The sequence below is a fragment of the Streptomyces xantholiticus genome, assembly GCF_014651015.1.
In the GTDB taxonomy this organism is placed as follows: Bacteria; Actinomycetota; Actinomycetes; order Streptomycetales; family Streptomycetaceae; genus Streptomyces; species Streptomyces xantholiticus.
Genome location: NZ_BMWB01000008.1, coordinates 170,686 through 261,150 on the forward strand (window position 1 = coordinate 170,686; position 90,465 = coordinate 261,150).

At 69.4% G+C, this 90,465-nt stretch carries 92 protein-coding genes, 4 tRNA genes and 2 pseudogenes (1 of these 98 only partly in view); 17 read left to right on the top strand and 81 right to left on the bottom strand.

Going from position 1 to position 90,465, the window contains the following annotated elements:
- A protein-coding gene (gene rimI / locus IE198_RS15360; protein ID WP_100108630.1) for a ribosomal protein S18-alanine N-acetyltransferase crosses the window boundary here: on the bottom strand, positions 1–55 show its 5' portion. 428 nt of this gene lie to the left of the window's left edge; 55 of the gene's 483 nt are visible here — the first part of the coding sequence; its start codon is at positions 53–55; its stop codon lies off the left edge, out of view.
- Positions 52–705, bottom strand: coding sequence for a tRNA (adenosine(37)-N6)-threonylcarbamoyltransferase complex dimerization subunit type 1 TsaB (gene tsaB / locus IE198_RS15365; RefSeq protein WP_189886821.1), 654 nt, complete (start codon positions 703–705; stop codon positions 52–54). Before tsaB ends, rimI begins: the two co-directional genes overlap by 4 nt.
- A 110-nt stretch (positions 706–815) precedes the next feature.
- Between tsaB and IE198_RS15370 the strand changes: the two genes are divergently transcribed.
- Positions 816–1,376 carry a hypothetical protein gene (locus tag IE198_RS15370; RefSeq protein WP_189886823.1) on the top strand — a complete coding sequence of 187 codons (561 nt, stop codon included), beginning with the start codon at positions 816–818 and terminating at the stop codon, positions 1,374–1,376.
- 38 nt (positions 1,377–1,414) lie between these two features.
- Here the strand turns inward: IE198_RS15370 and IE198_RS15375 are convergent, their stop codons facing one another.
- The 10 genes from IE198_RS15375 to IE198_RS15420 all read right to left on the bottom strand — a co-directional run bounded on the left by IE198_RS15375 (position 1,415) and on the right by IE198_RS15420 (position 12,240).
- Positions 1,415–1,603 carry a hypothetical protein gene (locus IE198_RS15375; protein WP_189886824.1) on the bottom strand — a complete coding sequence of 63 codons (189 nt, stop codon included), beginning with the start codon at positions 1,601–1,603 and terminating at the stop codon, positions 1,415–1,417.
- A 708-nt stretch (positions 1,604–2,311) separates the two neighbouring features.
- Positions 2,312–2,833, bottom strand: a complete 522-nt coding sequence (gene tsaE / locus IE198_RS15380; protein WP_189886826.1) for a tRNA (adenosine(37)-N6)-threonylcarbamoyltransferase complex ATPase subunit type 1 TsaE — start codon at positions 2,831–2,833, stop codon at positions 2,312–2,314.
- Complete coding sequence (locus IE198_RS15385; RefSeq protein WP_189886828.1) at positions 2,805–4,049, bottom strand: alpha/beta fold hydrolase; 1,245 nt, start codon at positions 4,047–4,049, stop codon at positions 2,805–2,807. The genes tsaE and IE198_RS15385 overlap by 29 nt, the downstream gene beginning before the upstream one ends.
- Before the next feature lie 12 nt (positions 4,050–4,061).
- Positions 4,062–5,252, bottom strand: a complete 1,191-nt coding sequence (alr, locus tag IE198_RS15390) for an alanine racemase (protein WP_189886830.1) — start codon at positions 5,250–5,252, stop codon at positions 4,062–4,064.
- Between the two features lie 208 nt (positions 5,253–5,460).
- On the bottom strand, positions 5,461–6,903 hold the full coding sequence (locus tag IE198_RS15395) for an NAD(P)H-hydrate dehydratase (protein WP_189886832.1): 1,443 nt from the start codon (positions 6,901–6,903) through the stop codon (positions 5,461–5,463).
- Between the two features lie 320 nt (positions 6,904–7,223).
- Positions 7,224–7,592: a holo-ACP synthase gene (locus IE198_RS15400; RefSeq protein ID WP_189886834.1), complete on the bottom strand. Its 369-nt coding sequence runs from the start codon at positions 7,590–7,592 to the stop codon at positions 7,224–7,226.
- 7 nt (positions 7,593–7,599) lie between these two features.
- A complete protein-coding gene (gene glmS / locus IE198_RS15405; RefSeq protein WP_189886836.1) occupies positions 7,600–9,447 on the bottom strand; it encodes a glutamine--fructose-6-phosphate transaminase (isomerizing) in 1,848 nt (615 codons plus the stop codon).
- Between the two features lie 36 nt (positions 9,448–9,483).
- Positions 9,484–10,275, bottom strand: a complete 792-nt coding sequence (locus IE198_RS15410; protein WP_189886838.1) for a hypothetical protein — start codon at positions 10,273–10,275, stop codon at positions 9,484–9,486.
- 127 nt (positions 10,276–10,402) lie between these two features.
- Entirely contained in the window at positions 10,403–11,212 is an 810-nt protein-coding gene (locus IE198_RS15415) for an ABC transporter permease (RefSeq protein WP_189886840.1), read from the bottom strand.
- Positions 11,209–12,240, bottom strand: a complete 1,032-nt coding sequence (locus tag IE198_RS15420; protein ID WP_189886842.1) for an ATP-binding cassette domain-containing protein — start codon at positions 12,238–12,240, stop codon at positions 11,209–11,211. Before IE198_RS15420 ends, IE198_RS15415 begins: the two co-directional genes overlap by 4 nt.
- Before the next feature lie 149 nt (positions 12,241–12,389).
- Between IE198_RS15420 and coaA the strand changes: the two genes are divergently transcribed.
- Together coaA and IE198_RS15430 are read left to right on the top strand one after the other, a co-directional pair.
- Positions 12,390–13,385 (top strand): type I pantothenate kinase, encoded by a 996-nt coding sequence (gene coaA, locus IE198_RS15425; protein WP_189886844.1) that lies wholly within the window; start codon positions 12,390–12,392, stop codon positions 13,383–13,385.
- Positions 13,386–13,396: 11 nt separating this feature from the next.
- Positions 13,397–14,377, top strand: coding sequence for a DUF389 domain-containing protein (locus tag IE198_RS15430; protein WP_189886846.1), 981 nt, complete (start codon positions 13,397–13,399; stop codon positions 14,375–14,377).
- On the opposite strand, the gene glmM is transcribed toward IE198_RS15430, so the two are convergent.
- The 5 genes from glmM to IE198_RS15455 form a co-directional block, all read right to left on the bottom strand.
- On the bottom strand, positions 14,374–15,732 hold the full coding sequence (gene glmM, locus IE198_RS15435; protein WP_189886848.1) for a phosphoglucosamine mutase: 1,359 nt from the start codon (positions 15,730–15,732) through the stop codon (positions 14,374–14,376). The genes IE198_RS15430 and glmM overlap by 4 nt on opposite strands.
- Positions 15,733–15,866: 134 nt before the next feature.
- Complete coding sequence (gene rpsI, locus IE198_RS15440) at positions 15,867–16,379, bottom strand: 30S ribosomal protein S9 (RefSeq protein ID WP_189886850.1); 513 nt, start codon at positions 16,377–16,379, stop codon at positions 15,867–15,869.
- Between the two features lie 41 nt (positions 16,380–16,420).
- Positions 16,421–16,864 (bottom strand): 50S ribosomal protein L13, encoded by a 444-nt coding sequence (gene rplM, locus IE198_RS15445; protein WP_100108616.1) that lies wholly within the window; start codon positions 16,862–16,864, stop codon positions 16,421–16,423.
- Positions 16,865–17,155: 291 nt separating this feature from the next.
- A complete protein-coding gene (locus IE198_RS15450) occupies positions 17,156–18,742 on the bottom strand; it encodes a serine/threonine protein kinase (protein ID WP_189886852.1) in 1,587 nt (528 codons plus the stop codon).
- Positions 18,743–18,934: 192 nt separating this feature from the next.
- Entirely contained in the window at positions 18,935–20,587 is a 1,653-nt protein-coding gene (locus IE198_RS15455) for an ABC-F family ATP-binding cassette domain-containing protein (protein WP_189886853.1), read from the bottom strand.
- A gap of 55 nt (positions 20,588–20,642) precedes the next feature.
- On the opposite strand from IE198_RS15455, the gene IE198_RS15460 reads away from it, so the two are divergent.
- Positions 20,643–21,614 (top strand): hypothetical protein, encoded by a 972-nt coding sequence (locus IE198_RS15460; RefSeq protein ID WP_189886855.1) that lies wholly within the window; start codon positions 20,643–20,645, stop codon positions 21,612–21,614.
- Here the strand turns inward: IE198_RS15460 and truA are convergent.
- From truA to rpsJ, 31 genes are all read right to left on the bottom strand, one after another.
- Entirely contained in the window at positions 21,585–22,460 is an 876-nt protein-coding gene (truA, locus tag IE198_RS15465) for a tRNA pseudouridine(38-40) synthase TruA (protein ID WP_189886857.1), read from the bottom strand. The two genes, IE198_RS15460 and truA, sit on opposite strands and share 30 nt — an antisense overlap.
- 80 nt (positions 22,461–22,540) lie before the next feature.
- Positions 22,541–23,041: a 50S ribosomal protein L17 gene (gene rplQ, locus IE198_RS15470; RefSeq protein ID WP_189886859.1), complete on the bottom strand. Its 501-nt coding sequence runs from the start codon at positions 23,039–23,041 to the stop codon at positions 22,541–22,543.
- 107 nt (positions 23,042–23,148) lie between these two features.
- On the bottom strand, positions 23,149–24,171 hold the full coding sequence (locus tag IE198_RS15475) for a DNA-directed RNA polymerase subunit alpha (RefSeq protein ID WP_003956430.1): 1,023 nt from the start codon (positions 24,169–24,171) through the stop codon (positions 23,149–23,151).
- A 123-nt stretch (positions 24,172–24,294) separates the two neighbouring features.
- The gene (gene rpsK, locus IE198_RS15480; protein WP_003948617.1) at positions 24,295–24,699 is read right to left on the bottom strand and encodes a 30S ribosomal protein S11; all 405 of its coding nucleotides are present in this window, start codon (positions 24,697–24,699) and stop codon (positions 24,295–24,297) included.
- A gap of 66 nt (positions 24,700–24,765) precedes the next feature.
- Positions 24,766–25,146 (bottom strand): 30S ribosomal protein S13, encoded by a 381-nt coding sequence (rpsM, locus tag IE198_RS15485; protein WP_018847488.1) that lies wholly within the window; start codon positions 25,144–25,146, stop codon positions 24,766–24,768.
- Positions 25,147–25,339: 193 nt separating this feature from the next.
- Positions 25,340–25,453, bottom strand: coding sequence for a 50S ribosomal protein L36 (gene rpmJ, locus IE198_RS15490; RefSeq protein WP_003956441.1), 114 nt, complete (start codon positions 25,451–25,453; stop codon positions 25,340–25,342).
- A 57-nt stretch (positions 25,454–25,510) separates the two neighbouring features.
- Positions 25,511–25,732, bottom strand: coding sequence for a translation initiation factor IF-1 (infA, locus tag IE198_RS15495; protein WP_003956442.1), 222 nt, complete (start codon positions 25,730–25,732; stop codon positions 25,511–25,513).
- A 141-nt stretch (positions 25,733–25,873) separates the two neighbouring features.
- On the bottom strand, positions 25,874–26,710 hold the full coding sequence (map, locus tag IE198_RS15500; RefSeq protein WP_189886861.1) for a type I methionyl aminopeptidase: 837 nt from the start codon (positions 26,708–26,710) through the stop codon (positions 25,874–25,876).
- Between the two features lie 107 nt (positions 26,711–26,817).
- Positions 26,818–27,483 carry an adenylate kinase gene (locus tag IE198_RS15505; protein WP_189886863.1) on the bottom strand — a complete coding sequence of 222 codons (666 nt, stop codon included), beginning with the start codon at positions 27,481–27,483 and terminating at the stop codon, positions 26,818–26,820.
- Positions 27,483–28,802: a preprotein translocase subunit SecY gene (secY, locus tag IE198_RS15510; RefSeq protein WP_100108610.1), complete on the bottom strand. Its 1,320-nt coding sequence runs from the start codon at positions 28,800–28,802 to the stop codon at positions 27,483–27,485. Before secY ends, IE198_RS15505 begins: the two co-directional genes overlap by 1 nt.
- Before the next feature lie 222 nt (positions 28,803–29,024).
- Positions 29,025–29,480, bottom strand: a complete 456-nt coding sequence (gene rplO / locus IE198_RS15515) for a 50S ribosomal protein L15 (protein ID WP_189886865.1) — start codon at positions 29,478–29,480, stop codon at positions 29,025–29,027.
- 1 nt (position 29,481) lies between these two features.
- Positions 29,482–29,664, bottom strand: coding sequence for a 50S ribosomal protein L30 (rpmD, locus tag IE198_RS15520; protein ID WP_005313525.1), 183 nt, complete (start codon positions 29,662–29,664; stop codon positions 29,482–29,484).
- Positions 29,664–30,269: a 30S ribosomal protein S5 gene (gene rpsE / locus IE198_RS15525; protein ID WP_005313527.1), complete on the bottom strand. Its 606-nt coding sequence runs from the start codon at positions 30,267–30,269 to the stop codon at positions 29,664–29,666. The genes rpmD and rpsE overlap by 1 nt, the downstream gene beginning before the upstream one ends.
- A 46-nt stretch (positions 30,270–30,315) precedes the next feature.
- Positions 30,316–30,699, bottom strand: coding sequence for a 50S ribosomal protein L18 (gene rplR / locus IE198_RS15530; RefSeq protein WP_100108608.1), 384 nt, complete (start codon positions 30,697–30,699; stop codon positions 30,316–30,318).
- A 3-nt stretch (positions 30,700–30,702) separates the two neighbouring features.
- Complete coding sequence (gene rplF, locus IE198_RS15535; RefSeq protein WP_100108607.1) at positions 30,703–31,242, bottom strand: 50S ribosomal protein L6; 540 nt, start codon at positions 31,240–31,242, stop codon at positions 30,703–30,705.
- Between the two features lie 21 nt (positions 31,243–31,263).
- Entirely contained in the window at positions 31,264–31,662 is a 399-nt protein-coding gene (gene rpsH / locus IE198_RS15540; RefSeq protein ID WP_005313538.1) for a 30S ribosomal protein S8, read from the bottom strand.
- A gap of 208 nt (positions 31,663–31,870) precedes the next feature.
- Entirely contained in the window at positions 31,871–32,056 is a 186-nt protein-coding gene (locus IE198_RS15545; protein ID WP_003956452.1) for a type Z 30S ribosomal protein S14, read from the bottom strand.
- A gap of 5 nt (positions 32,057–32,061) precedes the next feature.
- Positions 32,062–32,619, bottom strand: a complete 558-nt coding sequence (rplE, locus tag IE198_RS15550) for a 50S ribosomal protein L5 (RefSeq protein WP_147987686.1) — start codon at positions 32,617–32,619, stop codon at positions 32,062–32,064.
- A complete protein-coding gene (gene rplX, locus IE198_RS15555) occupies positions 32,619–32,942 on the bottom strand; it encodes a 50S ribosomal protein L24 (protein WP_019888758.1) in 324 nt (107 codons plus the stop codon). The genes rplE and rplX overlap by 1 nt, the downstream gene beginning before the upstream one ends.
- Positions 32,943–32,944: 2 nt before the next feature.
- On the bottom strand, positions 32,945–33,313 hold the full coding sequence (gene rplN / locus IE198_RS15560; protein WP_003956455.1) for a 50S ribosomal protein L14: 369 nt from the start codon (positions 33,311–33,313) through the stop codon (positions 32,945–32,947).
- A gap of 98 nt (positions 33,314–33,411) precedes the next feature.
- Positions 33,412–33,696, bottom strand: coding sequence for a 30S ribosomal protein S17 (gene rpsQ, locus IE198_RS15565; RefSeq protein ID WP_005313575.1), 285 nt, complete (start codon positions 33,694–33,696; stop codon positions 33,412–33,414).
- Complete coding sequence (gene rpmC / locus IE198_RS15570) at positions 33,696–33,920, bottom strand: 50S ribosomal protein L29 (RefSeq protein ID WP_017949657.1); 225 nt, start codon at positions 33,918–33,920, stop codon at positions 33,696–33,698. The genes rpsQ and rpmC overlap by 1 nt, the downstream gene beginning before the upstream one ends.
- A complete protein-coding gene (rplP, locus tag IE198_RS15575; RefSeq protein ID WP_005313579.1) occupies positions 33,920–34,339 on the bottom strand; it encodes a 50S ribosomal protein L16 in 420 nt (139 codons plus the stop codon). Before rplP ends, rpmC begins: the two co-directional genes overlap by 1 nt.
- Before the next feature lie 5 nt (positions 34,340–34,344).
- The gene (gene rpsC / locus IE198_RS15580; protein ID WP_005313583.1) at positions 34,345–35,175 is read right to left on the bottom strand and encodes a 30S ribosomal protein S3; all 831 of its coding nucleotides are present in this window, start codon (positions 35,173–35,175) and stop codon (positions 34,345–34,347) included.
- Positions 35,175–35,522 (bottom strand): 50S ribosomal protein L22, encoded by a 348-nt coding sequence (rplV, locus tag IE198_RS15585; RefSeq protein WP_004571827.1) that lies wholly within the window; start codon positions 35,520–35,522, stop codon positions 35,175–35,177. Before rplV ends, rpsC begins: the two co-directional genes overlap by 1 nt.
- Before the next feature lie 43 nt (positions 35,523–35,565).
- Positions 35,566–35,847: a 30S ribosomal protein S19 gene (rpsS, locus tag IE198_RS15590; RefSeq protein ID WP_189886868.1), complete on the bottom strand. Its 282-nt coding sequence runs from the start codon at positions 35,845–35,847 to the stop codon at positions 35,566–35,568.
- Positions 35,848–35,859: 12 nt separating this feature from the next.
- On the bottom strand, positions 35,860–36,696 hold the full coding sequence (rplB, locus tag IE198_RS15595) for a 50S ribosomal protein L2 (protein WP_189886870.1): 837 nt from the start codon (positions 36,694–36,696) through the stop codon (positions 35,860–35,862).
- Between the two features lie 39 nt (positions 36,697–36,735).
- Positions 36,736–37,059: a 50S ribosomal protein L23 gene (rplW, locus tag IE198_RS15600; protein WP_147987681.1), complete on the bottom strand. Its 324-nt coding sequence runs from the start codon at positions 37,057–37,059 to the stop codon at positions 36,736–36,738.
- A complete protein-coding gene (gene rplD, locus IE198_RS15605; protein WP_189886872.1) occupies positions 37,059–37,712 on the bottom strand; it encodes a 50S ribosomal protein L4 in 654 nt (217 codons plus the stop codon). Before rplD ends, rplW begins: the two co-directional genes overlap by 1 nt.
- A 5-nt stretch (positions 37,713–37,717) precedes the next feature.
- The gene (gene rplC / locus IE198_RS15610) at positions 37,718–38,362 is read right to left on the bottom strand and encodes a 50S ribosomal protein L3 (RefSeq protein WP_005313592.1); all 645 of its coding nucleotides are present in this window, start codon (positions 38,360–38,362) and stop codon (positions 37,718–37,720) included.
- Positions 38,363–38,376: 14 nt separating this feature from the next.
- Positions 38,377–38,685 (bottom strand): 30S ribosomal protein S10, encoded by a 309-nt coding sequence (gene rpsJ / locus IE198_RS15615; RefSeq protein WP_003948644.1) that lies wholly within the window; start codon positions 38,683–38,685, stop codon positions 38,377–38,379.
- Between the two features lie 615 nt (positions 38,686–39,300).
- Here rpsJ and IE198_RS15620 point away from each other — a divergent pair.
- The 3 genes from IE198_RS15620 to IE198_RS15630 all read left to right on the top strand — a co-directional run bounded on the left by IE198_RS15620 (position 39,301) and on the right by IE198_RS15630 (position 46,250).
- Positions 39,301–40,935 carry an RNA ligase family protein gene (locus IE198_RS15620; protein WP_189886874.1) on the top strand — a complete coding sequence of 545 codons (1,635 nt, stop codon included), beginning with the start codon at positions 39,301–39,303 and terminating at the stop codon, positions 40,933–40,935.
- 2 nt (positions 40,936–40,937) lie between these two features.
- Positions 40,938–43,694 carry a poly(A) polymerase gene (locus tag IE198_RS15625; RefSeq protein WP_189886876.1) on the top strand — a complete coding sequence of 919 codons (2,757 nt, stop codon included), beginning with the start codon at positions 40,938–40,940 and terminating at the stop codon, positions 43,692–43,694.
- Positions 43,695–44,144: 450 nt separating this feature from the next.
- On the top strand, positions 44,145–46,250 hold the full coding sequence (locus IE198_RS15630) for a PIG-L family deacetylase (RefSeq protein WP_189886961.1): 2,106 nt from the start codon (positions 44,145–44,147) through the stop codon (positions 46,248–46,250).
- Between the two features lie 79 nt (positions 46,251–46,329).
- Here IE198_RS15630 and IE198_RS15635 read toward each other — a convergent pair whose 3' ends face one another.
- From IE198_RS15635 to IE198_RS15700, 14 genes are all read right to left on the bottom strand, one after another.
- A complete protein-coding gene (locus IE198_RS15635; RefSeq protein ID WP_229833970.1) occupies positions 46,330–48,939 on the bottom strand; it encodes an N-acetylmuramoyl-L-alanine amidase in 2,610 nt (869 codons plus the stop codon).
- A 210-nt stretch (positions 48,940–49,149) separates the two neighbouring features.
- Positions 49,150–50,343, bottom strand: a complete 1,194-nt coding sequence (gene tuf, locus IE198_RS15640) for an elongation factor Tu (RefSeq protein ID WP_189886878.1) — start codon at positions 50,341–50,343, stop codon at positions 49,150–49,152.
- 153 nt (positions 50,344–50,496) lie between these two features.
- Entirely contained in the window at positions 50,497–52,623 is a 2,127-nt protein-coding gene (gene fusA, locus IE198_RS15645; RefSeq protein WP_189886880.1) for an elongation factor G, read from the bottom strand.
- 38 nt (positions 52,624–52,661) lie between these two features.
- Entirely contained in the window at positions 52,662–53,132 is a 471-nt protein-coding gene (gene rpsG / locus IE198_RS15650) for a 30S ribosomal protein S7 (RefSeq protein WP_100108597.1), read from the bottom strand.
- 2 nt (positions 53,133–53,134) lie between these two features.
- Positions 53,135–53,506: a 30S ribosomal protein S12 gene (gene rpsL / locus IE198_RS15655; RefSeq protein ID WP_003948652.1), complete on the bottom strand. Its 372-nt coding sequence runs from the start codon at positions 53,504–53,506 to the stop codon at positions 53,135–53,137.
- Positions 53,507–53,932: 426 nt separating this feature from the next.
- On the bottom strand, positions 53,933–57,832 hold the full coding sequence (locus IE198_RS15660; protein WP_189886882.1) for a DNA-directed RNA polymerase subunit beta': 3,900 nt from the start codon (positions 57,830–57,832) through the stop codon (positions 53,933–53,935).
- A gap of 97 nt (positions 57,833–57,929) precedes the next feature.
- Entirely contained in the window at positions 57,930–61,415 is a 3,486-nt protein-coding gene (gene rpoB, locus IE198_RS15665; RefSeq protein ID WP_189886884.1) for a DNA-directed RNA polymerase subunit beta, read from the bottom strand.
- Between the two features lie 554 nt (positions 61,416–61,969).
- Positions 61,970–62,353, bottom strand: coding sequence for a 50S ribosomal protein L7/L12 (gene rplL / locus IE198_RS15670; protein WP_100108593.1), 384 nt, complete (start codon positions 62,351–62,353; stop codon positions 61,970–61,972).
- A gap of 111 nt (positions 62,354–62,464) precedes the next feature.
- Positions 62,465–62,995, bottom strand: coding sequence for a 50S ribosomal protein L10 (gene rplJ / locus IE198_RS15675; protein ID WP_100108592.1), 531 nt, complete (start codon positions 62,993–62,995; stop codon positions 62,465–62,467).
- A gap of 609 nt (positions 62,996–63,604) precedes the next feature.
- Entirely contained in the window at positions 63,605–64,333 is a 729-nt protein-coding gene (gene rplA / locus IE198_RS15680) for a 50S ribosomal protein L1 (RefSeq protein ID WP_189886886.1), read from the bottom strand.
- Between the two features lie 79 nt (positions 64,334–64,412).
- Entirely contained in the window at positions 64,413–64,847 is a 435-nt protein-coding gene (gene rplK / locus IE198_RS15685; RefSeq protein WP_189886888.1) for a 50S ribosomal protein L11, read from the bottom strand.
- A 167-nt stretch (positions 64,848–65,014) separates the two neighbouring features.
- Positions 65,015–65,881: a transcription termination/antitermination protein NusG gene (gene nusG / locus IE198_RS15690; RefSeq protein WP_189886890.1), complete on the bottom strand. Its 867-nt coding sequence runs from the start codon at positions 65,879–65,881 to the stop codon at positions 65,015–65,017.
- Between the two features lie 73 nt (positions 65,882–65,954).
- On the bottom strand, positions 65,955–66,242 hold the full coding sequence (gene secE, locus IE198_RS15695) for a preprotein translocase subunit SecE (RefSeq protein ID WP_100108588.1): 288 nt from the start codon (positions 66,240–66,242) through the stop codon (positions 65,955–65,957).
- 106 nt (positions 66,243–66,348) lie between these two features.
- A tRNA-Trp gene (locus IE198_RS15700) sits at positions 66,349–66,421 on the bottom strand.
- A 227-nt stretch (positions 66,422–66,648) separates the two neighbouring features.
- Between IE198_RS15700 and IE198_RS15705 the strand changes: the two genes are divergently transcribed.
- From IE198_RS15705 to IE198_RS36920, 3 genes and pseudogenes are all read left to right on the top strand, one after another.
- Positions 66,649–67,875 (top strand): pyridoxal phosphate-dependent aminotransferase, encoded by a 1,227-nt coding sequence (locus IE198_RS15705; protein WP_189886892.1) that lies wholly within the window; start codon positions 66,649–66,651, stop codon positions 67,873–67,875.
- 149 nt (positions 67,876–68,024) lie between these two features.
- Complete coding sequence (locus IE198_RS15710) at positions 68,025–69,086, top strand: adenosine deaminase (RefSeq protein ID WP_189886893.1); 1,062 nt, start codon at positions 68,025–68,027, stop codon at positions 69,084–69,086.
- A gap of 89 nt (positions 69,087–69,175) precedes the next feature.
- A pseudogene (locus tag IE198_RS36920) lies at positions 69,176–69,283 on the top strand (epimerase); the annotation flags it as partial.
- Between the two features lie 11 nt (positions 69,284–69,294).
- Here IE198_RS36920 and IE198_RS15715 read toward each other — a convergent pair.
- The 8 genes and pseudogenes from IE198_RS15715 to IE198_RS15750 form a co-directional block, all read right to left on the bottom strand.
- Positions 69,295–70,368 (bottom strand): annotated as a pseudogene (locus tag IE198_RS15715) (UDP-N-acetylmuramate dehydrogenase); the annotation flags it as partial.
- Between the two features lie 48 nt (positions 70,369–70,416).
- On the bottom strand, positions 70,417–71,883 hold the full coding sequence (locus IE198_RS15720; protein ID WP_189886897.1) for an MFS transporter: 1,467 nt from the start codon (positions 71,881–71,883) through the stop codon (positions 70,417–70,419).
- An 80-nt stretch (positions 71,884–71,963) separates the two neighbouring features.
- Positions 71,964–72,503, bottom strand: a complete 540-nt coding sequence (locus IE198_RS15725) for a TetR/AcrR family transcriptional regulator (RefSeq protein ID WP_189886899.1) — start codon at positions 72,501–72,503, stop codon at positions 71,964–71,966.
- Between the two features lie 122 nt (positions 72,504–72,625).
- Positions 72,626–73,054, bottom strand: a complete 429-nt coding sequence (locus tag IE198_RS15730) for a MaoC family dehydratase (protein WP_189886901.1) — start codon at positions 73,052–73,054, stop codon at positions 72,626–72,628.
- The gene (locus IE198_RS15735; RefSeq protein WP_189886903.1) at positions 73,054–73,506 is read right to left on the bottom strand and encodes a MaoC family dehydratase N-terminal domain-containing protein; all 453 of its coding nucleotides are present in this window, start codon (positions 73,504–73,506) and stop codon (positions 73,054–73,056) included. The genes IE198_RS15730 and IE198_RS15735 overlap by 1 nt, the downstream gene beginning before the upstream one ends.
- A 121-nt stretch (positions 73,507–73,627) precedes the next feature.
- Positions 73,628–73,792: a 50S ribosomal protein L33 gene (gene rpmG / locus IE198_RS15740; protein ID WP_003956487.1), complete on the bottom strand. Its 165-nt coding sequence runs from the start codon at positions 73,790–73,792 to the stop codon at positions 73,628–73,630.
- A gap of 115 nt (positions 73,793–73,907) precedes the next feature.
- A tRNA-Met gene (locus IE198_RS15745) sits at positions 73,908–73,980 on the bottom strand.
- A gap of 45 nt (positions 73,981–74,025) precedes the next feature.
- Positions 74,026–74,098 (bottom strand) — tRNA-Thr (locus IE198_RS15750).
- 349 nt (positions 74,099–74,447) lie between these two features.
- Here IE198_RS15750 and IE198_RS15755 point away from each other — a divergent pair.
- The 3 genes from IE198_RS15755 (at position 74,448) to IE198_RS15765 (ending at position 77,021) form a co-directional block, all read left to right on the top strand.
- A complete protein-coding gene (locus tag IE198_RS15755) occupies positions 74,448–75,680 on the top strand; it encodes an amidohydrolase family protein (RefSeq protein WP_189886905.1) in 1,233 nt (410 codons plus the stop codon).
- 89 nt (positions 75,681–75,769) lie between these two features.
- On the top strand, positions 75,770–76,426 hold the full coding sequence (locus tag IE198_RS15760; protein WP_189886907.1) for an SDR family oxidoreductase: 657 nt from the start codon (positions 75,770–75,772) through the stop codon (positions 76,424–76,426).
- Between the two features lie 85 nt (positions 76,427–76,511).
- Positions 76,512–77,021 (top strand): GyrI-like domain-containing protein, encoded by a 510-nt coding sequence (locus IE198_RS15765; protein WP_189886909.1) that lies wholly within the window; start codon positions 76,512–76,514, stop codon positions 77,019–77,021.
- Positions 77,022–77,091: 70 nt separating this feature from the next.
- Here IE198_RS15765 and IE198_RS15770 read toward each other — a convergent pair.
- Positions 77,092–77,173, bottom strand: a tRNA-Tyr gene (locus IE198_RS15770).
- Positions 77,174–77,366: 193 nt separating this feature from the next.
- Between IE198_RS15770 and IE198_RS15775 the strand changes: the two genes are divergently transcribed.
- From IE198_RS15775 to IE198_RS15785, 3 genes are all read left to right on the top strand, one after another.
- Positions 77,367–77,855 (top strand): YajQ family cyclic di-GMP-binding protein, encoded by a 489-nt coding sequence (locus IE198_RS15775; RefSeq protein ID WP_189886911.1) that lies wholly within the window; start codon positions 77,367–77,369, stop codon positions 77,853–77,855.
- 211 nt (positions 77,856–78,066) lie between these two features.
- Positions 78,067–78,573 (top strand): methylated-DNA--[protein]-cysteine S-methyltransferase, encoded by a 507-nt coding sequence (locus IE198_RS15780; RefSeq protein ID WP_189886912.1) that lies wholly within the window; start codon positions 78,067–78,069, stop codon positions 78,571–78,573.
- A 13-nt stretch (positions 78,574–78,586) separates the two neighbouring features.
- Positions 78,587–79,240 carry an alpha-ketoglutarate-dependent dioxygenase AlkB family protein gene (locus IE198_RS15785; protein ID WP_189886914.1) on the top strand — a complete coding sequence of 218 codons (654 nt, stop codon included), beginning with the start codon at positions 78,587–78,589 and terminating at the stop codon, positions 79,238–79,240.
- A 36-nt stretch (positions 79,241–79,276) separates the two neighbouring features.
- Here the strand turns inward: IE198_RS15785 and IE198_RS15790 are convergent, their stop codons facing one another.
- Positions 79,277–79,546 carry a GlsB/YeaQ/YmgE family stress response membrane protein gene (locus tag IE198_RS15790; RefSeq protein ID WP_189886916.1) on the bottom strand — a complete coding sequence of 90 codons (270 nt, stop codon included), beginning with the start codon at positions 79,544–79,546 and terminating at the stop codon, positions 79,277–79,279.
- An 87-nt stretch (positions 79,547–79,633) separates the two neighbouring features.
- Here IE198_RS15790 and IE198_RS15795 point away from each other — a divergent pair, with 87 nt between their 5' ends.
- Positions 79,634–80,899, top strand: a complete 1,266-nt coding sequence (locus tag IE198_RS15795; RefSeq protein ID WP_189886918.1) for an APC family permease — start codon at positions 79,634–79,636, stop codon at positions 80,897–80,899.
- A 97-nt stretch (positions 80,900–80,996) separates the two neighbouring features.
- Here IE198_RS15795 and IE198_RS15800 read toward each other — a convergent pair whose 3' ends face one another.
- The 9 genes from IE198_RS15800 to IE198_RS15840 all read right to left on the bottom strand — a co-directional run bounded on the left by IE198_RS15800 (position 80,997) and on the right by IE198_RS15840 (position 90,091).
- A complete protein-coding gene (locus tag IE198_RS15800) occupies positions 80,997–81,389 on the bottom strand; it encodes a YccF domain-containing protein (protein WP_189886920.1) in 393 nt (130 codons plus the stop codon).
- Positions 81,386–82,249 carry a zinc metalloprotease HtpX gene (gene htpX / locus IE198_RS15805; protein ID WP_189886923.1) on the bottom strand — a complete coding sequence of 288 codons (864 nt, stop codon included), beginning with the start codon at positions 82,247–82,249 and terminating at the stop codon, positions 81,386–81,388. The genes IE198_RS15800 and htpX overlap by 4 nt, the downstream gene beginning before the upstream one ends.
- A 182-nt stretch (positions 82,250–82,431) precedes the next feature.
- Positions 82,432–83,949, bottom strand: coding sequence for an NADH-quinone oxidoreductase subunit N (locus tag IE198_RS15810; protein ID WP_229833972.1), 1,518 nt, complete (start codon positions 83,947–83,949; stop codon positions 82,432–82,434).
- A complete protein-coding gene (locus IE198_RS15815; protein ID WP_189886965.1) occupies positions 83,946–85,514 on the bottom strand; it encodes an NADH-quinone oxidoreductase subunit M in 1,569 nt (522 codons plus the stop codon). The genes IE198_RS15810 and IE198_RS15815 overlap by 4 nt, the downstream gene beginning before the upstream one ends.
- 27 nt (positions 85,515–85,541) lie before the next feature.
- A complete protein-coding gene (locus IE198_RS15820; RefSeq protein ID WP_189886927.1) occupies positions 85,542–87,542 on the bottom strand; it encodes an NADH-quinone oxidoreductase subunit 5 family protein in 2,001 nt (666 codons plus the stop codon).
- The gene (nuoK, locus tag IE198_RS15825; RefSeq protein WP_189886929.1) at positions 87,539–87,925 is read right to left on the bottom strand and encodes an NADH-quinone oxidoreductase subunit NuoK; all 387 of its coding nucleotides are present in this window, start codon (positions 87,923–87,925) and stop codon (positions 87,539–87,541) included. The genes IE198_RS15820 and nuoK overlap by 4 nt, the downstream gene beginning before the upstream one ends.
- On the bottom strand, positions 87,925–88,518 hold the full coding sequence (locus tag IE198_RS15830) for an NADH-quinone oxidoreductase subunit J family protein (protein ID WP_189886931.1): 594 nt from the start codon (positions 88,516–88,518) through the stop codon (positions 87,925–87,927). Before IE198_RS15830 ends, nuoK begins: the two co-directional genes overlap by 1 nt.
- Positions 88,515–89,123, bottom strand: a complete 609-nt coding sequence (locus tag IE198_RS15835) for a NuoI/complex I 23 kDa subunit family protein (RefSeq protein ID WP_189886932.1) — start codon at positions 89,121–89,123, stop codon at positions 88,515–88,517. The genes IE198_RS15830 and IE198_RS15835 overlap by 4 nt, the downstream gene beginning before the upstream one ends.
- A gap of 2 nt (positions 89,124–89,125) precedes the next feature.
- A complete protein-coding gene (locus IE198_RS15840; RefSeq protein ID WP_189886935.1) occupies positions 89,126–90,091 on the bottom strand; it encodes a complex I subunit 1/NuoH family protein in 966 nt (321 codons plus the stop codon).
- Positions 90,092–90,465 lie beyond the last annotated feature (374 nt).

A 90,465-nucleotide genomic window follows, 5' to 3' on the forward strand; every position in this document is an offset into this window, starting at 1 on the left:
CCAGCACCGGCTCCAGGTCCCACCAGCGCATCTCACGCAGGGTGGCGGCGCTCACTTCGGGGTGACCACCTTGTAGTTCTTGGGGACCTGCGCGTCGGGGCGGCGCAGGTACAGCGGCTGCGGGGGCAGGAACTCCCCGCCTGCCTCGAGCTTCTCCGCGGCCAGCGCGGCGAGCGCCGCGGCGCTCACATGCTCGGGGCCGCGGGCATCCGGGAACGTCTCCGGGTAAAGCAGCGCGCCCGCGCCGACGGCCGGCAGACCCGCGACCTGCTCGGCGATCTCCGCGGGGCGGTCGACGGCCGCGTCGGTCGCGCGGGTGCGGGCGTTCTCGTAACGCGCCCAGTAGACCTCCTTGCGCCGCGCGTCGGTCGCCACCACGAAGGGCTCGTCGAGTCCCGCCTCGTACGCCAGACCGTCCAGCGTGCACACTCCGTGTACGGGGACGCCGAGCGCCGACGCGAAGGTCGCGGCGGTGACCAGTCCGACCCGCAGACCCGTGTACGGGCCCGGGCCGACGCCCACCACGACGCCGGTCACGGCGTCGATCTTCACGCCCGCCTCGGCGAGCACCCGGTCGACGGCGGGAAGCAGCAGTTCCCCGTGACGGCGCGCGTCCACACGACTCGACGCGGCGACGACGGAAGTGCCGTCGTGGAGGGCGGCGGTGACGGCGGGTGTGGCGGTATCCATGGCGAGCAAGAGCACGCAAACAGCCTACGGCCACGGCGAGGGGGCCACGGCGGCACCGTCGAACGGAGCCGCGGTGCTACCGTCACCAGGAGTACAGACATTCGGGGATCCGAGAGGTGGACAGGGTGGCACGGAGCAGCTCGGGAGTCGTGGCCGGGCTCACGGCGGCCGCGTTGGCCGTCGTCGGTTTCCTCGCCTACCAGGCGTCGGCGAACGTTCCCGACAACCTCGCCTCGAAGCGGCCGAGTGCCGGCCCCTCGGCGACGGCCCCCGGCGCCACGCCGTCGGCCGAGCCCGAGGACCTGCTGGTCGTACCCGCCGACTCCGGCACCGGCATGCGTGTCGTGTACGCGCTCGGCGACCGGCGGGTGTGGCTCGTCGACGCCAATGAGAGGGCGCAGCGGAGCTTCGGGGTCATGCCGTCCACCGTCAGCCCCAAGCCCGGGTCCTACGCGGTGACCTCACGGTCCGGCAGCGTCTCCGGCTCCGACGGGGTGCCGATCGAGCACGTGGTGCGGTTCGCGAGCGTGGACGGCGTGACCGTCGGCTTCAGCGCAGCGGTCGACGGCTCTATGGCCAGCCCCGACCCGACGCAGAAGACGGGCGGCGTGCGGATGAAGCGGGCCGACGGCGACGCCTTGTGGGTCTTCGCGACGATCGGCTCGAAGGTGGTCGTCGTCCCGTAGCTACCCGTACGGGTGGCCACGTACGAACCTGGTGCGAATCAGGCGGCGTCGCGGTGCGTGGCCCCGCTCGCGCGGGGCGGGGTCGACACGGCGCTGGCCGCCGCGCACGCCGCCAGCAGATCCCGCATCGACACGGCCGGGACGTCGGACGTGGGGGGCGCCTCCGGGGCCCTGGGCCTGGGCGCCTTCTCCGCTTCGCGCTTCGCTGCGTGCTCCGATGCCGGCATGGACGCCTCCTGGGGTCGGGGGCGGGCGAGGTTAGGTTGACCTAACCAGGTCTCCCTACCATGTCATCACGCGCGATGCCGCGGGCGCAACACTTTCCCGACGTCTTGTCGGAACGTGCCGCCTGCGTTGCGGCCCCGGGCCGGGTTGCTGCGGCAATGCAGGTGCGGGTTCCGCTGCGCGGGGCTGTTCCCCACCCCGCCTCTTTCGCGGAAACCGGGCTCCGCACCGGCCCCGTGCATGCGCTCCACGCGGTGTTCGGGGCTCCGACCCGGGCCCGTACCGCGCTTGGCGCGGTGTCCTCAAGCGACGGATGGGCTGCCTTCCACGCCCGGCTGGGCCAGGGGGCGCGCGGAGATGCGGGGCCGGAGCTCCCGGAAACGGGGCCGGGCGGCGCCCGGTCCGGGGTACCACCCCCGCCGCCAGGCGCAGGCCGGAGGGCGGGGTGGGGAAACCCCACCCACCGGCGGGAGCAAACCGTCGCCCGGAGCAGGGGGACGCGCAGAGGGCGTGTTCCGGGACGTAAGGCGCCGTTGGGCGGGGCCTGCAAGTACGGGAAAGCAGTCCCGGGCATGCCCCCGGAGGCGGAAGCCGGACGCACACGATACGGACCGGGTCACGCCCGGAAACGCGGGCCGGCCCCCGGGGCGTCACGCGCACGGACCGGGCCACGCCCGGCAACCGGGCCCGGTCCGCCGCCCACCCGACGGCTACGCGGAGGTGGCCGCGAGGTCCGCGTCCGCCCAGCGGACGCCGTGGCCGACGAGCGTCACCACGCGGCGATCGTCGTCCGTGTCGCCCACCACCCGGTCGATGATCACGTGCAGCCGGTCCTCCGAGAGGTCCTCCACCTTGCCGTCGCCCCACTCCACGACGACCACCGACTCCGGGAGCGAGACGTCGAGGTCGAGGTCCTCCATCTCGTCGAGGCCGCCGCCCAGCCGGTACGCGTCGACGTGCACCAGCGCAGGGCCGCCCGTCAGGGACGGGTGGACGCGGGCGATGACGAACGTCGGTGAGGTGACGGCGCCGCGGACGCCGAGCCCCTCGCCGAGGCCGCGGGTCAGAGTCGTCTTTCCGGCCCCGAGCTCGCCCGTGAGCATCACCAGGTCGCCGGGGCGCAGCAGCTTCGCGAGGCTGCGCCCCAGGTCCTGCATCTGCTCGGGGGAGTCCACCGAGAGACGTACGGAGGCGGCGGCGGTCTCAGCCACCGGGCTGTGCGGTGCTTCCATACCGACCAACGTTAGCCGCTGCCGGTACCGCCCCGACCCGCACCAGAAGGTCCGCGAGCCGGTCGGTGACCGCCTCCGGGTGCTCCAGCATCACCAGGTGGCCGCCGTCCGGCACGATGACCAGCTCCGCGTTCCGCAGGACGTCCGCGATCGCCTCGCTGTGCGTACTGGGTGTGACCAGGTCCTTGTCACCCGCGAGGACGAGCACCGGGAACCCTTGGAAGACGGCGAGCGCCTCCGCCTTGTCGTGTTCTGCGAAGGCCGGGTAGAACTCGGCGACCACGTCGATCGGCGTGGACTCGATCATCCGCTCCGCGAACCTGGCCACCGCCGGGTCGACGTCCTTCGAGGAGAACGAGTACCGCTTGATGAGGCCGGCGAACAGGTCCGCCGTGGCCTGCCGGCCCCGTTCGACCAGCTCGGCCTGGGAGCCCAGGGCGCGCAGCACGCCCGGCAGCACGCGCCGGACCACGTTCACTCCGGCGACCGGCAGGCCGTAGCTGACCTCGCCGAGTCTGCCGGACGAGGTGCCGACGAACGCCGCGCCGACCACGCGTTCCCGCACGAGCTCCGGGTAATGGGCCGCGAGCGCCATCATCGTCATGCCGCCCATGGAGTGGCCGACCAGCACCAGCGGCCCTTCGGGCGCCGCCGCGTCGATGACGGCCTTCAGGTCGCGGCCCAGCTGGTCGATGGTGACCGGCAGGCTGCCGGAACCGGCGTGCGAGGCACCCCGGCCGGAACGGCCGTGGCTGCGCTGGTCCCAGTGGACCGTGCGGACCAGGCCGCGCAGCGCGGCGCGCTGGAAGTGCCACGAGTCCTGGCTGAGGCAGTAGCCGTGGCTGAAGACGACCGTCACCGGAGCCGGCGTCTTGCGCCCGAAGAGCCTTCGGCGACGCGGCGCGGCGGCCTCCGGGTCGATCTCGTCGACCTCGTAGTAGAGCGCCGTGCCGTCGTCGGCGAGCGCTTTGCCCGGGGTGCCGCGCAGAGCGCCGTACGGGCCTGCCGCATCGAGCGCGAGACGGGCCTTCTTGCGCATCCCGCGCCCGACGGTGAGCCGTTCGAGCGCGACACCCGCGGCGGCGCCCGCCGCGACCACGCCTATCGCCGCACCGGCGAAGCCCGCGCGCCGCCAGTTGTCCGAAGCCGCGGCGGCCGCCGCGGCAGCAGCGTCGACGGCGGCCTCGGCCACGTCCCCCGTACCGGTCTCGCTCACCGTGCCGCTCTCCTACTCGTGGGGGTGTTCCTCGAAGTTGTCGAGGTCCTCGTTCAGATAGACGCGTGGGACCCGGGTACCGATGCGTGTGACGATCTCGTACGCGATGGTCCCCGCGGCCTGCGCCCAGTCCTCGGCGCTCGGTTCGCCCAGGTCGCCCGGGCCGAACAGCACTGCCTCCGAGCCCTCCGGGATCTTCTGCCCGCCGAGGTCCACGACGAACTGGTCCATCGCGACCCGGCCGGCCACCCGCCGCCACTCGCCCGCGACCAGGACCGGCCCGCTGCCGGAGGCATGGCGCGGGATGCCGTCCGCGTATCCGACGGGGATCAGGCCGAGGGTGGTCTCGCCGTCGGTGACGTAGTGGTGGCCGTAACTGACCCCATGGCCCGCGGGCACGTGCTTGACGAGGGCGACGGAGGCGGCGAGCGTCATCACAGGGCGCAGCCCGAAGTCGGCGGAGGTGCCCAGCTCCGGGCTGGGCGAGATGCCGTACATGGCGATGCCGGTGCGTACGAGGTCGAAGTGCGCTTCCGGGATCGTGAGTGTCGCCGGGGAGTTGGCCATGTGGCGGACCTCCGGCTCGATGCCGGCCTTCTCCGCGTGGTCGACCATGTCGTGGAAGACACCGAGCTGGGCGGCGATCGAGGGGTGGCCCGGTTCGTCGGCGCACGCGAAATGGGACCACAGGCCGGTGACGTCGACGAGCCCGTCCTCCTCCGCCGTGCGTGCGGCGGCGACCAGTTCGGGCCAGTCGGCGGGCTGGCAGCCGTTGCGTCCGAGGCCGGTGTCGGCCTTGAGCTGGATCCGGGCGGGCCGGCCCGCCTCCCTGGCCGCCGCGATGACCTCTTCGAGTGCCCACATGCCGCTCACCGACATGTCGAGGTCCGCGTCGATGCCCTCGCGCCAGGGGCCGCCGGGCGTCCACAGCCAGCACATGATCCGGCCCTGCAGGCCTGCGTCGCGCAGGGCGAGCGCCTCTTGAGGGGTGGCCGTGCCGAGCCAGGTCGCGCCCGCCTCGAGCGCCGCGCGGGCGCAGGGCACCATGCCGTGTCCGTACGCGTCCGACTTCACGACGGCCATCAGAGCGGCGTGCGGTGCCCGGGCACGCAGGGCGCGCACGTTGGCGCGCAGGGCGCCGAGGTCTATCTCGGCACGTGCGCGCAGTGGTGCGGTTCGGCGGGTCGGTGCTGTGTGGCTCATCCCGCCCAGTGTCTCAGAGCCGTACGGCCGGATCCGTACGGCAGGCGGTCGCGTGCGTCACTGGGCGGGGCGCCAGGATCTCGGATCCGGCGCCGGGACGCCCGGCAGGTGGGGCGTCGGCCACTCCCGCGAGGACGGGCTGCGCGCCGCGGGCGCACCTGCCGGACCGGCGACCGCACCGGCGCGCCGCGTCCATGGCCGTGGCTGGTCAGTCGGCGTGCACGTCCCGCCACGCGGCGGGAAGCGCCGCGGCCACCTGCATCGCCGTGATCGGCACGCCCCGGGCTGCCGTGTGACGGGCCGCCAGGCCGTGCAGATACGCGGCGGCCGAGCCCGCGTCGCGCGCGTCGAGCCCGGCGGCGAGCAGCGAACCGGCCAGCCCGGACAACACGTCGCCGCTGCCCGCCGTGGCGAGCCACGGAGTGCCCATCGGGTTGACCCGGACCGGTGCACGCTCCCGGCGGGGCGGGGCGACCAGGGTCGTCGAGCCCTTGAGCAGCACCGTGGCCCCGAAACGCGCGGCCAGTTCCCGTACGGAGTCGAGCCGCGCGGCCTCCACCGCCTCCCGCGCGACGCCGAGCAGCGCCGCAGCCTCCCCCGCGTGCGGGGTCAGCAGGGTGGGGGCTTGCCGATCCCGTACGGCCGCGGCGTCCAGCAGGCGCAGCCCGTCCGCGTCGACGAGCACGGGCACGTCGGAGGCGAGCACCTCGCCCACGGCGTCCGCGTTGTCACCGAGCCCCGGGCCGACGACCCACGCCTGCACACGGCCCGCCTTGCCCGGGGGGCCGGAGTGGACCAGGGTCTCGGGGAAGCGGGTGACCACCGCGTCGGCCGCCGGGCCGACGTACCGCACGGCCCCGGAGCCGCCGTGCAGCGCGCCCGCGACCGAGAGCACGGCCGCACCCGGATAGCGCGCGGACCCGGCGACGACGCCGACCACACCGCGCCGGTACTTGTCGCTCTCCGCGGCCGGTACCGGCAACAGCCGGTCGAGGTCCCCGTGTTGCAGCGCCTCCAGCTCCGGCAGGGACGGCAGGTGGTCCTCGAGGCCGATGTCCACGAGCCGCACGGTGCCTGCGTACTCCTTGGCCGGATCGACGAGCAGCCCGGGCTTGTACGTTCCGAAGGTCACGGTCGCGTCCGCGAGCAGCGCCTCGCCCGGCACCTGGCCCGTGTCCGCCTCGACCCCGCTGGGCAGGTCGACGGCGACGATCACGGCGTTCGAGCCGCGGGCGGCCCGGGCCACGGGGACGGCCTGGGCGCGCAGGCCGCCGTGGCCGCCGATGCCGGTGATCCCGTCCAGCACCAGGTCGGCGGAGGCGAGCACCTCGAACGGGTCGTCCGCGATGCTCCCGCCGGCGGCGAGCAGCGCGGCGAGACCTCCAGGGTGCATACGGTCGCGCGCGAGGGGTACGGCGACGACGCCGGCGCCGCGACGCGCCAGGCGGGCCCCGGCGTACAGGGCGTCGCCGCCGTTGTCGCCGCTGCCGACGAGCAGCACGACCCGCGCGCCGTACACCCTCCCGAGCAGTCCTGCACAGGCCGCGGCCAGCCCGGCGGCGGCGCGCTGCATCAGCGCGCCCTCCGGCAGCCGTGCCATCAGCTGTGCCTCGGCGTGCCTCACGGTCTCCACGCTGTACGCAGTACGCATGGCCCCGAGTCTGCCGCACGCGCGCCTCCTGGGCGCGGGTTGCGCCTGCGGCGGCCTTGCCCCTCCCCGCCCTTTCCCGAAACCGGGGCACGCCCCGGTCCCCGGTACCGCGCTTCGCGCGGTGGCCTCAATCTCCCCTACGGCCTGGCGTCCATGGGCGGTGCCCCCAGGCGGGCTGCCGGCGTTCGAGCCGCGGGGGTCCGGGTGGGGTCCCCCACGACGCCAGGCCGTAGGGGGAGGAGCCCCCGTAAACGGGCCCGGGCGGAGCCCAATTTCGGGAAGGGGCGGGGAGGGGAACCAGCCCGCGCAGCGGTCACCGGCTACCCCTCCGCGATGACCACCGCCGACGCGATGCCGGCGTCGTGACTGAGCGACACGTGCCAGGAGCGGACGCCGAGTTCGGCTGCGCGGGCCGCGACCGTGCCGTGGACGCGGAGCAGCGGGCGGCCCGAGTCCTCCACGTACACCTCGGCGTCCGTCCACAGCAGGCCCGCCGGCGCCCCGAGGGCCTTCGCGAGGGCCTCCTTCGCGGCGAACCGCGCCGCGAGGGAGGCGTACCCCCGTTGCTCCCCGCTCGGGAGCAACAACTCCTGTTTCAGGAAGAGCCGCTCGGCCATCCCCGGTGTCCGCTTCATGGACGCGGCGAAGCGGTCGACCTCCGCCACGTCGATCCCCACCCCGATGATCATTCGACGCTCACTCCACCGTCACTGACTTCGCCAGGTTCCGCGGCTGGTCCACCTCGTTGCCGCGGGCCGTCGCCAGCTCGCAGGCGAAGACCTGCAGCGGCACCGTCGCGACCATCGGCTGGAGCAGCGTCGGCGTCGCCGGGATGCGGATCAGGTGGTCCGCGTACGGCACCACCGCCTCGTCCCCTTCCTCCGCGATCACGATGGTCCGGGCGCCACGGGCCCGGATCTCCTGGATGTTGGACACGATCTTGTCGTGCAGCACCGAGCGGCCGCGCGGCGAGGGTACGACGACCACCACCGGCAGGTCCTCGTCGATCAGCGCGATCGGCCCGTGTTTGAGCTCACCCGCCGCGAACCCTTCGGCATGCATGTACGCGAGCTCCTTGAGCTTCAGCGCACCCTCCAGTGCCACGGGATAACCGACGTGGCGCCCCAGGAACAGCACCGTGTTCTTGTCCGCCAGGGAGCGGGCCAGTTCCCGCACCGGTTCCATCGTCTCCAGCACCCGGTCGACCTGGCCGGAGATCTGCGCCAGGTCGCGGACGACGGCCCGGATCTCGTCCGCCCACTTCGTGCCGCGGACCTGCCCCAGGTAGAGCGCCACCAGGTAACAGGCGACCAACTGCGTCAGGAACGCCTTCGTGGACGCCACCGCGACCTCGGGTCCGGCGTGCGTGTAGAGCACGGCGTCGGACTCCCGGGGGATCGTCGACCCGTTGGTGTTGCAGATCGCGAGGACCTTGGCGCCCTGCTCACGGGCGTGCCGCAACGCCATCAGGGTGTCCATGGTCTCGCCGGACTGCGAGATGGCGATCACCAGCGTCTGCTGGTCCAGGATCGGGTCCCGGTAGCGGAACTCGCTCGCCAGCTCGACCTCGCACGGGATACGCGTCCAGTGCTCGATGGCGTACTTGGCGATCAGGCCCGCGTGGAAGGCCGTACCGCAGGCGACGATGACGACCTTGTCCGCCTCGCGCAGCACGGACTGCGCGATGCGGACCTCGTCGAGGGTCAGCGCGCCCGAGGCGTCGATACGGCCGAGGAGCGTGTCGGCGACGGCCTTGGGCTGCTCGGCGATCTCCTTGAGCATGAAGTAGTCGTAACCCCCCTTCTCGGCCGCTGAGGCGTCCCAGTCCACGTGGTAGGACCGTACGTCCGCGGGCTCCCCGTCGAAGCCGGTGATCGTCACGCCGTCGCGGCGGAGCTCCACGACCTGGTCCTGACCCAGCTCGATCGCGGACCGCGTGTGGGCGATGAACGCGGCCACGTCCGAGGCGAGGAAGGACTCGCCCTCGCCGACGCCCACCACCAGCGGAGAGTTGCGCCGCGCGCCGACCACCACGTCCGGCTCGTCCGCATGGACCGCGACCAGGGTGAACGCGCCCTCCAACCGTCTGCACACCATCCGCATCGAGTCCGCGAGGTCCCCGCAGGAGGAGAACGACTCCGCCAGCAGGTGGGCGACGACCTCGGTGTCGGTCTCCGACTCCAGTTCGTGGCCGCGCTCGGCCAGCTCGGAGCGCAGGGCGGCGAAGTTCTCGATGATGCCGTTGTGCACGACGGCGACGCGACCGGCGTTGTCCAGGTGAGGGTGCGCGTTGGCGTCGGTGGGCCCCCCGTGCGTGGCCCAGCGGGTATGGCCGATGGCGGTCGAACCACTCGGCAGCGGCCGCTCCCCCAGTTCCTTCTCCAGATTGACGAGCTTGCCCGCCTTCTTCGCAGCGGCGAGTCCCCCGTCGGCGAGTACCGCGACTCCGGCCGAGTCGTAGCCGCGGTACTCGAGCCGCTTCAGCCCGGCGATGACCACATCGAGCGCCGACTGTCCGCCGACGTAACCCACGATTCCGCACATGTCGGCAGCCTACGGCCAGCAGCGCGGACGGGCAGGTCAGTCGAGCTTGGCCACCTGGGCGTCGATGACCGCCGTGGGCAGCGGAAGGTCGCCCTTCTCGACGGGGGCCGTGATGTTGAACGAGGAGAACGAGGCCAGGGAGCCGCCCTTGCGCACGGCCGCCAGGTTGAAGGGCAGCTTCTCGCCGTCCTGCTCCGCCGTCATCGCCCAGGCCACCGCTTCGTCGCCGCCGGAGACCTTCGCCTCGCTGATCTTCACGACCTTCTGCTCGGTGCCCGCCATGGTCATGGTGAAGCCGGCGGCACAGGCGGTCCCCGCGGACCTCAGGGCCGCGACGGCGTCGGCCGCGCCCTTGCCGTCGTACGAGGACACCGAGACCAGGGACGTGGTGATGTCGAACGCGTCGGTGAACGCGTCGTCCATCTCCTCCTCCGTCATGTCACCGGGGTCCTTCCCCGCGTCCCCCGCCTTGGGCTCCGCGGTGACCCTGCGCTTCACCGTCGCCCCGGGCTCGCCCAGGGGCACCCCGGCCAGAGCCTTGGCCAGGGGCTCACACTCTGCCTTGTCCGTCGTGACGTCCTTGGCCGCGATCTCGTCCTGCGGGCCGGTCTTCGCCACCTTGTGGCCCTTGACGTCGCCCTCGGCGAGCGCGAGCTTCTCCAGCTCGGCCGCGGTCAGCGCCTTTGCCGCGGGCTCGGCGGCAGCGGCCTCCTTGTCCTTGTCCTTCGTCCCCCCGTCGGAGCCTTCGCCACTGCAGGCGGTGACCAGCAGAACCAGTGACGCCGCGGCGGCGGCCAGAGCGGTACGGCGTACAGCAGTGCTTCGCATTGCACGACTTCCTCGGTGTGATCGCAGCGACCCCTCCCGGGGCGGCGGATCACTCCGGGCCGACCCCGTATCGCTGCTGGTGAGCCGTACGATAGCCCGCCCGGCGGACGACACCCGGCCCACCGCCTCACACCTTCGCCCGGTAGGCCCGCATCGCCAGCGGACAGAACACCAGGGTGATGCCGGCAGCCCACACCAGCGACCACATCACCGGCTCGGCCACGGGGCCACCGAGCAGCAGCCCGCGGAACGCGTCGGACAGATGCGTCACCGGATTCACGTCACTGAAGGCCTGCAACCAGCCCGGCATGGTGTCGACCACCACGAAGGCGCTGCTGGTGAAGGTGATCGGGAAGATCAGCGTGAAGCCGAACGCCTGCACCTTCTCCGCGTCGCCCGCCAGCATTCCGATGAGCACCGCGCTCCACGACACGGCCGCGGCGAACACGACCAGCAACAGCGCGCCGAGCAGGAAGCCCCCGAAGCCGCCGGTCACGCGGAAGCCGAGCAGCAGGCCGAGGCCGATCATCAGGAGCATGGCCCACACATGCTTGGTGAGGTCCGCGGCTATACGGCCGACGAGCGGGGCGGATCGCGCTATCGGCAGGCTCCGCAGCCGGTCGAAGACGCCCTTGGTCAGGTCGGTGTTCAACGCCATGGCCGTGTACATGGTCATGAAGAGGGTGTTCTGCACGATGATCCCGGGGAGGGCGTACTTCAGATACGCATCCGGGGACCCGGCCATCTGCCCGCCCAGCACATAGGTGAACAGAAAGACGAACATGATCGGCGTGATGCTGTAGTCCACCAGCTCCAGCGGGTTGTGCTTGACCGCCACCAGGCTCCGCCAGGCCATCGTGAACGTCTGCCGCAGCCCGTCGAGCGGCTTCACCCTTCCCGACCGGCCCGGCGCGAGAGGCATCGTCGTCGCGGTCATGTCGAACTCACCGCCCTCTCCCTCGCGTGCTCGCCGACCGCGCCACCGGCCTCGTCGGTCGCCTGGGCCGATTCGTCGGGCTGGTCGGACTCCTCGGGCTCGGCCCGGTGCCCGGTCAGCGCCAGGAACACCTCGTCCAGCGACGACCGCCGCAGCGTCAGCTCGCCCACGGCTATCCCCTCGCGGTCCAGCCTGCGCACCACCGCCGGCATCAGCTCGGCGTCCTTGACCGGCACGGTGACCGACTCGCCCTCGATCTGCGTCCGGGTCCCCGCCGTCTCCGCCACCAGCGCGTGCGTACGCACCAGGTCGTCCGCGGCGAGCGGCCGGACCTGCAGCACCTGACCGCCGACCTCGGACTTCAGGGCGTCCGGCGTGCCCTCGGCGATGACACGGCCCTTGTCGATGACCACGATGTCGTCGGCGAGCTGATCCGCCTCGTTCAGATACTGGGTGGTCAGCAGCGCGGTCGCGCCGTCGGCTATGAGGGCACGCAGCATGCCCCACAGCTCTCCGCGGCTTTGCGGGTCCAGGCCCGTCGTCGGCTCGTCCAGGAACAGGATGCTCGGCCGTCCGACCAGGCTCGCCGCCAGGTCCAGCCGGCGACGCATACCGCCGGAGAACGTCTTCACGGCCCGGCCGGCGGCGTCGCTGAGCCGGAACCGGTCCAGCAACTCGGCGGCCCGCGCCCTGGCCCCCCGTCTCTGCAGACCGAGCAGACGGCCGATGAGCAGCAGATTCTCGGTACCGGTCAGATTCTCGTCCACCGCCGCGTACTGCCCGGTGAGACCGATGAGGGAGCGCACGACTCCCGCTTCCCGGACGACGTCGTGGCCCGCGACGGTCGCCCTGCCCGCGTCGGGGGTGAGCAGCGTGGCGAAGATCCGCACCGCGGTCGTCTTCCCCGCCCCGTTCGGCCCGAGAAGACCCAGCACCGAGCCGGTGCGGGCCGCCAGGTCGACGCCTGCCAGCGCCTCGGTCTCCTTGAAACGCTTGGCCAGGCCTTCCGCCTGGATCGCGTACGTCATGGGACACCCCTCGGGGATTCGGACGTCTCGGGTCGGCGCCCACCTCTCCGGTCAACTGTGACGCACACCACTGACATTCCTCGCCGGGGCCCGCTCCGCGTGACCGAGCACACGGCCCACAACCGTGTCGTACGCACGACAATGGGCCTGTGATCACTTCGCCGCCACGAAGCGCCCTCCGCCGGGCCGAGCATGCGTCGACGCCGTACGTCGACCTCACCCGCGCGGAATGGAGCGCCCTGCGCGAGAAAACACCGCTGCCCCTCAGCGCCGAAGAGGTCGAGCAGCTGCGCGGGCTCGGCGACGTCATCGACCTCGACGAGGTCAGGGACGTCTATCTGCCGCTGTCCCGGCTGCTGAACCTGTACGTCCAGGCCACCGCCGGGCTGCGTGGCGCCCTCAACACGTTCCTCGGCGACGCGGGGAACGGCCACGGCGCGCAGCGCGGCACGCCCTTCGTCATAGGGGTCGCCGGCTCCGTCGCCGTCGGCAAGTCGACCGTCGCCCGGCTTCTCCAGGCGCTGCTCGCCCGCTGGCCGGAGCATCCGCGTGTCGAGCGGGTGACCACCGACGGGTTCCTGCTGCCCATGAAGGAGCTGCAGGCCCGCGGGCTGATGTCGCGCAAGGGCTTCCCCGAGTCGTACGACCGCCGGGCGCTGACCCGTTTCGTGGCCGACATCAAGGCCGGCAAGGACGAGGTCACCGCCCCCGTCTACTCCCACCTGATCTACGACATCGTCCCGGACGAGCGCCTGACCGTGCGCCGCCCGGACATCCTGATCGTCGAGGGGCTCAACGTCCTGCAGCCGGCGCTGCCCGGCAAGGACGGCCGGACCCGGGTCGGCCTCGCCGACTACTTCGACTTCAGCGTGTACGTCGACGCCCGCGCGGAGGACATCGAGACCTGGTACCTCAACCGGTTCCGCAAGCTGCGGGAGACGGCCTTCCAGGACCCCTGCTCCTACTTCAGGAAGTACACCCAGGTCTCCGAGGAGGAGGCACTGGACTACGCGCGCACCATGTGGCGCACCGTCAACAAGCCCAATCTGCTGGAGAACGTGGCGCCCACACGCGGCCGGGCCACACTGGTGCTGCGCAAGGGCCCTGACCACAAGGTGCAGCGGCTGTCACTGCGCAAGCTCTAGGAGACCGCGGCGTGCTGCATCTGCGTCTGATCACCCCGGCCGACCGCACTGCGGAGGTCGTCGCCCTGCTCGAAAAGACCGTCGGCACGACGCACCTCGCCGTCGTCCCCGGCGCCGCCCGAGACCCCGAGGGCGACCTGGTGCTGATCGACGTGGCCCGCGAGGCGGGCGACGAGGTGCTCGAGGGACTGTGCGACCTCGGCATCGACCGCTCCGGCTCCATCGCCGTCGAGAACATCGACCTCTCGCTCTCGCAGCGCGCCGAGACGGCCGAGACGGACGCCCCCGGCGAGGGCGCGGACGCTGTGCTCTGGTCCCAGCTGGCCGGCGCGACGCACGAGGAGTCGACGCTCAGCGTCACATACCTGGCGTTCCTCACGCTGGCGACGATGATCGCGGCCTGCGGTGTGGTGCTGGACAACGCGATCCTGATTGTGGGCGCGATGGCGGTCGGTCCCGAGTTCGGCCCGCTCGCGGGCATCTGCACGGCCCTCGTGCAACGTGCGCCGCGGCTGGCGCTGCGGTCGTTCGTGGCGCTGATCGCCGGGTTCGCGGCGGCGATGGTGCTGACCGTGGGCTTCAGCTACTTCATGGACGCGGTGGGCCTCTTCCAGGAGACGAAGTTGCAGGCCGAACGCCCCAACACCAACTTCATCTACAACCCGGACTGGTTCTCCTTCGTCGTGGCCCTGCTGGCCGGCGCGGCCGGAACGCTGTCGCTGACCTCGTCGAAGTCGGGCGCCCTTGTCGGCGTCGCGATCTCCGTCACCACGGTCCCCGCGGCGGCGAACGCGGCCGTCGCCTTCAGCTACGGCTCGTACGCGCAGGCCTTGGGTTCCACCGAGCAGCTGCTGCTGAACCTGCTGGGCATCGTCGTGGCCGGCACGCTGACGCTGCTCGCGCAGAAGTTCTTCTGGCGCAGGACACGGAAGGGGCCCGTACGTAGCCGTACGAGCCCCCCCGCACCGTCGGTCTCGAACGAAGGACCCTAGCCGAGGGCGGACTTGACCACGTCGGCCAGCCGCCCCGCGACACTGCGCGCCTGCTCGATGTCCGCCGCCTCGACCATGACCCGCACCAGCGGCTCCGTGCCCGAGGGACGCAGCAGCACCCGGCCGGTCGAGCCGAGCTCGCGCTCCGCCTCGCTCACCGCGTGCGACAGCTCCGCGGAGGTCTCCACCCGCGACTTGTCGACGTCCGGCACATTGATGAGCACCTGCGGCAGGCGCTCCATCACCGCGGCCAGCTCGGCCAGCGAACGGCCGGTCGCCGCGACACGGGAGGCCAGCATCAGGCCGGTCAGCGTGCCGTCGCCGGTCGTGGCGTGGTCGAGCACGATCACATGGCCGGACTGCTCGCCGCCGAGCCCGAAGCCGGCGGCCTTCATGGCCTCCAGGACATAACGGTCGCCGACCGCCGTCTGCACCAGCTCGAGGCCTTCTCGCTCCATCGCGAGCTTGAAGCCCAGGTTGGACATGACCGTGGCGACGACGGTGTCGCCGCGCAGCGTCCCCGCCTCGCGCATCGCGAGCGCCAGCACGGCGAGGATCTGGTCGCCGTCGACCTCGTTGCCCAGCGCGTCCACCGCGAGGCAGCGGTCCGCGTCTCCGTCGTGCGCGATGCCGAGATCGGCGCCGTGCTCGACGACGGCCGCCTTCAGCAGGTCCAGGTGCGTCGAGCCGCAGCCGTCGTTGATGTTGAGGCCGTCCGGCTCGGCGCCGATCGTCACGATCTCGGCCCCGGCGCGGGCGAACGCCTCCGGCGAGACGCGGGAAGCGGCACCGTTCGCCTCGTCGAGGACGACCTTCAGACCGTCGAGGCGGTGCGGCAGTGCGGCGATGAGGTGGGCGACGTACTTGTCGAAGCCCTCGTCGTAGTCCGTCACCCGGCCCACGCCCGCGCCCGTCGGCCGGTCCCAGGGCTCTCCGGTCCGGTGCTGCTCGTAGACCTGCTCGATACGGTCCTCGAGCTCGTCGGCCAGCTTGTGGCCGCCGCGGGCGAAGAACTTGATGCCGTTGTCCGGCATGGCGTTGTGGCTGGCGGACAGCATCACACCGAGGTCGGCGCCGAGCGCACCGGTGAGGTACGCCACCGCCGGGGTCGGCAGCACACCGACGCGCAGCACGTCGACGCCCGCGCTCGCGAGTCCCGCCACGACGGCGGCCTCCAGGAACTCTCCGGATGCGCGGGGGTCGCGGCCGACCACCGCGGTCGGGCGATGGCCCGCGAAGGTGCCCGCCTCGGCGAGCACATGCGCCGCGGCGACCGACAGGCCGAGCGCGAGCTCCGCCGTCAGATCGGCGTTGGCGACGCCGCGTACCCCGTCCGTACCGAAGAGTCGTCCCACTGTTGTCCTCCGAGAATCCTGAATGCTCGAACCGTAGTACGCCCGAGGCGGTCGATAGACGAACGCCCCGGCAGCACGGAGTGCCGCCGGGGCGAACGAGAAGCCGTACAGGTGTCTGCAGGCCAGCGTGCGATTTAGCGCTTGCTGTACTGCGGGGCCTTACGGGCCTTCTTGAGACCGGCCTTCTTGCGCTCGACCGCACGGTCGTCGCGGGAGAGGAAGCCGGCCTTCTTGAGCGCGCCGCGGTTGTTGTCCACGTCCGCCTCGTTCAGCGCACGGGCCACGCCGAGGCGCAGGGCGCCGGCCTGGCCGGAGACGCCGCCACCCGAGATACGGGCGATGACGTCGTAGCGGTTGTCGAGCTCGAGCACCTTGAAGGGCTCGTTGACTTCCTGCTGGTGCACCTTGTTCGGGAAGTAGTCCTCGAGGGTGCGACCGTTGATCTTCCACTTGCCGGAGCCCGGGACGATCCGGACGCGGGCGATGGCGTTCTTGCGACGGCCCAGGCCGGCGGCCGGCTGCGGGTCGCCGAAGCGGGACGCCATGGACTCGGTGGTGTACTCGCCCTCGACCGGAACCTCGGTCTCGGTGGTGTACTGCTCGACGTCAACCTCTTCGAGCGGGGTCTCGGCGGTGGTCTCAGCCACGATTCTCCTCAGATTCTTTTCGTCTTAGGGGGTGGCCGGACTTACTGCGCGACCTGGGTGATCTCGAACGGGACCGGCTGCTGGGCAGCGTGCGGGTGGTTCTCGCCCGCGTAGACCTTCAGCTTCGAGAGCATCTGACGGCCCAGGGTGTTCTTGGGGAGCATGCCCTTGACGGCCTTCTCGATGGCCTTCTCGGGGCTCTTCGCGAGCAGCTCGTCGTAACGGATGGAACGCAGACCACCCGGGTAGCCGGAGTGGCGGTACGCCATCTTCTGGGTCCGCTTGTTGCCGGAAAGGTGCACCTTCTCGGCGTTGATGATGATGACGAAGTCACCAGCGTCAACGTGCGGCGCATAGATCGGCTTGTGCTTGCCCCTCAGAAGGGTAGCGGCGGTGGTCGCCAGACGGCCCAGGACGATGTCCTGCGCGTCGATGATGTGCCACTGGCGCGTCACATCGCCGGGCTTGGGGCTGTACGTACGCACGGTCGTAGCCTTCGCTTCTTCAGTGAGTGTGGTCCTGACAAGGCCACCCGGACGATCACGACAGCCCTGGCGGCACACGGGGACGCAACCCGTGCACCTGCCGCTGGTCATCGGCCCGGTGAACCGGCGTAAGGGCCCCTCACGTGAGATAGAGCAAGCCAATACGCATAACGAACCAGCAGAATACCCGTGAGGCCCCGCACGGGTCAAAACCGCGGGCGCGGGTGGGCCGAGGGGGCATGAGGGTCCGCAGGCCCAGAACGGGCAAAGACGGCAGTGCGGGCGGAGACGTCAGGGCGCTCCCAGCGCCTCGGCCAGGAACCGGGCCTCGTTCTCACCGAGTCGCATGGCGATGATCGCAGTACCGCCCTCCAGCTTGCTCGCGATCACGAAACTGGCCAGCAGCCTCTTGTCACCCTGGACGAACGCCAGCCGGGACTTCGGATCTTCCGGTGGCAGTTCCTGTCCCGCGATCTTCCCCGTCAGCTCGGCGAACGCCGCACGGTCGGAGTCCTTCAGGGCGACGCGGACGGACCAGCCCTCCATCCCCGGCTCCCGCTCCTCGAAGGCGGCGACCTCCTTGAACCGGTTGACCGTCATCCCGGGAGCCGTCGAGACGACGACACAGTTCTGACGGTCGTCCGAGGTGAAGGACCGTCCCGGGGGCGCGGGACTCTGCGGCGGCCACGCGCCGGGATCGGGTGAGCCGATCAGGCACACGCCCTCGAACTCGTCCTCCACCTCCAGGATGCGCACGGGCTCGTCCGGCACCCCCGCAGCGGCATTCTCCGCACCTGCGTCCCAGGGGCGTACCACCAGGACGACCGCGAGCGCGACGACGGCGACGGCCGCGCCGGTCGCCCACCACAGGCGTCTCCGCGGGGCGGCGGGCAGCGGAGACCTCAGTCGGGACGTCCTGCCCGGCGCAGGCACCGCCGTCGTCGCCGCGTCCGGATCGATACGCCGCCGGGCGGCCTCCACCGCCCGCACACGCCGCTCGCGGTACCGTTCGATCGTCTCGATCCACGCCCCGCTCAGCCAGTCCTCGCCGCCGCGGGCGTCCGGGCGCTCGCCCAGCCTGTCCGCGCAGTACGCGAGGATCTCCGCGGGGGCCGGCCGGTCCGCAGGGTCCAGCGCCAGACACGGCAGCACCAGCCCTTCCAGCTCGGCCGGCAGTCCCGACACGTCCAGGTCGCCCGTCGCCGCGCGGACGAGCTGCTCCATGGCCGGACCTGCGCCGCCATCTCGGTACGGAGCCCGGCCGACGGCGAGGCAGAACAGCGTTGCTCCCAGCGAGTACACGTCCGAGGCGGGGGTGGTCGCCTCGCCGCGGGCCTGCTCGGGAGAGGCGTAGGCGACCGTGCCGAGGGCGGTCTGGGTCCGGGTGACGTCATGGGCCTGCGAGATCCCGAAGTCGATCACCCGCGGGCCCTCCACCGGCAGGAGGACGTTCGACGGCTTCACGTCCCTGTGCACGAGGCCTGCCGCGTGGATGGAGACCAGCGCCTCCGCCATCCCGGCCGCCACCCAGTGGAGCGCGCTCGCGTCCAGCGTCCCGCAGCTCTCCACGAGGTCGCGCAGGGAGGGGGCGGGGACGTATTCGGTCGCCATCCAGGGCACGGCGGCCGCCGCATCCGCCGCCACGACGCTCGCGGTGAAGACGCCCTGGACGCGCTGGGCGAGCTCGACCTCGCGGGCGAAACGGCGGCGGTCGTCCTTGCTGTCGGTGATCAGTGTCTTCACCGCGACGGTGCGACCGCCGGGCGAACGGGCGAGGTAGATGCGGCCCATGCCTCCGCTGGCGAGCTCGTCCAGCACCGTGAACGTCCCGAACCTGTGGCCGGGACGGACCGCATCCGCCACACCGTCGCTCTGCATGTCCGCCCCCCGGAGATCACGTTGCCGCTCAACCTACCCACTCCGACCGCGCGCTGCACCGGGCCCGGGGGAAGCCGCTCCACCCCGGCGGCGCGTCGCGAGGGGCCCGAGTCCCCGGGCCGGGACGCAGCCCCGCCCAAGGGGCAGCCGCCCCGCCGAGGGCCACTCAGGCTCCCACAGAGCTGGGCGGCCCTACCGTGCCCGCTCCACCCTGCGTTCGTCCCACACCGGCTCCGGCGTCTCGCGCACCACCCCGTCCGAGCCGAACACCAGGTACCGGTCGAAGGCGCGCGCGAACCACCGGTCGTGCGTGACCGCCAGCACCGTTCCCTCGTAGGACTCGAGCCCTTCCTGCAGCGCCTCCGCCGACTCCAGGTCCAGGTTGTCCGTCGGCTCGTCCAGGAGCAGCGCCGTCGTCCCGGCCAGCTCCAGCAGCAGGATCTGGAAACGCGCCTGCTGTCCGCCCGACAACTTCTCGAAGGGCTGGTCCCCCTGACGCTCCAGCTCGTACCGCCGCAGCACCGACATCGCCCCGCCCCGGTCCTTGGCGTGCTCCGTCCACAGGATGTCCACCAGCGAGCGGCCCAGCAGCTCCGGGTGCGCATGGGTCTGCGCGAAGTGCCCGGGGACGACACGCGCCCCCAGCTTCCACTGCCCCGTGTGCGCGACGGCCTCTCCCGCGAGCAGCCGCAGGAAGTGGGACTTGCCCGAGCCGTTGGACCCCAGTACCGCGACCCGCTCCCCGTAGAAGACCTCCAGGGAGAACGGCTTCATCAGCCCGGTGAGCTCCAGCCCGGTGCAGGTGAGCGCTCGCACACCCGTCCGCCCGCCGCGCAGCCGCATTCTGATGTCCTGCTCCCGCGGCGGCTCCGGCGGCGGGCCGGCCTCCTCGAACTTCTTGAAGCGCGTCTGCATCGCCCGGTACCGCGACGCCATGTCCGGGCTGTTCGCCGCCTGTTGCCTCAGCCGCAGGACCAGCGCCTTCAGCCGGGCGTGCTCCTCGTCCCAGCGCCGCTTGAGCTCCTCGAAGCGCGCGAACCGTTCCCGCCGCGCCTCGTGGAACGTGGCGAAGCCCCCGCCGTGCACCCAGACGTCCGACCCGGCGGGCCCCGGCTCCACCGCCACGATCCGCTCCGCCGCCCGCGCCAGCAACTCCCGGTCGTGGGAGACGAAGAGCACCGTCTTACGGGTCTCCTTCAGCCGGTCCTCGAGCCACCGCTTGCCCGGCACGTCCAGGTAGTTGTCCGGCTCGTCGAGCAGCAGCACCTCGTCGGGGCCGCGCAGCAGCGCCTCCAGCACCAGCCGCTTCTGCTCGCCGCCGGACAGGGTCCGCACCTGCCGCCACTGCGCCTTCTCGTACGGCACCCCGAGCGCCGCCGTGGTGCACATGTCCCACAGCGTCTCCGCCTCGTATCCGCGCGCCTCCGCCCAGTCGCTCAGCGCCTGCGCGTACCGCATCTGCGCGGCCTCGTCGTCCACGGTCATGATCGCGTGCTCGGCGGCGTCGACAGCGGTGGCGGCCTCCCTGATCCTGGGCTGGGCGACGGACACCAGCAGGTCCCGGACGGTGCGTTCGTCACTTCCCCGTAGCCCTCCGGGCCCGGGAGGCGCCTCCATGGAGCCGACGAACTGCCGCATCACTCCGAGCCCGCCCGTGACGGTGACCGAACCGCCGTGCGGCTGGATCTCCCCGGCGATCAGCCGCAGCAGTGTGGTCTTGCCTGCGCCGTTGGCCCCCACCAGCGCCGCGACCGCGCCCTCGCCCACCCGGAACGACGCGTCCGCGAGGAGCGGGCGCCCGTCCGGAAGGTAGTACTCGAGATGCGCGGCCTCTACATGTCCCATGGGCCGATTCTGTCCGCAGCGACCGCCCCCGCCCAACAGGTTTAGGATGCGCGGCATGAGCTTTGGGCAGGGGGGACCTCAGTGGGGTTCCGGCGGACAGGACCAGAACCCGTACAACCAGGGCCAGTACGGGCAGAACCAGTACGGCCGGTACGGCCAAGGGCCAGGCGGCCAGGACTCCGTCGACCCGTTCGGCAACCGTGCCGGCAGTGACGCCGGCACCCCCGACTGGGCCGCTCTCGCCGAAGCCTCCGCCGCCCGTACCCGCCGCAAGCGCTGGCTCATGGTCGGCGGCGGCGCACTCGCGACCGCTCTCGTCGCCGGCGCCGTGGCGACCGCGATCGTCTCGTCCAACAAGGACAGCGACAACAACGCCTCGGACAAGAACAGCAGTCAGCTCCCCGCGCCGCCTGACCTGCCGCAGAACACCACCGCCCCGGAGCCCTCCTTCTCCTCCGTGGCCCCGCTGCCGCCGCCGGACCCGAAGGACTTCATCTCCGACCGGAAGAAGGACACGCTGCCGCTGAGCGCCGAGACCCTGTTCCCCGGCAAGAAGCTGACGATGGGCGACCGCGTCTACGACAAGGGGGCACTGGCCCGGACCGGGAACTGCGCGTCCGCCGTCAAGGGCGCCCTGGCCGGCGCGCTCGAGAACAACGGCTGCGAGCAGGTCTTCCGCGCCACCTACAGCAGCGACGGCATCGCCGTCACGGTCGCAGTGGCCACCTTCGAGAACGCGGCCAAGGCCAGGAAGGCGCTGCAGCAGGCGTCGGGCAGCGTCGTACCGCTGCCGGGCGCGGGCGTGCCCACGTTCTGCAAGGGCGGGCCGGTCTGCCGTTCCACCTTCAACGCGTACGGCCGCTATGCCTACTTCACGACCACCGGCTACACCAAGGCCAAGTCCGTCACCGAGAAGGACGCCAAGGCCTTCCAGACGGGCGACGACCTCGGCGAGTTCACGTTCCGTCAGATCGTGCGCCGCGGTGAGGCGCAGGCCTCAGCCGCAGCCTCCGCACCCGCCCAGTAGCGGGGCCGAGGGCAGAGAACGCCGGTTACGGGCCTCCTTGTTACGGGCGGCCAGCAACTCGTCGGCGGGGTAGCCGACCTCCTCCAGCGTCAGCCCGTGCGGCCGTACGACATGGACGGCCGAGTCCCGCACCCCCGCGGCCAGGACCTGCGCGGGCCACTGGACCGGCCGGTGCCCGTCGCCCACGAACAGCAGCGCGCCGACAAGCGAGCGCACCATGTTGTGGCAGAAGGCGTCGGCCTTCACGGTCGCGGTGACGACTCCGGACGCGTCCCGCTGCCAGGACAGCTGCTGCAGGGTGCGGATGGTCGTCGCGCCGTCGCGCTTCTTGCAGTACGCCGCGAAGTCGTGCTCCCCGACCAGCCCGGCAGAGGCCTCGTTCATCGCCGCCACGTCCAACGGCCAGTCGTGCCAGAGCACATGACCGCGCAGCAGCGGGTCGACACCGCCGGGATCGTCCGTGACCCGGTACGCGTAACGCCGCCAGATCGCGGAGAAGCGCGCGTTGAACCCTGCGGGGGCCTCGGCCACCTGCCAGATCCGCACATCGCGCGAGAGGCGTCCGGCGAGCCGCTTCAGCAGCTTGTCACGGTGCTCGGCCCAGATCTCCTCGGGGAGGTCCACGTGCGCGACCTGACCCCGCGCGTGCACACCGGCGTCCGTGCGTCCGGCGACGGTCAGCTCGTACGTCGTCCGCGAACGCGTCACCGTGCGCAGCGCGTCCTCGATCTCGCCCTGGACGGTACGCCGGCCGCCGGCCTGCTTGGCCCAGCCGGAGAAGTCCTTGCCGTCGTACGAAAGATCCAGCCGTACCCGGACGTGCCCGGGCTCCACCTCGTCGCTCACGCGACCCTCCTCTCAACTCACGCGGAACGGGCCCGCCCCCGAATGGGGAACGGGCCCGCTCGACGAACCTGGGATCAGGCTCAGGCGTCCTTCGACTCCTCGGCGGACTCCGCCGGAGCCTCCTCGGACTTGGCCTCGACGGCCTCGTCCTTCTTGAGGGCGTCTTCCTTGACCGCACGCTTGGTGGCGGCCTCGGCCTCGGCGACGGTCGCCTTCTTCGCGATCTCACCCTCGACCAGCTCGATCACAGCCATCGGGGCGTTGTCGCCACGACGGTTGCCGATCTTGGTGATGCGGGTGTAGCCGCCCGGACGCTCGGCGTAGCGCGGAGCGATCTCGGTGAAGAGCGTGTGCACGATGCCCTTGTCCGTGATGGTCTGCAGCACCAGGCGACGGTTGTGGATGTCGCCCTTCTTCGCCTTGGTGATCAGGCGCTCGGCGACCGGACGCAGGCGGCGGGCCTTGGCCTCGGTCGTGGTGATGCGGCCGTGCTCGAACAGCGACTTCGCCAGGTTCGCGAGAAGCAGCTTCTCGTGAGCGGCGCTACCGCCGAAACGGGCTCCCTTGGTGGGACGCGGCATGGGGTTTCTCCTTGTGATCTGCACCGGCCGTATCAGGTACCGGTGTCAGTTCCCTCCTGGCGGTCGCCGGAGGGTGTGCGGGGAGCCTGGGCTCCCCGCAAGCCTTCTCAGTACTGCTCGGTCTCGACGAACCCGGCGTCCGCGTCGTCGTCCGCGCCGAAGGCGTCGGCGGCGGCGGTCGGGTCGAATCCGGGCGGGCTGTCCTTGAGGGCCAGGCCCATGCCGGCCAGCTTCGCCTTGACCTCGTCGATCGACTTCGCACCGAAGTTGCGGATGTCGAGCAGGTCGGCCTCGGAGCGCGCCACGAGCTCACCCACGGAGTGGATGCCCTCACGCTTGAGGCAGTTGTACGAACGAACGGTGAGCTCGAGCTCCTCGATCGGCAGCGCCAGGTCGGCGGCGAGGGCGGCGTCCGTCGGGGACGGGCCCATGTCGATGCCCTCGGCGTCGATGTTGAGCTCGCGGGCCAGACCGAACAGCTCGACCAGGGTCTTACCTGCGGACGCCATGGCGTCGCGCGGGCGCATGGCCTGCTTGGTCTCGACGTCGACGATCAGCTTGTCGAAGTCGGTGCGCTGCTCGACTCGGGTCGCCTCGACCTTGTAGGTGACCTTGAGGACCGGGGAGTAGATGGAGTCGACCGGAATACGGCCGATCTCCTGGCCCACCTGCTTGTTCTGCACGGCGGAGACGTAGCCGCGACCGCGCTCGACGGTCAGCTCCATCTCCAGCTTGCCCTTGCCGTTCAGCGTGGCGAGCACCAGGTCGGGGTTGTGCACCTCGACACCGGCCGGCGGGGCGATGTCAGCAGCGGTGACCAGGCCGGGACCCTGCTTGCGCAGGTACATCACGACCGGCTCGTCGTGCTCCGAGGAGACGACCAGCTGCTTGATGTTGAGGATGAGGTCGGTGACGTCCTCCTTGACGCCCGGCACGGTGGTGAACTCGTGCAGGACACCGTCGATGCGGATGGACGTGACGGCCGCACCCGGGATCGAGGAGAGGAGCGTACGACGAAGCGAGTTGCCGAGCGTGTAGCCGAAGCCCGGCTCCAGGGGCTCGATGACGAACCGCGAGCGGTACTCGTCGACAACCTCTTCGGTCAGCGAGGGGCGCTGAGCGATCAGCATGGTGTGTTTCCTTCAGTCGTGGACGCCCGCTATTTGACGTCCTCTGATACAGGGTACGGGCGGCACGCCCCAAAAGGGTCGTACCGCCCGGAACACCCTGGTCAAGCAGCAAGCGGCAGTGCGTCAGACGCGGCGGCGCTTGGGGGGACGGCAGCCGTTGTGCGGCGTGGGGGTGACGTCCTGGATCGAGCCGACCTCAAGGCCGGTGGCCTGGAGGGAGCGGATCGCGGTCTCACGGCCGGAGCCGGGACCCTTGACGAAGACGTCGACCTTGCGCATGCCGTGCTCCTGCGCGCGGCGGGCGGCCGACTCGGCAGCCATCTGCGCGGCGAACGGGGTGGACTTGCGCGAGCCCTTGAAGCCGACGTGGCCGGCGGAGGCCCAGGAGATCACGTTGCCGGTCGGGTCCGTGATGGACACGATCGTGTTGTTGAACGTGCTCTTGATGTGCGCGTGGCCGTGAGCGACGTTCTTCTTTTCCTTGCGGCGCACCTTCTTGGCAGCGCCCTGACGTCCCTTGGGGGGCATCTCTTAACTCCTACGGGAGGTGGTCGGTCCTACAGCGAAGACCGCTGATGAGCGTCCGGCTGAGGACTACTTCTTGCCCGGCTTCTTCTTACCGGCGATGGCGCGACGCGGGCCCTTGCGGGTGCGGGCGTTCGTGCTGGTGCGCTGACCGTGGACCGGCAGGCCACGGCGGTGACGCAGACCCTGGTAGCAGCCGATCTCGACCTTGCGGCGGATGTTGGCCTGGATGTCGCGGCGGAGGTCACCTTCGGTCTGGAAGTTGACGTCCACGTACTCGCGGATCTTGACCAGGTCCTCTTCGGCGAGGTCACGAACGCGGGTGTTCGGGTCGACACCGGTGGCGGCGAGGGTCTCCTGGGACCGGGTGCGGCCGATGCCGAAAACGTAGGTGAGGGCGACCTCGATGCGCTTGTCGCGCGGGAGGTCAACGCCTTCAAGGCGTGCCATTCATGGCTCCTGATGTAGTCGGAGGTCTTCCGCAGAGCCGTTCCGTGGCCGCCGCCCCTTGACAAGGAGAGGGAGGTACGGACCAGGTCCCCGGCCTCCACCGGAGGTGTCGCCAGCCATAGCCAGGCGGGCTCTGCGTATGTACGTGATTACTTGCGTCGCGCGATGAACTGCGAGTGCAGGTGGTCGTGCGTCAGCCCTGGCGCTGCTTGTGGCGCAGGTTGTCGCAGATGACCATGACCCGGCCGTGACGGCGGATCACCTTGCACTTGTCGCAGATCTTCTTGACGCTCGGCTTGACCTTCATGGGATGTGAGGTTCTCCGGGTCAGTGTCGGCACCCCGCCATGGGGGTGCGACAAGATCTACTTGTACCGGTAGACGATCCGGCCACGCGTCAGGTCGTACGGAGAGAGCTCCACGACGACCCGGTCGTCCGGAAGGATGCGGATGTAGTGCATACGCATCTTGCCGGAGATGTGCGCGAGGACCTTGTGACCGTTCTGGAGTTCCACCTTGAACATGGCGTTCGGGAGGGACTCGATCACGGTGCCCTCGATTTCGATGGCACCTTGCTTCTTGGCCACGCTTCGCCTTTCGAATCGGCTACCTTGATCGACTCCCGGTCACCGCATGCGGACGCACGGATACACGAGAGCCGACGCATCAGTCTACGTCAGGGGCATCCAAAAGACGAATCCGCCAAGTCTGCCCATCCAGGAAGATCGTTAAGCGAGAGGGTCCGGGGCTGCCGTGACACCCAGCTCGGCGAGCTTCGCCCTGCCTCCGTCGGGGGCCGTGAGGACCAGCGGGCCCTCCTCGGTGAGCGCGACGGAGTGCTCCCAGTGGGAGGACCAGGTGCCGTCGGTGGTGATGACGGTCCAGTTGTCGGCCAGGACCTCGGTGTGTGGTGTGCCGAGCGAGACCATCGGCTCGATCGCGAGGCAGAAGCCGGGCACCAGCTTCGGCCCCCGGCCGCGCTTGCGCGAGACGTAGTTCAGCAGATGGGGGTCCATGTGCATCTCGGTCCCGATGCCGTGGCCGCCGTAGTCCTCGATGATCCCGTACTTGCCGGTCGCGGGACGCGGCTGGCGGCGGATGTACGTCTCGATGGCACGGGAGATGTCCACGAGGCGGTTGCCGTTCTTCATCGCGGCGATGCCGGCCCACATCGACTCCTCGGTCACCCGGGACAGCTCGATCAACTCCGGAGCGTGACCGCTGCCCACGAACGCGGTGTACGCGGCGTCGCCGTGCCAGCCGTCGACGATCGCTCCGCAGTCGATGGAGATGATGTCGCCGTCCTTGAGGACGGTCTTGTCGTCGGGGATGCCGTGGACGACAACCTCGTTGACGGAGGTGCAGATGGTCGCGGGGAAGCCCCCGTAGCCGAGGAAGTTGGACTTCGCACCGTGGTCGGCGATCACCTTGCGCGCGACCTCGTCGAGGTCCTTGGTCGTGGCGCCCGGCACCGCTGCCTTGCGGGTCGCCTCGTGGATGGCGGCGACGACCAGTCCCGCCTCGCGCATCTTCGCGATCTGCTCGGGGGTCTTGATCTGCACCATTGCGGCGGGCGCCTTTCTGGACAAGGGGTTCGGGGGTCAATCAACGATACGGCCGCGGCGTCCGAAGGACACCGCGGCCGTATCTCACAGACTCTTGCGGGCGGGGGTCAGGCCTGTGCGGCCCTGTCCACCTTCAGCGCCTCCATGGCGCGGCCGGTCACATCGCTGACCTTGCCCAGCGCCGAGATGGTGACCACGAGGTTCTGGGCCCGGTAGTAGTCGATGATGGGCTCGGTCTGCGTGTGGTAGACCTCGAGCCGCTTGCGCACGGTCTCCTCGGAGTCGTCGTCGCGCTGGTACAGGTCGCCGCCGCACTCGTCGCACACACCCTCGGTCTTCGGCGGGGTGTACGTCACATGGAAGACATGCGCGCTGTTGTTGCGGCACACCCGCCGGCCGGCGATGCGCTTGACGACCTCGTCCTCGGGGACCTCCAGGTCGAGGACGGCGTCCAGCTTGACGCCCTCGCCGGAGAGCATCTCGTCCAGCGCCTCCGCCTGTCCCACGTTCCGCGGGAAGCCGTCCAGCAGGAAGCCGTGTACCGCGTCCGGCTGGGACATGCGGTCCTTGGCCATCCCGATGGTCACCTCGTCCGGGACCAGGTTGCCGGCGTCCATGTACGCCTTGGCCTGCTTCCCCAGCTCCGTGCCCTGGGAGATGTTGGCGCGGAAGAGGTCGCCCGTGGAGATGTGCGGGATCGACAGGTTCTTGGCGAGGAACGCGGCCTGCGTTCCCTTGCCGGCACCGGGCGGTCCGACGAGGACGATTCGCATCAGCGGAGGAACCCTTCGTAATTGCGCTGCTGGAGCTGGCTCTCGATCTGCTTCACGGTCTCCAGACCCACACCCACGATGATGAGGATGCTCGTCCCGCCGAACGGGAAGTTCTGGTTCGCGCCTCCGAAGCCTGCCAACGCCATCGTCGGAACAAGAGCAATCAGACCCAGGTACAGCGAGCCCGGCCAAGTGATCCTGTTGAGCACGTAGCTCAGGTACTCGGCAGTAGGCCGACCGGCCCGGATACCCGGGATGAAGCCACCATACTTCTTCATGTTGTCCGCGACTTCCTCGGGGTTGAACGAGATCGCCACATAGAAGAAGGCGAAGAACACGATCAGGAGGAAGTACGTGACGATGTAGTAGGGGTGGTCACCCTTGACGAAGTGGGCTTCGATCCAGGTTTTCCAGGCCGACTGCGAGTTCGAGAACTGCGCAACGAGCGCCGGGATGTAGAGCAGCGACGAGGCGAAGATGACGGGAATCACACCCGCCTGGTTCACCTTGAGCGGGATGTAAGTGGACGTACCGCCGTACGACCTGCGGCCGATCATGCGCTTCGCGTACTGCACGGGGATGCGCCGCTGGGCCTGCTCAACGAAGACGACCAGCGCCACCATCACGAAGCCGATCAGGATGACCGTGCCGAACTCGATCCAGCCCTGCGCGAGCTTGCCGCTCTCCTTGATGGCCCACAGAGCACCCGGGAAGCCGGCGGCGATCGAGATGAACATCAGGATCGACATGCCGTTGCCGATGCCACGGTCGGTGATGAGCTCACCGAGCCACATGACCGCGGCCGTACCGGCGGTCATGGTGACGACCATCACGATCGTGGTGAAGATCGAGCGGTCCGGCACGATCTCGTTGCCGACCGGGCAGCTGGCGAAGAGGGCGCCGCTCCGGGCGGTGGCGACCAGACCGGTGCCCTGCAGGACGGCCAGCGCCACCGTCAGGTACCGCGTGTACTGGGTGATCTTCGCGGTGCCGGACTGGCCCTCCTTCTTGAGAGCCTCCAGCCGCGGGATGACCACGGTCAGCAGCTGCAGGATGATGCTCGCCGTGATGTACGGCATGATGCCGAGCGCGAAGATGGTGATCTGCAGCAGCGCTCCGCCGCTGAACATGTTCACCAGCCCGAACAGGCTGTTGTTGCCCTTCGTGGCCGCGTCGACACAGATCTGGACGTTCTGGTAGCTGACGCCTGGAACCGGGATGTGGGACCCGATTCGGTACAGAACGATGATGGCCAGTGTGAAGAGCAGCTTCTTGCGCAGGTCGGGCGTCTTGAACGCCCGGGCGAACGCGGTGAGCACGGTGCCTCCTGCGACCCCCGCGCTACTGCGTCAGAGGTGACGGTCTTGAGGATCGACGAATACGTATCAGGCAAAATCCGCACGGCCTGCCAGTAGGCACACCGGGCTGAAGTTAACAACGCACGACACCTTACCGGCGACCGTGCCCGCCAAGGAACGACCAACCGGGGATGCCCCTTTTGAAAGGCATCCCCGGTCGGGTGTTCAAGCCATCGAGACGTCTCAGACGAGCTCGGTGACGGTGCCGCCGGCGGCGGCAATCTTCTCCTTGGCGGAGCCGGAGACGGCGTCGACCGTCACCTGCAGCGCCACGGAGATCTCGCCCTGGCCCAGGACCTTGACGAGGCTGTTCTTGCGCACGGCACCCTTGCCGACCAGGTCGGCGACGGTGACCTCACCACCCTGCGGGTACAGGGCCGCGAGCTTGTCCAGGTTGACGACCTGGTACTCGGTGCGGAACGGGTTCTTGAAGCCCTTGAGCTTCGGGAGGCGCATGTGGAGGGGCATCTGCCCGCCCTCGAAGCGCTCCGGAACCTGGTAACGGGCCTTGGTGCCCTTGGTACCACGACCGGCCGTCTTACCCTTCGACGCCTCACCACGACCCACACGGGTCTTGGCGGTCTTGGCGCCCGGGGCGGGACGGAGGTTGTGGACCTTCAGCGGCTTCTGCTCCGCCATGTCAGTCGACCTCCTCGACCGTCACGAGGTGGCGGACGGTGTGCACCATTCCGCGGAACTCGGGGCGGTCCTCCTTGACGACCACGTCGTTCAGGCGCTTGAGCCCGAGCGAACGCAGGGTGTCACGGTGGTTCTGCTTGCTGCCGATGTACGACTTGGTCTGCGTGATCTTGAGGCGAGCCATTACGCACCCGCTCCCGCACGCGCACGCAGCAGAGCCGCGGGGGCGACGTCCTCGAGCGGCAGACCACGGCGAGCCGCGATCTCCTCGGGACGCTGCAGGCCCTTGAGGGCCGCCACGGTCGCGTGCACGATGTTGATCGCGTTGTCCGAGCCGAGCGACTTCGACAGGATGTCGTGCACGCCCGCGCACTCGAGCACGGCGCGCACCGGGCCACCGGCGATAACACCGGTACCGGGGGAAGCCGGCTTGAGCAGAACGACGCCGGCAGCCTTCTCGCCCTGAATCGGGTGCGGGATGGTGCCCTGGATACGGGGGACCTTGAAGAAGTGCTTCTTGGCCTCCTCAACACCCTTGGCGATGGCGGCCGGCACCTCCTTGGCCTTGCCGTAACCGACGCCTACGGTGCCGTCACCGTCACCCACCACGACGAGCGCGGTGAAGCTGAAGCGACGACCACCCTTGACAACCTTGGCGACGCGGTTGATCGCGACAACGCGCTCAACGTACGCGGTCTTCTCGGCGGCAGCTGCGCCACCGTCGCGACCCTTCCGGTCCCGCCGCTCGCCGCCACCGGCACCGCTTCCGCGGCGCTGGGGTCCAGCCATTGGATTTACCTCTCTCTGTTACGTCCGTTAGTCCCGGAACCGGGGCTCAGAACTTCAGCCCGGCCTCGCGGGCGGCGTCAGCCAGAGCGGCAATGCGCCCGGCGTACCTGTTGCCACCACGGTCGAACACGACGGCCTCGACGCCGGCGGCCTTGGCGCGCTCGGCGACCAGGGAACCGACCTGCTTGGCCTGGGCGCTCTTGTCGCCCTCGCCACCACGGATCGAGGTGTCCAGGGTCGACGCCGAGGCGAGCGTGTGGCCCGCGATGTCGTCGATGACCTGGGCCACGATGTGGCGGTTGGAACGCGTCACGACCAGGCGCGGACGCTCCGGCGTACCGGAGACGTGCTTGCGGACGCGGATGTGGCGGCGCTTGATGGCGGCGCGCTTGTACGCGTCACCCTTGGCAATCTTCACACCGTATGCCATGGCTTACTTACCCGCCTTTCCGACCTTGCGGCGGATGACCTCGCCCGCGTACTTCACGCCCTTGGCCTTGTACGGGTCGGGCTTGCGCAGCTTGCGGATGTTCGCGGCGACCTCGCCGACCTTCTGCTTGTCGATGCCCTCGACCGAGAACTTGGTCGGCGACTCGACCTTGAAGGAGATGCCCTCGGGGGCCTCCACCAGGATCGGGTGGCTGTAGCCGAGCTGGAACTCCAGGTTGGAGCCCTTCGCGGCGACGCGGTAACCGACACCGCTGATCTCGAGCGCCTTGGTGTATCCCTGGGTCACACCGGTGATCATGTTCGCCACCAGCGTGCGGGACAGGCCGTGCAGGGCCTTGTTCTGACGCTCGTCGTTGGGACGGGTGACGTTGAGCACGCCCTCCTCGCCCTTAACAATCTCGATCGGCGCGGCGACGGTGTGCGTGAGGGTGCCCTTGGAACCCTTCACGGTGACCGTGCGGCCATCGATGGTGACGTCCACACCGGCGGGAACCTGGATGGGGAGCTTGCCGATTCGCGACATGAGCTTTTCCTCCGTTCCCGACTACCAGACGTAGGCGAGGACTTCCCCACCCACGCCCTTCTTCTGAGCCTGCTGGCCGGTCAGGAGACCGTGGGACGTGGAGATGATCGCCACGCCCAGGCCGCCGAGGACCTTCGGCAGGTTGGTGGACTTCGCGTAAACGCGCAGACCCGGCTTGGAGATGCGCTTGATGCCGGCGATCGAACGCTCACGGTTCGGGCCGAACTTCAGCTCGAGGACGAGGTTCTTGCCGACCTCGGCGTCCTCGACCTTCCAGCCGGTGATGAAACCCTCCTGCTGGAGGATCTCGGCGATGTGCGACTTGATCTTGCTGTGCGGCATCACCACGGAGTCGTGGTACGCCGAGTTCGCGTTACGCAGACGCGTCAGCATGTCTGCGATCGGATCAGTCATGGTCATGAATTGGCCTTCGGCCTCTCTCGCCGGGGTTTCCTGTATGCGCCATCCCTCTCCCCACACTGAGGCGGGACGGGTGCGGCGCGGGGACCTACGGCGTAGTAAGTCGTACGGGCGGCAGACGCCCAACCCTCCTAGCCTAAGCCATGGAGAGAAGGGCCCCTGCCAACCCTCTGCTTACCGAGAGACTCCGGTTTTCCCGATTAAGGGACTACCAGGAGCTCTTGGTCACGCCCGGCAGCTCGCCACGGTGAGCCATCTCACGAAGGCACACGCGGCACAGGCCGAACTTGCGGTACACGGAGTGCGGACGGCCGCAGCGCTGGCAGCGGGTGTACGCACGCACACCGAACTTGGGCTTACGAGCAGCCTTGGCAATCAGAGCCTTCTTCGCCATCTCGCTTACGCCTCCTTGAACGGGAAGCCGAGGTGACGGAGAAGCGCGCGGCCCTCAGCGTCGTTGGTCGCCGTGGTGACCACGGTGATGTCCATACCCCGGACGCGGTCGATCTTGTCCTGGTCGATCTCGTGGAACATGACCTGCTCCGTGAGACCGAAGGTGTAGTTGCCACGGCCGTCGAACTGCTTGGGGGACAGGCCGCGGAAGTCGCGGATGCGCGGGAGCGCGAGCGACAGGGTGCGGTCCAGGAACTCCCACATGCGGTCGCCACGGAGCGTGACGTGGGCACCGATCGGCTGGCCCTCACGCAGCTTGAACTGCGCGATGGACTTGCGGGCCTTGGTGACGGCCGGCTTCTGACCGGTGATCGTGGTGAGGTCGCGAATCGCGCCGTCGATCAGCTTGGAGTCGCGGGCGGCGTCGCCCACACCCATGTTGACCACGATCTTGACGAGGCCCGGGACCTGCATGACGTTCTCGTAGGAGAACTCCTCACGCAGCTTGCCCGCGATCTCCTCGCGGTACTTCGTCTTCAGACGCGGAGTGGTGGTGGTAGCCATCAGATGTCCTCACCCGTCCGCTTGGCAACGCGGATCTTGTTGCCCTCGTCGTCGAAGCGGTAACCGACGCGCGTGACGACCTTGTTGCCGTCCTTCTCCACGACGAGCTGAACGTTGCTCACGTGGATCGGGGCCTCGGTCGTGACGATGCCACCGGTCTGCGAACCGCGAGCGGTCTGACCGGCCTTCGTGTGCTTCTTGACCCGGTTGACACCCTCGACCAGGACGCGGTCCTCGCGGGGGAAGGCCGCGATGACCTTGCCCTGCTTGCCCTTGTCCTTACCGGTGATGACCTGAACCAGGTCGCCCTTCTTGATCTTCATGCTTACAGCACCTCCGGCGCGAGCGAGATGATCTTCATGAACTTCTTCTCGCGCAGCTCACGGCCCACGGGGCCGAAGATACGGGTGCCGCGAGGGTCGCCGTCGTTCTTCAGAATGACGGCGGCGTTCTCGTCGAAGCGGATGTACGAGCCGTCCTGGCGGCGGCGCTCCTTGACGGTGCGAACGATGACCGCCTTGACGACGTCACCCTTCTTCACGTTGCCACCGGGGATCGCGTCCTTGACGGTGGCGACGATGACGTCACCGATGCCCGCGTAGCGGCGACCGGAGCCACCGAGAACACGGATGCAAAGGATCTCCTTGGCACCAGTGTTGTCGGCGACGCGCAGTCGCGACTCCTGCTGGATCACGTCTATCTCCTGATTGTCTGCCGGTTCCCGGCAGGGGTGTCAGTGACACCCCTGCCGAGCCTGGCGGAACGAACTCGAAGGGTTACCCCTCCAAGCAATTACTTGGCCTTCTCGAGGATCTCGACGATGCGCCAGCGCTTGGTCGCCGACAGCGGACGCGTCTCCATGATGAGGACGCGGTCGCCGACGCCGGCAGCGTTCTGCTCGTCGTGCGCCTTGAGCTTGTTGGTACGGCGGATGACCTTGCCGTACAGCGCGTGCTTCACGCGGTCCTCGACGGCGACGACGACGGTCTTGTCCATCTTGTCGCTGACGACGAGACCCTCACGGGTCTTGCGGAAACCGCGGGCGGTCTTGTCTTCAGTCACATTGCTCTCGCTCATCAGGCGCTCTCCACCGTCTCGATGCCCAGCTCGCGCTCACGCATCAGGGTGTAGATCCGGGCGATGTCCTTGCGGACGGCCTTCAGCCGGCCGTGGTTCTCGAGCTGACCGGTCGCCGCCTGGAAGCGGAGGTTGAACAGCTCTTCCTTGGCCTCGCGGAGCTTGGCAACAAGCTCCTCGTTGCCCAGCTCGCGCAGCTCGGACGCCTTGGTACCGGCCGACATCACGCTTCACCTGCCTCGCGCTTGACGATCCGGCACTTCATCGGCAGCTTGTGAGCCGCACGAGTCAGAGCCTCACGTGCAATCTTCTCGTTCGGGTAGGACAGCTCGAACATGACCCGGCCCGGGTGCACGTTCGCGACCCACCACTCGGGGGAACCCTTACCGGAACCCATGCGGGTCTCGGCGGGCTTCTTCGTCAGCGGGCGGTCCGGGTAGATGTTGATCCAGACCTTGCCGCCACGCTTGATGTGGCGGGTCATCGCGATACGAGCCGCCTCGATCTGGCGGTTGGTCACGTACGCCGGAGTCATGGCCTGGATGCCGTACTCGCCGAACGCAACCGTCGTACCACCCTTGGCCATACCGCGGCGCTTGGGGTGGTGCTGCTTGCGGTGCTTGACCCTACGGGGGATCAGCATGTCGGTCAGGCCTCCGTTCCGGTGCTCTCAGCAGCCGGAGCGGCGGCGGGAGCGTCGGCCTTGGGGGCCTCGGCAGCCGGAGCCTGCTGCGGCTTGCGACCGCGACCGCCACGCTCGCCACCGCGGCCACCACGGGCCGGGCGGTCGGCGCCACCACGGGCCGGGCGGTTGCCGGCGCGGGCAGCAGCGTTCTCGGCGCGGACCTCGGCGATGTTCTTGACGTCGCCCTTGTAGATCCAGACCTTCACGCCGATACGGCCGAAGGTCGTCTTGGCCTCGAAGAAGCCGTACTCGACGTTCGCGCGCAGCGTGTGCAGCGGCACACGACCCTCGCGGTAGAACTCCGAGCGCGACATCTCGGCGCCGCCGAGACGGCCGCCACACTGGATCTTGATGCCCTTGGCGCCGGCCTTCATCGCCGACTGCATGCTCTTACGCATGGCGCGGCGGAAGGAGACGCGGGAGGACAGCTGCTCGGCAACGGCCTGGGCCACCAGCTGAGCGTCGACCTCGGGGTTCTTGACCTCGAGGATGTTCAGCTGGACCTGCTTGCCCGTGAGCTTCTCGAGGTCGCCGCGGATGCGGTCGGCCTCGGCGCCACGGCGGCCGATGACGATGCCGGGACGCGCGGTGTGGATGTCCACCCGCACGCGGTCACGGGTGCGCTCGATCTCGACCTTCGAGATGCCGGCGCGCTCCATGCCGGACGTCATCATCCGACGGATGGCGACGTCTTCCTTGACGTAGTCCTTGTACAGCTTGTCGGCGTACCAGCGGGACTTGAAGTCCGTGGTGATACCGAGCCGGAACCCGTGCGGGTTTACCTTCTGGCCCATTACCGGGTTCCTTCCTTGCTGCTGACGACCACGGTGATGTGGCTGGTCCGCTTACGGATCCGGTAGGCACGGCCCTGAGCACGCGGACGGAACCGCTTCAGGGTCGGGCCCTCGTCCACGTACGCCTCGCTGATGACCAGCGAAGAGGCGTCGGTGTGGTCGTAGTTGTGCGCGGCGTTGGCAATGGCGCTGTCCAGCACCTTGCCGACCGGCACGCTCGCGGCCTGCGGGGCGAAACGCAGGACCGCCTGAGCCTCCGTGGCATCCATGCCACGGATGAGGTCCACCACTCGGCGGGCCTTCATGGGCGTGACGCGGATGTACCGCGCCTGGGCCCTGGCTTCCATGGTTGTCCCTTCGGTGTAAGTCATTAGTCGTTCCACCCCGCGGTTAGCGGCGCTTCGACTTCCGGTCGTCCTTGACGTGGCCGCGGAAGGTGCGAGTCGGCGAGAACTCGCCGAGCTTGTGGCCGACCATGGACTCGGTGACGAACACCGGGACATGGATCTTGCCGTTGTGCACCGCGATCGTGTGGCCCAGCATGGCCGGGACGATCATCGAGCGACGGGACCAGGTCTTGATGACGTTCTTGGTGCCGGCTTCGTTCTGCGAATCCACCTTCTTGATCAGGTGGTCGTCGACGAAGGGCCCCTTCTTGAGACTGCGCGGCATCTAAACCCGCTCCTAGCGCTTCTTGTTCGTCTTGCGGCGGCGGACGATGTACTTGTTGCTCGCCTTCTTGGGAGAACGAGTACGACCCTCCTTCTGACCCCACGGGGAGACCGGGTGGCGACCACCGGAGGTCTTGCCCTCACCACCACCGTGCGGGTGGTCAACCGGGTTCATCGCGACACCGCGGACGGTCGGGCGAACGCCCTTCCAGCGCAGGCGGCCGGCCTTGCCCCAGTTGATGTTCGACTGCTCGGCATTGCCGACCTCGCCGACGGTGGCGCGGCAGCGGATGTCGATCAGGCGAATCTCGCCGGACGGCATACGCAGGTGGGCCATCTGGCCCTCCTTCGCCAGCAGCTGCACGGAGGCACCCGCGGAGCGGGCGAACTTCGCGCCGCCGCCGGGCCGCAGCTCGATGGCGTGGATGGTCGTACCGACCGGGATGTTGCGCAGCGCCAGGTTGTTGCCGGGCTTGATGTCGGCGGTCGGGCCGTTCTCGACACGGTCGCCCTGGTTCAGGCCACGCGGCGCGATGATGTAGCGCTTCTCGCCGTCCGCGTAGTGCAGGAGCGCGATGCGCGCGGTGCGGTTCGGGTCGTACTCGATGTGAGCGACCTTGGCCGGCACGCCGTCCTTGTCGTGACGACGGAAGTCGATCACGCGGTAGGCGCGCTTGTGGCCACCGCCCTGGTGACGGACGGTCACACGACCGGTGTTGTTACGGCCGCCCTTGCTGTGCAGGGGGCGGACCAGCGACTTCTCCGGCGTGGACCGCGTGATCTCGACAAAGTCGGCGACGCTGGAGCCACGACGGCCCGGGGTCGTCGGCTTGTACTTGCGGATACCCATTTCTCAGTCCTCGTCCGATTCCGGACGACTCGACCTCCGTCAGGAGGTCGGGCCGCCGAAGATGTCGATACGGTCGCCCTCGGCAAGGGTCACGATGGCGCGCTTGGTGTTGGCGCGCTTGCCGAAACCGGTGCGGGTGCGCTTGCGCTTGCCCTGGCGGTTGATCGTGTTGACCCCGGTGACCTTGACCGAGAAGACCGCCTCGACGGCCTGCTTGATCTGGGTCTTGTTGGAGCCGGGCGCGACGATGAACGTGTACTTGTTCTCGTCGAGCAGGGCGTAGCTCTTCTCCGAGACAACCGGCTTGACGAGAACGTCACGCGGGTCCGTGAAGGTCTTGCTGGTGATCGTGGCCTCGGACATCAGGCCTCGCTCCCTTCGGTGTCGTTGGCGGCCTTGGGGCCGGACACGAAGGACTCGAAGGCGGCCTGGGTGAAGACCACGTCGTCGGAGACGAGCACGTCGTACGTGTTCAGCTGGCCCGGCTCCAGGATGTGCACCTGGGGCAGGTTGCGGGCGGACAGCCACGCGGCCTCGTCGGCGCGCTCGACGACCAGGAGCAGGTTCTTGCGCTCCGAGATCTTGCCGAACAGCGTCTTCGCTGCCTTGGTGGAGACCTCGCCCTCGACCACGCCGGAGACGACGTGGATACGGGAGTTGCGGGCCCGGTCGGTGAGGGCACCGCGCAGGGCGGCGGCCTTCATCTTCTTCGGGGTCCGCTGCGAGTAGTCACGCGGCACGGGGCCGTGGACGACGCCACCGCCGGCGAACTGCGGCGCACGGGTCGAACCCTGACGGGCGCGGCCGGTGCCCTTCTGGCGGTAAGGCTTCTTGCCACCACCGCGGACCTCGCCACGCGTCTTGACCTTGTGCGTGCCCTGGCGGGCAGCGGCCAGCTGCGCGACGACGACCTGGTGGATCAGCGGGATGCTGACCTTGGCGTCGAAGATCTCGGCCGGGAGCTCGACGGTCCCGGACTTGTCGCCTGCGGGCGACAGAATGTCAATGGTGCTCATAGTCCTCAGGCCCCCTTGGCCGCAGTGCGGACCAGGACCAGGCCGCCGTTCGGACCAGGAACTGCGCCCTTGATGAGGAGCAGACCCTTCTCCGCGTCAACGGCGTGAACGGTCAGGTTCTGGGTGGTGACCCGCTCGTTGCCCATGCGGCCCGCCATGCGGAGGCCCTTGAACACACGGCCCGGGGTGGCACAGCCACCGATGGAGCCGGGAGAGCGGTGCTTGCGCTGGGTGCCGTGACCGGCGCCGAGGCCCTTGAAGTTGTGACGCTTCATGACACCGGCGAAGCCCTTGCCCTTGCTCTTGCCCGTGACGTCGACCTTGACGCCGGACTCGAACACCTCGGCAGTGATCTCCTGGCCCAGCGTGTACTCGCTGGCGTCAGGGGTGCGGAGCTCCACCAGGTGGCGGCGGGGGGTCACGTCGGCCTTGGCGAAGTGGCCCTTGAGGGGCTTGTTCACCTTGCGAGGGTCGATCTCGCCGAAGGCGATCTGGACCGACTCGTAGCCGTCGATGTCGTTCGTACGGACCTGGGTGACGACGCAGGGCCCGGCCTTGACAACGGTCACCGGGACGACACGGTTGTTCTCGTCCCAGACCTGGGTCATGCCGAGCTTCTCGCCCAGGACGCCCTTGATCTGCTTAGCCATCTCTTCCGCGCCTCTCAGAGCTTGATCTCGATGTCGACGCCGGCCGGAAGGTCCAGGCGCATCAACGAGTCAACGGTCTTGGGCGTCGGGTCGAGGATGTCGATCAGGCGCTTGTGCGTGCGCATCTCGAAGTGCTCGCGCGAGTCCTTGTACTTGTGCGGCGACTTGATGACGCAGTACACGTTCTTCTCAGTGGGCAGCGGCACCGGGCCCGCGACCGACGCACCAGTGCGGGTCACCGTCTCGACGATCTTCTTCGCCGAGGAGTCGATGACCTCGTGGTCGTAGGCCTTGAGCCGGATGCGGATCTTCTGTCCCGCCATGGCTACTCAGTAGTCCTTTGTCTAGTGAAACGCTCTGGAACCCGGCGGGTACTGCTCTCTTCTCCGACCCACGCGGTCGGGCGTGTCGCACTCCCTCTACGAAGATCTCCCGAAGGATTTCCCAACCAAGGGGGTGCGGCCTGCGGCCGCGTATCGGGGGAAGAGCTCCCGCCGAGTGCCTGGCCGGTACCCCGCTGACACTTCCCGGAAGATTCCCGTACGTCCGCTCCTGATCAGGGGCGACGAGTACTGTGGGACTCGCTTCCGGTCCTCCCGGCGGGAGGCGCGCAGCATCGGCACTCAACCGAGCAACCCGGACAGTCTGCCACACGGCTGTGCGCCCTGGCCAATCGAGCCGAGAAGATTACCCCGCGAGGGTTGCGTGTCAAACACTCGGCACGCCGAGCCCCGGTCGGGCACAGCAGGTTCGGGTGACCGGGCGGCACTCTTCGAGGCCCCGGCGACGGGTGGGGCTGTGCGCCGCCCACTCCCACCGCCTCCTGGGCCGACCCGCGGCTCACCCACGCCTGAAACGTGCTTATTCGGTCGAGGAGGCATCGGTCGCGCTCCTACAGTGACCGGGCACGTCATCGACCACGGGGGTCTCGGTTCGCCATGCGCACGCACTATCCACGCACGCCGCATCTGCCGTGGTCGCCCGGCGCGACCTCGGACGACATACGGGTGGCGGACCTGACCGGACTGCGCGGGCGGGAGGTCGTCGTCACGGAGAAGCTCGACGGGGAGAACACCACGCTCTACTCGGACGGGCTGCACGCGCGATCGCTCGACTCGGCGCACCATCCGTCGCGGGCGTGGGTCAAGGCACTGCAGGGCCGGATCGCGCACGGGATCCCGGTGGGGTGGCGGGTGTGCGGGGAGAACATGTACGCCCGGCACTCGATCGCGTACGACGACCTGGAGAGCTACTTCTACGGGTTCTCCGTGTGGGACGAGCTCGGCCGGTGCCTGGACTGGGACCGCACCGTCCGCTTCCTGCGCGACCTGGGGGTTCCGGTGCCGCGCGTGCTGTGGCGCGGGGTCTTCGACGAACGGGCGTTGCGTGCGCTGAAGCCGGATCTCGAACGCCAGGAGGGATACGTCGTCCGGGCCGCTGACGGCTTCATGGCCGAGGAGTTCGGGCAGCGGGTCGCCAAGTGGGTGCGGGCCGGGCATGTGCGGACCGACACGCACTGGATGCACGCGGCCGTCGTCGAGAACGGGCTCGGGGCGGGCGCCGCGTTGTGGGACGTACGGTCCGGGGCCGCCGTCGACGCGCGGGTACTGGGTGAGGGGGACACCGGCGCCCTCGCGCGGCTGGACCAGGGAGGGCGCACGGGCGACGCCCGGCTCGCCGGGGTACTGGCCGCGCTGCTGCACCAGGAGCGGCGGGCCGCACTGGGGCCGAAGCTGGCGCCGCTGCTCGGGACGCCGCTCGCCCGGCAACTCGCGGACCTGGTCGGACTGCACACCGCGCTGCACCGGCCGTACCCGGACGAGGACCGCCGCGCGGGCCTGGTGCGGATGTCGTACGCCGTGGACCTGGATGTCCTGCACGCCGTCGCGGCGGCAACGGCAGAGACGGCGGAGGCCCGGGAGCAGGTCGCCTGGTCGGAGCTGCACGCCGAGGAGATCACGCCGCTGAAGGACCTGGCGGAGGCGTTCGCCGATCTGGAGCCCCACGCCGCCGCCCGCTGCCGTGCCGAGGCGCGGCTCGCGTACGCGGACGGGCGTATCGGCTCCGCAGAGGAGGCCGTCGCGGCGACCTGGCGGTGGCGGGACGGCGACTTCCCGCGACTGATCCACATGGTCGGCCCGTCCGGCAGCGGCAAGAGCACCTTCGCCCGGAGCCTCAGGGGCGTCGACGCGTACGTCTGCCTCGACGACCTGCGCGCGGCACGGGGTTGCCGCGCCGACCAGAAGGCCAACGGCGACGTGCTGCGCGCCGGGCTCGACCGGCTTGACACGGCCCTGGCCGCCGGCGGGACCGTGGTGTGGGACGCCACGTCGCTGGGGCCGCACCAACGATCCCGGGTCCACGCGGTCGCGAACCGCCGGAACGCACTGACGACCCATGCAGTGGTGCTGGTCGACGAGGACGAGCTGGTGCGGCGCAACGCGACCGGCGAGCACCCCGTGCCGCCGGAGGTACTGACCGCCCAGCTGCACCGGTTCGTCCCGCCGTATCCGGGCCAGGCGCACCGCACCTGGTACATCGGGGCGAGCGGGACCGTGGAGGAGGAGACGTAGCCGTGCGCACCAGCGAGGAGATCTACCACCGCATCCGCTGGGACGCGCGCTTCGACCCGGCCCGCTTCGTGATCGGCGTGCGCCGGCGGGAGGCCGCACCCAAGCGGATGCCGCTGTCGGCGTTCGTGCCCGGCGGCGACATCCCCTGGCACAGGGTGCTGTTCTTCGAGGCGGACGGCGAACTCGTCTGGGACCGGGCGACGGGCGTGGACCGCATCGACGACACCGGGGCCGGGCGGGTGCGGGAGGCGCGCCGGCTGCGGGCGCCGTTCTTCACGGCACGGACGCCGTACGTGTGGGACCGCGACGGCTGGGTGCCCGCGCACACACCGAAGGGAGTCGCGGGCGGCCTGCGCGTCCTGACCTGGAACACCCTGTGGGACCGGTACGACTCCGACCGCATCGACACCGCGCTGCGCCGCCCGCTGCTGATCGACGCCCTGCGCGACGCCGACGCGGACGTCATCGCGCTCCAGGAGGTCGAGCCGGAGCTGCTCGTCATGCTGCTGCGAACGCCGTGGGTGCGTGACGGGTACACGCTCGCGACCGATCCGGCCGGCCGTGACATCGACGAATGCGGGCTGCTGCTGCTCAGCCGACTGCCGGTACGGGAGGTGGGCCACCACGCCCTCGGGCCGCACAAGGCGGTCGGCGCGATCGTCGTCGACACGATCGCCGGCCCGGTCACGATCGCCGCCACGCATCTCAGCAGCGACCACTCGGACGACGGCGAGGTACGGCGGGAGGCCGAACTGGCCCGCATCGCCGAGGGGCTGGCGGCCTTGGCCGGTGACGTGATCCTCGTCGGGGACTTCAACGACGGCACGGACGCGCCGCAGACGACGCTCGGTATGCGCGACGCGTGGAGCGAGGTGCACGGCCCCGCCGACACGACCCCCACCTTCGCCCCTGCCGCCAACCCGCTGGCCGCTGTCTCCTCCCGGTCCGGGCGGGCGGCGCGGCTGGACCGGGTGCTGCTGCGGGCGGACGGCCTGGTCACCGAGTCGGCGGAGCTGCTCGGCGAGACCCCGACCGCCGGGGGTCTGCACGTCTCCGACCACTACGGCGTGGCGGTCGACCTCGGCCCGGTGCACGAGGGGCGGCGTGTTCTCGGCGTACGGCCGACGGCCCGTACCGCCGTGGCGTGGATCCCGCCCGCCGGGCTGTGGGCGCCGATCCAGGACATCCGCCGGGACCACGACCCGCAGATCCACCGCTGGCCGCCGCACGTCAACGTGCTCTTCGGTTTCGTACCGGAGTGCGACTTCGACGCCGCGCTCCCCCTGCTCACGGAGGCGGTGTCGGCCGTCGCACCGTTCACCGCCCGTCTGGAGGGCGTGCACAGCTTCGGCCACCGCGAGGACGCGACGGTGTGGCTCGACCCGGCGGCGGCCGGCGATCAGCCGTGGCAGGAGCTTCGGCGGGCTCTGGAGCAGCGGTTTCCCCGCTGCCGTGGCCGCCATGAGGGCTTCACGCCTCATCTGAGCCTGGGCCGGACGACGGAACCGCAGCGGCTCACCGCCGAGTGCGAGACCCGTCTGCCTCCGCTCTCCGCCCCCGTGGGCGAGCTGGTTCTCCTGTCGCGCCGCGGCGGCGAGCCGATGCGGGTTCGGGCGACGGTGGTGCTGGGGACGGGTGAGGTGCGCTGGGCGCCGGAGGCGGCGGATCCGGGCCCCGGCGCCGGGGCCGAGGGCGGTGACGCTCCCCGGATCGCTCGCCGCGTCGCCGGCGCGCTGCCCGAGGGTGCGGTCCACGTCGTCGGCTCGCGCCGGATGGGCTGCGAGCTGCCCGGTGCGGACCTGGACCTCGTCGCGGCGCTGCCCGGAACGGACGAACTCGCGTCCGTGCGAGCCCGGTTGACGGCCGCCCTGCCCGAGGCGACGGGTGTACGGGAGGTGATCGGTGCCCGCGTCCCGGGGCTGCGGCTGAGCATCGACGGCCTGGACGTCGATCTGGCCGTCGTCGCCACCGGCACGGCCGATCCGGCAGAAGCGGTCGGCCGGCGGGCCGAGTTGGGCGAGGACGCGGCGATCGCGCTGAGCGCAGTGAGCGACGCGGACGCGCTGCTCGCCTCCGTCGGCGAGCAGCGCGAGGCGTTCACGCGCCTGACCCGGCAGGTCAAGACGTGGGCGAAGGCCCGCGGTCTGGACTCGGCCCCGTTCGGCGGGCTCCCTGGCCTCGCCTGGTCCGTACTCGCGGCCCGTACGGTCCGGGAGGCCGGCGACCTGCCGTCCGACGAACTGCTCCGCCACTTCTTCGCCACCTGGGCCGCCTGGGACTGGCGCGAGCCGATCGGCGACGGCCCGGCCCGCCCTGACTTGCCGGTCACGGTCCTGACCCCGAGCGAGCCGGTGCGCCCCTGCTCCGACCAGGTCACTTCCGGCATGCGGGACCTGCTCACCCAGGAGCTGTTCCACGCCTGGGAGCTCCTCGGCGAGGACCGACCTACAGGCGAGCTGCTCACCCCTCCCCCGCTGCACCGCCGCCACGCGGCCTGGGCGGTCGTGACCGTGGCCGACCCGGCGGAGGAGGGCCGGGTCCGCGGCAGGATGCGCGCGCTGCTGACGGCCCTGCCCGAGCAGGGCGTCCACGCCTGGCCCCGGCCGTTCACCACCGTCCCCGTCCGCTACGCGATCGGCCTCGGCCCGACCCCGCCCGGCCGGGAGCGCCTGGCGGAGATCGCGGCCCCGTGGCTGAAGGGGTTCGCGCACACGACGGTGGCCCATGCGGGCGCCGGCGAGGTACCGACCCTCATGTAGGGACATGCCGGGCGCTGCGGCTGCCGGTCGTGGCCCCGCGTTCTGGCCGACTGCCGTTGCCCGACGGTTCCACGGCACCTGCCGCCGCCCTGCTCCGTGCCCTCACGCTCCCGCCCACTGCCACGGCCGCCACATCCCCCGGCGCCCGTACCCGCAGCCGATCATCGGCGGCGACTGTGCCCGGGACGCCCCTCGCGCGGCCCGCTCGGGAGTGCCGAACTACACGTGGACGTCGAGGCAACCTCACCCCTCGAACGGTCGTCTAGTCATACGCGGAACCGGTGCTGACCAGCCCCTTCCGCGTTCCAGGGGAGATCAGGGTACGCAGACGGGGGCGACGCCCGGCCGCTGCGGGGGGAAGCGGACGGAGCACGACAAGTGAACGAGAGAGCTGTGTCCGGGCTGCGCCCTGCCACGAACCGGCCCCGCCGGCGCAGCGTCGTCGCGGCGATGACCGCCTTGGCGGCGGCTGCCTCCACCACCCTCACCTCATGTTCCGTGCCGGCGCCGCGGCGGACCGGTCCGGTCGCCGATCCCGCGCCCGGGATGCCCATCGCCACCTCCCGGCGGGCGCAGCTGATGCAGATCCTCGCGCACCCGGACGACGACCTGTACTTCATGAACCCGGACGCCCAGCAGATCCTGGACTCCGGTGTACCGCTGGTCTGCGTCTACGTCACGGCGGGCGAGCACAACGGCATGAACCACATACCGGGGCGGGACGACGCTCCCGCCGACAAGGGCGCCTACTCCTCCGCCCGCCATCAAGGCCTGCGCCAGGCCTACGCCAGCCTGCTCGGTCTGGACAAGTTCACGGAGTGGCAGAAGGGCGTCGCCACGCTCCGCGGCGACCGGCGGGCGGAGATCAACACGCTCGCCGACGGCAACCGCCGCGTCGAGCTGATCTTCCTCAATCTCGCGATGCACGCCCCGCGCCGCTGGATGGCCCTGCCGAGCCTCTGGCACGACCGTGCGCTGAGCGTACGGACGGCGATCGCCGACGACTCGCCCGTCCGCAGGGCCGACAACTACGACTACGACGAGCTCATAGACGTCCTCGTGGGTCTGATGGAGCGGTACCGGCCGACCGTGATCCACACCCTCGACCCGGACCCGGACATCCAGTTCAGCGACGAGGCGACCCGCAAACGCGACAGCGAGCAGCCCGGCTTCTCGGACCACGCCGACCACACGGCCGTCGCCTCCTTCAGCTGGGCGGCCATGGTGCGCTGGGTCGCCGAGAGCACCAAGGACGGCGGCGGGATACCGGCCTTCGTCGCCACCGCCTTCCGCGGCTACTACAACCGCCACTGGCCGAAGAACCTGCCGCAGCAGGTGATCGAGCGGAAGGCCGCGAACCTGGTCCCGTACGGCGGTGATCCCGACTGGGAATGCGGCAACAGCGGAGGGTGCGGCGACTACAACGTCGGCGGCGGGCGGCCCCTGACCAACAAGAAGGGCTGGGTGCGGTCCACGCACCACCGTTATCCCGGCCCACGCCCGGCTGTCGCCACCGATCTTGACGGCCGGCTCGTCGCCTACGGCGTCCTGGGGCTGCGTGCCGTGCGCTGGCGGGAGACCGAGCGGGGCAGCGGGATCTGGGGCGAGCCGGACGACCTCGGCGGCGGTCCGCTCGCGCCCGCACTGGGGACGACGGCCCTGTCGGACGGCCGTCGGCTGATCTTCGCCCTGCGGTTCTCCGGGATCAGCGGCCACAGAGGGGGCAACTCGCGGGAGATCGTGCTGCTCGAGCAGCGCACCCCGGGCGGGGAGTTCCACGCCTGGCGGGGACTCGGGAACCCGGAACGCTCCGACGGCCGCGGACGGCGCATCGGCGTGCCGGTGGCCGTGGCCGCGCCCGACGGACAGGTCCATCTGTTCGTGCGCAACGCGGACAAGGGCGTGAGCACCCGGGTCCGTGACGCGAACGGCGGCTGGAGCACCTGGCGGGCCCTGGACGGGGACGCCGAGGTCCAGGACGGTCTGACCACTCTCGTCGACGGCGCGGGCCGGATCCATGTCTTCGGCACGGGTCACGACACGGTCCATCACTGGGCCCAGGACGCACGCGGCGGGCCGCTGCACCACCGGCCCGCCGACAGACTCCCGGCCGCCGTGGACCGGCCCGCCGCGCTGGTCGGCGCGGACGGAACGGTGCAGCTGATGTACCGCGCGGAGGCCCCGTGGAAGCGAGAGGGCCCGGCCGACGCACGCGGCAGCGCGGCTCCCGGGACGGTCGTGTTCACGGCGGACGGCAAGCGGCTGGCGGGCATCCGCTTCGACGGGTACGGGCCGCTCGACGCAGTCGCGGCCCCGGAGGCCGCCGGGGCCCGCGGGCCGAAGAGCGCCGGGCCGCGGGGCCACGCCGTCGTGGGACGGGATCTGCACGGCCGGATTCAGGTCCACCACAACGGCCGGCTGCTGACCCGTACCACCGGCCCGATGTCCCTGGACGCCCCCGCGCCGGTCATCACCGGCGGGGGGCCCACCGTGGTGGGCATGGGCCCGGACGCCTACCCGTGGAGCTGGTCGCCCCGCCCGGGCACGGCGGGATAGGCCGTGGCATGACAGCGGGGTGTCACGGGGCCGAAGCCCCGGGACACCCCGCTCGCCGTGTCACGGCCTGCGCGTCACATCACTTCACGAAGTAACCCGTGATGTCCGCGATCAGGTCGACGCTGTAGGCGTTGTTGTAGAAGCTGACCCTGCCGTTGACGACCGGCACGATCACCAGGTTCGGCACGGTCTGGCCCTCGACCACGTTCAGGTTCGACGCGGCCGTACGGGTCGTACCGTCCGGGTACACCGAGATGTAGCTGGTGCCGGTCACCCGCGTCGCCGTCACGTTCAGCACCACCGCGCTGGCGTCGGCCGGGACGCCTCCGACGCCGGCGACCTTGAGCGTCACCACATCGGCCGCGCCCAGCTTCTCCTGTGGGACGCCGAGACCGACACGGGTGTCCATCAGGCGCTTCGGTCCGACGTTGTAGTGGAGCGCGCCTTCACTGCCGGAGGTGTAGTAGCCGGTGATGTCCGCGATCAGATCGACACTGTTCGCGTTGTTGTAGAAGCTCACCTTGCCGTTGACGACCGGCACGATCACCAGGTTCGGCACGGTCTGGCCCTCGACCACGTTCAGGTTCGACGCGGCCGTACGGGTCGTACCGTCCGGGTACACCGAGATGTAGCTGGTGCCGGTCACCCGCGTCGCGGTCACGTTCAGCACGACCGCCGTGACGCCATCCGCGGGGACGCCGTTCACACCGGCGACCTGAAGGGTCGCGACGTCCGCCGGGCCGAGCTTCTCCCGCGGCACGCCGAGACCGGTACGGGTGTCCATCACCCGCTCGGGACCGATGTTGACGTGCGTGGAGCCGTCGGCGCCCGTCGTGTAGTAGCCGGTGACGTCGGCGATCAGGTCGATGCTGTAGGCGTTGTTGTAGAAGTCGACCTTGCCGTTGACGACCGGCACGATCACCAGGTTCGGCACGGTCTGGCCCTCGACCACGTTCAGGTTCGACGCGTCCGTACGGGTGGTGCCGTTCGGGTACACGGAGACGAAGCTGGTACCGGTCACCCGCGTCGCGGTCACGTTCAGCACGACGGCGCCGACGCCGGTCGCGGGAATGTCACCCTTGCCGGCGACCTGAAGGGTCACCACACCGCCGGGGCCGATCTTCGCCTGCGGCACACCCAGCCCGACCCGGGTGTCCATCAGCCGCTCGGGGGTGACGGGCACGAACTTCTTCGGGAAGGGCACCTTCACCGTGACGGCCGAGGTGACGGTCGTCTTTCCGGACTGGTGCACGGCCTTGACCGCCACCGTGTGTGTCCCTGCCGGGAGGGTCGCCGACGCGCTGCGAGCGCTGCCCGAGGTCGTGGTGACGGGCGCGCCGTCGACCAGCAGCTCGAACCGGGTGATCAGCGAGCTCGGGGTGCTCGTGGACCAGCTCAGGGTGACCGGCCCGGGGCTCTCGTACGCGCCGTCGACCGGCAGCGCTCCGCCACCCACCGAGGTGACCTGGAGGTTCTGCACGGGGCCGGCGGCCAGCGTGCGGATGCTGGGCAGCTGCGGGTACAGCTTCATGCCCGGGCACTGGGTGTTGAAGCCGTCCCGGTGACCGGAGATCTGGTTGAACGTGTACGCCTGCCCGGCGGTGAACTTCTGCCCGTGGTAATTCGTCTGGGTGGCACCGGCGACCAGCGTCGTCGTGCCCGCCGGGTCACCGCCGTACTGGCCCAGCTTGTAGGCGGCCATCCGGGCGGTCGCGGTCAGCGCGGCGTTCGACGCAGCGACGTCGGTGTAGTCGCCGATGACCGAGACGCTCGTCGACTCCGCGTTGAAGCCGTACGTGTGAGCGCCCTGGACGGGCTGGTCGATGCCGCCCTGGCGGCCCTCGAAGATCGTGCCGCACTTGTCGACGAGGAAGTTGTAACCGAGGTCGCGCCAGCCGTTGGTCTTCACGTGGTAGACGTGAATGGCCCGGACGATGGCGGCGGACTCCGCGCAGTCGTAGTCGGCGTCCGTGGTGTGGTGCACGAAGACGGCCTTGATCCTGCCGTCCGGCAGGTAGATCGGTCCCTCGTTGTTCAGGCTCTCGTCGGCGCCCCACTGCGCACGCGTCACGACCGGCGGCTGCGGAACGGTGGACGGCGGGCCGGGGTCGATGGCGGGGGCCGCGAAGGCTGCCGGCTCGGCGTTCAGCTCGTCACCGCCCTGGTCCGCATCGCCGTCGGCGATCGGGTCGACCATGTCGAGGCGGAGCCCGGCCGGCAGCGTGCCGGAGGCCGCTCCGTCGCTCACCCGCACCTCGGCGCCGTCGGAGCGCCCCACCCAGACGGGCTCGGTCGAGCCGCGCTCCGCGGCGCGCTCGCCGTCCAGGCCGCGCAGATACGGCTCCAGGGCGATCCAGTCGGACCACTCCCCGGTCTCCGCGCTGCGGGTACGGGCCTCGATCGTGCCCTTGACCTCGGCGTCCGCGTCGGTCCAGGACACACCCAGCATGCCGAACGGCTCGGTGGCACGGCGCGAGAGGGCGGCCTCTCCCCGGCCCTTGGACGTCAGGGCGAGCCTGTGCACCTCGCTCTTGACCGGGCCGGTCTCCTTCGCCCGGGCGCTGTACGCCGAGGGGCCGTTCGCCGCCTGGTCCTGCGCTTCCGTTTCTGCTTCGGAGCCGCCTGCGATGCCCTGGACGCCCAGGACCGCCACGACACCGAGCGCCGCAGCGACGGCAGTGCCGCGCACTCGTCCCAATCTCAAGTTGTCCCCAACCCCTTAGTGGACATGTCACAGCTGACCCGCGAATGCTACGGGCAGACACTGACACACCCCCTACCGGGGTGGGGTGTACCGACACGAGCAGGGCAACGGCGAGGGCCCCCGCCCCGCCGATAAAGGCGGGCCGGGGGCCCTCATATGACGCTCCGTCCGGAGCGGCACAGGTCAGAACAACAATTACTTGTTGATCTTGGTGACCTGGCCGGCGCCCACGGTCCGGCCACCCTCACGGATGGCGAACTTCAGGCCCTCCTCCATGGCGACGGGCTGGATCAGCTCGACGGTCATGGTGGTGTTGTCGCCCGGCATGACCATCTCGGTGCCCTCGGGGAGGGTCACGACGCCGGTCACGTCCGTGGTACGGAAGTAGAACTGCGGGCGGTAGTTGTTGAAGAACGGGGTGTGACGGCCACCCTCGTCCTTCGACAGGATGTAGGCCTGGGCCTCGAAGCTGGTGTGCGGCGTGACCGAACCCGGCTTGATGATGACCTGGCCGCGCTCGACGTCCTCGCGCTTGATGCCACGGAGGAGCAGACCGACGTTCTCACCGGCCTGGCCCTCGTCGAGCAGCTTGCGGAACATCTCGATGCCGGTGACCGTGGTGGTGGTCTTCTCGGTCTTGATACCGACGATGTCGACGGTCTCGTTGACCTTGAGGACACCACGCTCGATACGACCGGTGACGACCGTGCCACGACCGGTGATCGTGAAGACGTCCTCGATCGGCATCAGGAACGGCTTGTCGACGTCACGCTCGGGCTGCGGGATGGACTCGTCGACGGCCTTCATCAGGTCGAGAACGGTCTGGCCCCACTCGGCGTCGCCCTCGAGCGCCTTGAGCGCCGAGACCTTGACGACCGGCAGGTCGTCGCCCGGGAACTCGTACTCGGAGAGGAGCTCACGCACCTCGAGCTCGACGAGCTCCAGGATCTCCTCGTCGTCCACCATGTCGGCCTTGTTCAGGGCGACGACGATGTACGGAACGCCGACCTGGCGGGCCAGGAGCACGTGCTCCTTGGTCTGCGGCATCGGGCCGTCGGTGGCGGCGACCACGAGGATGGCGCCGTCCATCTGGGCGGCACCGGTGATCATGTTCTTGATGTAGTCCGCGTGACCGGGGCAGTCGACGTGGGCGTAGTGACGCGACTCGGTCTGGTACTCGACGTGCGCGATGGAGATGGTGATACCGCGCTGGCGCTCCTCAGGAGCCTTGTCGATCTGGTCGAAGGCCGAGGCCTCGTTCAGGTCCGGGTACGCGTCGTGCAGCACCTTGGTAATGGCGGCCGTGAGGGTCGTCTTACCGTGGTCGATGTGACCGATGGTGCCGATGTTGACGTGCGGCTTAGTCCGCTCGAACTTCGCCTTCGCCACTGGGGTCCTCCTGTGGAGTGGTTCTGTACGCCTTACTCATCGGCGCCAGGTGATCTTTGCTGGGATGCCGGGGCCCGGGGAATTCCCTCCTGGATGCGGAGGGAATTCCCCTTGTGGCTCCGGTGACAAGCCTAAAGCGTGAACCCGGGTGAGTTACTCGCCCTTGGCCTTCGCGATGATCTCCTCGGCGACGTTCCGGGGAACCTCGGCGTAGGAGTCGAACTGCATCGAGTAGCTTGCGCGACCCGAGGTCTTGCTGCGGAGGTCTCCGACGTAGCCGAACATCTCCGAGAGGGGCACGAGGCCCTTCACGACGCGAGCGCCGCTGCGCTCCTCCATGGCCTGAATCTGACCACGGCGGGAGTTGATGTCGCCGATGACCTCGCCCATGTAGTCCTCGGGCGTGGTGACCTCGACGGACATCATCGGCTCGAGCAGCACGGGCGAAGCCTTGCGCGCGGCCTCCTTGAAGGCCTGCGATCCGGCGATCTTGAACGCGAGCTCGGAGGAGTCGACCTCGTGGTAGCCACCGTCGAGAAGAACGACGCGAACGCCGGTCATCTCGTAGCCCGCCAGGATGCCGAACTGCATGGCCTCCTGCGCACCCGCGTCCACCGAGGGGATGTACTCCTTGGGGATGCGGCCACCGGTGACCTTGTTCACGAACTCGTACGAGGCGTCGCCGCCCTCGATCGGCTCGATCGCGATCTGCACCTTGGCGAACTGACCGGTACCACCGGTCTGCTTCTTGTGCGTGTAGTCGTGACGCTCGACGGCCTTGCGGATCGTCTCGCGGTACGCGACCTGCGGCTTGCCGACGTTGGCCTCGACCTTGAACTCGCGGCGCATACGGTCGACGAGGACGTCGAGGTGAAGCTCGCCCATACCACCGATGATGGTCTGGCCGGTCTCCTCGTCCGAGTGAACCTGGAAGGAGGGGTCCTCCTCCGCGAGACGCTGGATGGCGACACCCAGCTTCTCCTGGTCACCCTTGGACTTGGGCTCGATCGCGACCTGGATGACCGGCGCCGGGAAGTCCATGGACTCCAGGATCACCGGGTTCTTCTCGTCGCAGAGCGTCTCACCGGTGGTGGTCTGCTTCAGGCCCATGACGGCGACGATGTCGCCGGCGCCCACCGAGTCGATCTCCTCACGCTTGTTGGCGTGCATGCGGTAGATCTTGCCGATGCGCTCCTTCTTGCCCTTCACGGAGTTCAGCACCGAGGTGCCGGCCTCCAGGCGACCCGAGTAGACCCGGATGAAGGTGAGCTTGCCGAGGTGCGGGTCGCTCGCGATCTTGAACGCGAGCGCCGACAGCGGCTCGGCCTCGGACGGCTTGCGGCGGACGACCTCCTCCGGGTCCTTCACGTCGTGGCCCTCGATGGCCTCGACGTCCAGGGGGGAGGGGAGGTAGCGCACGACCGCGTCGAGCAGGGGCTGGACGCCCTTGTTCTTGAACGCGGTGCCACAGAACACCGGGGTGACCGTGGTGTCGCCGCCCTTGCCGGACGCGATGGTGATACGACGGATCGCGGCGTACAGCTGCTCCTCGGTGGGCTCCTGGCCCTCCAGGTACAGCTCCATGATCTCTTCGTCGTTCTCCGCGACCGTCTCGACCAGCTTGCCGCGCCACTCCTCGGCGGCCTCGGCGTGCGTGGCCGGGATGTCGACGACGTCGTACATCTCGCCCTTGGTGGCCTCGGCGGACCAGACAAGAGCCTTCATACGAACGAGGTCGACGACACCCTTGAAGTCTGCCTCGGCGCCGATGGGGAGCTGCATGACGATCGGGGTCGCGCCGAGGCGGTTCACGATCATGTCGACACAGCGGTGGAACTCGGCACCGGTCCGGTCGAGCTTGTTGACGAAGCAGATACGCGGCACGCCGTAGCGGTCCGCCTGACGCCAGACGGTCTCGGACTGGGGCTCGACACCGGCGACACCGTCGAACACGGTGACAGCGCCGTCGAGGACGCGGAGCGAACGCTCCACCTCGACGGTGAAGTCGACGTGACCCGGCGTGTCGATGATGTTGATCGTGTGATCGACGTCCTCGAGCGGCCAGTGACAGGTCGTCGCGGCCGACGTGATCGTGATGCCGCGCTCCTGCTCCTGCTCCATCCAGTCCATGGTGGCGGCCCCGTCGTGGACCTCACCGATCTTGTAGCTCACACCGGTGTAGAACAGGATGCGCTCGGTGGTCGTCGTCTTGCCCGCGTCGATGTGGGCCATGATCCCGATGTTGCGGACCTTGGCCAGGTCAAGCGAAGTGGTGGCCATATGGCTCAGTCTTCTCTCGGTCTCGATGTGGGTAGCGACTACCAGCGGTAGTGCGCGAAGGCCTTGTTGGACTCGGCCATCTTGTGCGTGTCCTCGCGCTTCTTGACCGAAGCGCCGAGGCCGTTGGAGGCGTCGAGCAGTTCGTTCATGAGGCGCTCGGTCATGGTCTTCTCGCGACGGGCACGGGAGTAACCGACCAGCCAGCGCAGCGCCAGCGTGGAGGCGCGGCCGGGCTTGACCTCGACCGGCACCTGGTAGGTGGCGCCACCGACACGGCGGGACTTGACCTCGAGCGCCGGCTTGACGTTCTCGAGGGCGCGCTTCAGCGTGATGACCGGGTCGTTGCCGGTCTTCTCGCGGAGGCCTTCCATGGCGCCGTAGACGATGCGCTCAGCGGTGGAACGCTTGCCGTTGAGCAGAATCTTGTTGATGAGCGAGGTCACCAGAGGAGAACCGTAAACCGGGTCGATGATGACCGGGCGCTTCGGGGCGGGGCCCTTACGAGGCATTCTTACTTCTCCTTCTTGGCGCCGTAGCGGCTGCGGGCCTGCTTGCGGTTCTTGACACCCTGGGTGTCCAGCGAACCGCGGATGATCTTGTAACGAACACCCGGCAGGTCCTTCACACGGCCACCACGCACGAGCACGATGGAGTGCTCCTGCAGGTTGTGTCCCTCACCCGGGATGTAGGCCGTGACCTCGATGCCGGAGGTCAGACGCACACGCGCGACCTTACGCAGGGCCGAGTTCGGCTTCTTCGGGGTGGTCGTGAACACACGCGTGCAGACGCCGCGGCGCTGAGGGGAACCCTCGAGTGCGGGCGTCTTGTTCTTCTCGACCTTGTCCTGCCGGCCCTTGCGGACCAGCTGCTGGATCGTAGGCACTACTTCTCCGGTTTCTGTGTGCCGTCAGTAAAGCTAACCTGGAACGTCACCGACCCACGCGGTCGGGTGTGTCGAATGCTGCAGACCTCCGCCGAACAGACGGAAGGAACGCAGATTGCGGTGGCCGATATCTGACTCGCCGTGCGGCTGAGGACACGCACACGAGCCCAGGCACACCCCAGGCACAAGGTCTGAGCGTACCTATCGCATGGACTCCGGTCAAAACAAATGCCCGCGCACGGAAACGGCGGGACTCCACGGCCCTCGCACGCGCCGCGGGCCCGTCCCGGACCGGCCCCCGCCCCCTCGTCGCCGGCGCGGGCCGTGCCGGGCGTCCGAGAGGCGCTCTGCGGGCACTGGAGGACCTGCACGGCAACGTGGAAGGGCGGCCACCCCGATGGGGTGACCGCCCTTCCACGCGAACCACTACTGGTTGTACGGACCGTAGTCGTAGTCCTCCAGCGGAACGGCCTGGCCGGAGCCCGTGCCGAACGGGGAGTAGTCGATGTCGTCGTAGCCGACGGCCGAGTACATCGCGGCCTTGGCCTCCTCGGTCGGCTCCACCCGGATGTTGCGGTAGCGGGACAGGCCCGTACCGGCCGGGATGAGCTTACCGATGATGACGTTCTCCTTGAGGCCGATCAGGGAGTCGGACTTGGCGTTGATCGCCGCGTCCGTGAGGACCCTGGTCGTCTCCTGGAAGGACGCCGCCGACAGCCACGACTCGGTCGCCAGCGAGGCCTTGGTGATACCCATCAGCTGCGGACGGCCGGAGGCGGGGTGACCGCCCTCGGTGACCACACGACGGTTCTCGGTCTCGAACTTCGAGCGCTCGACCAGCTCGCCCGGCAGCAGCTCCGCGTCGCCGGACTCGATGATCGTCACACGGCGCAGCATCTGCCGGATGATGATCTCGATGTGCTTGTCGTGGATCGACACACCCTGCGAGTTGTAGACCTTCTGGACCTCGCCGACCAGGTGGACCTGGACCGCGCGCTGGCCGAGGATCCGCAGCACGTCGTGGGGGTTGGTGGCACCCACGGTGAGCTTCTGGCCCACCTCGACGTGGTCGCCCTCGCCCACCAGCAGACGGGCACGCTTCGAGATCGGGAACGCCGTCTCGTCGCTGCCGTCGTCCGGGGTGACGACGAGCTTCTTGGTCTTCTCGGTCTCCTCGATGCGGACGCGGCCGGCCGCCTCCGAGATCGGGGCGACACCCTTGGGCGTACGAGCCTCGAACAGCTCGACGACACGGGGCAGACCCTGCGTGATGTCGTCACCGGCCACACCACCGGTGTGGAAGGTACGCATCGTCAGCTGCGTGCCGGGCTCACCGATGGACTGGGCGGCGATGATGCCGACCGCCTCACCGATGTCGACCAGCTTGCCGGTCGCCAGCGAACGGCCGTAGCAGTACGCACAGGTGCCGACCGCGGACTCACAGGTCAGGACCGAGCGGGTCTTGACCTCCTCCACACCGGCCGCGACCAGCGCGTCGATGAGCACGTCACCGAGGTCGACGTTGGCAGGCGCGATGACCTTGCCGTCGACGACGACGTCCTCGGCGAGCATCCGGGCGTAGACGGAGGTCTCGACGTCCTCGGTCTTGCGCAGGCTGCCGTCGGCGCCACGCTCCGCGATCTTGAGCTTGAGGCCACGGTCGGTGCCGCAGTCCTCCTCGCGGATGATGACGTCCTGCGAGACGTCCACCAGACGACGGGTCAGGTAACCCGAGTCGGCGGTACGCAGGGCGGTGTCCGCCAGACCCTTACGGGCACCGTGCGTGGAGATGAAGTACTCCAGCACGGACAGGCCCTCGCGGAAGGACGCCTTGATCGGACGCGGGATGGTCTCGTTCTTGGCGTTGGACACCAGACCACGCATACCGGCGATCTGACGCATCTGCATCATGTTTCCACGAGCACCCGAGTTGACCATCATGAAGATGGGGTTGGTCTTCGGGAAGTTCGCGTTCATCGCCTCGGCAACCTCGTTGGTCGCCTTGGTCCAGATCGCGATGAGCTCCTGGGTGCGCTCGTCCTTGGTGATCAGACCGCGCTCGTACTGCTTCTGGACCTTCTCGTCCTGCTCCTCGTAGCCCTTGACGATCGCCTTCTTCGCCTCGGGAACGACGACGTCGGAGATGGCCACGGTGACACCGGAACGGGTCGCCCAGTAGAAGCCGGCCGCCTTCAGGTTGTCGAGCGTCGCCGCCACGATGACCTTGGGGTAGCGCTCGGCCAGGTCGTTGACGATCTCGGAGAGCTGCTTCTTGCCCACCGAGTAGTCGACGAAGGGGTAGTCCTCGGGCAGCAGCTCGTTGAAGAGCGCGCGACCCAGCGTGGTGCGCAGACGGAACGAGTCACCCTGCTGCCACTCCGGCTCACCCTCCTCCTGCGCCGGCGGGGTCCAGCCGCGCGGCGGGATGGTGCCGACCGGGAAGCGGATGTCGATCTTCGCCTGGAGCGAGAGCTCCCGGGCGTCGAACGCCATGATCGCCTCGGCGGTGGAGCCGAAGGACCGGCCCTCACCGATGACCTTGCGCTCCTCCTCGTCCGTGGTCAGGAAGAAGAGGCCCAGCACCATGTCCTGGGTCGGCATGGTGACCGGACGACCGTCGGCCGGCTTGAGGATGTTGTTCGAGGACAGCATCAGGATGCGGGCCTCGGCCTGCGCCTCCGCGGACAGCGGCAGGTGCACGGCCATCTGGTCACCGTCGAAGTCCGCGTTGAACGCGGTGCAGACGAGCGGGTGGATCTGGATGGCCTTGCCCTCGACCAGCTGCGGCTCGAAGGCCTGGATGCCGAGGCGGTGCAGCGTGGGCGCACGGTTCAGCAGCACCGGGTGCTCGGCGATGACCTCTTCGAGGACGTCGTACACCACGGTGCGGCCGCGCTCGACCATGCGCTTGGCCGACTTGATGTTCTGCGCGTGGTTCAGGTCGACCAGGCGCTTCATCACGAACGGCTTGAAGAGCTCCAGCGCCATGGCCTTGGGCAGACCGCACTGGTGCAGCTTCAGCTGCGGGCCGACGACGATGACGGAACGCGCCGAGTAGTCGACTCGCTTACCGAGCAGGTTCTGGCGGAAGCGGCCCTGCTTACCCTTCAGCATGTCGCTGAGGGACTTCAGCGGACGGTTGCCGGGGCCCGTGACCGGGCGGCCGCGGCGGCCGTTGTCGAAGAGGGCGTCGACCGCCTCCTGGAGCATCCGCTTCTCGTTGTTCACGATGATCTCGGGGGCACCGAGGTCCAGCAGACGCTTCAGACGGTTGTTGCGGTTGATCACACGGCGGTACAGGTCGTTCAGGTCGGAGGTCGCGAAGCGGCCACCGTCCAGCTGCACCATCGGACGCAGGTCCGGCGGGATGACCGGCACGCAGTCGAGCACCATGCCCTTGGGGCTGTTGGACGTCTGCAGGAAGGCGGAGACGACCTTGAGGCGCTTGAGCGCACGGGTCTTCTTCTGGCCCTTGCCGGTGCGGATGATCTCGCGGAGACGCTCGGCCTCCTCCTCGAGGTCGAAGGACTCCAGGCGCTTCTGCAGCGCCGCGGCACCCATCGAGCCGTCGAAGTACGTGCCGAAGCGGTCACGCAGCTCGCGGTAGAGCAGCTCGTCGCCCTCGAGGTCCTGGACCTTGAGGTTCTTGAACCGGTTCCACACCTCGTCGAGACGGTCGATCTCGCGCTGGGCACGGTCGCGCAGCTGCTTCATCTCGCGCTCGGCGCCCTCGCGCACCTTGCGGCGCACGTCGGCCTTTGCACCCTCGGCCTCGAGCTCGGCAAGGTCCGTCTCGAGCTTCTTGGCGCGGGCCTCGAGGTCGGAGTCGCGGCGGTTCTCGATCTGCTGGCGCTCGACGGAGACGTGGGCCTCCAGCGACGGCAGGTCGCGCGTGCGGCGCTCCTCGTCCACGAACGTGATCATGTACGCGGCGAAGTAGATGACCTTCTCGAGGTCCTTCGGCGCCAGGTCCAGCAGGTAGCCCAGGCGCGACGGAACGCCCTTGAAGTACCAGATGTGAGTGACGGGAGCGGCCAGTTCGATATGGCCCATCCGCTCACGGCGCACCTTGGCGCGCGTGACCTCGACGCCACAGCGCTCACAGATGATGCCCTTGAAGCGGACGCGCTTGTACTTGCCGCAGTAGCACTCCCAGTCCCGGGTCGGACCGAAGATCTTCTCGCAGAAGAGTCCGTCCTTCTCGGGCTTGAGGGTGCGGTAGTTGATGGTCTCAGGCTTCTTGACCTCGCCGTGGGACCAGGTCCGGATGTCGTCCGCGGTGGCCAGGCCGATCCGCAGCTCGTCGAAGAAGTTGACGTCGAGCACTGTGCGTCAATCCCTCTTTCGGGGTCGTGTCTCAATCATGGTCTGAACGGTCCCGGGAATGGCGGGGGCTCCTTCACGGCAGCCCCCGCCAGGCCCGTCAGACCTCTTCGACGCTGCTCGGCTCACGCCGGGACAGGTCGATACCGAGCTCCTCCGCGGCGCGGAAGACGTCCTCGTCCGTGTCGCGCATCTCGATGGACATGCCGTCCGAGGAGAGCACCTCCACGTTGAGGCAGAGCGACTGCATTTCCTTGATGAGCACCTTGAAGGACTCGGGAATGCCGGGCTCGGGGATGTTCTCGCCCTTGACGATGGCCTCGTAGACCTTCACGCGGCCGGTGACGTCGTCGGACTTGATGGTCAGCAGTTCCTGGAGGGCGTAGGCCGCTCCGTACGCCTCGAGTGCCCACACCTCCATCTCTCCGAACCGCTGGCCACCGAACTGGGCCTTACCACCCAGCGGCTGCTGGGTGATCATCGAGTACGGACCGGTCGAACGGGCGTGCAGCTTGTCGTCGACCAGGTGGTGGAGCTTGAGGATGTACATGTACCCGACCGAGATCGGGTCCGGGAACGGCTCGCCGGAGCGGCCGTCGAACAGGTTGGCCTTGCCGGACGACTGGACCAGGCGGTCGCCGTCGCGGTTGGGGATCGTGGCGTCGAAGAGGCCGGCGATCTCGTCCTCACGCGCACCGTCGAAGACCGGGGTCGCGACGTTGGTGCCGGGAGCGACCTGGTCGGCGCCGATGGACTGCAGGCGCTGCGCCCAGTCGTCCGCCAGCCCGGAGACGTCCCAGCCGCGGCTGGCGAGCCAGCCGAGGTGGATCTCCAGGACCTGCCCCGGGTTCATTCGGGACGGGACACCCAGCGGGTTGAGGATGATGTCGACCGGGGTGCCGTCCTCCAGGAACGGCATGTCCTCGATCGGCAGGATCTTCGAGATGACGCCCTTGTTGCCGTGACGGCCGGCGAGCTTGTCACCATCGGTGATCTTGCGCTTCTGGGCCACGTAGACGCGGACCAGCTGGTTGACGCCCGGGGGAAGCTCGTCGCCCTCCTCGCGGTCGAAGACGCGCACACCGATGACCTTGCCGGTCTCGCCGTGCGGCACCTTCAGCGAGGTGTCACGGACCTCGCGCGCCTTCTCACCGAAGATCGCGCGCAGCAGACGCTCCTCCGGGGTCAGCTCGGTCTCACCCTTGGGCGTGACCTTGCCGACCAGGATGTCGCCGGCGACGACCTCGGCACCGATACGGATGATGCCGCGCTCGTCGAGGTCCGCGAGGACCTCCTCGGAGACGTTCGGGATGTCCCGGGTGATCTCCTCGGGGCCGAGCTTGGTGTCACGGGCGTCGACCTCGTGCTCCTCGATGTGGATCGAGGAGAGGACGTCGTCCTGCACGAGGCGCTGCGACAGGATGATCGCGTCCTCGTAGTTGTGACCCTCCCACGGCATGAACGCCACGAGCAGGTTCTTGCCGAGCGCCATCTCACCGTTCTCGGTGGCGGGGCCGTCGGCGAGGACCTGGCCCTCGATCACCCGGTCACCCTCGGAGACGATGACCTTCTGGTTGACCGAGGTGCCCTGGTTGGAGCGGGAGAACTTGGCGATGCGGTACGTGGTGTACGTGCCGTCGTCGTTGGCGACGGTGACGTAGTCGGCCGAGACCTCCTGGATGACACCGTCCTTCTCGGCCTTGATCACGTCACCGGCGTCGGTGGCACACCGGTACTCCATGCCCGTGCCGACGAGCGGGGCCTCCGCCTTGATGAGCGGAACGGCCTGGCGCATCATGTTCGCGCCCATGAGGGCACGGTTGGCGTCGTCGTGCTCGAGGAACGGGATCATGGCCGTGGCCACCGACACCATCTGGCGCGGCGAGACGTCCATGTAGTCGACCTCGGTCGGCGGGACGTAGTCGACCTCGCCGCCACGACGGCGGACCAGCACGCGCGCCTCGGTGAAGCGCAGTTCGTCGCTCAGGGTGGCGTTCGCCTGGGCGATGACGAAGCGGTCCTCCTCGTCGGCGGTCAGGTAGTCGACCTCGTCGGTGACCTGGCCGTCGGTGACCTTGCGGTACGGCGTCTCGACGAAGCCGAACGCGTTGACCCGGCCGTAGGACGCGAGCGAGCCGATCAGACCGATGTTCGGGCCTTCAGGGGTCTCGATCGGGCACATGCGGCCGTAGTGCGACGGGTGCACGTCACGGACCTCGAAGCCGGCCCGCTCACGGGAGAGACCACCCGGACCAAGAGCCGACAGACGGCGCTTGTGGGTGAGACCCGACAGCGGGTTGTTCTGGTCCATGAACTGCGACAGCTGGCTGGTGCCGAAGAACTCCTTGATGGAGGCGACGACCGGCCGGATGTTGATCAGGGTCTGCGGCGTGATCGCCTCGACGTCCTGGGTGGTCATGCGCTCGCGCACGACGCGCTCCATACGAGCCAGACCCGTACGGACCTGGTTCTGGATGAGCTCGCCGACATTGCGCAGACGACGGTTGCCGAAGTGGTCGATGTCGTCGGTCTCGACGACGATCTGGGTGCCGGACTCGCCCACCGTCTCGGTCTCGCCGGCGTGCAGCTTGACCAGGTACTTGATGGTGGCGATGACGTCGTCGGTGGTGAGCACACCGGCGTCCAGCGGCTCGTCGGCGCCGAGCTTCTTGTTCACCTTGTAGCGGCCGACCTTGGCGAGGTCGTAGCGCTTCGGGTTGAAGTAGAGGTTCTCGAGCAGCGTCTGAGCGGCCTCACGCGTCGGCGGCTCGCCCGGACGCAGCTTGCGGTAGATGTCGAGCAGCGCGTCGTCCTGGCCCTGGGTGTGGTCCTTCTCCAGGGTGGCGCGCATCGACTCGTACTCGCCGAACTCCTCGAGGATCTGCTCGGTGGTCCAGCCGAGCGCCTTGAGCAGCACGGTGACGGACTGCTTGCGCTTGCGGTCGATACGGACACCGACCATGTCGCGCTTGTCGATCTCCATCTCCAGCCAGGCACCCCGGGACGGGATGATCTTGGCGGTGAAGATGTCCTTGTCGGACGTCTTGTCGATGGAGGAGTCGAAGTAGACACCCGGCGAGCGGACCAGCTGGGACACCACGACACGCTCGGTGCCGTTGATGACGAAGGTGCCCTTGTTGGTCATGAGCGGGAAGTCGCCCATGAAGACCGTCTGGGACTTGATCTCGCCGGTCTCGTTGTTGGTGAACTCGGCGGTGACGAAGAGCGGGGCCGCGTACGTGAAGTCGCGCTCCTTGCACTCGTCGATCGAGTTCTTCGGGGGCTCGAAGCGGTGGTCGCGGAAGGTCAGCGACATCGACCCGGAGAAGTCCTCGATCGGGGAGATCTCCTCGAAGATCTCCTCCAGACCGGACTTCGTGGGGACGTCCTGTCCGCTTTCGAGAGCCGCCTCGACACGAGCCTTCCATGCGGCATTGCCGAGCAGCCAGTCAAAGCTCTCGGTCTGCAGCGCAAGGAGGTTCGGAACCTCGAGGGGCTCCTTGATCTTTGCAAAGGAGATGCGCAGCGGGGCAGTGCTGGCGCCGTTGTTCGTATTCGCGGTCGAGGCGTTGCGCGAGGCGGCCAAGAGGGGGTCCTTCCGAGGGCTCGGACTCACTACGCGCGTACCGGTCCCCTGCTGTGCACGGAGGGAGAAACCCCAGCTGGGGCTGTTCTTCATCCGATGCTCAGACACGGGCATGCCCCTGGTGACGGGCAGAGGGCAGCTAACAGGCAGCGCAAAGGGTCAGTGTAGCCACTTGGCACACTGATGTCCAGTGCGGGTTTTCGAGACCCTCGAGACCCTCGTTTTTCTCATCTCCGCTGCGAACCCATGCGCCGTGAGGCGCACATCGATACTGCCCGTTCGGTCGCCGATCCATGCCTCGGAACGTGGATCGCCTCGACGACGCGTCCTGAGAATTGCGCGATGCGTGCGGTTCGTCAAGGCCCCTGTCCCTGAGCTGCTGCTCCGGGACCGTCGTCTGCCGCCGTGAGGGGCGCACGGCGAAGATCACCATACTCCCCGGAGGGGGAAGATCAAGGCAGCCTCGGCGGGTATGCCGAAGGGCGACCACCCAGTTGGATGATCGCCCTTCGGTGTGCGTGCGTTACGCGCGGCGAGTCAGAGACTCGACGAGGTCACTTGACCTCGACGGAGGCGCCGGCGGCCTTGAGGGACTCGGCAGCCTTGTCCGCGGCCTCCTTGGCGACCTTCTCGAGGACCGGCTTCGGGGTGCCGTCGACGAGGTCCTTGGCCTCCTTCAGACCCAGCGAGGTCAGCTCACGCACGACCTTGATGACCTGGATCTTCTTCTCGCCGGCGCCGGTGAGGATGACGTCGAACTCGTCCTGCTCGGCAGCGGCCTCGACCGGGGCGCCCGGGGCGGCAACGCCGACAGCGGCGACCGGAGCGGCGGCGGTGACGTCGAACTTCTCCTCGAAGGCCTTCACGAACTCGGAGAGCTCGATGAGGGTCATCTCCTCGAACTGCGCAAGCAGGTCGTCCTGGGACAGCTTCGCCATGATGGCGTCCTTCCACTCATTCGGCTGGTGCCGATGTACATGTGAGGCGGGCGTACGTTCGGCCCGCTGCGACCGGCGCCTCAGGCGGCGTCGGTCAATGCGCGAGCCGAGTTACTCGGCACCGCCCTGCTCGGCCTGCTTGGCACGAAGCGCCTCCGCGGTGCGGACGAACTTCGAGGGAAGCGCCTGGAAGAGCGCGGCAGTCTGGGACTGCTTGCCCTTCATGGCGCCCGCCAGCTTGGCGAGCAGAACCTCGCGGGACTCGAGGTCCGCAAGCTTCTTGATCTCATCGGCGGACAGCGCCTTGCCATCAAGGACACCGCCCTTGATGATCAGGTTCGGGTTGTCCTTGGCGAAGTCACGAAGACCCTTCGCCGACTCCACCGGGTCACCGGTGATGAAGGCAACCGCCGTCGGACCATTGAACTGGTCGTCGAGCGTGTTGATCCCGGCCTCGTTGGCCGCAATCTTGGTCAGCGTGTTCTTCACCACGGCGTACTGGGCGTTCTCACCGAGCGAACGGCGCAGCTGCTTGAGCTGAGCCACGGTGAGACCCCGGTACTCGGTCAGCACGGCGGCGTTCGAGCTGCGGAACTGCTCCGCGAGCTCGGCCACCGCGGCAGCCTTGTCGGGCCTTGCCATAGAGCGTCGGCCTCCTTCCGGGTGATGAGGACCGCTCAGAAGGGGCTGAACAAAACGAAACGCCCCGGCGCAGGCGCACGGGGCTCAGCTCGACCGGAATCGCTTCCGGGAACTTGCTTCCAGAGTCACCTGCGCGGGTCGTCCGCTGCTGAGCGGATCCTTCGGCCACCGGACCCTCGGAAGGAGAGCACGGCAACGACCAGCGGTCTTTGGCTTCTCAGGGAGAGTACGGGAACGGCTCCCGCTCACGCAAATCGGGTCATCCGCAGCGCCGGCCGCCCTCGAGAGCGGCGAGACCACGGAACCCCGAGTGCATCGGCCCGTAGAAGACCCACAGCGTGGACACCCGGCCTCCAGGGGCTCCCTCACGGTCGCCGAGATGATGGAAGACCAACACCCCGCTCGACGTCCTCACGGACGGGGAGCGGGAAGCTGCCGGCCGGCACCGAGAAGTCCGCCGTCGAGGCTACGACGAACACCGCCGATGTCCGGCCGACGAGGACGGCCGGTAAACATGGACAGTCGAAATGAACCGGCCCCCACCGCTCCGAGGAGCGGTGGGGGCCGGTCGCACAGCACGCGTGCCCGTCAGGGCCCCGGTCGTCGGTCTCAGACCGCGGCCGGGTCCTCCTCGACGAGGAGGTTGCGGGTGCGGTTGGAGTCCAGCGGGATGCCGGGGCCCATCGTCGTGGTGAGGGTCGCCTTCTTGATGTAGCGGCCCTTCGCGGCGGACGGCTTCAGACGGAGGATCTCCTCCAGCGCCGCCGCGTAGTTCTCGACCAGCTTCGTCTCGTCGAAGGAGACCTTGCCGATGATGAAGTGCAGGTTCGAGTGCTTGTCGACACGGAACTCGATCTTGCCGCCCTTGATCTCGGTGACGGCCTTGGCGACGTCCATGGTGACCGTGCCGGTCTTCGGGTTCGGCATCAGGCCACGCGGACCGAGCACGCGGCCGAGGCGGCCGACCTTGCCCATGAGGTCCGGGGTGGCGACAACCGCGTCGAACTCGTTCAGGCGGTTGCCCTTGGAGATCTCGTCGATCAGTTCGTCGGAGCCGACGATGTCGGCGCCCGCGGCTTCCGCGGCCGCAGCACGGTCACCGGTCGCGAAGACCAGGACCCGGGCGGTCTTGCCGGTGCCGTGCGGAAGGTTGACGGTGCCACGGACCATCTGGTCGGCCTTACGCGGGTCAACGCCCAGACGGAAGGCGACCTCGACGGTGCCGTCGAACTTGGTGGCGGCGGTGTCCTTGGCGAGACGGACGGCCTCGAGCGGGGCGTAGTTGCGCTCCCGGTCGACCTTGGCGTCCGCAGCGCGGAGGGTCTTGCTGCGCTTCACTTCTGCTCCTGATGTGTTGAGCGTGGAGTCGTGGTCCGGGCCAGCGCTTGGCCCTGCCACTGGGGGCTTGCGGGGGCGGTCAGCCCTCGACCGTGATGCCCATGGAACGGGCCGTGCCGGCAATGATCTTCGACGCGGCGTCGAGGTCATTGGCGTTCAGGTCGGGGAGCTTCATCGCGGCGATCTCGCGGACCTGGGCAGCCGTCAGCTTGGCGACCTTGGTCTTGTGCGGCTCGCCGGAGCCCTTGTCCGCACCCGCGGCCTTGAGGATCAGCTTGGCGGCCGGCGGAGTCTTGGTGATGAAGGTGAAGGAACGGTCCTCGTAGACCGTGATCTCCACCGGCACGACCATGCCACGCTGCGACTCGGTCGCGGCGTTGTAGGCCTTGCAGAACTCCATGATGTTGACGCCGTGCTGACCGAGCGCGGGGCCGACCGGCGGAGCCGGGTTGGCCGCGCCGGCCTGGATCTGGAGCTTGATGAGCCCCGTGACCTTCTTCTTCTTGGGAGGCATTGCTCTCTCCGGGTCCTAGTGAGAGTTTTCCGCCTGCCACCCGATCATCCGGATGGAGGCATACCGCACAACGATAACGGGTATTGATGCGCGGCCAAAAACCGAGCAGGTCAGACAACCTGCGAGAGGCGGTCTGACCTGTTCGGAGGTCTTGCGTCCAGAAGCGGCTAGTTCTTCTGGATCTGGTCGAAGCTCAGCTCGACCGGGGTCTCGCGGCCGAAGATCTCGACGAGGCCCTTGACCTTCTTCGAGTCGGCGTTGATCTCGTTGATCGTGGCCTGCAGCGTCGCGAACGGGCCGTCGGTGACGGTGACCGAGTCGCCGACCTCGAAGTCCAGCACCTGGACCTCGACCTTGCGGGCCGGAGCCGGCTTGCCCTCGGCCTCCGCGGCCTCGCGGGCGGCCTTCTCCTCGGCCTCGGGAGCGAGCATCTTGACGATCTCGTCCAGGGTCAGCGGGTACGGGTCGTAGGCGTTGCCCACGAAACCGGTGACGCCGGGGGTGTTGCGGACGACGCCCCAGGACTCGTTCGTCAGGTCCATGCGGACGAGCACGTAACCGGGCAGCTTGTTCTGCCGGACGTTCTTGCGCTCGCCGTTCTTGATCTGGACGATCTCTTCCTCGGGCACCTCGGCCTGGTAGATGAAGTCCTCGACGTTCAGCGAGACGGCGCGCTGCTCCAAGTTGGCCTTCACGCGCTTCTCGTAGCCCGCGTAGGTGTGGATCACGTACCACTCGCCCGGGAGGCCGCGGAGCTCGTCGCGGAGGGCGGTGATCGGGTCGACGGGAGCCGCCGGCTCCTCCTCGGCCTCGGCCGGCTCCTGCGCGTCCGCGGACTCGCCGGTCTCGGCGGCCTCGTCGTCGTTCTCGACGTGCAGCGCCTCTTCCTCGGCCGGCTCGCCCGCCACGGAGTCGGCAACTTCGGCCTGGTCCGGCTCCACGGCGTCCGCCGCCTCGACGATGTCGAGCTCGTCCTCGGCGGACTCGAAGCTCTCGCCGGAACGGTCGGCGTCGTTCAGGTTCGGGTCAGACACGGTGGCTGCTTCTTCCTGGATACAGATGGGTGGAACATGCGAAAGGGGCGCCGAGTCCGGCGCCCTCCGCGGATCAGCCGAAGACGTACTTGACGGCTTCCTGGAAGCCGAAGTCGAGCGCGAGCACGATGCCGATCATGATCACAACGAAGATGATCACCACTGTGGTGTACGTCGTCAGCTGATTACGAGTCGGCCAGACGACCTTGCGCAGCTCGGCGACGATCTGGCGGTAGAAGAGACCGAGGCGACCGAGCGGGCCCTTCTTGCCCCGCTTGCCACCCTTGCGGTTCTTCTTCTTCGACTCGGGAGTCTCATCCTCGGCATCAGGCATGTCGATGGAGCCTACGGCGTCCGTCACGATCTCTCACCTGATCCCGGGTCGTGGCCGTGCCGCGCCCGGATGAGCCGCACGGCGGTGCATAGAAGTACGTACATGCGCACACAGTCTGGCGAAGTGTGTGTAGCAGGGCCGGAGGGACTTGAACCCCCAACCGCTGGTTTTGGAGACCAGTGCTCTACCAATTGAGCTACGACCCTTTGTGGATCCCCAACCTACCGCATCCGCCCGGATGCACTAAGTGCCCGGCTCGGACGTGGCTGATGAGGGCCAACAGCCAGTGAGTGTACGTGTTCCCAGGCCCGGCGTCGAACACAAAGCCCCGCCGTCCGTTTCCGACCGGCCCGGCCGCCCATCGTTGACCGGTTCTGTCCGCTACTCGAAACCTGTGTGCCGCCTCTGTTTGCGGTCTGCGAGCATGGGCCGCATGAGCGCTGCAACCCCTCCCACCGAGCGCCGGGTCTCCGCGCGCATCGGCGCGATCTCCGAGTCCGCGACCCTCGCCGTCGACGCCAAGGCCAAGGCCCTCAAGGCCGCAGGGCGTCCGGTGATCGGCTTCGGCGCCGGCGAGCCCGACTTCCCGACGCCCGGCTACATCGTCGAGGCGGCCGTCGAGGCGTGCCGCAACCCGAAGTACCACCGCTACACCCCGGCCGGCGGTCTGCCCGAGCTGAAGAAGGCCATTGCGGAGAAGACGCTCCGCGACTCCGGCTACGAGGTGGACCCGGCCCAGATCCTGGTGACCAACGGCGGCAAGCAGGCGATCTACGAGGCGTTCGCCGCGATCCTCGACCCGGGTGACGAGGTCATCGTCCCGGCTCCGTACTGGACCACCTACCCCGAGTCGATCCGGCTTGCGGGCGGTGTCCCCGTCGATGTCGTGGCCGACGAGACCACCGGCTACCGCGTCTCCGTGGAGCAGCTGGAGGCGGCGCGCACGGAGAAGACCAAGGTCGTCCTCTTCGTCTCGCCGTCCAACCCGACCGGCGCCGTCTACAGCGAGGCCGACGCCCGCGCGATCGGCGAGTGGGCCGCCGAGCACGGTCTGTGGGTGCTGACCGACGAGATCTACGAGCACCTGGTCTACGGCGACGCGAGGTTCACCTCGCTGCCCACCCTCGTCCCGGCGCTGCGCGAGAAGTGCATCGTGGTCAACGGCGTCGCCAAGACGTACGCCATGACCGGCTGGCGCGTGGGGTGGATCATCGGCCCGAAGGACGTCGTCAAGGCCGCGACCAACCTGCAGTCGCACGCCACGTCGAACGTCTCCAACGTGGCGCAGGTCGCCGCCTTGGCCGCCGTCTCGGGCAACCTGGACGCCGTGGCCGAGATGCGTGAGGCCTTCGACCGCCGGCGCCAAACGATCGTGCGAATGCTGAACGAGATCGACGGTGTGGTCTGCCCGACCCCCGAGGGCGCGTTCTACGCATACCCGTCGGTGAAGGGCCTGCTGGGCAAGGAGATCCGCGGACAGCGTCCGCAGTCCTCCGTGGAGCTCGCGGCCCTGATCCTCGACGAGGTCGAGGTGGCCGTCGTGCCCGGTGAGGCCTTCGGCACGCCGGGCTATCTGCGCCTCTCGTACGCGCTGGGCGACGAGGACCTGGTCGAGGGCGTGTCCCGGATCCAGAAGCTGCTGGCCGAGGCGAAGGCCTAGAGCCGCCGGCGCACTCGATCGAGCGGCGTCCGTCCCTGACCGGGGCGGGCGCCGCTCAGGCGTTTGCGCAGGCCGTTCCTTCGTCCGGACAAGAACCCGATCGTGGAAACCCCCTGTCGGGCGGCGGCCACCTGGGGCAGGATCACTCAATGCCGTCCTCTTCAGGGGAACACCCCCCCAACCCCCCGTACGTACGAGACGTCAGCCTGCTGCCGAAAGCCCATCTGCACCTGCACTTCACCGGGTCGATGCGGCACACCACCCTGCTGGAGCTCGCCGACAAGCACGGCGTGCACCTCCCCGAGGCGCTGACCGGGGCCGAGCCCCCGAAGCTGCGGGCCACGGACGAGCGGGGCTGGTTCCGCTTCCAGCGGCTGTACGACATGGCCCGCTCCTGCCTGCGTGACGCGGAGGACATCCAGCGGCTGGTGCGCGAGGCGGCCGAGGAGGAGATCAAGGACGGCTCGGGCTGGCTGGAGATCCAGGTCGACCCGACGTCGTACGCACCACGGCTCGGTGGGCTGATCCCGGCCCTGGAGATCATCCTCGACGCGGTGGACACCGCGTCGAGGGAGACCGGGCTCGGGATGCGTGTCCTGATCGCGGCGAACCGGATGAAGCACCCGCTGGACGCCCGTACCCTGGCCCGGCTCGCGGTCCGCTACGCGGACCGGGGCATCGTCGGATTCGGGCTCTCCAACGACGAACGGCGCGGCATGGCACGGGACTTCGACCGCGCGTTCGCCATCGCGCGGGAGGGCGGCCTGCTGGCGGCTCCGCACGGCGGCGAACTGACCGGCCCCGCGTCCGTACGGGACTGCCTGGACGACCTGCGTGCCTCCCGGATCGGCCACGGCGTACGGGCCGCGGAGGACCCGCGTCTGCTGCGCAAGCTCGCCGAGAAGGGCATCACCTGCGAGGTGTGCCCCACGTCGAACGTTGCGCTCGGGGTGTACGAGAAGCCGGAGGACGTGCCACTGCGAACGCTGTACGAGGCCGGCGTCCCGATGGCCCTCGGCGCCGACGATCCCCTGCTCTTCGGCTCCCGGCTGGCGGCACAGTACGAGCTCGCCCGCCGCCACCACGGCTTCACGGACGCGGAACTCGCGGACCTTGCCCGCCAGTCGGTGCGGGGTTCCGCGGCGCCGGAGGAGACCAAGGAGAAGCTGCTCGCCGGGATCGACGATTGGCTGACCGGGCCGGCGGCCTGAAGGCTCCTGTTCAGCGCGGGTCGTCGGCGACGGCGACACCCCGCAGCAGGGTGCGGGCGGCGGCCGCGAAGGTGTCGAGAGGCTGCGACGGCTTGCGGCGCAGCGCCCGGTCGATCGGGCGGGCCGACGTGGCGCACGCGATGCTTTCGATGACCCACGACCCCGCGACGCCCGAACAGGGCTTGGGCGTCGCCTATCGAGGCAGGCGCTACAGGCTGACGCCGACCGTCACCGGCTCGTTGACCAGCGTCACGCCGAACGCGTCGCGCACCCCTGCCACAACCTCACGCGCCAGGGCCAGCAGGTCCTCGGTGGTGGCCTCTCCACGGTTGGTGAGGGCCAGCGTGTGCTTGGTCGAGATCCGGGCCGGCCCGGAGCCGTAGCCCTTGGTGAAGCCGGCCTTGTCGATCAGCCAGGCGGCAGAGGTCTTGGTGCGGCCGTCGCCGGCGGGATAGGCGGGCGGGGCGACCCCGTCGCCGAGCCGGTCGCGTACGCGGGTGAGGAAGGTCTCGTACTCGGCCGCGGTGAGGATCGGGTTGGTGAAGAAGGACCCGGCCGACCAGGTGTCGTGGTCGTCGGCGTCCAGGACCATGCCCTTGCCCGCGCGCAGCCCGAGCACGGTCTCGCGGGCGGTTGCGGCCGGGACGCGCTCCCCCACCTCGACCCCGAGGGCACGGGCCGTCTCCGCGTACCTCACGGGGGCGGACAGGCCGCCCGCGTCCTCCAGCCGGAAGCGGACGCGCAGCACGACGTAACGGTCGGGGTCCCGCTTGAAACGGCTGTCACGGTAGGCGAAGCCGCAGTCGGCGTTCGCCAGGACGACCACCTCACCGCTGCGGCGGTCGTACGCGACGACCTCCGTGATCGTCGACGAGACCTCCTGGCCGTAGGCGCCGACGTTCTGGATGGGGGTCGCACCCGCGGAGCCGGGGATGCCGGCGAGGCATTCGACGCCGGCGAGGCCGGCTTCGACGGTACGGGCGACGGCGTCGCTCCACGTCTCCCCGGCAGCCAGCTCCAGGCTGGTCCCGCTCAGCTCGTAACCGCGGGTCGCGAGGCGCAGTGCGGTGCCGTCGAAGCCCTTGTCGCCGATGACCAGGTTGCTGCCGCCGCCGATGATCAGCAGCGGCGCGCCGGCCTCGTCCGCCTCGCGCACGGCGGCGATCACCTCGTCGTCGGTGGTGGCCACCAGGAGGCGGGTCGCGGGGCCCCCGAGCCGGAAGGTGGTCAGGGGGGCGAGGGGGGCGTCGTGAAGTTCCTGCACGGGGACAAGGGTACGGTCCGTGGCCCTGCCGCTCGGGCGGGGCCACGGACCGTGAGAAAGACCGGGTCAGACCGCGACCGGCGCGCGGTCGTCGTCGGCCCCGGTGTGGGCGGCGGCCGCCGGCTCGATCACGGGACCGCGCGGTGGGGTGCCCCTCTTGTGGATCAGCAGCGCGACCAGGGCGGCGAGGGCGAGCACCCCGGCGCCGATCCAGACCGCGGGGACCGTGCCGTCGGAGAAGGCCTGCGGCGACTCGTAGCCGCCCCGGGCCGCGAAGACCGCACCGAGCACCGCGATCCCGAGGGCGCCGCCGACTTCGCGGAGGGCGTTGTTCGCCCCGGAGGCGATGCCCTGTTCCGAGGAACGGACGCTGGACATGACCACACTGGCGGCGGGCGCGAAGTAGAGCGCCATGCCGACGCCGGTGATGACGAGCGCGGGCAGCAGCTGGGCCGCGTACGAGACTCCCGGTTCGAGGACTAGCGCGAAGAGCGCAAGGCCGATCGCCTGGAGCGCCAGTCCGGTGGCGACCACCGGGCGTCCGCCGATCCGGTCGGAGAGGATGCCGGCGACCGGGGCGACGAGCAGCGACATGCCGGTCCAGGGGAGCATCCGCAGCCCCGCCTCGGTCGGCGAGTAGCCGGCGACGCCCTGGAGGAACTGGCTGATCAGGAAGATCGAACCGAACATCCCCAGGAACATCAGCAGACTCGCGATGTTGATGCCGAAGAAGGCGCGGCTGCGGAACAGGCTCATCGGCAGCATCGGGTTCCTTGCGACGGAGCCGTGCCATGCGAAGGCCACCAGCAGCACGGTGCCAGCGATCAGGCAGAACAGTATCCGGGTGCTGGTCCAGCCGTCGCTGTTGCCGTTGACCAGCGCGTAGACGATACCGAAGAGGCCTCCGCTGACCAGGAGGGTGCCGGGGACGTCGAGCCGGGCGTTCGGGGCATAGGACTCGTGCAGACGCAACCGGGCGAGGGGAAGCAGCAGGAGGCCGATCGGTACGTTCAGCCAGAAGATCCACTGCCAGGAGATGTGCTCGGTGAGGCTGCCGCCGATGAGCGGGCCGGTGGCGACGGCGACGCCGGTCAGGGCGCTGAAGATGCCGAGCATGGCGCCACGGCGTGCGGCCGGGACGGCGGCGGTGAGCAGGGTCAGCGTGAGCGGCATCATGATCGCCGCGCCGACGCCCTGGACGGCGCGGGCCGCGATGAGGGCGTCGATACCGGTCGCGAAGGCAGCAGCGGCGGACGCTCCGGTGAAGACCGCCAGGCCCACGATGAACAGCCTGCGGCGGCCGAAGCGGTCACCGAGCGCCGCGCCGAACATCAGCAGCACGGCGAACGTGAGCGTGTACGCGCTCACCGTCCACTCCAGGTCCTCCAGGGCCCCGCCGAGGTCCTCGCGGATGGAAGGCAGGGCGGTGGTGACGACGAGGTTGTCGAGGGCCGCCATGAAACCGGCGACGCTGGTGATGGCGAGGGTCCAGACGGCGCCGGGGCGCCGTCCGGGCTGCTGGTTCTGGTTCACTGCTCCCCCAGGGGGTTAGTTATTGATGACTAACTTTTGCGGGCGTAGAAACACACCGGACCGCCTTCATGAATCCACGCTCACTCCTCGAAGCTGGACCAGATGCGGTGCTCGGCGGGAAAACCGAGCGAGACAAGGACGTTGATGAGCATGCCGTAGGCGAGGAAGGTCGTGGTCTCGCCGATATCGGCGCCCAGGTGGAGATGGACGTCGTCCCACAGCTCCAGCCAGCCGGCTCGCACCTGCTTGCCGAACTCGTGGTCGCCCGCCGCCTCGGCGGCCGCCACCGCGACGTACATCTGCATCTGCATCAGCAGCTTCTCGGGGTCGTCCGCGATGAGGCGCTGGTAGGCGGCGGCCATCGCATCGAGGGCCTCTTCACCCTCCAGTCCCTCGGCGGCCTCCCCGAAGACGTGCCGGGTGTCCGCGAGGCATCGCGCGGACGCCGCGAGGAAGATGGCCTGCTTGTTGGGGAAGAGGCGGAAGAGGTAGGGCTGCGAGACTCCGACACGCTTGGCGATGACCTCGGTGGAGGTGCCGTTGTAGCCGGCGCGGGCGAACTCGGTGATCGCCGCGCGAATCACGCTCTCGCGTCGCTCTTCTGCGCTCATCCTGACCATGCGACTAAGTTATTGGCCAATCACTAATCAAGTCAAGGGGCCGGCGAGCGGAACCGGTCCGGCCGCGGTAAGGGGGCGCCCTCCCTGCATGCACGAGCGCCCCTTGCCGTTCCTCGCGCCCGTCAGGCGAGCTGAACCACCGCGCGCGACATGCCCAGCACCTTCTGGCCACCGCTGGTCGCGACGAGGTCCACGCGGACCCGGTTGTCGTCCAGCTTCGCCGCGACCTTGCCGCTCACCTCGATCAACGCACCCTTGTCGTCGTTGGGGACGACGACGGGCTTGGTGAAGCGCACCCCGTACTCGACGACCGCACCCGGGTCGCCCACCCAGTCGGTCACGACCCGGGCAGCCTCAGCCATGGTGAACATGCCGTGTGCGATGACGTCCGGCAGCCCGACCTCGGTGGCGAACTTCTCGTTCCAGTGGATCGGGTTGAAGTCACCGGACGCGCCCGCGTACCGCACCAGCGTGGCGCGCGTCACGGTGAAGTTCTGCGCCGGGAGTTCGGTGCCGACCTCGACGTCCACGTAAGAGATCTTCGCTGTCATCACGCCTCCTCGGCGGCGCGGGCCACCAGCTTCGTCCACGCGGTCACGACCAGTTCACCGCTCTCGTCGTGGACATCACCGCGGATGTCCAGGATGTCGTTGCCCGCGAGGGACTTGACGGTCTCGATCGTGGAGGTGACCGTCAGCCGGTCGCCCGCCCGCACCGGCCGCCGGTAGGCGAACTTCTGGTCGCCGTGCACCACGCGGCTGTAGTCCAGCCCCAACTGCGGGTCCTGGACGACCTGCTCGGCGGCCTTGAACGTGATCGCGAAGGCGAAGGTCAAAGGAGCGATCACGTCGGAGTGACCGAAAGCACGGGCCGCCTCCCGGTCCGTGTAGGCGGGATTCGCGTCCCCCACCGCCGCGGCGAACTCTCGGATCTTCTCCCGGCCCACCTCGTACGGCGCGGTGGGCGGATAGGTCCGCCCCACGAACGACTGGTCGAGCGCCATGAACTGGCTCCCTCCTGATATTGATCACAACGTGCATGCCGGCGGGGCGACCTGATCGACGGCCCGCGACAAACGACACGAGGCCGCCCCCAGCGGGGACGGCCTCGTATACGAGCCTGATTCAGCGAGTTTCGCGGTGCGCCGTGTGCGAGTTGCAGCGCGGGCAGTGCTTCTTCATCTCAAGACGGTCCGGGTTGTTACGCCGGTTCTTCTTGGTGATGTAGTTCCGCTCCTTGCACTCCACGCAGGCCAGCGTGATCTTCGGGCGGACGTCGGTGGCAGCCACGTGAGTGCTCCTTGGACGGACTATGGACGGATGAAGCCCCCCACGCCGGATGGCAATGGGGGCGCATAAAAGAGTAGCCGACCGGAGGACCGACCCCACAATCGGCTACTGTGTGTAGCGGTGACCGGACTTGAACCGGTGACACAGCGATTATGAGCCGCTTGCTCTACCGACTGAGCTACACCGCTGCGATGTCGGTTTCCCTCGCCCGAAGGCAAGGTCACCTACATCAGAGCCCCAATACGGAATCGAACCGTAGACCTTCTCCTTACCATGGAGACGCTCTGCCGACTGAGCTATTGGGGCGAGCGATGAAGACATTACACGGTCCGCCGCCGTTCGCCCAAATCCGTTTCGCTGCGCCCGGCCGGCCCCCTTCCGGCCCGTGGGCACGTCCCGCTCTCCGGTGGCCGTCCGCCCGTCATCCGGGAGTCCCGCGCACGTCACACGCACTGCACCGGCGGCACCCCGCCCGTCTCGTACGTCACTTGCGACCGCACCGGTACGACTATTGCGCTCCTCCTCGAAGCGCACCGCGAGCGCCCCTAGGCTCGACGCACGCTGTGTGATCCCCTCCGGCTCCCACGCCACGGCTCCCCACCGCCCGGGCAGTGGGGAAAGCCGCCCGAGTCCGACCGCCCCACTCAGGAGCGCGATGCCCGACAGCCAGCCGCAGCCCCCCGGCGGCGCCCCCGCGGACACCGCCGCGCTGCTGCTCTGCGGTGCGAGGCTCACGGACGGCCGCACCGTCGACGTACGGCTCAGCGGCGGCCGCATCGAGGCGGTCGGCACCGCGGGCTCCCTCCCGCCGCACTCCTCCCGGGTCGACCTGACGGGCTTCCTGCTGCTGCCCGCCCCAGCGGAACCGCACCTGCACAGCGACACGGCGCTCAGCGCGGAGACCCCCGGACCCGTCTCCTACGACACGGAGGACGTCCAGCGGCGTGCCACCGAAGCCGCGCTGCTCCAGCTCGGGCACGGGGCGACGGCGCTGCGCTCGCACGTGCGGATCGGTGACGTACAGGGACTCGGCCCGCTCGAGGCGGTGCTCCAGGCGCGGCACTCGCTGCGCGGGCTCGCCGACCTGACCACCGTCGCGGTGCCCAGGCTGCTGACGGGTGTCGCCGGCGCCGACGGCCTGGCCATCCTCCGGGACGCGTTGAAGATGGGTGCCGGCGTGGTGGGCGGCTGCCCCGACGCGGACCCCGACCCCACGGGATACGTGGAGGCGGTGCTGGAGATGGCCGCCGAGTACGGCTGCCCCGTCGACCTCCACACCCATGGGGACGACCCGGCACGGCTCGCGCGGCTCGCCGCCATGGCCGGGGGGCTGCGGCCCGGCGTGACCGTCGGGCCCTGCGCCGGTCTCGCCCGGCTGCCGAGGGACATCGCCTCCCGGACGGCCGACCGGCTCGCTGCTGCGGGGGTCACCGTCGTCTCGCTGCCCCAGGGTGGCTGCCCCGGCGTGGAGCAGCGCGGCAACGCGCCGGTACGGCTGCTGCGGGCAGCAGGCGTGCGGGTCGCGGCGGGCAGCGGGGCGCTGCGGGACGTGAGCAATCCGGTCGGGCGCGGGGATCCGCTGGAGGCGGCGTATCTCCTGTCGTCCCAGGCCGGTATGCGGCCCTCGGACGCGTACGGGTGCGTGGCCGGCACCGCCCGCGAGGTGATGGGGCTGCCGGAGGTACGGGTCGAGGCCGGCTTCCCCGCGGAGTTGCTCGCGGTGCGCGGGGAACGGATCTCGGGCGTGCTGTCGCTCGCGTACAGCCGGATCGTCATCCACCAGGGTCGTGTGGTGGCCCGTACGAGCGCGGTGCGCGAGTACTGCGACTCTGCGGCGACGGCTGCCTTCGAACTGCCGCGGCAGGGGCGGCCGGACCCGGGGCCCTGAGGGCGGGCGGTTGCCGGCAGGAGCGGTCCCGGCCCTCTGCGTTCCTGTCCCCTGCGCACGGTCGGGGCTTCGGACGTAACGTCGTAGGCATGCGCATTGTCATCGCTGGAGGACACGGTCGGATCGCCCGCCGTCTGGAGCGGCTGCTCTCCGCGGCCGGGCACGAGGTCGCGGGCATCATCCGCAATCCGAAGCAGGGTGACGACCTGCGGGCAGCGGGCGCCGAGCCGGTGCTCCTGGACCTGGAATCGGCTTCGGTGGAAGGGGTCGCGGCCGTGCTGCAAGGAGCGGGGGCCGCGGTGTTCGCCGCGGGGGCGGGACCCGGCAGCGGCGCCGAACGCAAGGACACGGTCGACCGCGCCGCGGCCGTGCTCTTCGCCGACGCGGCCGAACGGGCGGGCGTGCGGCGGTACATCGTGGTCTCGTCGATGGGCGCCGACGCCGAGCACCAGGGCGACGAGGTCTTCGACGCCTACCTGCGGGCGAAGGGTGCGGCGGACGACTACGTACGGTCCCGCACCGGCCTGGAGTGGACGATCCTGCGACCCGGCATCCTCACCGACGACGCGGGCAACGGCCTTGTGCGGCTGGAGGTCTCGACGGGACGCGGGCCGGTGCCCCGGGACGACGTGGCGGCGGTGCTCGCGGAGATCGTGGAGACACCGGCCACGGCAGGGCTGACGCTGGAGCTGATCAGCGGTTCGACACCGGTCACCGTCGCGGTGAAGGACATCGCGGGGAACTGACGCCGCCGGCTACCGCCGGCCTCGTCCGGGGAGACCGGTCGATGCCTCGTCGAGGAATCCCGTTCGCACGTGGGGTCTTGAGTTCATGAGCAATCACACAGAGGAAATCCGGCCGGTGGTCGTGGAGCGCGACGAGCAGCTCTACGCGTACATCCGGGGCTCGGTCCGGATGAACGCGTTCGCCGTGATCGCCGACCGGCTGCCCGAACTCGTCAACTGGCTTGCGGGCAACGGAACGGAGTTCGCGGGAGCACCGTTCTTCCGCTACAACACCGTCGACATGGACGGCGAGTCGGTGGTCGAGGCCGGCGTGCCCGTCGCGGCGGCCCCGGAGCCCGAGGGCGACATCGGCGTTGCCGTCCTCCCACCCGGCCGCTACGCGACGGTCACCCACAGCGGCCACCCCGACCAGCTCTTCGGCGTCGTCGCCGCGATGCGCGAGTGGGCGGCGCGGGAGGGGCTGGAATGGGACATGACCATGGTCGACGGCGTCGAGCACTGGACCTGCCGGACCGAGTCGTATCTGACCGACCCGCGGGTGCAGCCGGACATGTCGAAGTGGGAGATCCAGCTCGCTTTCCGCCTGGCCGACTGAGGGAGTCCCGCTGGGTACGACGATGGCCCCCTGGCCTGCGTTTCCGCAGATCAGGGGCCATCTCATCGCGTGGCGGCGCCAGGATTCGAACCTGGGTAGGCTAAGCCGACGGATTTACAGTCCGCTCCCATTGGCCACTCGGGCACACCGCCATGGGATGTCGCCTGGGGAGAGACCGCTGTGGGCGGTGCTCCGTGGCAACGACGTAAACGATACCTGATGTGCAGGGGTGCTTCGCCACCGGATTGATCAGCACCCCGGGCGGGCGGGGGTGGCTAGGCTTGGCCGAGCGGCTCGGTGATCCGGGCCGCGCCTCCACGCACCCGATACAAGGAGCCACAGGACATGGCCGACTCCAGTTTCGACATCGTCTCGAAGGTCGAGCGGCAGGAGGTCGACAACGCCCTCAACCAGGCCGCCAAGGAGATCTCGCAGCGCTACGACTTCAAGAACGTCGGTGCCTCGATCTCCTGGTCCGGCGAGAAGATCCTGATGCAGGCGAACTCCGAGGACCGCGTCAACGCGATCCTGGACGTCTTTCAGACCAAGCTCGTGAAGCGCGGCATCTCGTTGAAGGCGCTGGACGCCGGTGAGCCGCAGCTCTCCGGCAAGGAGTACAAGATCTTCGCCTCGATCGAGGAGGGCATCTCGCAGGAGAACGCCAAGAAGGTCGCGAAGATCATCCGTGACGAGGGTCCGAAGGGCGTCAAGGCCCAGGTCCAGGGCGAGGAGCTGCGGGTCAGCTCCAAGAGCCGGGACGACCTGCAGGCCGTGCAGGCGCTGCTCAAGGGACAGGACTTCGACTTCGCACTGCAGTTCGTGAACTACCGCTGACGTCTGCGGGCGCGCCGGGGGCGACCGGGGGCGGAGCGGCTGGTCCGCTCCGCCCCCGTCCCGTGCCGCCGGGGTGGGCAGTCGTCGCGGTACCGGCCCGGCGGACCGGGGGTGACGTCCGAAATCCGCCAGCGCCGGCAGGGCCGCAGTCGCAGACTCGAAGGAGCGGGGCGGACGAAGGCCCCGGGACCGGACAAGGAGCTCCTGAGCCATGACGAGTGTGTACGAGGTCGTCGACAGCCCGCTCGGCGAGCTGCTGCTGGTCGGCCGGGCATCGGCGACGGCTACGGGTGGTACGGCGCTGGCCTCCCTCTCGCTGCCCGGGCAGAAGGGCGGCGCAGTCGTACTGGACGGCTGGCGCCGTGATCCCCCGGCCTTCCAGGAGATCGGACGCCAGCTGTCGTCCTACTTCGCGGGACGGCTGACCCGATTCGACATCCAGTACGCCGATGCCGGGACCCCCTTCCAGCGCCGCGTCTGGAAGGCGCTCGAGGACGTCCCCTACGGGCGGACGACCACGTACAAGGAGATCGCCGAGGCGGTCGGCACCTCTGCGGTGGGCGTGCGGGCCGTGGGGACGGCCATTGGGCGCAATCCGCTGCTCGTCGTGCGGCCGTGTCACCGGGTGATCGGCTCGGACGGCGCCCTGCGCGGGTACGCCGCCGGTCTGGCGTCCAAGGCCAGGCTCCTCGGGCTGGAGGGGGCGTCGGCGCCGTGAGCGGAGCGGCCTCATGAGCGGAGCGCTCTTCCCACGGGACAGGAACGTCGTCGCCCCGGGGGCGGTGCACGTGCCCGGCTGGCTGCCGGTCGAGCGCCAGCGGGAGCTGGTGGACGCCTGCCGTGAGTGGGCACGCGGGCCGGTGCCGATCCGGCACACCGTGCTGCCCGGCGGCGGAGTGATGTCGGTGCAGACGGTGTGCGTCGGCTGGCACTGGCAGCCGTACAGATACTCACGGACGGCGGACGATGTGAACGGCGCGCCGGTCGCCGAATTCCCCCAGTGGCTGACGGAATTGGGGCGCGAGGCACTGGTCGAGGCGTACGGGGAGCATCAGGGCTACTCCCCCGACACCGCGCTGATCAACTTCTATGACGGCACGGCCCGGATGGGGATGCACCAGGACAAGGAGGAGCGGTCGGCGGCGCCGGTCGTCTCCTTGAGCATCGGCGACTCGTGTGTGTTCCGGTTCGGGAACACCGAGACACGGGGACGGCCCTACACGGACGTGGAACTGGCGTCGGGTGACCTGTTCGTCTTCGGCGGCGCCTCCCGCTTCGCGTACCACGGTGTGCCGAAGGTGCTTCCCGGTACGGCCGACCCCGCGACCGGGATGAGCGCCGGCCGGCTGAACATCACGCTGCGGGAGACCGGACTGGCGGGCTGAACCGTCCCGGTCGGCTCCTCGGGTCCGCGGGCATCTTCAGCGCGAGCGTGAGTGGCCGAACAGCAGCCGGTAGACGATCAGGAGGACGAGCGCGCCGCCGATGGCCGCGACCCAGGTGGGGCCGTCGTAGAACTGGTTGGCGATCTCGCGGTCCAGATAACGGGCGGATATCCAGCCGCCGATGAACGCTCCGGCGACGCCGATGAGGGTGGTGCCGATCAGGCCGCCCGGGTCGCGCCCCGGCAGCAGGATCTTGGCTATGGCTCCGGCGAGCAGCCCGAGAACGATCCAGCCGACGATGGTCATGCCAGTGAACCTGCCTTTCGTGCAGTGTTGTCGGTGAAGACGCCACCCGGCCTGGGCGCGGTTGCGGTGATCACTAGGGTTCGGCGTATGACACAGGAGCTACGACGGTCGCTCGGCGTCTTCGACGCGGTGGTGATCGGTTTGGGGTCGATGCTCGGCGCGGGCATCTTCGCCGCACTGGCGCCGGCGGCGCGGGCAGCCGGGTCGGGCCTGCTGCTCGGACTGGCGCTGGCCGCGGTGGTGGCCTACTGCAACGCCATGTCGTCGGCGCGTCTCGCCGCCGTGTACCCCGCATCGGGCGGCACCTATGTGTACGGGCGGGAGCGGCTGGGCGAGTTCTGGGGGTACCTGGCCGGGTGGGCGTTCGTCGTCGGGAAGACGGCTTCTTGCGCGGCGATGGCTCTGACCATCGGCGCGTACGCCTGGCCGGAGCAGGCGCATGCGGTGGCGGTCGCCGCTGTGGTCGCGCTGACTGCCGTGAACTACGGGGGTGTTCAGAAGTCCGCCTTTCTGACGCGGCTGATCGTCTCGGTGGTGCTGGCGGTGCTCGCCGCGGTCGTGGTGGTGCTGCTCGGTAGTGGTTCTGCGGAGTTGGGGCGGCTGGAGCCGGCCGGCGACGCGTCCGCGGCCGGTGTGCTGCAGGCCGCGGCGCTGCTGTTCTTCGCCTTCGCCGGGTACGCGCGGATCACCACGCTGGGCGAGGAGGTGCGTGATCCGGCCCGGACGATCCCGCGTGCCGTACCACTGGCGTTGGGCCTCGCGCTGGTCGTCTATGCGTGTGTCGCTGTCGCGGTCCTTTCCGTACTGGGCGCCGGGGCGCTGGGGGAGGCGACGGCCCCGCTCGCCGATGCCGTGCGGGTCGCCGGGGCGTCCTGGCTGGTGCCGGTGGTTCGTGTCGGGGCCGCCGTGGCGGCGCTCGGGTCTCTGCTCGCGCTGATTCTCGGCGTGTCGAGGACGACGCTGGCGATGGCCCGTGACGGCCATCTGCCCGGAGCCCTGGCCGCCGTCCATCCGCGGTTCCAGGTGCCGCACCGTGCGGAGATCGCTGTGGGGGCCGTTGTCGCGGTGGTGGCGGCGACCGTGGACCTGCGCGGGGCGATCGGCTTCTCGTCGTTCGGAGTGCTCGTCTACTACACGATCGCCAACGCTTCGGCCTGGACGCTGAGTTCCGGACCGCGGGGCGATGCACCCGTTCGGGTGTCGCGGACCGTCAAGGTGACGGCCGGCTTCGGGGTGGTGGGGTGCCTGGCTCTGGCGTTCTCGCTGCCGCTGTCGTCCGTGCTCACCGGTGCGGCCGTGCTCGCACTGGGCGCGGCGGTGTACGCGGCCCGGATCCGTCGCCGCCACCGCTGACCGTCATCGGTTGACCGGCATCGGGTCCGGTCGCCGGGCCGCCGCACACCGCCCGGCTCGGCGACCACGGCGTAGGCGGGATGCGCCGGTGACTCCGTCAGCGCGCGGCGAACGGCTGATCGGTGCGGACGATCTCCCTGCCCAGTGGCATCAGGGACACCGGTATCAGCTTGAAGTTGGCGACACCGAAGGGGATTCCGATGATCGTGAAGCAGAGGGCGATGCCCGTGACGATGTGGCCCAGGGCGAGCCACCAGCCGGCCAGGACAACCCACAGGACGTTGCCCACCAGCGAGGGCGCACCGGAGTCACGGCGTTCCACGGTCGTGTAGCCGAAGGGCCATAGGGCGTAGACGCCGATCCTGAACGCCGCCAGGCCGAACGGGATGCCGATGACGGTGATGCAGAGGATCACTCCCGCCAACAGGTACCCGAGAAACAGCCAGAAGCCGCTCAGTACCAGCCATATGACGTTCAGAATTGTCTTCACGGGCGGGGACCTGCCATCTGTTCGAGTCGGGCGATTCGTTCCGCCATGGGCGGGTGGGTCGAGAACATCCTGGAGAGTCCCCGGCCGGGGCCGAACGGGTTGGCGATCATCATGTGGCTCGCCGTCTCGAGCCGCGGCTCCGGCGGCAGCGGAAGCTGCTTCGTGCCGGCGTCCAGCTTGCGAAGAGCGCTCGCGAGCGCCAGCGGGTCGCCGGTGAGCTGGGAACCCGACGCGTCCGCCTCGAACTCCCGGGAGCGGCTGACGGCGAGCTGGATCACGGACGCCGCCAACGGGCCGAGCAGCATGATCAGCAACATGCCGACAAGGCCCGGGCCCTCGTCGTCGTCGGAGCGTCCGACGGGAATCAGCCAGGCGAAGTTCACCAGGAACATCACCACGGAGGCGAGGGCTCCGGCGACCGAGGAGATGAGGATGTCGCGGTTGTAGACGTGGCTCAGCTCGTGACCGATGACGCCCCGCAGCTCACGCTCGTCGAGGATGCGCAGGATCCCCTCGGTGCAGCAGACGGCAGCGTTGCGCGGGTTGCGGCCGGTTGCGAACGCGTTCGGTGCCTGGGTCGGCGAGATGTAGAGGCGCGGCATGGGCTGGCGGGCTGCCGTGGAGAGTTCGCGGACCATGCGGTAGAGCGCGGGTGCCTCGAACTCACTGACGGGGCGGGCACGCATGGCGCGTAGCGCGAGCTTGTCGCTGTTCCAGTAGGCGTAGGCGTTGGTGCCCAGCGCCACGACGAGCGCGACGAGCAGCCCCGTCCGGCCGAAGAAGCTGCCGATGACGAGGATCAGTGCGGACAGTCCCCCGAGGAGTACGGCGGTCTTCAGCCCGTTGTGCCGGCGGTGCACGGTACGCCCTCCAGGTGGTGCGGCAGGGGACCCTTCGCGTGGTGGCTCTCCACTCTCCAGTGGACCCTTCTGTACTGGTCAACGCCAGGCGAAGGACGCTGGTTCCCTTGCATGCACACGCCCCGGGCTCGACCGTTCGGGTGAGGCGTCCGAACGGCCCCTGGAATCCCCGGGCGAGCGGCTCAGAACAGGCTGTTCGCGGCGAAGCGCAGAACCAGCTGGGGGTAGCCGGAAAGGACGACTCCGGCGACGGCCGTCAGGACCACGGCGGCGGTGACCGAGGCGGGGGTCCGCTTCCGGGCGGGCTCACCGGCTTCCACCTCGTGCGGGGCGCGGAAGAGGATCGCCGTCCACTGCAGGTAGTAGTAGAGGGCGATCACGACGTTGACGCCCATGACGACCGCCAACCACCCGAGGCCCGCGTCCACAGCGGCGGAGAACACCGTCACCTTGGCGAAGAGACCGACGATGCCCGGCGGCAGTCCCGCGAGACAGAGCAGGAAGAAGCCCATGGCCAGGGCGGTGAGCGGGCGGGTGGCGTACAGGCCGCGGTAGTCGGAGATCCGGTTGAGCGGACGGGTACGGCCGACGACGGCGGCCACCGCGAACGCGCCCAGGTTCACCACGGCGTACATCAGGGCGTACGCGACGGTGGCACCGATCTGGTCGTCGCTCGAGTAGGCGGCGGCCGCGATCGGCACCAGCAGATATCCGGCCTGGGCCACGGAGGACCAGGCCAGCAGGCGCACCGCGCTCCACGCGCGGTTCGCGGACTGGCGCAGCGCGGCGACGTTGCCGGCGGTCATGGTGAGGGCGGCGAGAACCGCGAGTGCCGGGCCCCAGATGTCGGCGTACCCGGGGAAGGCGACGACGCTCACCAGGATGAGGCCGGTGAATCCGACGGCCTTGCCGACGACGGAGAGGTAGCCCGCGATCGGCAGCGGCGCACCCACATAGGTGTCGGGCACCCAGAAGTGGAAGGGAACCGCCGCAGTCTTGAAGGCGAAGCCGACGAGGGTCAGCGCGACGCCGGCCTTCGCGAGCGTGTCCAGCTGGCCGGGCACGTCCTCGAGGCCGGCGGCGACCTGGGTCAGGTGCAGCGTTCCCGTCGTGGCGTACACGAAGCTGACGCCGAGGAGCGTCACGGCCGTCGCGGTGACGGAGGAGAGGAAGAACTTGAGGGCGGCCTCGCTGGAGAGCCGGTCGCCACGCCTCAGGCCCACCAGCGCGAACGCGGGCAGTGAGGCGACTTCGAGGGCGACGACGAGGGTGGCGAGGTCGCGGGAGGCGGGCAGCAGCGCCGCACCCGCGGCGGACGACAGCAGCAGGAACCAGAACTCGCCCGCCGGAAGCTTCTCCCGGGTGTCCGTGAGGGAGAGCAGCGCGGTCAACAGCGCCCCGCCGAGCACCAGGAACTGGATCACCAGTGTGAAGTGGTCGGCCGTGTAGCTGCAGGCCTCCGCGTTGTCGGTCAAGCAGAAGGTCGAACGGTCGCCCTTGCGCAGCGGGACGAGCGCGACGATCGAGGCGACGAGGCCGGTGATCGCGGCCGCCCCCAGAAGGGGCTTGCGCCGGGCGTCGATGAAGAGGTCGGCGACCAGGACGATCAGAGCGACGATCGCGGCGATCGTGGGCGGCGCGATCGCCGCCCAGTCGACGGACTGGACGAGACTGGTGACGCTCTCGGCTGCCACGGTCACGACTTGCCTCCTGCGAGGAGCTGCTGCACGGCCGGGTCGGTGAGGCCGAGGAGGACCGCGGGCCACAGCCCGGCGATGACGGTGAGGGCCACGAGTGGGGTCCATGCGGCGAACTCGTACGCACGGACGTCGGCCAACGGCTCGGCCCGCTGCTCGTCCTGCGCTTCCTGCGGCCGGGCGCCCATGCACACACGGCGCACGACGACGAGCAGGTATGCGGCCGTGAGCAGGGTGCCGAAGGCGCCGATCGCCATGAAGGTGAGGAACGCCGGCCGGCTGAGCCCGTCGGCCGGGTCGAACGCTCCGAACAGGGCGAGCATCTCGCCCCAGAACCCTGCGAGTCCCGGCAGTCCGAGCGAGGCGACCGCCGCGAAGGCGAGCAGGCCGCCGAGGCGAGGGGCGCGGCCGTACAGCGCTGCTCCGGTGGCACCCGCGAGGGTGTCCAGATCCGCGGTGCCGTAGCGGTCCTTGACTGCCCCGACCAGGAAGAAGAGGAGGCCGGTGATGAGACCGTGGGCGATGTTCGCGAAGAGGGCGCCGTTCACGCCGGTCGGCGTCATCGTCGCGATGCCGAGCAGTACGAAGCCCATGTGACCGACCGAGGAGTAGGCGATCAGACGCTTCAGGTCGCCGCCCGCCCCGCTCCGTGCGAGGGCGAGGCAGGCGAGGGAACCGTAGATGATGCCGACGACGGCGAAGGCGGCCAGATAGGGAGCGAAGGTCTTCATGCCGTCGGGCGCGACCGGCAGGACGATACGGACGAATCCATAGGTGCCCATCTTCAGCAGCACACCGGCGAGGAGGACGGAGCCGACGGTCGGTGCGGCGGTGTGGGCGTCGGGCAGCCAGGTGTGCAGAGGCCACATCGGCGTCTTCACCGCAAGGCCGAGACCGATCGCCAGAACGGCGATGACCTGCACGGATGTGGTCAGTCCCCGGCCGTTGTCAGTGGCGAGTGCCACCATGTCGAATGTGCCGGCCTTCAGCCCGATGAGCAGAAGGCCGAGCAGCATGACCACGGAACCGAGCAGTGTGTAGAGGATGAACTTCCAGGCGGCGGGCTGCCTTGCCTCGCCGCCCCAGCGGGCGATGAGGAAGTACATCGGGATGAGCACCATCTCGAAGGCCAGGAAGAACAGCAGCAGGTCGAGGACCGCGAACGTCGCCAGGGTGCCGGACTCGAGGACGAGAAGCAGAGCGACGAATGCCTTCGGGGACGGGCCCGCGGGCATGTTGAAGTAGCTGTAGAGCGCGCAGAGGAAGGTCAGCAGCGCCGTAAGGACCAGAAGGGGGAGCGAGATGCCGTCGACACCGAGGTGGATCCGCACGTCGAGTGCCGGGATCCAGCTGATGTCGGTCGCGGCCTGCATCTTCGACGGATGGTCATGGTCGAAGCCGATCGCGAGGACCACCGCGGCCAGCAGGATCGTGCCGGTCACGGTCACGCCGTGGCGCAGGACCGCCTGGTCGGGGCTGCCGCCGCGCAGCCCCGGCGGGGCGGGCAGCAGGGCGGCGGCGGCCCCGACGAGCGGGCCGAGGACGACGAACGCGAGAAGGAACTGCATCACGGACGCGCTGATATCGATCACGGCTCACGATCCGGCGTTGATGTTGGAAAGGACGACGGCGGCGATCGCCAGGACGACTGAGCCGGCCAGCAGCGCGCTCAGGTAGGTCTGGACGTTGCCGGTCTGGGCGCGCCGGACGGCCGCGCCGAGCCAGCGCGTGCCGGTGCCGGAGCCGCGTACGTAGGTGTCGACGACCTCGCGGTCCAGGAAGCGGACCAGTTGGGCCCCCGCGCGGACGGGGCGGACGAACAGCGCCGTGTAGAGCGCGTCGACGTGGAAGCCCGCGGCCGCATGGCGATGGAGCGGGCCGAGCAGCAGCCGAGCGGGGTCGGCAGGGTCGGGAGCAGCCGCGATGTCGCCGTAGGCAGGGATGTGGGCGGCGATGGCTTCCGCCTCGGAGACGGCCGGTTCGGCATCCGGGTGGGCGGCGACGGCGCCGATCGGAGGGCGGGCGGCAACCGCGGTGGAGTGCCGCCACGCTCCGTAGGTGATCAGTCCGCCGACGAGGGCGACGCCGGTGCCGAGGACCGCTGTGGTGAGGGTCGGTGTGAGCTCGTGGCCGTCGAACCACCGGGGCAGACGACCCGCGGTCAGCCCGAAGGCGAGCGAGGGGACGGCGAGGACCCACAGCACGGTGGTCATGGAGAGCGGCTGGCGGCCGTGGTCCGGGGCTTCGGAGCCCCGGCCGCGGAAGGCCAGCAGCCATAGCCGGATCGCGTAGGCGGCGGTCAGCAGCGCGGTCATCAGCCCGGCGACGAGAACGAACCAGCCGGCCGTCGTGGGAGCGACGGCCGAGTCGCCGAGAGCGGCGTGTTCGGCGGCCACGAGGACGGCTTCCTTGGAGAAGAAGCCGGCGAAGGGAGGGATCGCGGCGAGCGCCAGCAGAGCGACGGTCATCGTCCAGTACGCGTCGGGCACGCGCTTGGCGAGGCCGCTCATACGGGACATGGCGGCGAGCGAGTTGGTGCCTGCGGCGTGGATGATCACGCCGGCGGCGAGGAAGAGCAGCGCCTTGAACGCACCGTGGGACAGGAGGTGGAAGACAGCGGCACCGCGGTCACCTACGGCCAGGGCGCCGGACATGTAGCCGAGTTGGCCGATGGTCGAGTAGGCGAGGACCCGCTTGATGTCGTCCTGCGCGAGGGCGGCGAGTGCCGAGCCCACCATCGTCACGGCCGCCATCACGGCGAGCACGGTCATGGCGGCCGCGGAGGCCGCGAAGAGCGGAAGGAGCCGGGCCACGAAGTAGATGCCGGCCGCGACCATGGTCGCGGCGTGGATCAGCGCGGAGACGGGGGTGGGGCCCGCCATCGCGTCGGGGAGCCAGGTGTGCAACGGGAACTGCGCCGACTTGCCCGCCACACCGGCAAGGAGCAGCAGTGCGATGAGGGTGGGGTGCTCGATGGCGTCGGCGGCGACGGCTCCGAGGATGCCGGTGATCCGGAAGGTGCCTGCGTCGGCCGCGAGTGCGAACAGACCGATCAGGAAGGGGACATCGCCGAGTTTGGTGACCAGGAAGGCCTTGAGGGAGGCGGCGCGCGCCTCGGGCGTCTCCCAGTAGTGGCCGACGAGGAAGTACGAGCAGATGCCCATGATCTCCCAGCCGACCAGCAGCACCATCAGGTCGCCGGAGTAGACGACGAGCAGCATGGCGGAGGTGAACAGCGAAACCAGTGCCGCATACGAGGGGTAGCGCGGGTCGTCGCGCAGATAGCCCGTCGAGTAGATCTGCACACACGAAGCGACGATCCCGACCAGGATCGCCGCAAGGACCGCGAACCCGTCGAGATGGAGGGCGAGGTCGATCGGGACCGAGCCCGTCGGGGTGAGCTGCGTGGCGGCGTCGATCGCCTTGCCGCCGTCCTGTCGCAGGGCGACGAGGACCGCGAGCACGGCTGCGGCGAGCGTCGGCAGTACGGCCAGCGGACGTACGAAACCGGGCGCGGTGCGGCCGAGCAACAGCCCGGCCACGGCGCCGAGGAAGGGAAGGAGGGGTACGAGGACGGCGAGGGTCGTGGTGGTCACGTGGTGGCCTCGGCCTTCTCCTCGCGGTCTGCGGGTGTCTCGCCGTCGTGGCCGGCGCCGGAATCGTCAGGGCCGTGCGCCTCCGCGGTGTCGCGGAGACGGTCGACGTCCGAGCTGCCGCGGTTGCGGTACACCATGAGGACGATCGCCAGACCGATGCCGATCTCCGCGGCGGCGATGGCGATGATGAAGAGGGTCAGTGCCTGGCCGGCGTGCAGGGTGTCGCGCAGCCAGACGTCGAAGGCGACCAGGTTGAGGTTGACGGCGTTGAGCATCAGCTCGACGGACATCAGGACGAGGATCGCGTTGCGGCGGGCGAGCACCCCGTACAGCCCGACGCTGAAGAGGAGCGCGGAGAGCACCGCGGGATGGGCGAGGTGCATCAGCTGTTCCCCTCTCGGACCGGTCGGTCGGCCGGCAGGCCCTGGGCCGGTCCCTCCTTGTCCCTGCGGGACAGGACGATCGCGCCGATCAGGGCGGCGAGCAGCAGCACGGAGAGCGCCTCGAACGGCAGCACCCAGTGCCGGAAGAGGATCTCGCCGGACACCTCGGTGGAGCCCTGGGCCGGTCCGTCGAGGTCGATCCAGGTGGTGCGGAAGGCGTCGACGACGACCCACACCAGGGACGCCGCGGCCGCCACCGCCACTGCCAGGGCGACCCACCGGTTACCCGAATCGGCGTCCGGTGAGCGGCCGATGGGCGCCTTGGTGAGCATCAGACCGAACAGAAGGAGGACCACCACGGAACCGACGTAGATCAGGACCTGCACCCACGCGATGAACTCCGCGGTGAGCAGGAGGTACTCGACGGCGAGGCCACCGAGCGCCACGACCAGCCAGAGGGCGGCGTGCACCAGCTGCCTGGTCGTGACCATGATGAGGGCCGCGCCGAGGGTCGCGATGCCCACGAGCAGGAAGGCGATCTCGACCCCTGTCGGGGAGAGGAAGCCGTGCGTCGCGGCTGCGGCGAGCGTCATGCCGGACCTCCCTGACCCGAAGCCGGGCCGCCTTCGTCCCCAGGGCCTCCGCCGCCGGCCGGCGGGGTGTTCTCCGCCTCCTGCGCGGCAGCCAGCTTGTCGGCTGCCTTGCGGGCCGCGCCCAGCTCCTTCGGTTCCTCCGCGCCCGGGTCCAGTGCCGGGGGTGCAGGCACCGTCCACATCCAGTCACGGAGCTTGTCCCGCTCATGGGTGAGGTCACGGATGTCCGTCTCCGCGTACTCGAACTCGGGCGACCAGAACAGCGCGTCGAAAGGACACACCTCGATGCAGATACCGCAGTACATGCAGAGGGAGAAGTCGATGGCGAACCGGTCGAGGACATTGCGGCTGCGTTCGCGGCCACCGGGTGTCGTCGCCGGCACGGTCTCCTTGTGGGAGTCGATGTAGATGCACCAGTCGGGGCACTCGCGGGCGCAGAGCATGCAGACCGTGCAGTTCTCCTCGAACAGGCCGATCACACCGCGCGAGCGGGGAGGGAGTTCGGGCTGGACGTCGGGGTACTGGGCGGTGACGGTCTTCTTCGTCATCGTGCGCAGGGTGACGGCCAGGCCCTTGGCGAGACCGGATCCGGGGATCGGGGACACGGCTAGATCACCACCTTGACGATGCCGGTGAGGGCGATCTGGGCGAGGGCGAGCGGGATGAGGACGGTCCAGGCGAGTTTCTGCAACTGGTCCTCGCGCATCCGGGGGTAGGTCACGCGCACCCAGATGACGATGAACGCGAGCACCGCGGTCTTGAGCAGGGTCCACACCCAGCCGAGGCCGTCCGCGCCGAACGGACCGTGCCAGCCGCCGAGGAAGAGGACGGTGGTGAGGCCGCACAGCACGACGATGCCCGCGTACTCGGCGAGGAGGAACAGCGCGAAGCGCAGCCCCGTGTACTCGGTGTACGCGCCGAAGATGATCTCGGAGTCGGCGACCGGCATGTCGAACGGCGGGCGCTGCAACTCGGCGAGACCCGCGACGAAGAAGACGATGGCGCCCACGATCTGCCAGGGCAGCCACCACCACTCGAAGGCGTTCAGGATGCCGGGCAGCGAGACCGTCCCGGCCGCCATGGCGACGGAGGCGGCGGTCAGCAGCATCGGCAGTTCGTACGCGAGGAGTTGGGCGGCGGTGCGCAGACCTCCGAGCAGGGAGAACTTGTTGGCCGACGCCCAGCCCGCCATGAGCGAGCCGAGCACACCGACACCCATCACGGCAAGCACGAAGAAGATGCCGGCGTCGACGACCTGACCGACCGCGCCTTCGCTCGGGCCGATCGGGATCGCGACGAGGACAAGGAGGTACGGAAGGAGCGCGACGGCGGGAGCGAGCTGGAAGACACGGCGGTCGGCCTCGGCCGGCACCACGTCCTCCTTCTGCGCGAACTTCACACCGTCCGCGACGAGCTGGGCCCAGCCGTGGAAGCCACCGGCGTACATCGGGCCGAGGCGGCCCTGCATATGGGCCATCACCTTGTGCTCCGTCTGCCCGATGACGAGGGGAAGGACGAGGAAGACGGCGAACACCACGATGAGCCGGAGGGCGACGTCCAGTGCGTCGTTCACGCGGGCTCGCCTCCGGCGGGTCGGTTCGGCTCGTCGTCGGGTCCGTCGGCGGACCCGGGCGCGGGCCGGGTGGTTTCGGGTCGTGGGGATCCGCTCTCGGAGGCGGGGCCGCCGACGGCATCCGGATCGGGCGTATTCGGGTCGGGCGCCTCCGGAGCCGGCGCATCGGCAGCCGGCGCCGTCCGAGCGGGCGCCTCCGGAGCCGGCGCATCGGCAGCCGGCGCCGTCCGAGCGGGCGCCTCCGGAGCCGGCGCATCAGTAACCGGCGCCGTCCGAGCGGGCGCCTCCGGAGCCGGCGCATCGGCAGCCGGCGCCGTCCGAGCGGGCGCCTCCGGAGCCGGCGCATCAGTAACCGGCGCCGTCCGAGCGGGCGC

Coding starts and splice junctions, on each gene's coding strand:
- IE198_RS15375 (WP_189886824.1), bottom strand. CDS start 1,603: ATGCCGGCATCGGAGCACGCAGCGAAGCGCGAAGCGGAGAAGGCGCCC.
- tsaE (WP_189886826.1), bottom strand. CDS start 2,833: ATGGAAGCACCGCACAGCCCGGTGGCTGAGACCGCCGCCGCCTCCGTA.
- alr (WP_189886830.1), bottom strand. CDS start 5,252: ATGAGCCACACAGCACCGACCCGCCGAACCGCACCACTGCGCGCACGT.
- IE198_RS15395 (WP_189886832.1), bottom strand. CDS start 6,903: ATGCGTACTGCGTACAGCGTGGAGACCGTGAGGCACGCCGAGGCACAG.
- IE198_RS15400 (WP_189886834.1), bottom strand. CDS start 7,592: ATGATCATCGGGGTGGGGATCGACGTGGCGGAGGTCGACCGCTTCGCC.
- glmS (WP_189886836.1), bottom strand. CDS start 9,447: ATGTGCGGAATCGTGGGTTACGTCGGCGGACAGTCGGCGCTCGATGTG.
- IE198_RS15410 (WP_189886838.1), bottom strand. CDS start 10,275: ATGCGAAGCACTGCTGTACGCCGTACCGCTCTGGCCGCCGCCGCGGCG.
- IE198_RS15415 (WP_189886840.1), bottom strand. CDS start 11,212: ATGACCGCGACGACGATGCCTCTCGCGCCGGGCCGGTCGGGAAGGGTG.
- IE198_RS15420 (WP_189886842.1), bottom strand. CDS start 12,240: ATGACGTACGCGATCCAGGCGGAAGGCCTGGCCAAGCGTTTCAAGGAG.
- IE198_RS15450 (WP_189886852.1), bottom strand. CDS start 18,742: ATGCAGAGCGACGGTGTGGCGGATGCGGTCCGTCCCGGCCACAGGTTC.
- IE198_RS15455 (WP_189886853.1), bottom strand. CDS start 20,587: ATGGGACATGTAGAGGCCGCGCATCTCGAGTACTACCTTCCGGACGGG.
- IE198_RS15460 (WP_189886855.1), top strand. CDS start 20,643: ATGAGCTTTGGGCAGGGGGGACCTCAGTGGGGTTCCGGCGGACAGGAC.
- rplQ (WP_189886859.1), bottom strand. CDS start 23,041: ATGCCGCGTCCCACCAAGGGAGCCCGTTTCGGCGGTAGCGCCGCTCAC.
- IE198_RS15475 (WP_003956430.1), bottom strand. CDS start 24,171: ATGCTGATCGCTCAGCGCCCCTCGCTGACCGAAGAGGTTGTCGACGAG.
- rpsK (WP_003948617.1), bottom strand. CDS start 24,699: ATGCCCCCCAAGGGACGTCAGGGCGCTGCCAAGAAGGTGCGCCGCAAG.
- rpsM (WP_018847488.1), bottom strand. CDS start 25,146: ATGGCACGCCTTGAAGGCGTTGACCTCCCGCGCGACAAGCGCATCGAG.
- rpmJ (WP_003956441.1), bottom strand. CDS start 25,453: ATGAAGGTCAAGCCGAGCGTCAAGAAGATCTGCGACAAGTGCAAGGTG.
- map (WP_189886861.1), bottom strand. CDS start 26,710: ATGGTGCAGATCAAGACCCCCGAGCAGATCGCGAAGATGCGCGAGGCG.
- IE198_RS15505 (WP_189886863.1), bottom strand. CDS start 27,483: ATGCGAATCGTCCTCGTCGGACCGCCCGGTGCCGGCAAGGGAACGCAG.
- rplO (WP_189886865.1), bottom strand. CDS start 29,480: ATGGCGGAGCAGAAGCCGCTGAAGGTCCACAACCTCCGTCCCGCCCCG.
- rpmD (WP_005313525.1), bottom strand. CDS start 29,664: ATGGCTCGCCTCAAGATCACGCAGACCAAGTCGTACATCGGCAGCAAG.
- rpsE (WP_005313527.1), bottom strand. CDS start 30,269: ATGGCTGGACCCCAGCGCCGCGGAAGCGGTGCCGGTGGCGGCGAGCGG.
- rplR (WP_100108608.1), bottom strand. CDS start 30,699: ATGGCATACGGTGTGAAGATTGCCAAGGGTGACGCGTACAAGCGCGCC.
- rplF (WP_100108607.1), bottom strand. CDS start 31,242: ATGTCGCGAATCGGCAAGCTCCCCATCCAGGTTCCCGCCGGTGTGGAC.
- rpsH (WP_005313538.1), bottom strand. CDS start 31,662: ATGACCATGACTGATCCGATCGCAGACATGCTGACGCGTCTGCGTAAC.
- IE198_RS15545 (WP_003956452.1), bottom strand. CDS start 32,056: ATGGCGAAGAAGGCTCTGATTGCCAAGGCTGCTCGTAAGCCCAAGTTC.
- rplE (WP_147987686.1), bottom strand. CDS start 32,619: ATGGCTACCACCACCACTCCGCGTCTGAAGACGAAGTACCGCGAGGAG.
- rplX (WP_019888758.1), bottom strand. CDS start 32,942: ATGAAGATCAAGAAGGGCGACCTGGTTCAGGTCATCACCGGTAAGGAC.
- rpsQ (WP_005313575.1), bottom strand. CDS start 33,696: ATGAGCGAGAGCAATGTGACTGAAGACAAGACCGCCCGCGGTTTCCGC.
- rpmC (WP_017949657.1), bottom strand. CDS start 33,920: ATGTCGGCCGGTACCAAGGCGTCCGAGCTGCGCGAGCTGGGCAACGAG.
- rplP (WP_005313579.1), bottom strand. CDS start 34,339: ATGCTGATCCCCCGTAGGGTCAAGCACCGCAAGCAGCACCACCCCAAG.
- rpsC (WP_005313583.1), bottom strand. CDS start 35,175: ATGGGCCAGAAGGTAAACCCGCACGGGTTCCGGCTCGGTATCACCACG.
- rplV (WP_004571827.1), bottom strand. CDS start 35,522: ATGGAAGCCAGGGCCCAGGCGCGGTACATCCGCGTCACGCCCATGAAG.
- rpsS (WP_189886868.1), bottom strand. CDS start 35,847: ATGCCGCGCAGTCTCAAGAAGGGGCCCTTCGTCGACGACCACCTGATC.
- rplB (WP_189886870.1), bottom strand. CDS start 36,696: ATGGGTATCCGCAAGTACAAGCCGACGACCCCGGGCCGTCGTGGCTCC.
- rplW (WP_147987681.1), bottom strand. CDS start 37,059: ATGTCCGAGGCCACGATCACCAGCAAGACCTTCACGGACCCGCGTGAC.
- rplD (WP_189886872.1), bottom strand. CDS start 37,712: ATGAGCACCATTGACATTCTGTCGCCCGCAGGCGACAAGTCCGGGACC.
- rplC (WP_005313592.1), bottom strand. CDS start 38,362: ATGGCTAAGCAGATCAAGGGCGTCCTGGGCGAGAAGCTCGGCATGACC.
- rpsJ (WP_003948644.1), bottom strand. CDS start 38,685: ATGGCGGGACAGAAGATCCGCATCCGGCTCAAGGCCTACGACCACGAG.
- IE198_RS15620 (WP_189886874.1), top strand. CDS start 39,301: ATGCGCACGCACTATCCACGCACGCCGCATCTGCCGTGGTCGCCCGGC.
- IE198_RS15630 (WP_189886961.1), top strand. CDS start 44,145: ATGACCGCCTTGGCGGCGGCTGCCTCCACCACCCTCACCTCATGTTCC.
- fusA (WP_189886880.1), bottom strand. CDS start 52,623: ATGGCCACCACTTCGCTTGACCTGGCCAAGGTCCGCAACATCGGGATC.
- rpsG (WP_100108597.1), bottom strand. CDS start 53,132: ATGCCTCGTAAGGGCCCCGCCCCGAAGCGCCCGGTCATCATCGACCCG.
- rplL (WP_100108593.1), bottom strand. CDS start 62,353: ATGGCGAAGCTGTCCCAGGACGACCTGCTTGCGCAGTTCGAGGAGATG.
- rplJ (WP_100108592.1), bottom strand. CDS start 62,995: ATGGCAAGGCCCGACAAGGCTGCCGCGGTGGCCGAGCTCGCGGAGCAG.
- rplK (WP_189886888.1), bottom strand. CDS start 64,847: ATGCCTCCCAAGAAGAAGAAGGTCACGGGGCTCATCAAGCTCCAGATC.
- IE198_RS15705 (WP_189886892.1), top strand. CDS start 66,649: ATGAGCGCTGCAACCCCTCCCACCGAGCGCCGGGTCTCCGCGCGCATC.
- IE198_RS15710 (WP_189886893.1), top strand. CDS start 68,025: ATGCCGTCCTCTTCAGGGGAACACCCCCCCAACCCCCCGTACGTACGA.
- IE198_RS15725 (WP_189886899.1), bottom strand. CDS start 72,503: ATGGTCAGGATGAGCGCAGAAGAGCGACGCGAGAGCGTGATTCGCGCG.
- IE198_RS15730 (WP_189886901.1), bottom strand. CDS start 73,054: ATGACAGCGAAGATCTCTTACGTGGACGTCGAGGTCGGCACCGAACTC.
- IE198_RS15735 (WP_189886903.1), bottom strand. CDS start 73,506: ATGGCGCTCGACCAGTCGTTCGTGGGGCGGACCTATCCGCCCACCGCG.
- IE198_RS15755 (WP_189886905.1), top strand. CDS start 74,448: ATGCCCGACAGCCAGCCGCAGCCCCCCGGCGGCGCCCCCGCGGACACC.
- IE198_RS15760 (WP_189886907.1), top strand. CDS start 75,770: ATGCGCATTGTCATCGCTGGAGGACACGGTCGGATCGCCCGCCGTCTG.
- IE198_RS15765 (WP_189886909.1), top strand. CDS start 76,512: ATGAGCAATCACACAGAGGAAATCCGGCCGGTGGTCGTGGAGCGCGAC.
- IE198_RS15775 (WP_189886911.1), top strand. CDS start 77,367: ATGGCCGACTCCAGTTTCGACATCGTCTCGAAGGTCGAGCGGCAGGAG.
- IE198_RS15780 (WP_189886912.1), top strand. CDS start 78,067: ATGACGAGTGTGTACGAGGTCGTCGACAGCCCGCTCGGCGAGCTGCTG.
- IE198_RS15785 (WP_189886914.1), top strand. CDS start 78,587: ATGAGCGGAGCGCTCTTCCCACGGGACAGGAACGTCGTCGCCCCGGGG.
- IE198_RS15790 (WP_189886916.1), bottom strand. CDS start 79,546: ATGACCATCGTCGGCTGGATCGTTCTCGGGCTGCTCGCCGGAGCCATA.
- IE198_RS15795 (WP_189886918.1), top strand. CDS start 79,634: ATGACACAGGAGCTACGACGGTCGCTCGGCGTCTTCGACGCGGTGGTG.
- IE198_RS15815 (WP_189886965.1), bottom strand. CDS start 85,514: ATGCAGTTCCTTCTCGCGTTCGTCGTCCTCGGCCCGCTCGTCGGGGCC.
- nuoK (WP_189886929.1), bottom strand. CDS start 87,925: ATGCACCTCGCCCATCCCGCGGTGCTCTCCGCGCTCCTCTTCAGCGTC.
- IE198_RS15830 (WP_189886931.1), bottom strand. CDS start 88,518: ATGACGCTCGCCGCAGCCGCGACGCACGGCTTCCTCTCCCCGACAGGG.